Below are 115,343 nucleotides of genomic sequence, written 5' to 3'. Positions count from 1 at the left end.
CACGAGATTGAGATCCTGCAAGGAGCTGTCTCACGAGACCACGTGCACGTATTGCTGTCGTGCCCGCCGAACATCTCCCCCAGCAAAGTGATGCAATATCTCAAAGGGACAACCTCTCGAAAACTCATGATGGAGTTCCATCATCTGCAGAATCAATACTGGGGTCGTCACGTGTGGGCTCGAGGCTACTTCGTGGCTTCCAGCGGCACCGTAACAGATGGGGTGATCATGGAGTACATCCGGCAACAAGAAGGAACGGAACCGAAGGATGGTGGGGACGATTTCTTCGAACCTACCGGCTTACAGCCGGTAGTCTTCAGTTCACAAGCAAAAATATTTCGTCGCGTCGCCTGTCGGAGCAATGGAACATTCAGAATTGGGAGTGATCCAACCCGCTGTCAGTTACAGGGTTGCAATTGCTGTGGCGATCCGTGACCCTGGGTGGTATCACGCGGCCTCGAATGACCGTATGAGACATATGAGTTCAAACGGCTCGTGCTGAATCGGTCATGAAAAGTGGAGCCCCGCGCTGAGCTGCTCCATCTATGATCGACCACCTGAAGAGAGGTTTCTGATGCCAAGAATCTCCAAAAGTCGTTTGTAGAAAATGGATCTTGCAGGGGTATTGTGTACTGTTAGGCGGACGTCGTTGTAGAGTCTCTCCAGCATCTCCTGATCGGAATGATCGATCGCAATTTGTTCTAGTTCTTCCAGCGCAGACCGATCGCCCGCCCACGTGAGCCCTAAGAGGATATTGTTGTACTCAGTTTGAGATCGCGCGTTTGATTTCTGACGTTCAAGAAGTCCCTCACCGATTGAGCAGTGACGCATCACCAGTAACTGGGCCGCCCACACACGCACCCAATGCATTCTCGATGACTCTGCGATTCTTTTTAAGGAACGATGCGAACATCGAGTTCCTAGTTTTCGAACTGTCCATAGGACGTACGCGATCTCGGGCATCTTAAATTCGTCAATGTTCCTCGCAATCGCTCGTTCGGCAGACTTGCAGCCGATCCCGGCCATTGAAGCCCGCAGCAGGCCAGCTGCCATTGGGCTGCGACATGCGCGACGGCATTGACGCAGAAATCGAAGAAGGGTGCGCGGGCGTTGAAGTTTTTTTACAGGAGAGGCTTTTGCTTCTAACAACACCGTACACAACGCCGTTGCGATGTGGGCCGCTGCCCTGGGGTGGGGATGTCGGGCACAATAGGAAAGCGAGATTGTCATTTCACTCAGCGTCACCGACGACGAGATGTATTCAATGCTTAAATCGCGGATGACGTCCCATTCGGTCGCACAAAGAAATCGCCCAACGAACTCAATGCTGACAGGAGTGAGTCCCGACTTAAATTGTTGTTTCAACGTCATGCGTTGTGTCATTACGTATTGCGACCTCATTGACCTGGTAGCAACGTCTTTGGTACGCCGAGCTGGGACGAGAATTGTGGGATATTTTGCTCTTCACGGCGACTGAATGGGGACACAACAGTTTAGGCGTCTCATGGCAGGCCGTCGATGAAAATGCGGTGTTCCAACCTTGAACTGCGGTTGAGGCAAACTTCAGCATGGCACCGGCACCTTCACGGCGTCATTTTTTGAATCCGGGCGGAGTCCGTCCCCGCTATTTCAATAGACTGCCAACGGTTCCTACGCAAACGCTCAACTGGCGAAGTGCACGTGCGCGGTGTTTTTGGGGGCGAGGGGGATGTTCGGGAAGACTCCCCTTGCTTTGAGTCTCGGCTAAAAAGCGAGGAGTCGAGGTTGGATGAGGAGTTGTGATGAGGGGCGGAACACCCCAGATCTTCCTAGCCCCAGATCTTCCACCAGCTTGAGCCCTTGGCGGGTTTCTTACCTTGGGCGTCGCCGGTCACGCTTGTCGCGGCTTCGTTGGTGCCGGAGGTCAGGACGCGGCGTTCGGGCATCAGCACGCAGCTGAGGTCGCCGCTGTCCCCGCCTGTCGTGTCAACCAGGATGCGGCGGGGGCGGATCACCACGTCGTCGACTTTCACATGGCCCGAGACGAGTGTGAAGGGGCAATCGGAGGGCGGGTCCATGTTGACGAATGATTTCTCGGAGAGCCACTGGGGGCGATTCAGCGAGAAATCACGCTGCTGAAGAATGCGCAATTGGACGTTGAAGGGGATGTTGGGGTCAAGGCCGGCGTGGACGAACAACAGTTGGGGGTGTTCAACGCACCAGGGAAGATTGACGAGCAGTTCGCGATGTGCGGCGGGCACCATCGTGTTCAATTCCGCGAGATTGCCAATCGCGGCTCCGTACGAATCGAAAGTGGTTTCTGAATCGTAGTGTTCGACCCAGCGACTGCTCCACAGTGACCCTTCAGTCTCCGGAAACCAACCCAGCGCCGAGCACATGGCGAATTCGTGATTGCCCATGATGGCGGTCGTCTTCGGATGCTCTTTGAGCAGTTCCAGGAAGATGTCGATCCCCGTTTTGGGATCGGGGCCGCGATCCACGAAGTCACCGATGAAGATGATCCAGCGTTGCTGGTAGTCGGGCAGTTGGCGCAGGCGATTCAGCAAGACCTGCAGTTTGCTGACTTGACCATGAAGGTCGCCGATAACGGCAATGGGACCCTGGATCTTGGTTTTGAGGCTCGGCATCGTCATAAAATCAACCTGCAAAGAAAACTCGCTCGCATCGTCGAAAACGATGACTCCGGCGGCCAGTCTTTGCTGCGGCCGGAGCGTCATGGGATTCTCGACGGAGAGCCGCGTTAACGCAAGCGGTTTTCCACATCCGGATCGAGCGCGAGTGCCTGATCGAGATTGGACTGGGCCTGCTCCGTTTGTCCTTGTTTCTCAAGGACCCTGGAGCGTGCGTAATACGCCTCGGCGACGCTGCTGTCGATCCGTCGAGCCCGCGCGAAGTGCTCGATGGCGCGGTCGAAGTCTTTCGCTGCCAGATAAACATCACCCAAAACGGAATAAGCATCTTCGTTTGGTGCGATCGCGAGCGATGCTTCGGCGTCTGCTTTCGCGGCGTCCGTGGACTTACGTTGGATGTGAACACCGGCGCGTGTCGCCAATGCGTCCGCTGACTGGGGATTGAGCTCCAGAGCCCGATCCAGATCGGTCAGGGCTTTGTCGAGATCCTCGATCCGCAGGAAATGTTTCGCGCGCTGGGTCAGGTCGCTGGCCGGATTCGTCGAACCTCCGATTCGTGTCGTCAGGCGGTGATATTCGATGATCCAGGCCATTTTCTTTTCGTCGGCCTGCGATCGATCGAACGCCCCCTGTTTCTCGTAGACATCGCGACGATGCTCGTAATATTTGTAATTCAGCGGATCAATCAGCATGGCCTGGGTGAAATCGGCGACCGCATTCTCGTAGTCTCCGGCACGGGCTCGCAATAGGCCGCGATTGTTGTAGGCGTTGACGTAGTCGGGATTTAGTTGCAAGGCGATGTTAAAGTCTTCAATCGCCGCGCCAATTTGTCCCGCTTCGAATTCGGCGAAACCCCGATTGTTGTACGCATCGGTATAACGGGAATCGATTCCCAGCGCGTGATTGAACTGTTCGATCGCTTCGGGGAACTGTTGCTGGGCGATGTAGAGCAGTCCCCGATTGTTGAAGGCATTTTTGTACTTGGGGGATACTTCCAGCGCTTGATCGAAATCCTGCATCGCTTCGGTGAACTGTCCGAGCCCCATCCGGATAAACCCGCGATTGTTGAGCAGGTTGGCATCGCGTTCGTTCAAGGCAATCGCGTGATCGAGGTCTGCGACGGCTTCGCGGTGGTGTCCCAATCGTTGATGGGCCGTGGCGCGGAAGGCATAGAGTTCGCCGTCATTGGGTGACGCGGCAATCAATGTGTCCAGGGCATCGATCGCGATCGAGAATTCGCCGCGCTCAAATTGGGCCACGATATTCGCGGGGACCGTGCTGGCTTTGGAAGCCGGGGCCTCGGCCGTGCTGCTGGGGGCAGGAGCATTGCTGCAGCCCAGGAAACAACCCAAGAACAAAACGCATGCTAGTCGTCGCATGTTCGGCACCTCCCGCCCAAAGACCTGAATCCATTCGAACGGGTGGCTTTTAGAAGGACTTCAAAACTGGGTCAATCCCAAAATCGGTCGTAAAGTGCCTGTTTCATGGTGTTTGGGGCGAGCCTTCTGGTGCTGAAGATCAGATTTGGAAACAAGTTGGCGAACCCCGTGAACTCAATGGGCGTACCAGAGGCAAAGGCGACCCAGATCGCCCGTTTCAGCCAGGCTGCGGACTCGTCGGCGCGAAGCCAATTGGCCTAGAGCGGGTGAATATCCGTGATGGTGGTCGGCGATCGTGAGTGCGGTCGAAATATCTTCCACCGTCAACCGTTCGCGTCCAGCTCCCGCTGCCAACCAGCGTGCCAGCCACAGGGTAACCGGCAACATCAAGGCCAGGCTGTGAAAGCCTTCGACGAACGGAACGTCATAGTAAGCAGGTCCACAGAAGTGGAGACCTTGAATTTTGACCCGGAAGTATCGCGTCAGGATTTCGTCGCTGGCGGGATCGAGTGGTCCAAAAGTCTGTTTCAGCGCGGCGAACGGAACTGGCTTGAACGCGGATTGCAGGGGGGGGATTTCGCCCTGGCCGCGTGTGAATGCCATGATGGCTAGGAAGAGCCGCCATCGACCCATCCAGCCTGCGGACAAATCGGCCACGGTGTCTTTTCGGGCGTATTGCGCGACCAGCGTCCGGAAGTAAAGCTGCCCGAGCGCGGTCGGTTCATCAAGGTTTTCCGGGAACGCGGGCAGATCGATGCGTGCCGCTTCCATCAGGAGTACGATGAGTTCACGGATCTGCGTTCCGCGCAACGTTTCGAATGCCGACTGCCCCATAAGCGTCGTCCAGGTCACCGCGCGGCCAATCCGAACGGCAATCGGGCTGGTGGGGTCGGCGAGCGTGTGATCGAGCCCCTCGCAAAACGCGAGAAAATCAGGCCAATCGACGCGGTCTCGGCCGTTGAGAGTTGGCGGAGGCGTTTTTTCAGCACCGGGAGGGATCACCAACTCGCCCAGTCGACGCAGTTCGCCCGCTTGCTTGATGACCGGAGTGCCGCGATTGGCCACGACGGAGGGGCAGCTGTATCGCAGGCTGACCGCGAACGTTTTTCCGGCGGGGTGAAATGCATAGGGGTAAACGCGACAGGCCAGTGGTTTTGCGGCTTCACCAAATTTCGCATGGATGCGACACAGGCCGCGATCATCAAGGAACACGCAACCTCCGTCGGCTTGATGAGCCAGCCGGTATCGTTTGTTCCAGGGGGGGCCCGCGTGCCATTCGATGACTGGCAGCCGCACTCCGTCCGCAGCAGTCCATTTCTGATCGATGATCCGCTGTCGTTCGGCCTCGGTAATTTCAATTAAGTGCTGACGGCAGCAGCCTCCGCAGTTATGGCAACTCCAATTTTGCAGCACCGGCAATTCCAGGCGGGGATTCGCCATGAGTCGACTTTCGCACCAAGCGGATTCGGAGGGGACGGAGGACGGAGGGAGACGTCGTATTGGGGACGAGGATGAACTTTCGAAATTGCTATTTTCAGACTTTGCGGTTACTGCGATTCTAACAGGATTCTATTCAGTAAGTCGTATCCGATTACCTCGATTCTGTTTGATGAGCATCCCCACCATGACGGCAGGTTCGAAACGGTCGCGATCGTCTCATCGTCACCCTGGTGAACATGGCTTCGGTTCGAGGTCCCCTGTACCGTCAACGCCGTGGCTGGTCATGGCGACCGATCTGTGCCTGGCGACGACGTTGCTTGCGGTTTCGATCGGATTCGGCGGACGCATGGCTCACGGGCAACTGGCCCTGGTCATTGGTGCGTCTGTGACGGCGACCTGTTGGGCCTTGTACCAATTCATTTCGTCTTCGGCACGGTGGACATTCACGGGCAGTGAATGGTTGTGGCTGGCGGGGATTTTGCTGGGGCTGGTTCAGATCATTCCGATGCCCGAAGGTTGGATGATGTCGCTGGCGCCGCGGATCAAAGACGTGATCCCGCTGTGGTTTCAATCTGAGTTCACCGACTACCTGCATGTGAAATGGAATCAGTTGTCGTTGGCGCCGTGGGAGACCTCGTCGGGGTTGGCGACCTTCGTCTCGTATGCGCTACTGTTTTTTGTCATCGTGCAGCGGATGCGGACGGTCAAGGATGTCGAGCTTGGGCTCTGCGGTGTGGCACTTGCCAGCGCGGCCATGATGCTTTTCGCCCAATTGCAGTATTTGACGAGCAACAGCAAGTTCTTCTGGGTGTACGAGCATCCGTACATGACGACCGACACCTATCCTTTGGGCTGCTTCACCAATCGCAATCACTTGGCGCAATTTCTGGTTCTGGGAACCGCACCGGCGATCTGGTGGCTGGTGCGCCGGATGAATCAGCAAGAGCTTGACCGGGTGGAACGCCGGGGGATGCCTGCGACGATGCACGCGGTTGCTGTCGCGTTATTGCTGGCATGCCTGGGCGGAATCGTGTTGACGGTCTTGATGACGCTGTCGCGCGGTGGGTTGATGGCGATCTTTTTAAGTTCGTTTGTCGTGGCGATTTTGTTGTGCCGAATGGGACTGGCGTCGATGAAGGTCGGAACCGCGATGATCGTGGTTGGGGGGCTGGCCTGTATCTTTCTTTCGTATTCGAAGTACGAGACGATTTTCGCGAGTCGTTTGGAGCAAAATACAGGACGGCAAGAAATCTGGCAGGCCAACATCCAGGTCGCGAAAGATTTTCCGATCCTGGGAACTGGTGTGGGTACGCATGCGGATGCGTACCGGCTTCATATCGTCACAGCCGAGGATGATGGACTCGAATATTCCCACGCCGAATGCGGCTACCTGCAGATTGCGTCGGAGACCGGGTTGATCGGACTTTCGATCTGTTTATTGATGATCGTGACCAGTTTCTGGTGGTGCTTTGCGGCGCTCCGAAACAGTGATACCAACGCGTCGTCCTGCGCGGCCGCCATTCTGGCGAGTCTGGTCGCCAACGTCGCGCACGCGGCGGTGGACTTTTTCTGGTACGCGCCGTCGTGCGTGATTCTGTTGATCGTGCAATTGGCCTGTGCCGTTCGCCTGGCGCGATTGGCTCGTCAGGCGAACGGCTCTGCCGCCGAATCCTGGCCGCTGCCGCGTCTGGTGACCGCCCTGGGGACATGCGCCCTGATTCCGGTGTTCGTCTGGATGTTCGATCAGAAGTTGCCATCGGCTCTCGCCGAACCACACCGGATCGATTGCATCCTGATGGGGCGGAATGATGAAGAAGGATGGACGGATGAAGAGAAGCTCGAGAGCAGTCAGCGGCGGCTGAAGTCCGCGTTGCAGGCGGCAAAACTGGATCCACGCGATGCCAAGTTGCAGGAAGTGGCGGCGCTGGTGACGTTGCAGCACTTCGAGCAGAAGCAGATGTGTTCGGACAATTCGATGTCGGCCAGCATGCTGCGCGACACGATCAAAGCGTCGAACTTTGAATCGGCGAAAGCGGCGAACGACTGGCTGTCGCGGGCGATCGGTCCGAATGTGAAGCTGCTGCGAATGGCCAGCAATTTTGTGAAAAAGTCGTTGAAGAACGGCCCCATGCGGGCGAAGTCGTACGTGATGCTGACGGAGCTGAATTTTCTGGACCGATTGGAAAACGCCGAATTCACGCAACTGTGTCTGGATCAATCGCTGACCTTGCGACCGCGTGATGCAGAAACCATGTATCTGGTTGGCAAAGCGAAGATGCAGGAAGGCGAAGTCGAACAGGCGATGAAGTACTGGACGCGCGCCTTCGAACGCAGTCGTTCTGTTCAGGAACGAATCGTCGAAGTGCTGGCCAGTGAAGTGTCGCCTGAATACTTTGACGAGGAGTTCCACCCCGATTGGAAAGGGTACGAATTCATCTGTAAGGCCTTTTTCAAAAACGGCCGCGAGCCAGAATCGCGACAGGCACAGCGGTTGATGATCCACAAAGGAATTGCGAAGGCGAAAACGGAGACCTCTGACGAGGAATTCGAAACCATGTTGTACTCGATCGGGAACACTTGTCGGGAGATGGGAGACTTTGCAATCGCGGCCGATGTGCTGACCGTTGCGGCGCAACGCGTGCCGCATAGCTATACGATCCGGTATCGCCTGGGGTTGGATTTATACCAGTCGGGTCAGGTGCCCGAAGCCGCCGACCATCTGCAATGGTGTGCCGCGCGCGAACCTGGAAATCAGGCTTTGCAGAAGCTCGCCATGCAATGCGTTGCCGATCGAATCAAACGCAACGGGGCCGCCGGGCGGAACGATCGACAGATCGAGCAAACGGGTCTGCAGCACGAGTCATTGCGGTAGGTGCAGGACGTCCGGGCGTTCCGATATGTGGGTCTGACGATGCGCTTGCGGGATTTCGACGTCGGCCCGAAAACCGAAGGGGCAATCTGAATTGGGCGCTTTCGCGTTGACTTGGCGGATCAATGTGGGACAATCCATAAAGCCCGCCGAATATGTCCCGCCCAGCCCAGGTGCTGCATGAATCCCGCCCGATCGTCCATCGCTGAGAACGCGGTTCCGTTGGTGATTCCGCGTCGAACGTTATTGCAGGCCAGCCTGTTTAGTCCGGCGACCTGGTCGATTGCGTCGGCGTTGCGTGCGAACGAATCACGGGCGCCGGAGCGAACGGTCATTCCCGGCGGGTTTGGTCAGGCGAAGCGTTGTCTGTTGTTCTTCATGTGGGGCGGGCCCAGTCAGATCGACACGTTCGATCCGAAGCCCAATGCTCCCGATTCGATCCGTGGGCCCTTTCAATCGATTTCGACAAATGTTTCGGGGATCAATTTTTCCGAGAACTTTCAGTTGCTCGCTCAGCGAGCGGACAAGTTGGCGGTGCTGCGATCATTGGGGCATGACGACCCTGCGCACCTGTCGAGCGGACATACCGTTCTGACGGGGCATTTGCCGCCGTCTAACAAGAGCGACGCCGCACCGCCGAGCAACCGCGACACGCCGCACATTGGCAGCGTCATGTCGCGGTTGAAACCGTCGCAAGGAGTGCTACCGTCGTTCGTGACGATGCCGTGGCTGGCCTATCATCCTGCGGCACCAGGCGGACAGGCACCGGGCCAGCATGGTGGGTGGTTGGGACATCAATATGACCCCCTGCTCGCGGCAGGCGATCCCAATACGCCCGGCTGGAAAGTTCCGTCGCTGTCCTTGATTGAGGGAACGTCACCCGACCGATTGATGCGACGTCAGGATTTGCTGGCCTCGATTGATACTCAACGTCGGCTGGCCGACAGCGCCACACAGTCGGGGATCATGTCGGCGCGACAGCAGCAGGCGTTTGGTTTGCTGACGTCATCGCATGTCCGTCAGGCGTTTGACCTGGACCAGGAAACACCCGAAACGCGAGATCGTTATGGTCGAAATATCCACGGACAGTGTGCTTTGCTGGCTCGTCGCTTGCTGGATCACGGCGTTCCATTCGTCTCGGTGAACTGGCACAACGACGGACAGAACTTCTGGGACACGCACGGGGACAACTTTAACCGCCTGAAGAACCACCTGATTCCTCCAGCCGATCGTGCGTTGAGCGCAGTGCTGGACGATTTGACGCAGGCCGGTCAGCTTGAGGACACGCTGATTGTCTGGGTGGGCGAGTTTGGCCGGGCGCCGATGATTAATGCGTCGGCTGGCCGCGAGCACCATCCCTTCTGCTACAGCGCCCTGATGGCCGGTGGCGGCATCAAGGGAGGGCAGGTTTATGGATCGAGCGACAGTCGTGCCGCGTATCCGGCCGAGAATCCGATCACGCCGCACGATCTGGTGGCGACGATGTACCACGCGCTGGGAGTCGGTCCGGATGCGGTGCTGCATGACATCCAGAATCGGCCTCATCAACTGGTCGCGGGGCAGCCGATTCGCAGTCTGTTTGGGTGACGATCTGCTGCGGGCAACCTGACTTGCGAGGTCGGTGGGAAACTGGCGATTGCGTTGCGTCAACCGCGAGAATGCCATGTCAATTTCGTCGTTGAGACCCCTGAACGGGGAATTCATGCGACCAACCGTGGCGGTTCCTGGGACGGTCGCTTGCAGGACAGTGGATCGTTTCTCAAGATAACGAATCTTCAAGGTCGCGTTTCCCACCCAATGCAAGGATCAGGCAGCATGCAACCCGTTCACTTTCATGGATTCACGAAAGGGCTTCTCCTTTGCGGTTGGTTGACGATCGTCGGATGCGAGGGAAGCGTCGGAAAACCGTTATCACCTGCCGACCGCGCGGCCAAATCGACAAACGAAACTCAATCCACGGAAGAGACTATGCTGACTGTGCAAAGTGAACCTTTTGGTCAAACCGAAGATGGCCAGCCGATCACCGGCTTCAGCCTGCGAAATCATCATGGGATGAAAGTTGGTTTGATCAACCGAGGCGGCATCATCACGTCGGTGGAAGTGCCTGATCGGAAGGGCGAATTTGCCAACGTCACATTGCACTTTTCCGATCCCGCCGAATATCTCGTCAATGGCCCTTACTTTGGTGGGGTTTGCGGGCGTTATGCCAATCGGATTGCTCACGGCAAGTTTTCGCTCGATGGAACCGAGTATCAACTCGCGACGAACGGCGATCATCATTTGCACGGCGGCAAAGAGCACTTCATGCGGAAGTTGTGGAAGGCGGAAACGTTTCAGACCGACAAAGTCGTCGGGGTCAAAATGATCTACACCAGTCCCGACATGGAAGAAAACTATCCGGGAACATTGAAGTCGGTCGTGACGTATACCCTGAATGACGACAACGAACTGACGATTGATTACGAGGCGACGACCGACAAGCCGACGATTCTGAATCTGACGAATCATGCCTATTGGAACTTGTCAGGCGCCGACGGCAGCCTCGTCTTGGATCACGATCTCACGCTGTTCTGCGACAAGTATTTGATCGTCGACGAGGGGTCCATTCCCACGGGTGAACAGGCACCAGTTGCGGGCACGTGTATGGATTTCTTGAAGCCTCAGAAGATCGGAGCCCGAATCGATCAAACGGTGAACGGTGCCGGTGGGTATGATCATTGTTACGTTGTGAATGGAAAGCCCGGCGAACTGCGTCCAACGGCGAAGATTGTCGATCCGAAATCGGGTCGCGTGATGGAGATTTCGACCACCGAGCCCGGCGTGCAGTTTTACACGGGCAATCATCTGAAGGGCACACCCGAGACCGGCAACGCTCCGAAACACGGTGCCTTCTGTCTCGAGACACAGCACTTCCCAGACAGCCCGAACCATCCTGATTTCCCTACGACGCGGCTGAACCCCGGCGAAAAGTACACCCAGAAGACGGTCCACAAGTTTTCCGTGGCCAAGTGACGTCTACGGCAAGCATGCCAGCGCTGACTGCCGACTCGGCACCGAAATCCTCGACGAGGCGAGCTCCAAATGCGTAGTCCAAAGGAGAGCCATAAGATCGTGGTTGCGGGTGTCGAGTATCGCTGGCGGGCGACGGGTAACGATGGCTGGATCTCGGTCGGGATCTGGCCATCGAACAAGCTCGGTCCCATTATCGAGGGAATCTTCCGCTATCACGAAACGTGGATCGATATCGGTGGCGGCCATTGCCGTTCATCGGGCGATCAAATCATCGTGACGAATCGCATCGTGCGAAGGATCATCGAACACGCCATAACGACTTGTAGCTACAATCCTTTAGTTGCAGGAAAACAGCTTCATTTGGGGCCGCTTGAAGACGTGGTCAAATGGAGCGACGCCGTCCGTACATGTCGAACGACGTGATTCCGTGCTGGGATCGACAGAAATCAATTTGGTGACGTGACGTTAAGAGTCACGGTTTGGGAACAGGTTAGGAAATCATGTTTTACATCGATCCGCATATCCACATGGTGTCTCGGACGACGGATGACTATGAGGCGATGGCGGCGGCGGGGGTGCGGGCGATTATTGAACCTGCATTCTGGCAGGGACAACCGCGGACGGAAGTCGGGGCGTACAAGGATTATTTCTCGAGCCTGGTGGGGTTTGAGCGGTTCCGTGCGGCTCAGTTTGGGATTCGGCACTATTGCACGATCGGACTGAATTCCAAGGAAGCCAACAACGAACCCTTGGCCGAGCAGGTGATGGATCTGTTGCCGCTGTTCGCGACGAAGGAAGGTGTCGTGGCGATCGGCGAGATTGGCTATGACGATCAGACGGCGACCGAAGAAAAGTTCTTCCGACTGCAGCTCGAGCTGGCGAAAGAAGTTGATCTGCCCGTGCTGATTCATACGCCTCATCGCAACAAGAAGCAGGGGACGTATCGCAGCATGGATGTGATCGAAGAGCACGGGATCGCTCCGCACATGGTGGTGATCGATCACAATAATGAAGAGACCTATCGCGAAGTCCTGGACCGCGGTTACTGGTGTGGATTCACGATCTATCCCGGAACCAAAATGGGCAACGAGCGGATGGTCGATATACTCAGAGTGGCTGGTGCCGAACGGGTGATCGTCGACAGTTCAGCGGATTGGGGAAAGTCCGATCCGTTGGCAGTTCCGAAAACGGCGAAGCTGGCACAGGAACGCGGTATCCCGCTCGAGCAAGTGGAACTCGCCTGCTACAAGAATGCGCTGACGGCGTATGCTCAGAGCGGCCAATTCGACGAAGCCGACTGGCTGAATCCTCAACCCGTCGATCAGCGGACGCTGTTTCAAGGCAACAGCGTGTTGCGCGGGGGGCAGACGCCACGCATTGACGACAGCGAATCGGCGAACATTATTCGTTAGCAGTGGTATTGCGAGGTGATCGCGCGTCCTTTCAGGTGATGGACGGTGTTCCCGACGTTGTGAAACCGCCGATGTAGAACGTGCTGGTTCACAACGGACATTGCGCAAGCGTTGGTCGTTCCCCTTCGAAGCGAGAGGGGGATGAGGCGCTTCGAAGCCGAAGCTTCGCGGCTGACCACTTTTCACGCTCTGGTGGCACAAGAGTCATCGAAAAAATCTGTGTCGTGAGGCGGTTGCGGGCTGAGTGCGCCGTCGTCTGCTTGGCTCGGGTGTTCCCAGATCGGGGCACGCCAATAGATCTTGCATTTTCGCTGAAGAGTCGTGCATTCTGCAGGTAACGTACGTGCTGTCAGTTTTTGCGTGTGCCATAACTCGCATGTTCATCGTGAGTTGCGAATCGGTTTGAAATTCTAGAGAGGTTCGGCACGTTATTCCCTTTTCCGAAGGGACGTACCCCGGACAAGACCGGCCGACATGCAACGTCATGTGCGGCAGCGGTTGGTGTTTGGCGCAGTTCTACCGCCAGCCTCTTCTCTTCGAGAATTCAAATTGGCTACTCAATTCAAGAGCCGCACTGCGCTCGTCGTGATCGTGTTTCTGACATGGCTGAGTGCCGGTCATCTTTCGGTTTCAGCCGACGAGCGACCTGAGTCATCGGTGCCACTGACGATGCGTGTGACGGGCGTGTGGAAGGTGGTTGAATCTCCGAATTTTTGTTGTCGGGGTCAGTTGGCGGATGGCGATATGCGGCGGCTCGCCGAATGCTGCGAAGCATGGCGAAGCCGGCTGCGAACGTTGTGGATTACAGGCGTGCGATCGGATGTCTGGGCACCGAAATGCGATGTCTATGTGCACCCAACGCAAGTCGACTACAACCTTGCTTTGAATCGGCCGGGTGATGTTTCGGTCGGTTCGACGATGATGAATTTCGATCAAGGGCGGGTGGTGTTTCGTCGGATCGACGTGCGTGCCGATGCGAATGACTGGTCGAACGCAGCGTTGCCTCATGAATTGACGCATGTGGTCCTGGGTGAACGTTTTGGAGGACGATCGATCCCACGGTGGGCCGACGAAGGGATTGCGATGCTGAGCGAATCTGTTGAAAAGCATCGGGTGCGACTGACAAACTTGCAGCAATTGATCTCGCGCCGCCAAACGCTGTCACTGTATGAACTCGTCTCGCTACAGCGAATTCCTGGACCGCAACAGCGCGATGCGTTTTACGGTCAGAGCGTCGGTCTGGCTTCATGGATGATTCATCGTTCGACGCCTGCGCGTTTCGCAGATTTTGTCGACGAATGCCAAAGCCTGGGAATGGAGAAGGCACTCCGGCAGCACTACCAGATCGACGGTCTGGCAGGATTGCAGCGGGACTGGGACAACTGGATGCGGACCCCAGACGCGATTGAGTTCGTCAGCCTGCAGCTACACGTGGGGGTGACACCCATTCTGGCCGCGAATGACAAGCGTCCATGATGGAGCGTGGAATCGCGGGCGAATGCTGCCTCGATTCACGATTTTCTGCTTTTTCTGATCTGCTCCAACATCTCAATTTCAATTGAGTTATGACGTCAGCTCTCTGTCATTTTCGCAAGAGTGGCGATCCTGCTGGTCGAACCGGTGGGCATTTCGCTTACCATTCTGATGTCAAATCGTGACGACCGAAATAAATCGCGTTTTGGCCGCCCTCGATGCAAATTAGTTGGGATCATGGTTCGAGCACTCCTGGTGGAATGTGTCGCCGTGATCCGTTTTCGAAAGGCAGAGAGTCATGTCGAAGTGTGTTGTGCTTGGACTACTGGCGATTGGCGGAGTGTTGATCGCGACGGGGAATGCCGAGGCGCGATGGCGTCGCTCGTGCTGTGGTGCGGCTTCGGCGTGTGCTGCCCCGGCGTGTGCCGCATCTGACTGTGGCGTTTCAGCGTGCGGTACTTCGGCCTGTGGATCAACGGGTTGTGGACCAACGGGCTGTGGTGCGTCAGCGTGTGGGGCATCGGGTTGCTCGGCCTGCGCATCTGATGCGGCTCCCACGGTCGCGTCGAATGGAAATGCCGGTATTGCGGTGGCACAGAATTCAAATGGTTCGTCGTATCAAAGCTTCTCGTACGAACCAGGAACAGCTCCCGCCGCAGCGGCCACGGCGCCGGTGTACAGCGCACCTGCTTCCGCTTATCAAAGGACCACGCAAAGGTCGGCGGGCTATTCGGAGTACAATTCTGTGTTGCGCGGTGATCGCAAAATCCGCGGCCTGGGGAATTGAGGTTCAAATCACCTGATTCAGGCTTTCGGACCAAGCCCGCGAACTCGTGGGCTTGGTCCGATGTTGTTTCTTGGACGACGCTCAGTCGATCTGGCCTTGATCGCCAATGAAATTCTTCAAGTAGACGCAGCTTTGTTTCAGTGAGGCCTTGCGGAGTTCGATCGAACCTTCATAGGCGCGATCTTCGACTTCGACACAGACGGGGCCACGGTATCCGACATCGCTGAGCGTGCTGAAGAACTGGCCCCAGTTGACGTCGCCGAGCCCGGGCAGCTTGGGTGTGTGATACTCATTGGGATGGGCCATGATGCCGACTTCGTCGAGCTTGTGTTGGTCGATGCGGACATCTTTGGCATGAATGTGGACCAGCCGGTCGGCGAATTCGCGGATCGGTTTCAGATAGTCCATGTGCTGCCAGATCATGTGGGAAGGGTCGTAGTTCAAGCCAAAATGGGAGCTTGGAATCTCGTCGAACATCCGTCGCCAGATGGCAGGGGTTGTTGCGAGGTTCTTCCCGCCCGGCCATTCATCTTTCGAGAAGAGCATGGGACAGTTCTCGATTCCAATGCGGACGCCGTGATCCTCGGCAAATTTGACGAGTGGCTTCCAGGTGGCAGTAAATCGCGGCCAATTGTCGGCGACGGACTTGGTCCAGTCTCGACCGACGAATGTGTTCATGCGCGTCAGCCCCAGCAGCGATGAGGCTTTGATAACTTTCTGAATATGTTCGACATACTGCTTTGCGTCGGCCAGTTCGGGAGTGAGCGGGTTCGGGTAGTAGCCCAATGCGCTGATCGAGACTTGCGCCTCGGCCATGAGTCCATTCACTTCGGACGCTTGCTCGCGCGTGAAGTCGACGACGTTGATATGTGTGACACCGGCATAGCGACGTTCGGCTTTGCTGGGTGGCCAGCACATGACTTCGATACAGGAATACCCTGCCGATCGAGCGGTCGTGGCCACTTCTTTCAAAGTCAGTTCTGGCAGGATCGCGGTGACAAAACCGAGTTGCATAGTCTGGTTCCGGCGTAAGTGTTGAAACAACGAATGAGGAAAAAACAGTGCGTCTGATGGATTGACGCGGATGATTGACGGAGTTGTTGAAATAAAGGGGGATCGGCAACTCGATCTTCCGCAGGCTGCTAGGGACTGGTCGATTTCGGGATTCGATTCAAGGTATAAAAAGCCTCGGCATGCAGCAGCGGCTGGCCGCTTGCGGAGCGAACGCCGCTAGAGACGAGTTCGTGAATGTTACCGGCTTTGAGTTCACTGACGATCAGTCTGACTCGCAGGTTGTCTGACGATACTGTGGCGTTGGTGATGGTTGGATGTGTCTGATCGACTTCAGGGCTGCCGTAGGTTGATTGATAGATGTATCCGTAGGTTTCCAGATGATAGCTGGTGACGTCAGCGGCGGTTTTGGGGTCGACGGGCTGTGTGAACGTCAGTTCGAATCCGTCGGGGCGTGCGTGCATTTCCTGAATTTCGAATGGGACGCGCCCCGTCCAGACCAGACGATCAAGGGAGCCGGGTTTCGTTCCGCGTGAACCCCAGCCGCGGTTGGTTCCACCGACAAACATCGATCCGTCATCCGTCATCAGGATTCCCAGCGTGCCCGATCCAAATCCTTCGCGAAAGCGGAAGCACGCCCCCTGATAGTGGCCATCGACTTTTTCCAGGAAGCACCGCATCACGGTGCTGTCGCTCTGGTCGCCGACAAACAATTGATTCTTGAATGGTCCGAACTTGCCGTTCGAAATATCACACTCGACGCCGCTCGCCGATTTGCCCATTTTTCCATAGGGAAACAGGATGGCCGAAGGCTCGTACTCGGGAATCTTGGCGGCCTCGGTCATGAAGCGGCTGCCGCTCTCGGGATCTTTGGGACGGGGGCCCATTGCGGCCTGAACTTCGGGAAGGTCATACCAGCGATTCCCGCTGGGGTTTCCCGCGAACTTGCCGGGCGCGAGGTATTTCAGGCCACAGGTTCCGTTCCAGGGGCCCTGGTTGTCGGTGTAGAACATCTCGCCTTCGGCATTCATGCCGATTCCACCAGGGGAACGAATTCCGCTGCAGGTCGGGATCGACTTGCCTTCGGGGGTGATCCGTAGGCACCAGCCGCGGTACTTGCAGTCGCTCGTGAAGGACCCGGTCAAACAGAGCACGACCCAGATGTTTCCCTGGCGATCGAATCGCGAGCCGAAGGCATATTCGTGGTAGTCGCCGGTGACCTGCCAATCGTCATTGACGGTTTCGTACTGGTCGGCTTTGCCGTCACCGTTGGTGTCGCGGAGGCGTGACACTTCGCATCGCTGTGTGACATACAGCCAGCCATCGCGGTACGCGATTCCCAAGGCTTCGTGTAGACCGTGGGCAAATCGAGTCATTTTCGGAGTTGTCGCCGGGTCATCGTTCGGATTCTCAACGATCCAGACTTCGCCCCGCCGGGTGCAGATCGCCAGCTTGCCGTCGGGCAAACGGTCGATTCCCCCCGCTTCCAGCATGATCTCTTTAGGGATGTTGAAAGGGATCATCCGGTAGAAATCATTCTCGACCGGTGCCTGTTCTGCGGCGTTCGTGACGATCGATCCGAGCGTCACGATCCCCGCCAAGACGAGAACTGCAGCGCGACGTGTCGGGCTACGCGGAACCGAACGATTTCGCTGGAAGATCTCTGCAATCAACCCGTGGCCCATGTTGTGGGATACCTTCTCTCGGTTTACTTATTGAGCGCTTCGTCCAGATTCATGATTTCATTCGCGAGCATCGTCCAGGCGGCAAGATCGGCGGGCGCGATTGAAGGATCCGCTTTGGATTCCCCTTCGCCAATCAGCTTTGCTGCGTCGTCGATATGCGACTGATAGAAGGCTTTCAAGTCGGCCAGCGACTGCTGAACGACGCTGAGTTCGCTCTTGCGGAACGGGCGAGACAGGACGTGATTGGCGAGAATGTTGAGTCGAGACGGCTCGTCGGAAGCCTGCGCCTTCAATGTGCGCTCGGCGAGATTTCGAGCGGCCTCAACGAACTGCGTGTCATTGAGCGTGACGAGCGCCTGCAGTGGGGTGTTGGTGCGTTCGCGACGCACCGTGCAGGTTTCTCGTGCTGTGGCGTTGAAGATTTCCATCGACGCCGGTGGTGCGGAGCGTTTCCAGAACGTGTACAGGCTTCGTCGATAAAGGTTCTCACCGTGATCGCGGACGTAGTCGTGCGTGTTGCTTTCCTTCATGGCAACGGCTTCCCAAACGCCATCAGGCTGGTACGGCTTGACGCTGGGGCCACCGATTTTCTTGACCAGCAGGCCACTGATCGCCAGTGCCGAGTCACGCAGCATTTCGGCGTCCATGCGGAATCGCGGTCCGCGTGACAGCAGTCGATTTTGCGGATCTTTTTCGAGCTTCAGTGCGGTCGTCACAGCGGCCTGTCGATAGGTGTTCGAAGTGACGAGCAAGCGGAAAAAGCGTTTGATGTCCCAAGGTGTGGTCGCCGCCGTGGCGCTGGACGAAGCGGGCCATTGCAAATCTGGTGTCCCTTCGCGGAACTCGATCGCGAGCCAGTCGAGCAACTCTTGGTTGGCGGGCAGTTCACCCGCAATCCCGAAATCCCCCGATGTTCGTACGATGCCGGTGCCGAACAGTTCCTGCCAGAACCGATTCACGGTGACGCGCGCCATGAGTGGATGTGCGGGATCGAGCAGCCATTGGGCAAGTCCAAGGCGATTGCGAGCGGCGTTTTCGGGGAACGGCGGCAGTACGGCGGGGGTCGCGGGCCTCACCTGTTCGCCACGTTTGTCATATTCGCCACGGGCCAGGATGTAGGCGACCGCCTCTTCATTCTTCTCGTTCATCACCAGCGCGACTGTGCCGCGGGCCTTGATCGCGTTCTGTTCGGATTCGAGCGCGGCCAACTGAGCGGTTCGCTGTTGGAATGGCTGGTCGATCGTACCAAGCCACCACGGATAGACTTCTGATTTCTCGGCCTCGGTGCGATCGCCGGGGGACTTGGCGAAAATTCCGGTGAATCGCGTGACTTTGGCCAGAGACTCGACTTCGGTCGGAGAAAGTGCGTAACGGTACAGACGCAGATCTTGGATCCCCGTGGCCGAAACGGGATCGCTGGCTGATCGCTCGCCGATGCGGAAGGGAACCGGTGTGCGGATCGAACCCTGCAGCCTGTCGACTTCGATGTTCGTTCCCTGGAGGACGCCATTGTAGTAAATCTTGACGCCTGCACCTTTGGACGAGCCGTCATATGTCACGGCGACGTGGGTCCACTCGTTCGCCTTCATCTGTTTCTGGGTGACGACTTTCAGGGCGTCATTCGGCCAACTGCTGACAATGTGGGTTCCAATCCGGCGTGATTGAAGCCACATGTCCCAACCGCGGTACTCAGATGGCTTGTCCATGCGGGCGACAATCGCCCCGGTTGAGTCGTTCGGTTGCGGCTTGACCCAGGCGATGTACGAGAATGGTTGATCTTTCTCGAAGTCTCCGGCGTCAGAAATGTTGGCCGCGGCGTGGTCAAGTTCGAGTGCTTTGGACGAAACGCCATCGATCCATTTCTGGTTCTCTTTCAAGGGAAGGTCTCGCGACATTCCATCGACGAGGACTGTCGTGATCTGGCCCTGCCCTTCGCTCAAGGGAGCGTGAAGAGCGAGATTTTTCGAGGGGATTGCTGGCAGCAATGATTCGGGTGTTGCCGTCGAGAGCCACGATTCAAACGCGGGCTTCGCTTCACCGCGTCGAGATTCGATGGCCTGTCGGGCGGCGGAGATTTCAGCCACGAGCGCGGCAAACCGAGGACGCTCGTCATCTTTCGCCACGACGATGACGGGCGGCGTATCTTTGATGTTGCCGTCCATCGCATTCTGGGTGGTGTTGTTGAAGAATGCGGCCAATTCGTAGAACTCGCGCTGTGACAGCGGATCGAATTTGTGATTGTGACAGACGGCACAGCCCGCGGTCAGTCCCATCCAGACCTGAGCGACGGTGTCGGTGCGATCCCGCGCGTAAAGCACGTAGTATTCTTCGGGAATCGTCCCGCCTTCGTTCGTCGTGATATTGCAGCGGTTGAAGCCCGATGCAATTTGTTGATCGAGCGTTCGATTGGGCAATAGATCACCGGCAAGCTGGTCAATCGTGAATTGGTCAAACGGCTGATTCCGGTTAAAGGCATTGATGACGTTCTCACGATACGACCACATTTCGCGGAAATTGTCGAAGTGAATTCCATGCGTGTCGGCGTAGCGGGCGGCGTCGAGCCAATAGCGTCCTCGATGTTCACCCCATTGAGGCGATTCGAGCAGCGAGTCAACCAGCGTTTCATACGCATTGGGCGATGTGTCAGCCAGAAAGCGTTCGACCACTTCGAGGCTTGGCGGCAGCCCTGTGAGATCAAGGCTCAGCCTGCGTGCGAGAGTGCGGCGATCGGCCTCAGGTGCGGGCGTCAAACCCCTGGCTTCCAGTTGGGCCAGAACGAACGCATCGATGGGATTCCGAACCCAGGCCTGATCCTTGACGGCAGGTTGTTTCGGACGGACCGGCGGCAGGAACGACCAGTGCGGCTGATATTCGGCGCCTTGGACCACCCAGCGTTTCAGTGTCTCGATCTGCTCGGCCGAGAGCGGTTTCTTGGAGGCCGTCGGTGGCATGATCTCGTCGGCATCATGTGATTCAATTCGGCGGATCAGTTCGCTTTCGGCAAGCTGGCCTGGGACGATCGCGTTTTTGCTGATCGCGGCGTCGCGCTGATCGAGTCGCAGATCTCCCTTTCGTGAGGCGCTGTCCGGGCCGTGGCAGGCGAAACAGTGTTCGGTCAGGATCGGGCGCACGTCACGATTGAATTCCAACGGTGCGTCGGCTGCGGACAACGACGTGACGACCAGGAAGAAGGCTCCGGTGATAGAAACCGTCAAATGGACGGAATGAAACGGCAAAATTCTCATCAGTGGTCACTCACAAAAAAGCAGCTTCACGAATCGGGTGGATTTCGGTTCGCAGTCTCCCCATTCTACACACTTTCGCGTGAATTCCGAAGCGGATCAGGGCCGGGTCGCAACGATTTCGTCTACCGAGGATGGCATCGCTTCCGCCACGATTGTCGAGGTCTTTGTTGATCAGTTTGGAATCGACGCTCGAGGGCGGTGCCGCGCGATGACGGTGGCGGCATCAGATTGTCGCTGACACCGCGCGGTACTCAAAAGATCCGGCGGCCGAGGTGAGCGTGGGGCGGCTCGAAACGTCGAACGCTTGATTCGTCATGCGCCTGCGCCGATCTGGTGATTCACCGTCGGCAGAGCGTGCGATCTTGGCCCATCACACGTGAGAGATGTGATATTGGCGAGTGGTCAGGCTGTTCCTTATTCGGGGAGATGCGACGTCAATGGTCTGGCTTATCGCGACTTCCTGGGTGCCGACTTGAGTTCAATCGTACCGACGTCGAGATTTTCGCCCGTCTTGACCGTGATGATTTTGGCAGGCGGTTTGGGAGGGATGTACTTTCCGCCGAATCGGTCTTCGCCGCTCTCGCGACGCTTCACCTGTTCCTCTGGCGGAAAGTATTGGCAGTACAGCTTGTACTCGCCGGCAGGAACTCCATCGCCTCTGGCATAGGTCTTCAGAGCAAAGGCACCATCGTTGTTTGTCATGACCGTGAACGACTTGATGTAGGCCTCGCGCTTTTCGGCGATGTCTCCGACAGGAACGTATTTGAGAATGACACCGCCGGTGGGGTTACCATCGACCATGATGGCTCCCGTCACCTTGGTGAGCGGGACCTTGTCTTTGATTCTCGACGGGTCACCTTGTGAACAGCCGATCAGAGGGCAGGACAGCGAAAGGGCGACAGCGAGCATGCGGCGGAGGTGCATGAAGGCGATTCCAGAAAACGTGTCGCAATCGAATTTTGAGAGGCAGTCACAGTCGAGCGTTCCGCTTGTGACACGACGAGAGCCGCACAGGCCAGCGCCACGTGTCGTGAATTTCGTCGAATCGAGGCCTCTTGGAAGGGTCTCGTCATCGTGGTCACTTAGAATTCACCGACAATGTCACCGCCAGAGCGGGTCAGCAATGCGGCCATGATATAGTCACTGATCGACTCGTTGAGTGCGCGCACGGAACCATCGCCCATGAGTTGTTGATCGATCCCGGGATGGAACGAGTACAGTCCTCGGTAGGCGATGTTAGTGCAGTTGATCACGCACGAGTTCTTGTCGCCGTTGGCATCGCGGACGTCGTTGTTTCCATCGCGATTTCCCCCATCGAACCATTGTTGATTCTGCGGATCGGCCCAGCCGGCTCCGCCGTAGTTCAACTGTGCGTTGTACAATCCTTTCGGGCCGGCGAACGCGGGGCTGGGGTCGATTGCAGGGGTGATCATCTTTCCCTTTTCCCAGACCTGGTTCCGCGCTGCGTTCTCGGAAACCATGATGGTATTCGATAGCCCGTCAGCGACTTTCGCGATTGTCGGTGTACCGTCGTAGTCGCCCTGTTGGGCTGCCGCGGTCGAGTTCACTACCGCAATTTTCTGCTTGTTTCCGCACCAAAACATGGACTGGCTTCGCGGATCGCCTCGAGGCACTGTGCCGTCACCGATGTTGCTCAGGAGTGGATAGTTCACCATGACTGTCACCACGTAGTCGCTACGCCCCCACATGGCAGTGATGTCGGTCGCAGGAATATTGGAACCGATAACAACTCCACCGGTTGAGGTGCTCCAGGTCATCGGAAATACCGACGGGGACGGCGCCGAAGGGCAAAGGTGTGTCGCCAACGGAGTTGCGATCAACGCCTGATTTCGGGCACCTGACCAGATCGGTACGCTTGGATCGAAACCATTGTAGATTGTCGCTTGATCGATGTATGGCAGAATGGCTTGTCCCCAGCCCTGGGCGAAGGTGGTCATTGTATTGGAGTTGTCCACATACCAAAGTCCCGCGATGGGGAATTGATTGAAGACATTCTCATAGTTAAAGAGTGCCAAACCAATCTGTTTCAGATTGTTTTTGCATTGCGTACGTCTCGCCGCTTCGCGCGCCTGTTGAACCGCGGGAAGCAGTAGCGCGATCAAAACGGCGATGATTGCGATCACCACCAGCAGTTCGATCAGTGTGAATGCGGTCCGCCTGAGAAAACGATTCTTTAAAGCCGATGATGCCATGTGCCACAACCCTTCGACAGAGAAAGAAAACGTTCAGACCAAAATGGATGCCAACCCCAATGGAAAGGAGACGGCGACTGACAACAATCCACCAACCTGCAGGACGTCGATCTGGCGCGGGGCAGGCAGTCTACGTGTGCTGGATACCGTGTTTCATTCGCAACTTGTGAGTCAGAGTTCTGCGTCGTGGCTACAGATTTGAACGGCAGTAATGTGCTCAAGGCATCGACGAGAAATGCCAAGTCAGAAGTGCTTCGAACTTCCTTCCTATTCTCGTGAAGGCTGTGATTCCTGACAGAAAAAAAATCGAAAGTCCGAGATTTCGGAATTTCACTTTGTCGCAGGTCCACCTCGGGTGAGAATGCCTCGCGATGTGACTAGCGCTTGCTGCAATGAAAACGCGACGGCCCCCAATCCTGGAATGGGTTACCACGGCGAATTGGCGGAAAATGTCGGGATCGACTGTCAGATTTGTGACCGTTCTTTGAAATAGTCATGGGCATGTTCGAATTCCTCGGTCGAGGGGCGAGCGATGGCGCTGAATCGAGAGCAGTTTCTCAACGTCTTGCTGTCATATGAGTCTGATCTCCGGGCGTTTATTGGTTCGGTTGTGCTCGATCGGCATATGCGTCAGGACATCTTTCAGGATGTCGCCATGACGTTGTGGCAGAAGTTTGAGGAATATGATTCGTCGCGTCCGTTCGGTGCGTGGGCACGGGCGATTGCGGCCCACAAGATTCTGCAGCATCGACATCAGAATAAGCGGTTTCCGATCGCCTTTACATCGGACGCCATCCCGGCGATTCTCGCCGCGTATGACCGAACGGAAGTTCAGACGGTGGAACAACATGTTGCCTTGGATGAGTGTGTCCGCTGCTTGCCCGAGCATGCCCGGCTGCTGCTGCAACTTCGGTATGAACGGGACCTGAAAGCGGACGAAATTGCATCCATGACAGGGAAGTCGGTCGATGCCGTGTACCAAACTCTCTGCCGCATTCGCACGAGATTGGCCGATTGCATGAAGCGTCGATTGGCACAAGAGTGCCGAACTTCGCTGGGAGCGACAAATGGATAACGCGCTGCGTGCCCATGAGTTGATTGCTCGATTTCTTGAGGGGCTCGCGTCGGCCGAGGATTCGGCTGAGCTTGAACGTCTGATCCTTGAAGATGTGTCGGTGGCAAATGATTTTGCCAAGGCAACACGGTTTGATTCGATGCTGCTGGAACTGTTCGGCAATGATCGGACCGCCCGCGAAACCCGTGAGGTTCTCGAAGGCGCGAATGAGATCATCGTGGGGGCGATCAGCGACATGGAGATCTCTTCGCCGCCTGCTGGAAGAAGGCCGTCACAAACCGCCGTCTTGAATGTGCACAAGAGGCCCTCTGACCGGACGAAGGTGGTGGGTGTGGTGATGATCGGCCTGTTCTTGTCGGCGATGATCGGATTGGCGATCAACTCCCCTCGTGAGCGAAACAGGCCAGACGCGATCGTCGACGCCGTGAAGTCGAACGACGACCAATCGCTGATCTCGGTCGCGGATGCGCAGTCGAACGGAGTGCCGGTGGCGGTCATCACTCAGATGGTGGGAGCAAGATTTTCGCGTGTGGGATTTTCGCCTGCCGTGGGTGATCAATTCCGGACGGGCGGGTATCGGTTGACGAGCGGAATTGTCGAGTTAACGTTTGCGCACAGCCCAGAAGTCATTCTCGAAGCGCCCTGTGAATTTGATCTCAAGGGACGCGAGTTGCTATTGCTGCATCGTGGCAAGATGTCGGCAAAAGTTCCGAAGGGGGCAGGTGAATTTACCGTCGAGACGCCCAGCGCGACGGTGGTCGATCAGGGGACCGAGTTCGCCGTGCAGGTTGATGAGAAAGACGATAGCGAAGTGCATGTCTTTGATGGGATGGTGTCCGTGTTGCCGCGATCGGGCACTTTGCTGAATCCTGCCATATTGCGAGGGCGAAGCGCGTCGGCGATCGGCAAGAAGTCGCCGACGCCATGCGGAATCGATGTCGATGGTGATCGGTTTTTGCGGACACTCAGTGAGCCCGAGTCGCGCTATGCGCAATTGGTACTGGAGTGGCATCCCGTTCTCTACTATCGGATGCTGGCCGCGGGGAGTGGCATACACGATTCGGGGCCACTCGCCATTGAAGCGTCGATTGTTCGGGGCGGATCGGAGGGAACCCCCTGGACGGTTGGTCGGATTGGTTCGGCCCTTCAATTTGGCGGCCCCTCCGTCAAAGATTACGCCGTGGTGTCAGACTATCCGAAGACGGCAGACGACACTTTGACCGTGACCGCGTGGGTGTTTGCGAAAAGTCGTCCTCGATCGGCGACGATTGCGAAAAACTGGTCCGGAGAGGATCACGGTCAGTTCCATTTTGGGCTGCACCATGACTATGGACAGTTGGAAATTCTCATCACCGAACACGATGGCCATGTCGTTTCGTTGCGTGACAAGCAGCCTCTGCCGATCGGGCGTTGGCAGCATGTCGCATTTGTGGCGGACGGGGTGATGCTGCGCCTATATCGAAACGGCAACGAAGTTGGGGCCGTGCCGTATACGGGGATCGGTGGCGATCCGACACTCAAGGCGATGGGAATTGGCGTCCAGTTAAACCGTGAAGGAAATCAACCGGATATTCTGCGTTTCAACGACGACGACCCCGGAATTAGCGACTATTGGCATGGCCGACTGGATGAGTTGGCAATCTTCAACCACGCACTCGATCGGGAGCAGATCAAGCAACTTTACGAGAGTGCCCAGGAGTTGTGACAGACCACATGTGAGGTCACGTGGCCAGTGAAGCATCGCAGGCGTCGCTCAGAACTTCTTTTTGATGAATGCGACGGGAAGCGTGGCTCGTCCGGGCAGTGGTTCTGCAAGGGTGTATGCTTCCGCATAGCGCACGCCGCTTTCCTCGCCGCGTCGGCGCTGCACATCGTCTTGATCGACCCAGATGGCGTCCGGCTTCTGGCTTTGAAAGCAGAAACAGGCATCTTTCTTGATGTCGCGAACGTCCGTAATATCCAGGAAAAGATCGGGAGTAAACGCGACCGTCTGGTAATCGGTTAATCCTTCAAAGAAGTAGAGGCTCCATTTTTTGTCGCGCAGATAGCTTTGCCAGACGAGCGAACTGGTCACATGCCGGTTTGGCTGTGTATCCAGCGGCCAGTGTGTGACGACGATGTCCGGTTTGATTTGTCTGAGCCAGGTCGAGACGGTTTCGATCGTTGGTTCGTCGGCCACCAGCTCGAGATGGTCATATTCAAAAAAGTGGGGTGTGGCTCCGATCACTTTACCGGATTCGAGTGCCTCACGCCGTCGGACATCCGCTTCGGGTTGGCCATCGATTTTTCGCACACCACGAAAGCTGCTCGCGCTGGCGATGATAACTTCGTGTCCCGCTTTGGTCAGCTTCGCGATCAGTCCACCGCATCCGAACTGAGTGTCTTCGGGGTGTGCGGCGAAAATGACGATTCGCCGTTTTTTGAACTCCGGCCGCGGAGTTGCCGCTTCCACTTGATTCGCGAACGCGTTGACATTCCGCGCCTCATTTCTCGACCAGTTTGTCGAGCTGATGGCAATCGCGATCGGCAGCAACAGAACGAGGCCCAATGCGAAACGCGGGGACATGCATCGATCCCTTAAAAGCTTCGATGAACGCGGGACAGTCTTGTCGATGTCTCGGAAAGGATGTCTCGAGGGGGCGCGTCGAGATGACCTGATTGCGTGCAGACGATAAGCTTCCTTTGTGACCCCACGACTTCGAGCCGTGTCAAATGGAGCCTGTCTTCGCCACCATCGTTACGCAATCTCGAAGCTCGCTCAAGAGTTTACGAGAATTTTTCGGATGTTCGCGATGGCCAGGCGTTTGAACAACTTGGTGTCACCGTTCACAGCCCGAAGAGAGGGGGGCAGGTACATTTTCCCGGTTCAATGGGCATCCACAGTGCTTCGACGAGCGTCATTCTTCCCTTGACCGCGAGAAAATGAGCCACCGCCCCGGCCTGTGAACGGTGACCAACTTGGTGCAGGATGTCACGAGTCGCTATAACGCGTCGGGCGAGGGATTGTGAATAGCGAGGGAGGATCGCATGTCGAATCTTGATTTATCGGTTCATGGTTTAAGTGTCGCGAAAGTCCTGCGAAATGCAGACCCTTCTCAGCTCTATGAAGAGGCCATCCGGTATGAGCCGGGTACGACGATCTCACATACCGGCGCCTTGATTGCCTATTCGGGGAAAAAGACCGGGCGATCTCCGCAGGACAAGCGGTTGGTCAGGAATGCCGAGTCCGAATCCGACATCTGGTGGGGCCCCGTCAATTTCCCGCTCGACGAAGCCTCGTTCTGTATTAATCGTGAGCGTGCTAAGGACTATTTGAATACTCGCGACCGACTGTATGTCGTTGACGCATACGCTGGCTGGGATCCCCGCCATCAGATCAAGGTCCGCGTGATTTGCTCGCGGCCATATCATGCACTGTTCATGCACCAGATGCTGATCCGTCCGAGTGACGAGCAACTTGAGAGTTTTGGAACGCCTGATTTCGTGATCTACAACGCGGGGCGTTTTCCGGCGAATCGCTACACCACTGGCATGACGTCGACGACCAGTGTGGACGTCAGTTTTGAGAATGGTGAGGTCGTGATTCTTGGCACAGAGTACGCTGGAGAGATGAAGAAGGGCATCTTCACGATCATGAACTACCTGATGCCGAAGCGTGGCGTGCTTTCGATGCATTGTTCGGCGACCGCGGATCGAACCACGGGAAAATCTTCGATTCTGTTTGGGTTGTCGGGAACGGGAAAGACGACCTTGTCCGCCGACCCGCGTCGATCGTTGATCGGCGATGACGAGCACTGCTGGTCGAACGAGGGAATTTTCAATATCGAAGGGGGTTGCTACGCGAAGGCCATTTATCTTTCACGCGAATCCGAGCCCGAGATTTTTCAGGCGTTGCGGTTTGGGGCGGTGCTGGAGAACGTTGTCTACGACGACGCGCATCACCATGTCGATTTCAACAACTCGAGCATCACTCAGAATACGCGTGGCGCTTATCCAATCGAGTATGTCACGAATGCGAGGATTCCGTGTCTGGCCGGGCATCCCACCGATGTGATTTTTCTCACCTGTGACGCATTCGGGGTCTTACCGCCGGTCAGCCGTTTGACTCCCGAGCAGGCGATGGTTTATTTCATTAACGGCTACACCGCGAAGATCGCAGGAACGGAAATGGGTGTGCAGGAACCGCAAGCGACGTTTTCGCCCTGTTTCGGCGGGCCGTTTCTGGTGTGGCATCCCCAAAAGTATGCCGACCTATTGGCCGAGAGAATCCGAACACACGGTTCCAATGTCTGGTTGGTCAACACGGGATGGAGCGGCGGACCGTATGGAGTTGGCTCGCGGATGAAGCTTTCATATACCCGCGCCATCGTCGATGCGATCCATGCCGGCGTCCTGAAAGATGCACCAACGCAAGTTGATCCGATATTTGGGCTACATGTCGTGACGCAATGTCCAAACGTGCCCGAAGAGATCTTGAATCCACGCACCAACTGGCCTGATCCCGCCGCCTACGACGCCAGTGCGACAAGGCTGGCGGACTTGTTCGACGAGAACTATGCCCAGTTTCAAGCGGGCGGCGTGATTAAAGGATCGTTCGACGGTTAGGGGGCACAGGAAACTCTGTGCTGATAGGGGGCGGCAATTCCTCGTTACCAAGCGGGAGCTGGGTAACGAGGGAACGAAGCAGGAGCTTGGTAACGAGGGAACGAAGCAGGAGCTTGGTAACGAGGGAGAACGAGGGGAAGCAGGAGCTTGTAGCGGGGGGGGGGGAGCGAGGGTCGCGAGAGAATGAGAATGAAGTGCACTGCCATCGTCTGTGATCTCTTGTCGTGCTCGGATTTCCCAGGGTCGTTGTTGAAAACGATTGACACTGTTCAGACAAAGTCGAGACAATGCATTTGGGATGCGCCGCTGCTCAAGGAGAAGATCATGGCCCGGTCGAGACTCGTCATCGCCGTTGCGATTTGTGTCGGGTTCGGATTGCCGGGCCATCTGCGGGCCCAGCAGATCTATACAGGTATTACGCCCACTGGCCCCGGTGAATCGGTGCGAGTGATCGACGGTCGGTTTGGAGTGAACGGTCAGGTTGGCGGTCCACCCATGGCGTATCCGCCACGTACAGTTTACGTCGATGGTGTTTATCCCTCGCGTACAATCTTAAATCAGGCGACGCGCGGGTCCGTCATCGAGTACACGCACAACGGCAACGGATCGATTTCGACCCCTGGTTCGTCCTATCAGACGGTGATTTCAAGTGGCCCTCCGATCTTTCCCGTGACGACGGTTGTGCAGCCGGCCGAGCCCCCAGTGATCATTGATTCGAGGCCGATTTCTCGAATGGGGCAAACGGTCGATGCGGCGAACAATCGAGCAAGAGTGCCGGGGGCCGATCGACTTGGCACGTCGATTCAGCTTTTGTTGCCGACGGCGGATGGTGTCCCCTTCTCGTATGTGCTGAATGGAACTCGCTATTCGATCAAATCGGGGTACGTTCATTCCTTTGCCGACGATCGAGACTGGATCATCGAATTTGCTTCGGATGGTTACCGCCGTCCACTGACACGATACCGGCTGCGCGCGGGAACGTATCAGTTTGCACGGGACGTGAGCGGTTGGGATCTGAAAATGCTTCCCGTTGTGTCGCCGATCGATATTCCGCCGCGTCCGTTGCCAGTCGAGAAGCCAGTGGCCGCACCGGCCCCGTCACCCGGTCTTTAGGACTGCATTTCACTTGATCGGATCACATTTCCGACGATGGCCATCGTGCGCCGTCAGGGCATCGACTATTTTTGTCTCCTCATACATTCGTTCAAATTTGTTCTGACTGGTTTCTTGGGCCAACGTTATGACTGAAACTATCGACTTGATCGGGCTGGGAGAGCTGTTGTGGGATTGCTTTCCAGACCGACGCCTGCCGGGAGGCGCACCGGCAAATGTCGCCTTTCATGCAAAACAGTTGGGCTTGAATGCGTCAGTCGCGTCGCGCGTTGGCCAGGATGAGCTGGGACGGGAACTGTGTGAGTTTCTCGAGTCTCAAGGGCTGAAGACCGACCTGATTCAGCGGGATCAAAATCACCCGACGGGCACAGTCACCGTCGATCCCAGCAGCACCGCCGAGATCAACTATCAATTCCTCGAGAATTCGGCATGGGACTACCTCGAGTTGAATTCGGAATGGCTCGAGGCCGTGCGGTCGACGCGTGCGATTTGTTTCGGAACACTGGCGCAGCGGCGCCCGACTTCGCGAACCGCGATCCATCGTTGCCTGCAGCACATTTCGTATCGGTCTCTGATCGTGTACGACGTCAACATTCGTCCGCCCTTCGTGAACAAGGACTGGATCAAGAAGTCACTTGAACGTTGCACCATCGTGAAAATGAACGATGGTGAAGTGAAAATCCTGGCGCACCTTTTGGAATTTCCTTCGACGGACGACGTTCGATTTGCGAAATGGCTGCTCGATGAGCATAAACGCCTGGAAGTCGTCTGCATCACGCGTGGCAGTCAAGGATGTCTGGCCGTCACCTGTGACGAGACCTACGATTTGCCCGGAATTCCGACGGTGGTCGCGGATACCGTCGGGGCAGGGGATGCCTTCACGGCCGCGATCATTTATGGACAATTGGAAGGCTGGCCCTTGTCGAAGACGCTCGATCTGGCGAATCGATTTGGGGCGCTGGTTGCCAGCCGTCCTGGTGCCATGCCGGACCTGAAAGCCGAACTCGACGCCGTGAAAACCGAGTTGGAATGGTCGTATCGCATCACGCCTACGCACAACGGATAGACGAACCGCGTCACGAGTCGACGAATCGCTGGTGCCACAGTTCGAACATCAGCAGTAGCCACAGGCGAGCGCTGTGATCCCATTTCGAAGTCAGATGTTCGTCAACGAGCCGGCGGACGGCGGCGGGATCGAAATAGCCTCGTTGCAACGACCGTTGCTCTAACAGCGTGTCGGCGATCAGCGAACGAAGTGAGCCACGGAACCAGTGATCCAAGGGAACGCCAAATCCCATCTTTCGACGATTTTGAATCGAGGTCGGCAACAGGTCCGCAAAGGTTTCGATCAAAATCCGTTTGCCTCGTTTTCCCTGTAGCTTGAATCGACGTGGGATTTGTGACGCCAGCTCGACGACCCGATGGTCCATAAACGGGCTGCGACATTCCAGGCTGAAGGCCATACTCGCAATATCGACTTTGGTCAGGATATCGCACGGCAGATACGTTTCGACATCGACACTCGTCGTGCGCTGCACAAAATCGGGCTCGGTGCAGTCGGCATAGGCGTCGAGCAGGAATGACGCCGAGTCGTACCCCGCGAGCGTTTGTTGGAAGTTTGACGAATACAAGTCGTGTCGGCGGGCGTCGTCGAAAATGCTGACCCAGTTGATGTACCGCCGTTCCGGCGACTGCCCCAGTGCGTCCAGGAAGCGTTTGACTCGTCGGATACGAGACTTTTGCTCGACGGACGCTGGCAGTCGTTGCCACAGTCGGTTCGTCATCAGCCCGCGAATGAAGCTCGGCAAGCGATCCAATTTGGTGGCAAGATCAACCGCCAGATAGCGATCGTATCCGGCGAACAGTTCGTCGCCGCCATCACCAGTGAGCGCCACGGTGACCTGTTGCCGCGTCAATTGAGACAGGTACATGGTCGGGATGGCCGAACTGTCCGCGAACGGTTCGTCATAGTGCCAGGTCAGCTTCGGTAGCATTTCGACGGCGGACGGATCAACAACGAACTCGTGATGGTCCGTTCCCAATTTTGCGGCGGCCTCGCGCGCGTACACGCGCTCATCGAATTTCTTTTCGGAAAAGCCGATCGAGAAGGTTCGCACTTTTTGGGTGGACTGCTGTTGCATCAGGCCAGTGATGATGGTTGAGTCGACTCCGCCCGACAGAAACGCTCCAAAGGGAACATCGGATCGCATTCGCAAGCGGACCGCTTCCGTCAGCGTTTCCCGCAATGCGCGTTGATAGTCGTTCAGGCTTGTCTGTCGTGGTCCCCGCGGCAGATTCTGGCCGAGTCCTTCGTTCGCAATCACATCGTTGTCTGCAGTCGACATCGAAGTTCCTGGACGTTGGAACGGCGCTTGCCAGTACCGCTGGACGGTCAAATCACCCGTCACAGCGTTGAACTCGGCCCAATGGGCGGGGGGAAGTTTGTGATAGCTTCGCAACATCGTGCGAGGGTGTGGAACGTATTGCAGCGTGACGAAATCAGCCACTGCACACGGATCAACGTCTTTCGGAGCCCCCGGGACTTGCAGCAGCGACTTCAATTCGCTCGCGAAGGTCAACCGTCCATCAGCGAGCCGGTATACCAGCGGCTTCTGTCCCATTCGATCACGGGCGAGGAACAGTGACTGACGACGGCTGTCCCAGATTGCGATCGCGAACATTCCCCGAAAATGCTGGAGGCAATCGTGCCCCCATTCCTCATAGGCATGAACGATGCATTCGGTATCGCTGGATGTCCGAAAGCGATGGCCAAGTGCTTCGAGTCGCGGTTTCAATTCTCGGTAGTTGTAGACTTCTCCGTTGAAGACGATCCAAATGGATTCGTCTTCGTTGGCCATCGGCTGATGTCCGCCAGAAAGATCAATGATCGCCAGCCGCCGAAAGCCCAATGCGGCGCCACCACGCTGATTTCCACCCGCATCCGAGAAGTAGTATCCCACGTCATCCGGTCCGCGATGACTTTGTGCGTCCGTCATGCGAACCAGCGTGTTTCGATCAAGCGGTTCGCCGTGAGCCGTCCATGATCCTCCGGAAATACCGCACATCGTAATGGCTTTTCTGTCAGTGGCAGGGCCTGGACTGCGGGATCAACCGTTCAGCAGCTGTCGATAGATGTCCGCATACGCACTCACCATACGCGGAATACTGAAAGATTGTTGAATCCGTTCGCGGCCGGCCTGTCCCAAAGTGCGTCCCAAGCCCGGTTCATCGATCAACCGTCGCAGGAATTGCATGAATCCCACGGTGTCGGTCAGCTTGGGCAGAAAGCCGGTTTCGCCCTGCGCGACGAGTTCCCGATTCGCCGGAATGTCGCTGGCCAGGACGGGTTTTCCCATAGACATGGCTTCCATCACACTGTTGGACATCCCTTCGAAGCTGCTGGCCAGGCAAAATACGTCGAACAGAGACATCCAGCGCGGGGCGTCGTCCCGATGCCCGACAAAGTGAATATGATTTGTGGCGCCAATCTGCTTCGCGAATTCTTCCAAGCGAGTTCGCTCAGGACCTTCACCGACAAGTACCAGATGCAATTGGGGCCGAATTTGCCGCAACGTTTCGACCGCCCAGATGAGGTCTTCGACGCGTTTTTGCTTGGCCAGCCGACCAATATAGCCCGCGACATACGTCGTGGGGGGAAGTCCCAATTCCTTCAGGAGTTCACTGCGAGCCTGCTGGTTCGCGCTTTCGTCAAGCGGCGGGACTTCCACGCCGTTCGGAACGCAGGCGAGTTTCTCCGCAGGGACACCAAGTTCACGATAAAACTCGACCACGCTGCTGGAGTTGCCGATCAACCGATCGGTTTGATCAATCAGTCGTCGATCCAGCCACCGCTGCCAACCCGCTTTCCAACTGTCGACACATCGTTCAGAGACGACAATCTTCGTTGCAGGAACCGCCCCGGAAGACAGTCGGCAATAAGCGTTCGCCGCGAACAGCCACGAATGCATGATTTGAGGTTGCCAGCGGCGAAGTTCCTTTCGCAGACGCCAGATCGAGAAGGGATCGAATTTGGCTCGCTTGCCAATTACCGTCAAGGGCACGTCTGCCTCGCGCAGTTCCGATTCGTACGGCCCGCCGCGTGTCAACGCGATCGCCAACACATCAAACTCATCTTGAGGGAGATGTGTTGCAAGCAGCGTGAATTGTTTCTCGGCTCCCGAACGATCAAGCGTGGGGATCACGAGGGCAATACGAGTTTTAGCCACAGCAAATCGTTGATCCAGGTGAAGTCGCAATGGCAACCGAACACGCGTCAGGTCTGTGTCTCGGAACGTGAACGCTGACGCCGAAGTCTACGGTTGAATCCAGTGGTGTGCCAACATTCAGCGCGGAATTCCCGGGAAAGAGAGACCCAATCCGAATCCAGGCATCTTTCTTTCGTCACACCCGTGTCCTTCAGCCGGATTGAATCGTGGCCCGTTCGGAAAATACGCATGAAACGTATTGGCTGGTTTGCAAAGCGTGGACTGACGAACCGCCGTTGTCATGTTGCTTGTTGGTTAGGCATGAGACATGGGTTGAGCGAAAGGGGACTGGCTCCGCCGGGTGGCAGTCCCCTTTCGCTCAGCCAAGCGGGACCTTGAGGACGAGGGGCATTCTCGTCGTGACCACGCGCGCTCGGCGATGAAATTCCGTATCTGACGAGAGAGCGCCATGAAATGCGGACGATCTGAGAGCTGAGCGGCGGGATGACTAGAAGGGGGACAGGCACCTGGCGGAGCCAGTCCCCTTTTATTCATCCCGCCTGGCGCAGCCCGGCGCGCCTGATTCAATCTTGTCGGTCATTCGGGAATGACAAATCAAACGGGTGTTCGCCGTCGAGTACGATCTTCACTTTGAGTCTGGCCAGTACATCTCGCAGCGTTTCCAGCGTCATGCGCTGTGTCACTAACAATCGAGAGGCTCGATACGTGCGTCCACCTTGTGCGGCATCAAGCTGAATTTGGGAGACCAGTTTGGCAAATCGGTCAGCCGATCCGCGTGACGCAGAGAGCTTTCCATTTCGTTCCCGTTCCGCATCATCCATTAACTTCCGTGCGTCGGCTTGAGCTTCCGCCAGCTTCTGCTCGGCAAAGCTGCGGGCCTCGTTAATCGATCGTGCTCGATCCGCGCGTGCGTTTGAGACGTCCAGAAATTCGGCCTTCACGCGTGCGGGCGGTTCCGCTCGATCGACCGTGACCTGCTCGACCTCGCATCCCAATCGCAATCGAGCTGCCTGCTGACGCACATCTCGCAGCAGGCGATTGTTCAGTTCCGCCAGTCCTTGGGTGTGCACAAAATCGACGCCGCTGCGCGAGACGAGATCTGCCACCGTTGTTTCGACCAAGAGTTGCAGCCTGTCCACTGCCGAACGCGAACCGTAGAGCCATTCCTGGAGCTCGTCCTGGCTGATGCGGTACTGAACTGTGATTCGCAGCAGCAATAGATTTTTATCGCCCGTGAGGAACGTCATTGGGCGTGTGGCCGAGGTCGACTGCAAGAAGTTCGCATCGACTTCGAGATCTCCTAATGTCAGTGTACGCACTTCATTCAAGTTGACGCGATCAACTCGGCTGAGCGGCCAAGGGAAGTCATAGTGAAGACCGCTAGATCGTAGCGGAGTCACCACTCGGCCAAATCGCCTGACGACCGCCTTTTCGTTGGCGGGAACCACAAAGACGCCGGTTGCCAGGTAGCCCAGGATCGCGACGAACAGCACGTGACGAAGTTTCATGACACTTTCTTCAACGCATCTCGACGCCACGAATTGTTCATGGGGACTTCTTCGTATGGGTGAGACTTTTCTCCGAGCGATCCGACGTTTCAGGATGCGGCAAGACGGGGGGCATCTCTGGTGCCATCTCGGGGACGCCCTGGATCAAAAGCTTCAGAAGATGATTCGAGCCGGACAGGACCAGTGTCGTGCGATCATTGAGGATTTGCTTGTACGCATCCAATGTTTGGAGCAGGTCCGCGAACTCAGGGTCCTTGGAGTGTGCCTCATTCAAGATCTGGATCGCCGCCGCATCACCTTCACCACGAATTCGTTCGGCATCGGCGTTTGCCTTGGCCAGCAGTTCGCCCGCTTGCCGATCGGCCTGGCTCCGAATCATGCGACTTTCGGCGAGCCCCGCGCTGCGATACCGCTCAGCGATTTTCTGACGTTCACTGCGCATTCGTTCGAATACCGCCTGAGTATTGCCGCTGGGTAAATTCAGGCGGCGGATGCGGACATCGACAATTTCGATGCCCAAGCGATCTTTCAGTGACGCCGTTTCGTCGGGGCGTTGTTCCAGCTCCTTCCGAATCGCATCGGAGACTTTTTCCAGCGGACTGACCCCTTCCACGGGACCCGCCTCGGAGTGTGGATTGTTCAAAACCTCCGAGAAATCGCTACGGCCAATCTGTTCCGTCAGGATCGATTGCAGGCGACTGGTCAGGCGGGATTCTGCAACATCGGGTGAACCTAATCCCTGGAAAAATTTGACAACTGGACGTTCCAGCAGTGTTTTTGAATCGCCATCGGCAATCTTCCAGCAGAGATACGCTTCGACGGTGACATTCTTGCGATCGCGGGTGAACGCTTCGCGTCCGGCCGGAGACAAGATTTGCAACCGCCGGTCAAATCGACGAATCGTCTCGATCGGCCAAGGCAACTTGACGTGCAGGCCGCTTTGGTCGGCCCGGTCGTAAACGGCTGTAATCTGGCCAAATCGTTCAACTAGGACAAACTCAGCCTCGTCGACAAACACGAAGATCGTGGGAACGAGAACCAATGCCAGGAGTGCCGCAATTCCGCGCCAGCCGCCGAATGTCCTGGGGCGGACAGCAGACGGCGGTGAAGCTGAATCAGGCGACATACCGGTTCCGTATCAGAAAAGTCTTGCACGTCCGAGATCTTGTTCACGCGAACTGATCCCGCACGTACCTTGTGCATTTCGCGAGTTGTGCATTTCGCGAAGCCAGCATTTCGCAAACAGGTGCTGTGATCAATGCGGAACTTCACGAACCCAGGCAGATCGACTCAACGTGAACAGTCTGCAACGATTTTAGGGGCTGTGATGAACCGCGAGCAATCGCCGAATCGAGGCCGAGTTGCTCGCGAAACTCATTTCTCCAATCCGAATGTTGTCAGCAGTGCGTGATGCGCCTTGGTCGCATCACGCGGGGCGACAACCGCGCTAATACGAATCTCGCTGGTGTTCACCATTTGCACGTTGACAACGGCATTCGCCAGGGCTCGGAACATTTTTTCGCCGACGCCGGTATGACTTCGCAGCCCAATCCCCATGACGGACAGCATGGCGATTTCTTTATCGTAGCTGATCGCGGTGCCCGGCCATCGCTCGATGAGTTCACGCAAGAGAAGCAGACATCGTTCAAGGTCTGACCGAGGGACGGTGAACGAAATATCGGCTTGATGACCATGGCCAATGTTTTGCACGATCAGATCGACCATGACTCCGCCTTCTGCGACGGCGGCAAAGACTTCGGCGGCGACGCCCGGCTGGTCGGCAATATTGCGAACCGTGATTCGCGATTGCTGCGTGTCGAGTTGAACTTCGCTGACGACAATATCTTCCATACTGGCCAGACGCGAGACGACGTCCCGTTCGAGTTCATCGCGTGAGATTTTCGGCTTCGCGGCGTTGTTTTGAGCGATCCCGATTGCGGGCGGGGTGGCCACTTCCAAGTGCAGAGCAAACCCTTCGTGAACGCACCGCAGCGCTTGTTCGCGCTGGTCACGGTCGACCAGAACGGAAATCTTGATCTCGCTGGTCGTGATCATCTGAATATTGACGCCAGAATCCGATAGCGATTTGAACATCTGAGCGGCGACGCCGGTGTGTTTCCGCATCCCGGCCCCCACGACGGAAACCTTCGCCACGTGCGTCCCATGATGAACTTCGCCCGCGCCCAGGGCTCGAATCGCCTGCTCGGCCGCCGTCAGCGCTTCGGACAGATCCTCTTCAGGAACCGTGAACGTGACCTCAGCGATTCCTTCTTCGGCGACGTCCTGAATCACCATGTCGATCGGAATTTTGCGTTCTGCCATTTTGGAGAAGAGCGCGGCCAGAACCCCTGGTCGGTCCGGCAGCATCCGCAAGTTCACAATGGCTTCGCTCTTCACGAGAGCGACACCTGTTACCATTGGCACGTTGTCGTCTTGCAGCGGCGCGATCAGCGTGCCCACGCCATCGGTGTAAGCGGGCCGGACCTGCAACAAGACGCGATACTTCTTTGCAAACTCGATCGAGCGAGAATGCATCTTGCCACCGCCCAGGCTGGTCAGTTCCAGCATTTCATCATAGGCGATCCGGTGCATCTTGCGTGCGTCTTTGATCAGTCGCGGATCGGTCGTGAAAATCCCTTCAACGTCGGTGTAGATCTCGCAGACGTCGGCTTCCAGCACGGCGGCCAGTGCCGTTGCGGTGGTATCGCTGCCGCCGCGGCCGAGCGTCGTAATGTTGAAGTCGTCGTCGATTCCCTGGAATCCTGCGGCAACGACGATCTTGCCCTCTTTCAGGGCCTGGCGCATGCGGTCGGTCTTGATTTCGCGGATGCGGGCTTTGGTATAGGTGGAATCGGTCAAAATTCCGATCTGGTAACCGGTCAGGCTGATGGCGGGTTCTCCCAGCGCCTGGACGGCCATGGCGACGAGGGCCACTGACTCCTGTTCGCCGGTCGCGAGCAACATGTCCATTTCGCGTGGCGGAGGCACGTCGCTGATCTGTTTTGCGAGGTCGATCAATTCATCTGTTTTGTCGCCACGGGCGCTGATGACCATCACGACCTGATTGCCCGCCCGTTTCGCCGCGACGGCGCGCTTTGCCGCAGACATGATCCGCTGAGCGTCCGCGACGCTCGAACCACCAAACTTTTGTACGATCAATGCCACGTAAGAGTTCCGAGAAAGGACCAGTTACCAATTCGAGGCGCGATGCAGAGAACTCAGTGGTCCGCCGACACGCCACTCGAAGCGTGCGCAGCCTCGATAACGCATACGATATCAAAATTGCACCCAATCCACGACCTTGGTGGCAGGAACTCAATCGCGAGCAGATCGCGAGGCATTTCGACGGAGTCTGATTGATTTTGTTGTGTTGTAAGTTGTTTTGTTGAATTTGCTTGTGGCTTGTGTTGCATGGTGTGTGTTCTGTTTTCGCTCGCTTGAATTTGCGAAAGTCGACTTCGACCCGCCGAATGCCGAATGGCAATTGGCGATGCATCGGGAAAGGGAGAGACACAGAGACGCGGAGGCACGGAGATGGGGCTTAGGGGATGCTCCTGGTCCGCGAAGTCGTTTGTGTCGTGTTCCATTCATCATCGTTACGATGCCGAATCCGACTGCCGAGTTTGATATTCTGTCCGAGCTGAACCATCCTCAAGAAGTGCGTTCCCGCTGATGAATCAACAACCGTTTCAGACTCCCTCGCAGCGATGGGAGCCGAAGATGACGCCTTGGCTCGTCCGGCTGATGCGTCCATTTATTCGGCGTGGTTTGCAGAAGCAGAAAATCCGCAGCGTCGAAGTGCGAGGGATCGAGCATTGCCGGAAGGCAATTGACGCACCGGCCGGGGTCTTAATCACTTCGAATCACTCGTTTCACTATGATTCGTATGTGCTGATTGAGACGTCCCATCGCGTGAACAGGGCATTTCATTTTTTGACGGCCTGGCAAGTCTTCGAAATGGGGAAGTGGTTTGATCGCTGGATGTTGCAGCGTCACGGCTGTTACAGCATCAATCGCGAAGCCAACGACGTCCAGGCGTTTAAAACGTCGGTCGAGATTCTTCAGAAAAGCGACCATCCACTGGTTATTTTTCCGGAAGGTGACATCTATCACCACAACGATCATGTCAGTCCGTTCCGTGACGGTGCGGCGGCGATTGCACTGTCTGCCGCGAAACGAAGCGAACGTCCCGTCTTGTTCCTTCCGTGTGCGCTCAAGGCCTTTTACCTGAGCGATCCCAGTCCGGCGCTGAAGGAACTGATGAATCAACTGGAGTCAACGCTCTATTGGCGTCCTCAGTCCGAAAAGGGTTTGACGGAACGCATTTATCGATTTGCGGAAGGACTATTGGCACTCAAAGAGCTCGAGTATTTGAATCAGCCACAATCCGGCGCGATCCCCGACCGGGTCAAAGGGCTTGCATCGGAAGTGCTTCGTGGATTGGAAGAAAAGCACGGAATCAATCGTCCTGCGGAGGAAATTCCTGAGCGGGTGAAGGAGCTTCGTCGCGCTGTGATCGTCGCGAGGGACAAGGTCTCAATGACCGCAGACCAAAGGGCGGCGCTGAACTTCGACATGGAAGAGTTGTTCTTCGTGATTCAACTTTACAGCTATCCGGGGAATTACGTGGCTCAAAAACCGGTGATTGAACGCATCGCCGAAACGCTCGACAAATTCGAAGAAGATGTGCTGCGAGCGGTCTATCCCGGGATTCGTGGTGATCGGCATGTCGTCGTGCAATTTGGAGAACCGGTTACGGTCCCCAACGGACGCGAAGGCAAGCCGAGTGTTGCCGATTGGACCAATCGGTTCGAACAACAAGTTCAATCGCTTCTCGACGAGATTAATGCTCACCCGCCTGAGTCTTACGAGTAACTGGCGCACTCCCTCTCGCTCAGCTGCGATTTTGGCGATATCGCTTTGAGGAAACTCACTTTGCATCGCTATCCGATCGGTTGTTCTGCGGGAATCCGAATGTGAACAAAGGTTTTTCGATTCGCTTTTACTGTTGCGAAAATCTACGCTCTTGCAGATCTTAAGACGATGCGTCATGCTGCCATCTCGCACGTGGATCACGACCGCCGCATTGAATGCCGAGTCACATGGCAATCCAGAATTCCCCTCCTGAATGTGATTTGACGGGTGACCTTCCCCAAGTGCACCAGTACCAACTGCTGCGCACGATGGGTGTCGGCGGAATGGGGACCGTCTACGAAGCGTTCCATATTCACTTACGACGTCGTGTCGCAGTCAAGGTGATCTCGCCTGAATTCGCTGCCTCTCAAGATGCCATCAATCGATTCGAGCGCGAAATGGCCGCCATCGGACGGATGTCGCATCCCAATATCGTCCAGGCATTGGACGCCGGGATTCACCAGCGTAAGCATTACCTGGCGATGGAATACGTGGACGGGGCGAATGTCGAATCGGTTTGTCAGCGTGTCGGTGCGCTAAAGATCGAAGATGCGTGTGAGATTATTCGTCAGGCGGCGCTTGGACTGGCGCATGCTCATTCATTTGGGATCGTGCATCGGGACATTAAGCCTTCGAATCTTCTCTTGTCAAAAGCGGGCGAAGTGAAAGTCGCCGACTTGGGGTTGGTCCGCTTTCACTCGCAACCCGAACGTCAATCGCTGACGGCTCATGGTGCGGTCCTGGGGACCTACGACTACATGTCTCCGGAGCAGGCCGCGGGGGCCGATGTCGGATTCGAGTCGGATCTTTACAGCCTTGGCGCGACGTTGTTTCGACTACTGACCGGTAAGCCAATCTTCACAGGTCCGTCATACGGCTCGGCATTCCAAAAGGTGAATGGTCATATCAACGAACAGCCATCACGAGTGGTGACGTTGCGAGCGGATGTTCCGCCAGCACTCGATGCGCTCGTGAATCAGATGCTGGCGAAAGAACCGTCACAACGGCCTGCTTCAGCAAAAGAGATCGCGGATGCGCTGGGGCCGTTTTCGAAACAGTCCCGTGTGGCGGTGTTGGTCGAGCCGGAAGCGAGCTCACCTGCGTTTGAAGTCACGACGCGAAATTTCTTCGGGGCATCGACCAAAAATCCTACTGTGCCGGCCGTCGAGAAAAAGAAAGTTGGCGTAGGAGTCTGGATTGGGCTTTGCAATCTGATTGTCTTGTTCGGGCTGGCGATTGTTTGGTTACTTAAACCGCCTATTGATCGTCCGGACCCTCCGACCCCCGAAATTCAATTGCCCAAGGTTGATGCGTCACGACCGCCGGTCTACGAAGATCTCGCCTCCAAAGATCTGGAAATGTTGCGCTGGTATCCATTGTTGAACCGTGAACCGAAGAAAGCCATCTGGCCATTGGACGCCGTATCTTCGATCAACTTCGATAGTGACCGATCGCGGATCAATGTCAGCAGCTCGACGATTGGGATTCTCATTCTGGGACGTGCCGATCTGACGGAATATAAACTTCGCATGGATTTACATCAGAATCGATGGCGGGGTGATATGGGATTGGTGTTAGGGTTGCGCAACCATCCAGAAGTGCCTGGTGGATTTGTGGGGCAAGGACTGCTGCTTTTGACGGTAGAGTTTCCCGGACACGGTCAACAACTCACTCTTCGACGTGCAAAACTTGAGTTCCTGCCGACCGGAGATGATGGGTTCAAGCTTAAGAGGACGGTCACACATGATGCGCGGGTTGCGATGCCTGCTGGGATCATGGAAACCATCGATTTGGTCATTCGACCTTCGAGCTTAGCTTCGATTCGTTGGAATGGGACCGAAGTTCCGAGTTTGTGTACCGCTGACATCAATAGCCAATATGAATCCCAAGACTACCAAGGTGATTTTGGGGTATTCTTGAATGAGTCAGACCTTACTGTTTCGAGCGTCCAACTAATGCCACTCTCAAAGTAGCCGAACAGGTCTGATATTCTGTTGCGGTTCAATCGATAAAGCCTTGCCACACTTTCTATGTGGATTTCTAGGGTTGCTTTCTACGATACAAGGAGTGGCTTCCAAATTTGGGATGCCAATTTCATTTCGCGCTCGGATCTGAGTCGTTTGTTTCCTTTTCACAGCACCCCAAGGATTTCTCAATGGCGAAAAAGAAAGCGAAATCGTCCAGCTCTTCGAAGTCGAGCGTCGCGCCCCTGGCTGCGTCGCCCATGATTGCCATCTCGAACCCGTCATTTACACCCGTGGTGACGAATGTATTGAACTATGGAAACCCGGTCACCTACTACGTAAGTTGCCAAGGATACATTCAACATGCTGGCGGCAAGTATCTTTCAAAGATCTGGGCCAAGGTCTATACCTCACCGCTGCCAAGCACTTCGCCCTATGTGAATCCACCTTATTCACCAGACCCGACTGGAACAACGCTGGGTTATGTTCCGACAAGTTCGACAGTGTTCTACTTCTACGGATCGGCACACAGCGGAGATGGCAATCCTCACCTTGTCCCCCTTGCGGGCGATCCAGTCACTTATCCCATGCAATACATCTATGTCTGGGGAGAGATGACATTCGGTGACAATCCCGATTGTGACAATGTGACGATGAATCTCGCCGTTACGCATATCACCGATTCGGGCGATACCGCTCCATAGAGCTGCAATCTACCAGAGATGAGGCGAGTGCGTGCCGCATGAAATTCGCCGAATCGACGCGGTCCTCGACTGTCGACATGCTTACAGTCGATTACGGAATTGTCATGCTGTGATGGGATTCAGTGTAAGTCACCACGATCGGTAAGAAAAAGATGCCCCGGACTCCTTGCAATGGTGTCCGGGGCTTTCATGAATCTGCAGTGAGGGCGTACGAACTCAAGTTTACTTGAGTTTGCCGCTCTTCATGAGCTTGCTGGCGTTTCCGGCTTGACCGAAAGAAACCATGCGGGCGGCGCAAACCTTCTTCATCGCTTCGCGTGCGGGCTTCAGATAGTCGCGTGGGTCGAATTTGTCAGGGGCGGTCACGAGCAACTGGCGGATGGCACCGGTGATCGCCATGCGGCAGTCGGTGTCGACGTTGATCTTTCGGACGCCGCTCTTGATCCCGCGTTGAATTTCTTCGACGGGCACACCGAACGTCTGCTTCATCTTGCCGCCGTACTTGTTGATGATGTCTTGCAGCTCTTGCGGAACTGACGAACTGCCGTGCATCACCAGGTGAGTGTTTGGCAGTTTCTTGTGGATTTCTTCGATCCGCTTCATCGCCAGGACTTCACCGTCTGGCTTTTTGTCGAACTTGTAGGCGCCGTGGCTGGTTCCGATGGCAACGGCCAGGGCATCGACCCCAGTGGCCTTGACGAAGCGTTCGGCTTCATCGGGATCGGTCAGCAACTGGTCGTGAGACAACTGTCCCGTCGCACCGTGACCGTCTTCGGCTTCGCCTTCACCGGTGTCGAGACGACCGAGGCAGCCGAGTTCACCTTCGACCGAGACGCCAAACATGTGAGCGACTTTGACGACTTCCGAGGTGACCGCGACGTTGTAGTCGTAGTCGGCCGGTGTCTTGCCGTCTTCCTTCAGTGAGCCGTCCATCATCACGGAGGTGAAGCCGTATTTGATGGCGCTGCAGCAGGTCGCGGGGCTGTTGCCGTGATCCTGGTGCATAACGATGGGGATCTCGGGATACAGTTCCGACGCGGCCAGCATCAGGTGTCGCAGGTAGTTGTCTTGCGAGTACGAGCGAGCTCCGCGTGATGCCTGGACGATCACGGGCGAATCGGTTTCTCGGGCCGCCTCCATGATCGATTGAATCTGCTCCATGTTGTTGACGTTGAACGCTGCGACGCCATAGTTGTTCTCGGCAGCGTGATCGAGTACGACGCGAAGCGGAACCAAAGGCATTGTCTTCTAACTCCTGAAACCGACGAAAAAGCGTATCGAGTCTCGCGCCGCGGTCCGTCCCCTGTGGACAGACTCTAGTTACGATCGAGAATGAGGCTTCTGCGGCATAGAGTACCCACAATCCCCGCAGATGGGAAAGGGTTGCGAATTCGGAAACCCAAAATGTCCGACAGCATCCGGTGGAAATGGGAAAGATCGGCATTGTGACCCGATCTTGGAGGAGCGAGTTTTCTGTTGTCCTGCAAAACGTCAAAGCACTTTGCATCAAATGCGGGGTTGGCCAATCGCACGACCCGGTAACGGCTTCCACTTGTCGCGTTCCGCCCCACACACGCAAACGGTTTTCCTTTTCGGCGGCAACATTCTACGATCGAGACGTCACCATTCTGATTTCTGCTAACGATTCTGGTCGTTGTTAAGACCGGTGTTATCGATGATGTCGGGCCAGGGCGTTTCGTCTCGGTCGTGCAATCTCAGGCACTCTCATATCGACGAGTCCGAATCTGTGGGTTTGATTGTTCTGTGGGATTGATTTTGGAGAATCGCTTCGTTTCGATCGACGAACCAGCGTCAATGAGGCCGTCATGATTGATCGATTTGAGATTCTTGGAGCCGGGGCTGTTCGACCGAATGTCGAGCGTGTGCTGTTTTGCGATGGGACCGACGGACGAATTTTCCGTCCTGAATCGGACCTTGAACTCAGTCATTGGCGACCGAATCGAACTCCGTCCCCATTTCGCGCGGGGACCTCAACCGAGATTTGCTTTCGGTTCCTCGACCAGCCGTCCCCGGGGAATTGGACAGTCGCCGTCAATAATCATGTCGATGTCGACGGAATGTTGTCGGTCTACACCCTGGTCCACAGCCGGCACGCTCTTCAACATCGTGAAACGATCATCGGTGCTGCGGAAATGGGCGATTTTTGGGGGTATGGAGACCTGGCTTCACAGCGTGTGTTTCAGGGGCTGACGCGGATCATGACGTCGGACGCCGAAGGGCGCGCCGTTTATGACGAGGCGTTTGCGCGATTGCCGAGACTCATTGATGGTACCGATCGCGAAATCGTGGACATCGACCGGTCTCTTGAGCCGCTTCGCCGTGGCGCAGAACTTGTGGAGTCTGGTCAGATTCGCCGGACTGAACTCGATCCTCGATTGTCGCACTATGTAATCCCGCTGGGGATTGCAGGTGACGATGATGATGTGGTGTCGTTTGTACCTGATTTCAATGAGCTGATTTCCGGTAAATGTGTTCTGTGGCCACACGTTCGTGCTCAATGGGACTGCCAGAGGGTTTGCGTTGTCTCGGCGGAACGAAAGTCAGGCTGGTTCCATGATATTTGGTTTCCCGGGTATCTGTGGGCCGATACTGAAAATCGATGGATCCCGCCCGGGGCGCACAATCATGATGGCATGCGAAGCTACGATATTGCGAACCCGATGCTCGTGGCTGCAATCGAACAGCTACAGCGTCTTGAAAACGCGGAAGGGCTCTGGGGCGTCGGCGGAACCTCGCTGCCATTTGGCGAGGCCTTACAAGCACGATTTCCACTGGTGGGACGCTTTTTAGACGACCAAGGTCGTGCTGCGGCGAGTCGGCTGGTACCCGAACAGATTGCTGCGGCGCTGGCGGGTGTGTTCTGCCTGGAGTGCGAATCGCCGCACGGGGTCGGTGTGATTTAGGGTTTGTGGAGACGGGTGGCTCAAGTTCATCGATTCATCAGAGAGAGAACACTGCATGCATTTTCGACAATTCGTCCTGTTGATCGCGGTTACCGGCCTGATCGTACTGGCCGCTGACAGAGTCCAAGCTGAGCATGAAGGCAAGGTTCAAATCTTGCTGCTGGGAGACAGCACGACTGAAGCCAGCATCCCGAAAAAGCTGCTGCCGCAGGGGCCACAATTGGAAGATGTCATCCGCCAATTGCTGGCGGCCGAAAAAGATCTGCCGCCGACCAATGTTATGAATCTGGGGTTGAGCGGTGAATATATTCGACGTCTGCTTGATTCAGAGCGTTACGACAGGTTGGCGTCGAAGTTGCCAGGTTTGGACTTTGTGCTCATTCGGTATGGATTGAATGACAATGCCCGGCGTGAGAACTTCGCAGAGAATTTCCCAAAGGACTATCACGAGTTAATCAATCGCCTCAAAACGGATCATCCTCGGGCCACGATCATCGTGACGACCGTGATTCCGTATCTCGACGAGGCCACCAGTCAGCGTCTTAATGACTTGAACCGTCAGGTCGCCAAGGCGGAAAACGTGCGGTTGTTTGACATCTATCCCCGGTATGCCGAAGAATTGAAACGTGGACCCGACATGTTGAACTACCGCCGGTATCCGCTCGAAAAAATCCCAGAAAATCGCCGGGAATTTGTCAAACCGTACCTGTCTGCGGATAATCCACCGCTGGTGGAAGTTCTCGACAACCGGTTGGATGTGCATTTTGGACACCTGCCCGGCTGGTACAGTGATCGTCATCCCAACCATGCGGGCTATCATGTGATTGGCGATGAAACGGCCAAGTACTTGACGCCGTTGATTCGCGAGAAATTTGTGAAACCCTGATCGGTCCGCGAGGCACTGCCCGATGTCGATGGTTTGCGACGCACCCAGTTCCCTGGAACTGTTTCATCCCGTCATTCAGGATTGGTTCCGGTCTCGATTCGACGGACCAACGGAACCTCAACAGCAGGGCTGGCCCCATATTGCGGCCGGAAAGCCGATTTTGATTGCCGCACCGACAGGAAGCGGGAAGACGCTGACCGCGTTTCTCGCGGCGATCAACCGGCTGTTTCAGGAATCGGAACGCGGCGAACTGAGGGACGAAACCAGAGTCGTTTACATTTCGCCGCTACGTGCTCTTTCGAATGACATGCATCGGAATCTCGAACAGCCGCTGGCCGAGATTCTGGCACTGGCGGCCGAACAAGGGCTGGACGTTCCGCCCCTGCGCGTCGGTCTGCGGACAGGAGATACCCCGGCGTCTAAACGTGCTTCATTGGTGAAGCGGCCTCCGCACATTCTGGTGACGACGCCCGAGTCGCTGTATTTGATGCTGACGAGTCCCAAAAGTCGCGAGACACTGCGATTTGTGGAAACTGTGATCGTCGATGAAATCCATGCACTTGTTCGTGACAAGCGCGGTTCTCATCTGGCCATCACGCTGGAACGTTTGAGCACGTTATGTGGGCGAAATCCTCAGCGAATCGGTCTGTCGGCGACACAGCGTCCCATGGATCGAATTGCCGAGTTTCTGGTTGGCGTGCGGACGCCCGTCGGTCAGGGGACTGCTTCCACTGTTGCGACGGATTCTGCCGTTGTGCCCGAATTGCAGAATCGCCCTGCGACGACCAAGCGTCGCCGTTCGGGCAAAGTCCAAGAGACGTTGCTTCCATTCGACGACCAGCCCCCTCACGCCGAAGCGATGTTTGTGCATGATGGCGATGCGCCGCCGGTGATTCTGGATATTGGACATCAACGACAACTTGATCTGGCGATTGAGATTCCCCCCAGTGAACTGGGGGCCGTGTGCATGCACGAGCAATGGGCCGAGGTCAACGAGCGAATCGTCGAACTGGTGAATTCGCACCGGGCCACCTTGATCTTCGTCAATACGCGGCGACTTGCGGAACGACTGACGCATCAACTGAGCGAGTTGCTGGGCGAACAGGCGATCAGCAGCCATCACGGATCATTGGCCTACAAGCATCGCCACGATACGGAGCAGCGGCTGAAGTCAGGCGAATTGAAAGCCGTCGTTGCGACGGCATCGCTCGAAATGGGGATCGACGTGGGCTACATCGATCTGGTGATTCAGATCGGTTCGCCCCGGAACATTTCCACCTTCCTGCAGCGAATCGGTCGGTCGGGGCATGCCTTGGGGCTGATTCCCAAGGGGCGGCTCGTGGCGCTGACGCGTGACGAATTGTTCGAATGCATGGCAGTGATGCGTGCCATTCATCACGGTCGACTGGATGTTGTGCCGATTCCCGTTGCGCCGCTGGACGTGCTCGCGCAGCAGATCGTTGCCGAAGTGGCGACGCAAGAATGTGGGACAGACGAGTTATTTGCGATGATGCGGCGTGCAGCGCCCTATCGTGACCTGTCTCGTTATGAATTTGACCGCGTCGTGCGCGTGCTGAGTGAAGGGATGGTTCCGGGGGCTGAACGCAGCCGCGTGTTTCTGCATCATGATCAGGTCGGGAAACGGCTGCGAGCGCGTCCCGGGGCGCGGATGGCGGCGATCGCAAACGCCGGCGCGATTCCTGAGGTGTTTGCCATTCGAGTGGTCACCGAAGACGAGCAGATCGTTGTCGGTTCTGTCGACGAAGACTTTGGCACCGAAAGTCAGGCGGGCGATATTTTCCTGCTGGGGAACACCTCATGGCGAATTCGGTACTTGCGCGGCGGTGATTTAATCGTCACCGATGCCGGGGGGGCTCCGCCGACGATTCCGTTCTGGCGTGGTGAGGCACCCGGCCGGACGTACGAACTGTCCGAAGAGGTGTCGCGATTGCGTGAAGACCTTGAATCGCGACTCGATGATCCGCAAGCCGCCGAGGACTGGCTGGTTCTCGAAGCCAAGGTCAGCCTGGATGCCGCGCATCAAGCGGTCGAATATGCACGTGCTCAGAAGGCTGCGATTGGCTTGTTGCCGACGATGCGTCGCGTCGTCTTTGAACGCTTCTTTGACGAAAGTGGCGGGATGCAGTTGGTGATTCACGCTCCGTTTGGCACTCGCCTGACGCGTGCGTGGGGGCTGGCGATGCGAAAACGGTTCTGTCGGTCGTTCGACTTCGAACTGCAAGCCAATGCCGACGACGATGGAATCGTTCTTTCATTGGGGCCGCAGCACAGCTTTCCTTTGGAGAGCATGTTTCCGATGTTGCATCCGCGCAATGTCCAAGCGATGTTCGAGCAGGCGGTGCTGGTCGTGCCGATCTTTCAGAATCGCTGGCGCTGGAACGCCACTCGTGCTCTCCAGGTCTCGCGGGCCAAAATGGGTAAGAAGGTGCCGCCGGCGCTGCAGCGATTTCGCAGTGAAGACCTGTTGACGGCGGTCTTTCCCAAGCTGACAGGATGTCAGGAAAATGTGGTGGGCGATATCGAATTGCCCGATCATCCGCTCGTCAAACAAACGATGGATGACTGTCTGCACGAAGCACACGACATGGAAATGTTGAAGGTCGTGCTGGGGCGTGCGGAGCGTGGCGAGATCGAATTCATCGCGCGCGACACGCGTGAACCCTCGCCATTCAGCTATGAACTGATCAACGCCAATCCGTATGCGTTCCTGGATGGTGGTGAGGTTGCCGAACGCCGTGCCCGGGCTGTCTCGACGCGTCGTTCGCTCTCTGTCGAAGGCGTGCAGGATCTGGGGCGTCTTGATCCCGAGGCAATTTCTCGAGTGGTGGCGGAAGCGCAGCCGCTGGTTCGTAATGCAGACGAATTGCATGATGTGCTCTTGAGCCGGATCCTGTTGCCCGCGCATGAGTCGCCGGAATGGCGTGAGCTGTTCCAGGAATTGGTTGGATGCGGTCGGGCCACGGAAGTTCGTCGTGAGGTCATGACGGATGACGGTACTCTTCGATCTGCACCGGTTGCTTGGGCTGCGACCGAACGAATCCCAGCCGTACTCGCGGAGTTTCCTCAGGCGGCGTTACATCCTGCTGTCACAGTGCCGGAAGGCGTAAGGCACGACTGGGAATCGACCGATGCTCGCGTGGCTCGTGTTCGCGGGTTGCTTGAAACGTGTGGGCCAATCCGCGCGGAAGCGGTCCAGTTGCGCGTCGGGATCACAGCCAGTCAGGCGACGGCGGCACTTGAAGCGTTGGAAGGCGAGGGAATTGTCCTTCGTGGACAATTCACGGGGCGATCGGTGGAGACTGATGCCAGTATCTCCACCGACGATCAGACGGCCGAGTCGGATGGGACTGTGAGTTGTGCGAAGGCATGTGGTTGTGAGGACGAGGAATCACGCAATTTTCCAAGTGTGCTTTCGACGGAATGGTGCCATCGGCGGCTGCTGGCGCGAATTCATCGACAGACGATGGATGGGTTGCGAAAGCAGATTGAACCGGTGGGCGTTGATGTGTTCATGCGGTTCCTGACGCGGCATCACGGAGTTTCGTGGTCTCATCGACGCGGTGGTGCCAACGGCCTGTTCGAAGTGATTGCCCAACTGCAGGGGCTCGACATTCCTTCCGTCGCGTGGGAACGCGATATCCTGCCTCTCCGAATTGACGACTATCGTCCAGCATGGCTGGATGAACTCTGTCTGACGGGCGAAGTGGGGTGGGTGAGGCTTTTCCCGCCGAAGCGAAGTGTGGACAAATCTCGACCCATGGCCAGTCTGACGCGGGTCGCCCCCGTTTCACTGTTTTTGCGAGAAGACTCTCGCTGGTTGTCCGCTCGGCTGACCGAGATCGATCTGACGGGGCTCAGTAGTCCAGCGCGGCAGGTGTTTGAATTGCTCAAGTCGCGGGGGGCGATGTTCGCGGCCGATTTGCTGACGGCCACCAAAATGTTGAACGATCATCTTGATGATGCACTCGGAGAGTTGGTGGCGCGAGGGGCTCTCACGGCCGATGGATTTGCGGGATTGCGTTCACTGGTCGGCGAGAAGCGTGCCGCGGCAAAACGTCCCGGTCGTCAGAAGGTGGAACGCAAGCGGATGGTCAAAACGGCGGTGGGACGTTGGTCGATCCGCGCCGAGGCCGTGCATTCGCTCGATGCCGTACCGCTGTCTTCCGAAAAGCCAAACCCGCGTAAGCAAGCGGCCCCGTCGGGACGTGTTGCCGCAATGCCGCCGGTTGAGGTTCGAACGGAACTGCTCGATGCGGGACTTTCCGAATTGAATCCGCAACAAGTGGCCGAGGATTGGGCCTGGCTCTTGTTGCGGCGGTGGGGTGTCGTCTTCCGAGACTTGCTCGAACAAGAAGATGGATGTCCAAATTGGTTTGAGTTGCTTCAGGTCCTAAGGCGGCTTGAAGCACGCGGCGAAATTCGAGGCGGCCGGTTTATCGCCGGAGTGGCCGGAGAACAATTTGCGCTAACCGACAGCGTGCAACAGCTCAGACGGTTGCGTGACGAGGGGGCTCAACGAGAATTGATTGTGATCTCGGGGGCTGACCCGCTCAATCTGGTCGGGATCATCACGCGTCAGGATCGAGTGCCCCGAACGGCCTCGAATCGTGTGGCGTATCTGGATGGTGTGGCCGTGGCGTGTCTTCAGGGAGGGGACGTTCGCTGGTTGAGTGAAGTGAATCGCGAGGATCTGCCGCCCATCTTGGGGCGACTGAAAAATCCCTCACTGGTGGTTCAGCGGCAGGTGAACGATCCCCCGACCAAAGACGAGATCCTAAACGGGCAATGTCCTGTCACGCTGTTGCCAACCTCGGGAGGGGGGGCCATGTAGGCATGGCATGGCTGACTCCACATCAAAAATGTGCAAAAGGGTTCCTGTCCATGTTCCTCCAGATCAGAAAACGAGATTGCAAAAGGCGATATCAAGCGAGAGCCTGGAATCGAGGACCGAAATCCTCGAGCGATGCTGAAATCCTCGATTCAATTTGAACAGACACCCATCAATCCGGCGGAGCCTGACGCACTTCATGAGCAACTTTGACGAACTGGTGACGGCGCGAAAAGAGTGGATTAACAACGTTCTAAAGCCATGGTGCCAGGGCGCACGTCGCTCAGAACTGTTGAAAGCGGATGTCGAATGGCTGGATATCGCTGGCAAAGTGACGGCAGAAAAAACACTGTGGCTGTGGGCTTGGTCTCGGTTCCCGGAGTTGGTTCATGAGAACTTGGGAATTGAAGAGACGTCACAAATTGAATTGGGGCTGCAGGACGGCCGCCAATTTTGTGGTTTCCCCGATTCGCGGCAGAGTGTGAATGGCCAGCTCGTCCTGTTGGGGACGGATCGTGCCGATGGTCGGCTGGTCGAGCTCGGCCCTTTTTCGATCGATGAAATCGCATACGTGAATCGACTGCCGGATTGAATACGTATGTTCCCCGTCTGGACTTCCGACGACTTTAGCGATTCGGCAACTTGTCGTGTTTATCCCGGTTCAAAACTATGAAACTCGCTTTACAACTCGTTGACATTGCTCGGTCCGCAGCGTTAAAAGGGATTGAAACGCGAAAGTCGGAGTTTGCGATACGGCGGTAAGAACCGCGTTTTCGGATCGTCGGCGTCACGGAGGTCTGGGCGCCTGCGACGATTCGTATAGGAGTTTCTGCGTGAAGGTGATGGTCACAATGGCTCGTCTAACACGATATGTGATGGTATTGGGAACGGTCCTGGGACTGAACTCGGTGGCACCCGCCCCCGTTCAGGCCGGCGTCATTCCCTGGATGTATGATGCAATCTTCGGCCCTGTGGGCAGCATTCGTGCGAACCGAGTTGCCTACGGTACGAATTACGGTAGTGGCTATGGGATGGCCTATTCCGCCTACGCTCCAACAACGGTTGCCTACGCACCGGTGTCGATGGCTTCGTACGGTGGCTATGGCGGAGGCGGAGGTTGCAGCACCTGCAGCCAGTCTGCGAACTATGCACCTGCCTACGCATACGATTCGTACTACGGTGGCCAGTCCTATGCCGGATACGGTGCTGCTCAATCTTACGTCGGATCAGGATGTAGCACCTGCAATTCCTGTGGGACGGGTGGATATGCGGGTGGTTCAACCTGTTCGAATTGTGCTGCGAACCCTGCTGCTCCGATTCCTTCAACGTCCACCTACTACGGCGGGACGCCGACAACGGGCAGTCCGACACCTGATACGTCCAATGTGCTGCAACGGCTCAACCAGCTTGAACTTCGCCAGAAGGAAATTGATCGACAGCTGAGGCGCGAACAGAATACGGGTGGCACATCGAATGATCCGTATTTGAACAACAACGATGGATTCACGAATTCGACTCGTCGACCCGGTTCTCCACCAGAGGAGCCTGTTCCGGCGCGACGAAAGACGTTCGATTCCAACCCCGCAGAAGACAATTTTACGCAGCCACTTCATAAGCAGCGGCCTGGCACAGCCCCATTCAACGATACGGACATTGAAACGAAAAAGCCCGAGTTGGATCTGACGCCTCCCGTTTCAATCCCCGACGAAACGCCGGGAGAAACGGTTCCGCAGGCACTACGGTTGGAATCTCGCGTGACGACACGAGCGATCGCTCCGCGTGACCGGATGCCAGTCGCCAAGAAGCCGGCATCCGCCACCAAGATGTCGCAATCGAACAAGAAGGCGACCACGTCCTGGCTGGATAGCTCGCTCACAAGCGATGTGGTTCGTAACTAACACTCAGCCGCATTCAGGTGGATGCAGAGTTCGTCGAGCTCTTGCATTGTGTAAGTCGTAATGCACGCATCGTCGGCCGAGACTGTTGGAATTCCAACGATCTCGGCCGCGATTCCATTAACAGCCTCTCATTCTTTTTTCTCAATCTCGGCGGAGCCGTCAGGTCATGTTTCTCGGTATTGAAATCGGTGGCACGAAACTGCAGCTTGGTGTGGGACGCGGAGACGGATCAGATTTTGTCGCGTTCGAACGGCTCGATGTGAATCCTGCAGCGGGCGGCCAGGGGATTCGCGATCAGATCAAGGAAGTCGGTCGCAAGCTGGTGGCGGCCCATTCGGTTCAGCGCGCGGCCTATGGATTCGGCGGACCGATTTTTGGCAGTCGCGGCATCGTACAGACCAGCCACCAGATTGCCGGTTGGGATCAATTTCCGCTCAGTCAATGGACGGAGCAGGAACTGGGTGTTCCAACGAAGCTGGGGAACGATTGTGATGTCGCGGCACTCGCCGAGGCCAGCTTCGGTGCCGGCCGCGATGCGCACAGCGTCTTTTATGTGACGGTCGGAACAGGTATCGGTGGCGGCCTGGTCTTCAACCGCAAGATCCATGGAACCGATCGTCCCGCCTCTGCCGAAATCGGTCACCTGCGACCGGGACTCGACGCGACCTCCTACAAGCAAACGATCGAATCCCATGCGGCGGGCCCGGGGATCGCGCATGCGACACGGATTCGGCTGGAGTCGATGCGACAAGCAGGCGAGGCAACACGAGACCTGCACGATTTTCGCGAGCGTTGCGGCGGCAACTTTGAGCAGCTTACGACCAAGGCAATTGGTGAAGCGGCGGCCGCAGGCAATCAGTTGGCTCGAGAACAATATGTCGCGGCGACGCGCGTGCTTGGATGGGGCATTGCCCAGATGATCACCTTGCTGGCACCGGAAGTCGTCGTTGTCGGCGGTGGTGTGTCGCTCGTTGGCGAAGAGATCTTCTTCGCCCCGCTCCGTGCCGCCGTGCAGCAATACGTGTTTCCACCACTGAAAGACTCGTACCGGCTCGTTCCGGCTGAGTTGGGGGAAAGTGTGGTTGTGCACGGCGCGTTGGCGCTCGCCCGTAGCGAGTGATTCCTGCGTGGTCAAATCGTTGCTTGGTTGTGGGTGATGGGCGATGGCTTCGGTGAAGCTCACGCGTCACCGTTCACGACCTGAAGTGAGCGGGGACAGGCGCATTTTCGGGGCATTGGAATCCACACGGCATCGACGAGAACAATCGTTTCCTTTGCCGCAAGAAAATGAGCCAGTCCCCGACCTATGAAGGGTGACGCCTCATGCCGTGGTGGTCGCCGCTTCCATCAACTTCTGTTCGGTGAATTCGCCTCGGCGAAATTCCGCCGTCACACGGCCTTCGCACAGTACCAGAATTCGATCGCTGACCGTGATCAGTTCCGGCAGTTCGCTCGATGTAAAGATGATGGCGAGTCCCTGTCCGCACAGTTCGTCGATCAAGCGATAGATTTCAGCTTTCGCACCCACGTCGATGCCGCGCGTGGGATCATCCAGCAGCAGGAGTTTGGGCTGAGTTCGCAGCGCGCGGGCGATAATGCATTTCTGTTGATTGCCGCCGCTCAGACTGGTGATGGCGGCCTCGCGGCCTGCGGTTTTGACGCGGAGTGCGCCAATCGATTCATCCGCCGCCTGTTTTTCGGCACCGGCCCTCACGAATCCAACTTGTGCCACGTCCGTGAGCGATGACAGGGTGATATGCTCACGCACGGTCATGTCCGTGAAGATGCCGTAACGTTTTCGGTCCTCGGTGACGAGCCCGATCCCGGCATTCAGCGCTTCGGACGGGTGGGCGAACTGCACGTCTTTTCCATCCAATTCGATCTTGCCTTGAGGCGGTTCTGGGCTGGCGCCGAACAGGCATTCGAGGAGTTCCGTTCTCCCGGCTCCCATCAGGCCCGCGATGCCAAGGACTTCGCCGCGCCGTACCGAAAGGGAAATCTCTTTCAGTCTCCACTGCCGAACGTGTCCGCGCCAGGGCAATGACAGTTGTTCGACTCGCAAGACCATGTCACCGATGGAGCGATTCGCGCCAAACTCGCTCGCACCGATTTCGCGGCCCACCATCAAGTGCGTCACTTCACGCGGCGTGGTCGCGGACTTATCGAGCGTTTTGACGATTTGTCCGTCGCGAAGAATCGTAATTCGATCGGCGTGCTGAAAAATCTCGTCCATCTTGTGCGAGATGTACACGATGGTCACACCTTGATCGCGCAGCCGTTGAATGATCCTGAACAACCGTTCGACTTCGGATTCGGTCAGGGCGCTGGTCGGTTCGTCCATGATTAAGATGCGGGACGTTGGCGGGGTGATCCCCGCGACTGATTCACCTGTGCTATTTTGTCGGCCGGAGGAGACTTCGTTGTTTGCCGACTCGAACGAAATGGCCTTGGCGATTTCGACCAGTTGCTGATCCCCGATTCTGAGTAATCGCACCGGAGACCGCGGATCGATTGGGCAATCAAGTTGTTTGAAAAGCTTGGCGGCTTCCTGCTCCATTCGTCGATCGTCGAGCAAACCGAGCGGAGTGCGTAGCTCACGCCCCAGGTAGATGTTCGCCGCGACGGACAGGTCACCCACCAGATTCAATTCCTGGTGGATGATACTGATGCCCAGTGCTTCGGCATCGCGTGTCCCGCGAATGATCAGGGGCTTTCCATTCAGCTCGATTGTGCCGTCGTATTCCGTGATGACTCCTGAAAGGATCTTCATCAGCGTACTTTTGCCGGCACCATTTTCGCCACAAAGCGCGTGGAATTCGCCTTTACGGACTTCAAAGCTGACCTCGTTGAGTGCGACGACCGCATGGAACCGCTTGGTCACACGGTCGAAGCGAATCAACGTCATAGTCATGGTCGGCACGCCCTTTTTGGCGATTGGGTTCAGGTGAGCGAGATCACGTGATTGCTGAGCCGTTCGTAACCGGTCTCGGTAATCAGGTAGTTGTGCTCGATGCGGATGCCACCGATGCCTTCGACATACAGACCCGGTTCCAGCGTAATGACGTCGCCCGCCATGAGGACGTCTTCACTGTCAGGGACCAGGATTGGTGCCTCGGGGTGAGCCATCCCGATTCCGTGTCCGGCATGATGGGCAAATTTGTCCGCCAGCCCAGCGTCCAGTATCGGCTTGTTGACGGCGTTAAAGACATCCTTGGCTAACGTGCCGGCCTTGAGGACCGCTTCGCCGCCCCGTTGCGCTGCCGAGACCAGATCATACAGATGTTTCTGCTGCGCATTGGGTTCGCCGACCGTCAGGCAGTTCGTGAAGTCTGAACGATATCCGTCGAGCACGACGGAGTAGTCGAGCGTGAACATTTCGCCCGGTTCGAGCTTGTGGTCCGTTGGCAACCCGCCGACTTTCGGCTTTGACGGGCTGGCGGCACGAAAATCACCGTAGATCAGTCCGGGGCGACCTGCCGCACCGATGGCCGCACGTTGCACTTCGCAGAAAATCTCGAACTCACTGATGCCGGGACGAATGATTTCTCGCAGTCGCAGCATGCCCGCTTCACCAGCGCGCATGCATTCTTTCAGCAGGGCGATTTCATCATCGTGCTTCTGTCGACGCAACGAGCGAAGCGTCGTTCCCAGATCGATTGCGTTGCTGCGACCGACATCGGCGGCTTCGAGACGCACCGAATGCTGTTCGTGATCGAGTCCCAGCAGTTCGAAAGCTCCGACGGGCAGCCATTCGGCTTCCACGGCACCCACTCGTCCGTACAGACGATCGGCGATCTGTTCTGCCGCTTTAAGGAGTGCGTGGTCGCGATTGATGACAGAGTGCTTGTGGTCATACCACTTGACCATGACCTCGTCGTCGGCAAACGGCTCACCTGCGCGCGAGCGTAGCGAGAAATTATCGCCAAGCAGCGTCGCTTTCCCCTCGCGTTCGAGCAGCAGCCAGCATCGTTCGCCCGCCGAGAAGGTCAGAGGATGAATCCAGAAATTCGACAAGTAATAGACGTGCCGCGGATCGGCAACGAGCACCCATTCGCACGACGAAGGAAGGTTTTCCCACAATCTTGCTCGTCGCGCCAGACAGCCCGCTTTCGTCAGCATTTCAATTTTCTTTCCATCACAGGAATCGTCGCCCGCTGAATCCACATGATCCGGCGGGCGGCGACTTGATCATCTCGTCGGCGTAGTCGATTCCCTTGCGCCATCCGCAATGGGATTCAGTGAATTCCCTGGGCACCGAGCCAGCGTTCGGCGTCGAGAGCGGCCATGCAGCCCGTTCCCGCCGAGGTAATGGCCTGCCGGTAGTAGCTGTCGGCCACATCCCCTGCCGCGAAGACGCCATCGACGCTGGTATTCGTCCGGAACGGTTGGGAGTAAAGGATATACCCCTTGTCGTCCGTTTTGATCTGTCCACCCAGGAAGTCGGTGTTCGGTGTGTGCCCGATGGCGCAGAACATCCCGGAAACGTCGAGCGATTCGACCTCGTTTGTCTGCAGGTTTTTCAGCTTGACCCCTGTCACACCCGCTTTGTCGTTGCCCAGGACTTCTTCCACACCGGTGAACCACTTGACGGTGATTTTGGGGTTTTCAAGAGCTCGTTGCGCCATGATCTTGCTGGCGCGGAATTCGCCACGTCGATGGACGAGATACACAGTCGAGGCAAACTTGGTGAGGTAACTGGCTTCTTCCATGGCGCTGTCGCCGCCGCCGATCACGGCCAACGGCTTGTTGCGGAACCGTGGCAACGCGCCGTCGCAAACCGCACAGGCCGACACCCCACGGTTCTTGAAGCCGTCTTCCGAAGGCAGGCCGAGGTAGTTGGCGCGGGCACCCGTGGCAATGATGATCGAATGGGCTGTGACGTGCTGACCTTCGAGCGTTTTAATCTCGAATGGCTTTTTCGACAGATCAACGGAGACGACATCGTCGGTCACGATCCGGGTACCGAAATTCTTCGCCTGCTGCCGCATCAGCTCCATTAATTCTGGGCCGGTGACGCCGGTCATGTGGGGATCGCGGAACGGGACGTGATGTTCGGGCAAGGACGACTTCAGGTAGGGGGAAAGATCACCTGCCGGAAAGCCAGGGTAGTTCTCGACTTCCGTTGTCATCGACAACTGTCCCAGGGGCAGTGTCCCTCGAATGCGATTTTCTTCGGTCATCGCTCCTTCGAAGACAAGTGGTTCGAGGTTGGCTCTGGACGCGTAAATGGCCGCCGACCAACCGGCGGGACCAGACCCGATAATCACCACTCGTTCCGTCACGTTCTGGCTCCTTCGTCTCCGTGAATTGCGAAAAATTCACGGGTTTTCATGAAAGCACGTTGGTCGCTGCACGCGGACACGTCGCGGCAGACGTCTTGGAGTTATTTGTTTCGGAGTTCGCCTGACCCAATGTTATTGTGATCTCGTCAAGCGAACGTGTCGGAACGATACTCGGGTCGCCCGGCAGGATCAACCTTTACGCGCTGTACTTCGGACATTCCGAGGGGGTGTCGGGGGCAGGGCGGTGCAGGTTGGTTGGGATGGAAGACCCAGCCACAGATTTCGTCAGGTTGCTTTTGCAGCCGAATCGGTTTCTGCTACATTGTTTACTCGACCGAAAAAATCGACGATTTGGGGCGGTAGCTCAGTTGGGAGAGCGCTGCGTTCGCAATGCAGAGGTCGGGGGTTCGACTCCCCTCCGCTCCACTTGAAAAACCTCTAGTTTTCTAGGGGTTTTTTGCATTTCTGGTCCGTAACCTTTTGGTCTGTGGTCTTCCTTGTAACCTTTTGGCGAGTGAATCGACCGAAAACCGAAAGGTTACAGGGCGACGAACCACAAGAGTCTCAATGGTGCGGAATGATGGCAGACGGCAAAAAGTCGACTTCGAGCAGAAGAAAATGCAATCGCTGCGACGAATGGGTGACGCAATGTCGCCAAGGCGTCGGGATGTGCAAGCGATGTTGGGAGGAGACGATTCGCCCGGACAAGGACGATCGAGACGCCGGAAATTTTTCAGACGATCACTCGATATGGAGTGAGAAATTGGGCGGACGAGCCACCCGCTTAGCTCGTTGCTGATCGTGTCTCGTCTCATTGTCGCGGCTGCTGTACTCAGAATTGGCTGCGTACCACCCAAGCCACTAAGCACAGAAAGAACAGCGTCAGCAGGACTTCGCCGAATGTTGGAAGGAATCGTCTGTTCATTTTATGGTTTTCGTTTCAGTTTTCGAAATGTCGACAGCCTGTGCGTTCAGCTTGTCCAAGGAGAATTCTCACTGTCTCAGTTCGAACGGCAATCGCCGCTCAAAACCCTCGATGGCTCGCCTTGTTTCCTCTCGGTCGGCTTCAGTGATCGGAACAGTGCGAAGCGTCAGCCCACCGAAACCGGTCGTGCATTTCGCTTTCTCGTCGTCCGACAAACGACTGAAGTCCTCGGGACTGATGAAGACTTGCTTCTCGGTCTTGGCGAGTTCCGACCTGTGAAACTCGATTCCCGCTTGGATGGCATTGAGTTCCTTCTGATTCATGATTCGATTCCTCCTAAAACGAAAAAAAGCCGTCACTGGTTGTAACGGCTTCGCAGTCGAATTGAAGGTCATCTTTTGTGAAACGCATCTCGAAGCAGATCGAACACGTCTTTTGTTGCTGGTGGCAGCTTTAAAGGACGGCGGAATTCTAGAACTGCTTTGATTTCTTGGAGCGTGGCTTCGATGAGCGGTTCAAATTCTCTATTGCTACCCTGAACTCCATGTTCAGTAACCATGTGGTCAGGAAAGCTTATCATTACTTTCAAATTCCCCCCCCTAATTTTGAAGGTGGACTTGCCTATGAAATGTGGGCGTGGAGTTAGGATTATTCGGTCTGGCCCGCCAACGAAGTTGAGACGGAGGCCGGTGCTTGGCTTCACGATTGCTTTTGTCGCAGCGATCAGTCATCCGGGGGATCAGACGGCGCTGTCTTTTTGCAAGATCAGCGAATACCAACCGGTACGATAGGTCTCGTAACCTGGTGATTTCGCATGGCCGATACAGACTGGTTCATCTGTGAGCATTGCCATTCGGAATCCTCGGGGAGACGATTGAATCTCCTTCCAGGCAGGAACTTGAAGAAGATCTCCGAATCCTCCCGCCGTGTCCGCCAACAATCTGCCGTGCGCATCCAGGATGCATACCCGGGTTTGTGGCCATTCTGCGGACGAAAGTGGTGTGCTTTCCACAATGACCTGAGCCAGCGCGTCCCAGCGAAACACGATGGCAAGGACGCCGATTGCATCACCGTGGGGTTGCCCCCCTTTTCGAACGGCACATGCGAAGATAATCGTATTATCGTTGCCGCACAAAGGTGATTGAATCACCTCGCTCTGGACATATTGCGTCCCCTTGGCGGTCTGTAACGCGGACATGAACCAGTTTTGCGTCGCGACATTTGTTCCAATCGAATCAAACGAACAGGGGCGGCCATTCGCCAGCACTTTTCCGGTGAGGTCCGTGATGACGATGTCAAAATAGACTGTGTAAGAGTCGAGAATCTGGCCCAGTCGGATGTTCGCGTGTGACAATGATTGAGGCGAAGCATCCATCAGGGTGTCGACCACACTCTGATCTGTGGCCCACCAGCGGACATCGCAGGACCGTTCGTACAAATTTCGGTCGATCAAGTCGATGTTCATCAGCGCGAGGTTGCTCAAACGCTCACCGCGGGAGTGAATGGCGAGATCTTCGGTAATCTCACGCATTTCTTTGAGCAGGCATCGAAATTCGACGTCCAGCTTCTCCGCAACTTCGCCAGTTCGTCGAGAAATATCCTGGATCGATTGGGCGACGACGTCAAAGGCTCGACCACTTTCTCCCACGGCACGTCCAGCCTCGATTCGTGCGTTGAGGGCTACGAATTTCGTCTCGATGTTCAGCTGGTTGAAATCATCCACTGAATTGAACATGCGTCGCTCGAGATTGTCCGCCAATTCGGTCATGCGCCGGGACGTGACGGCTCGCTGAGATGCTTTTTTCGCTGTAATAGCATTCACAATGGCCACTTCAAGCGATCCTTCGAGAGCATGATATCGAACGAGAACGACCACTTCTGCAGTATCCGAACTTCTCGAGCGGCATTGATGTTGTCATCGAGCCACGTCGCTTCGGCGGAAACTGCGCGTTCTGCTTCGTTATCGGATGTTCACTTGTTTAGAATCAGGGAATGTTGAGGCCTAAGAAGGGGTTGTCGGTCGAATTGCAGAAATTTGAACGTTTCAGGATCGCTGTCGATAAACTTTCTCGAAGGAATAAACGGAAAATTCCCAGGCCATCAAAGTCGACATTCGGTGATTGGACGCGAAGACTCGGCCTTGTGTCGCTGTTGCTGGCGTGTGTATTCGCCAGCGGTTGGGTCAGAAGCCTTTACGTTAGCGATGCGTTGAAGTGCGGCAATTCAATGCTCGGGGTGGCAGTGAAGGGACAGTCCCACTGGGGACAAATCAGAATCGAGTATTCTGCCGACCGCCAAAACGTCTTTGAATTCAGTCGTTCGCCTCTTGCAAGCGCGGACAGGCATTCGATGGAAAGTTCGATCTGGTTCTACAAGTGTTTTCGATTCACGAAGGGGCGGTCCATCAATCAGAAAATTCACACTGTCAAAGGGGCCGTCGTGATCGTGAATTACTCTTCCGTGGTGATTCCGCTGACATTCCTCGCGGTCTGCCTGCTGTGTGTCAGGCCGCAACCCGTCGACGGTGGACGAATTGAAGATCGCAGGACATCGCTTGATTGTCCTGTCTAGCGGCCTGTTGAAGTAAGGGGGACAGTCACCTTCGCGTTCAGAACGTCATGGCGTTTTTTAATCGGGGCGGAGCCAGTCCCCGTTACGTCATCAGGCGGCTAGTGCATCCAGCGTTCCGCCTGCGCGAGGTCGGACTGAGCACCTTCTTCATCGCCGTCCTGCAGACGATTGTTTGATCGGCCTTGATAGGCGCGGGATGCCAGTTGCTTGAATCGGAGCCGCAGGTCACCAGCCGCTTGCTTGAAGCTGCGTTCGGATTGCTTGATGCCTTCGTTGAAGCGGCCCGCATCACAAAAGGTTTCCGCGAGATCGGCCTGGATGACCTGAGCTTTTGGATTGAGTGAGATCGCTCGTGTGAAATCGTTGATGGCTTCGTCGTATCGGGCGAGACCCTTATAGGCGTTGCCGCGCAAGTGCCAGACATCGGCATTGCGATCGTTTATCGAAATCGCCTGCGTACAGGACTCGACGACAGCGATATAGTTGGATTGACTGAAGAACGTGCGAGCCTGGTTGAGTGTCTCGGTCACATTGCCTGATCGGTTTTTGGAACCGCTGCTGGTTGACGCGTTGAGATTGGTGCTGTCTTGGGACGATGAGCGATTTGCAAGCAGGTTCCAACCGGATGCCGTCGAAGGGGATTGGATGTTGCGGACGAGTTGTTCCCAGAGGGTGCCGTTCGAGCCTGTATTCAGGCCCGTTGCAGGACCGTAAACAACGGCGAGCGTAATGCAGAGTCCCGTCAGCGCGGTCGACCAGAACAGAACACTCCATTTCTTCCGTAGCAAATAGCCTTTGCCGGTGAAGTGCTCAGGTTGATAATGAATGGCGCGGGACGAGTTGTCGAGCAGCACGGCGCGTAGTTCCATGCCGAGCCGTCTTGCCCCCTCTTCGAGACTTTCGCGTTTGATGGTATAGCGGTAGTCGTGATCCCTGAAGTGCAGCGTCCCCGTCGGGGGCAGCACGACGGACGGCGGAATCTCGATCTGAATTCCATTGGCGGAAAAGTCGATCACCGGAAACTCGTGCAGGTCTTTTCCCACAACGATCGCAGCGCGATATCCCAATTTGCGGGCGTTGTATCGGCGACTTTGGCGATTGTCTGATTGCACGTTTTGCATGATGTTGGAATGTGTACGAGTGAAACCCGGACATCTGACCGCAACAGAAATGAAATCGACTGTGTTTGAACTCTAGTGTCTCCATGTCGAAAAGCAGAAGGCGGGCCCGGTTCGTGAGCGAAAAAAATGTCATTGCCGCGGAATGTGTCGATGGTGAGGGACGTAACGAACGCGAGATCGCCGGATGGCAAGAACGAAGAAGTGCCGCCCGTGGTATCGACTGGCGATCGGTGGACGAATCGACGCAGGGAACGCTTCATGAGGAGACCGACTTCGATCAACCGTTTCCTCACGTCTCGCCACACCGAAAGCTTCGGGTGGCCGGGGATGGACGGCTTTGCCGAACGTCACCGTTCGCGGCCCGAAGAGAGGGGGCAGGCACATTTTCCCGATTCACTTGGAATCCACAGTGCATCGACTTATATCCTGTTGAAGTAAGTGGGACAGGCACCTTGGCATTGACGATGGCATGGCGTTTTTTAACGCTGGCGGGAGCCAGTCCCCGTTACTTCAATTGGATGCGAGGGCATCCTTCCCTCTACCACGGGAAAATGAGCCAGTCCCCGGTCATCCGATCCGGATGTTTCGCCCTGGCAGGTGGTTAGTTCTGACAAATGTCTAGCAGCAATTTCATCCCTTCGTGAGACGCGACGAACCCAAGTCGCTCATAGAATTGATGGGCGCGTTTCCGCTTTTTGTCTGTCGTGAGTTGGATTCGCCGACAATTGCGAGTCTTGGCATGCTTGATCACCCAGGCGATCATCTGCATTCCCATCCCTTGCCCACGCGATTGTGATTGGACGTGGACCCCTTCGAGCTGAGCGTCTTCCTGCCCCTTGCCCGCGAGGCAGATCAGGTAATTCAACTGAAATGTTCCCACCACGCGCCCATGGAGTTCTGCCACCATCAGGAACGTATTTTCATCCTGCAGAATTCGAGTGAAGCTTTCACGGTAACAATCGGGAAGATTTGATGGGAGATTCTCTCGAGGTTTGCCGTCGGGGCCACCGTCGTTGATCAGTGTTACGATGGCGAACAGATCTTCATAAAGTGCAGGGCGAATCACGACATCGGCGTGCATCGTCAATCGAATCCGAGAATGATGGTCCCAGCGGTGCTTAGCGCGAGTGCTGCTTGAGCGTACGAACTCAAGCGGCCAAATACTGTTGCTTCAAATTCTCAGTCTTGAGCGTCGGTTCGGCCAGGGGTTAGTATTGCAGATCCGATGGCATTCCCTCGTCAGCCGTGACAGATGTGCCTCATCCGTTGACATTGTTGTGTCAGATCCGCAGAACCGCGTGACATACGACCCTGGCTTCCCCGAATCGTCGACGCAACTTGGGAGATTCCGGTTGATGAGTGCCCCTTCAATGGACGAAGTGAAGCAGGCGGTAGAGACCGTCTATCGTACGGAATCGAGGCGCGTTCTGGCGTCATTGATTCGTCTCGTCCGGGATTTCGATCTGGCGGAAGAAGGGATGCATGAGGCGTTCACGTCGGCCGTGGAGCAGTGGGCGCGTGATGGGATTCCCGCCAATCCCCGCGCCTGGCTCGTTTCCGCGGGGCGATTTAAGGCAATTGATGTCTTACGGCGTCGGGCGCGATTGGATTCGGCTCTGCATGAACTCGTACGTCATGAAGAGGTCGAGCCGCCTCGCGCACTCGATCAGGATTCGGAGATCGAAGATGACCGTTTGCGTCTGATCTTTACCTGTTGCCACCCCGCTCTTGCGCCTGCGACTCAAATCGCCCTGACTCTCCGAGAAGTGTGCGGACTGACGACGGAGGAAATCGGTCGCGCGTTTCTGACATCGTCGACGACGATCGCGCAACGAATCGTTCGCGGAAAATCGAAAATTCGCGATGCGGGAATCCCGTATGAAATCCCCGAGGTATCGCAGATCCCCGATCGGCTCGATTCCGTCCTGTCCGTGATTTATCTCGTATTTAATGAGGGGTATTCGGCGTCGTCGGGCGATTCGCTCATTCGAAAAGATCTTTCTGACGAGGCGATTCGACTGGCTCGACTGCTGCTCACATTGCTGCCTGATCCCGAAGTGATGGGATTGCTTGGGCTGCTATTGATTCAGGAATCCCGACGAACGGCTCGGATGTCGGACAATGGCGATCTGGTCTTGCTGGAAGACCAGGACCGATCGCTTTGGAATCGCGAGTTCATTGCCGAAGGGAAATCGCTGATTGCTCAGTCACTCGCGTCGCGTCGATTCGGAATTTATACGATCAAAGCGGCGATTGCCGCCGTTCATTCCGATGCCGCGACGGCTGCCGAAACGGATTGGTCTCAGATCGTCAGCTTGTATGACGTTTTGCTCCGAGCGACTCCCTCGCCGATCATCGAACTGAATCGCGCGGTTGCGGTTGCGATGCGTGACGGGCCTTCCGCGGGGCTCGTGCTGATCGATGGACTTCTGGCGCGGGGTGAACTGGCGGATTATCATTTGTCTCACGCCGCCCGTGCGGATTTATGTCGTCGCCTGGGGCGGATGGCCGATGCACGGCCGTCGTACGAACGAGCCTTGGAGTTGGCAAAGCAGGAGCCGGAACGTCGGTTTCTGGAAGGTCGATTGCGAGAACTGCAATAGGTTCGTTTTCGAGATTTTTTCTTAACGAATGTCGATTTGCCGGCACGGGAATCGATTACTGAGTGAAGGCGGCCCGCGTCGTGCTCTGTCACTGGGATTGGGCCTTTCTGCAGCGATTTTTGCCGGTCGCCTGTGTCGAATCGGGACAGATCGGCTGGTAATCTGAACGTCACCGTGCACAGTCGAAGAGAGTGGGCAGTTACATTTTCCCGGATTTATTGGAATCCACACTGCATGGATCAGAGCAATCCTTCCCTTTGCCGCGGGCAAATAAGCCAGTCCCCGGTCTCTGAACGGTGACATCTGAACTCGAGGTGCTGTGACACGCTTCGCTGTTCGACCATGAATTTCGAGAATCGATAACGCCCGATGAAGGGGAATACCATGAAGTACATGTTGCTCATCTATGGTGACGAGAATGCTTGGACTCCGGACGAACGAATGCAGTGCATGGCCGACTCGACCGCCCTGTGCCATGAGCTGAAGGAAAAAGGGCAATTCTTGGCTGCCTCGCCTCTGCATCCCGTTGCGACGGCGACGTCGATTCGATTGCAGGGGGGCAAACGCTTGATTACCGATGGCCCGTTTGCGGAAACCGTCGAGCAACTCGGAGGCTATTTTGTGATCGACGTCCAGAACTTGGACGAAGCCATCGAGATTGCCTCTCGACTCCCGGGCGCAAAAAAGGGGACCGTCGAAATTCGTCCGGTTTTCGAGCTCGCGGGCCTTCCGGGAGTTTATTGATCACCGCAAGGGTCCGCTCTCATCAGTTCTCTTCGTTTTCTCGTTGGCAAGGTCCCGCTTGGCAGCGTTTCCGCCACATCAGAAGTGTACGAGATGTCCAGGCTATTTTCGGCTTCGTACGCACGGTGCAAGATTTAAGAGGCGTTACCAGGCGGGAGCTTGGCAACGAGGAAAAGACGAGAAAACGAGACGAGACGGGGACAACGATTCCGTGATATGAGACGAAGGTTTGTCCTTCGTTCTTTGGAAAGGAGATTCGAAATGAAAGTGATCGTGTTCGTCAAAGCGTCGAAAGATTCCGAGGCTGGCATTATGCCGACTGAGGAATTGCTGACAGCGATGGGGAACTTCAATGAAGAACTGGTCAAAGCAGGAATCATGCTTACCGGTGAAGGGCTGCATCCCAGTTCGAAAGGGGTGCGCGTGGAGTTCTCTGGAAAAAATCGAACCGTCATCGATGGGCCATTCGCCGAGACGAAAGAATTGGTGGCGGGCTTCTGGATCTGGCAGGTGAAATCGATGCAAGAGGCCATCGAATGGGTCAAGCGATGCCCTAATCCGATGCTCGACGATTCGACGATTGAAATCAGGCCGGTCTTCGAGGCGAGCGATTTTGGCGAAGCGCTGACGCCGGAACTCAAAGAACAAGAAGCGAGCATCCGAGCGCAGAGTCTCGGTTTGGGAACGCCTCGATTCGAAGAGGCGCCGGAGCTTTTGATCGCTGGTCTGAATGAAAGTTACACGTTCGAGTCCCGGGCGAAGATTCCTCAGCAATGGATGCGGTTCGGGCCTCACATCGGCAAGACTCCCGGGCAGGTTGGACTCAATTCGTACGGAGTTTGCTGGAACTACAAGCCGGAATATGGGTTCGACTATCTGACGGGGGTTGAAGTCAGCAAAAGCGCGAACATCTCGAAAGATTGGAAGCAACTGCGTCTGAACGCACATCGCTATGCGATCTTTACGCACACAGGCCACGCATCTGCAATTCCCCAAACTATCGACAAGATCTGGAAGAGTTGGCTGCCGGACGCGGGTTTACAAGTTGCTGAATCGCCCTGTTTTGAACGGTATACCGAAGATTTCAATCCTCAGACGGGGCGGGGCGGAACGGAAATCTGGATCCCGATCAAGTTCTAAGTTTCGATTGGGCCTGTTCGCGTTGTCCGCGATGCTTTGTCCCTTGTACCAATTGTTCACGATCAAATTTCACCGCGAGAAATGTCCATGCCACGCAGTCTATTCATCAATCTCTGTGTGAGTGACCTCACGAAATCTATGAACTTCTTTAAGTCGCTCGGTTTCAAATTCAATGAGCAGTTCACGAATGACACCGCGGCGTGCCTCGTTCTGAGCGAGACAAATTACGCGATGTTGATCACCCCCGCTCGGTTCAAGGAGTTCACTCCGAAAGCGATTGCGGATACCTCCAAGACGACAGAAGTGCTCGTGGCGTTCGATTGCAGTAGTCGTCAGGAAGTGGATCAAATCACCGAAGCGGCATTCGCGGCGGGTGGAACGGCATGCCGTGACGCTCAGGACCACGGTTTTATGTATGGTCGCAGTTTTCAGGATCTGGACGGACACATCTGGGAACCGTTCTGGATGGACCCGACGGCCATCAAATCCGAGTGACAGACACGAGGCCAAGGCCGCTTACGTGGGACCGGCCATCGCAAAATTTTGCCCTGTCAGGGCAAAGGCACATTCTAAATCGGGCATCGATTGCCTCCTGCCGCCCATGCATGGGGTGGCTTGTGACCTAGGGAAGCGATCGCAACGCTCGCACGCCTAGGCTTGTACCCTTTCACCTGCTCTGGGGCGGATGAAGGGGTTGCCACTCCAAGGATCGAAACTCGCAACTGACCGGCGAATGCTTCGAGCCAATCGACGAACTGAGCAACTTCAACAGCTCCTGTTTGGTAACGTCGCTTGACACGCGCTTTCCCGTCGTGGAGCGACCTGGCACGGTCGATCCTCTGCATTGCCGATCTTGAGGACGCGTGTACGAGGGTCCCGGGCCACGATTCTGCTTGACGGAAAGCGAGATCGCATGAAGCGTTACCAAGCGGGAGCTTGGTAACGAGGGAACGAACGAGGAGCGTGGGCCGGCGAAGCGTTCCAACGCGGGAGCTTGGGAACGAGGGAATTTGAAAAGGAAAAACCCCTGTGATCCAGGGGTTTTTCCTTGAGTAGCGAGGGCGGGACTTGAACCCGCGACCCCAGGCTTATGAAGCCTGTGCTCTAACCAGCTGAGCTACCTCGCCATAATCCGCCGCAGTCGTGACGATGGCGGTTTCGGATCGAAAGTTTAGCAAGTTCGCGCACGCGGACAAGCGTCGCGTTTCATCGAATTCTATGAGCAGCGAACGAACGGGCTGCTAGTGGACGTTTCCGTTCGGTCGTTCGACACGAGGCGACCGTGTCTTTGTCGGCAACTTGATCGTCGGCCTTAACCTGAAACACCGTAAACGATACGGTCGAATTGGGTGTTCCACAATTTCGTCTGTGTCGTGGAGACGGTCCGTGAGAAATTTTTTCGCATCCCAATCTGACCTCGTCGCCAACCGGTCCCGTTTTTAGCGATACGGATCAGAAACAGCCAAAAACTTCTGGACGTAGTCGGCGACTCCGTCTTCGAGTGTTGTGGCGGGTGTTGAATATCCGACGGAACGAAGGTGCGTCAGGTCGGCCTGAGTGAAGTATTGATACCGGGCTTTGAGTGTCTCAGGCATGTCGACGAACTCGATTCGCGGCGGAAGCCCCGCAGCGACCATCGTGGCCTTGGCCAGATCTGCGAAGCTTCGTGCGACACCGGTACCGACGTTAAAGATTCCGGAGACGGTCTGCTTTTCCAGTAGCCACATGATGACCGAGACACAGTCTTTGACGTAGACGAAGTCACGAAGCTGGCCACCATCGGAATACTCCGGATGTGCCGACTTGAACAATTTTGCCGGTTCTCCTGCCACAACCTTTGGGTACAGATGAGCGATGACGCTCTTCATGCTTCCTTTATGGTACTCATTGGGACCGTAGACATTGAAGAATTTCAGTCCGGCCCACTGCGGCGGCCGCGAACGGCCCGATTCGACTTCGCGCATGACGAACCGGTCAAAGAGATGCTTTGACCAGCCATACAGATTCAGCGGGCGGAGCGTCTGCAGTGCAGTGCTGCTGTTTTCGTCGCGAAACCCCTGCTCGCCATCGCCGTAGGTCGCGGCCGAAGATGCGTAGAGATAGGGAACCTTGCGATCGGTGCACCAATTCCAAATCCGTTGTGACAGGTTGAAATTCGATTCGATCACCAGATCGCCATCGGTTTCGGTGGTGGCAGAAATGGCCCCCATATGGACGATGGCCGAAAGAGGCGGATTCTTTGCCAAGTACGCGTCAAGATCTCGCGGATGTACGAATCCCGCCAAGGCATGCTTGGCGAGATTCTGCCATTTCAAGTCCGTCCCCAGAACGTCGCACACAATCACCGGCACTCCGGCATCGCTGAGAGCGGCGACAATATTCGATCCGATAAAGCCAGCGCCTCCTGTGACGAGCACACCCCGGCTTAGCAAGCGATCCAGCATCGAATGACCTGTTCTGCGTAACGTTTGGATTGGTGGGCGCTATGCCGCGTGAATCTGTTTGACCAGACGGGTCGTGCTTTGTTGCGGAACGAGGTCAATCAGTGCGACTTCGCCGCCGTAACTCTGCACGAATTCGGCACCAACGACGGTCGAAACCGTGTAGTCCGCTCCCTTGATCAGCACATCGGGCCGCAACTGTTGGATGATTTCGAGCGGCGTGTCTTCGTTGAAGATGACCACCAGGTCCACGCTGCTTAGCGCGGCCAGCACGATACTGCGTGACATTTCATTTTGTATGGGACGGGTCGGTCCCTTCAGTCGCTTCACAGAATCATCGCTGTTGAGTCCAACGATCAGGCGATCTACTTTTGCGGCTGACTGTGCGAGCAGCGTCACATGTCCTGGATGCAGCAGGTCGAAGCAGCCGTTCGTAAAGCCGACACGTTCGCCCATTCGTTGCCACGACCGAACGCGTTCCAGGGCATTTGTGGCGGTGACGATTTTTTCTTCGGCCTGCGAGACATCTTCCACACGCAGCGCTCGGACGAGTTCCGCCGCAGAGATCGTCGCGGTGCCCACTTTGGCGACAACGACGGCGGCGGCGCGATTCGCCATATAGGCGGCATCGGCCAGCGGGATTCCGACGGCGATCGCGGCGGCCAGAGTGGCAATCACCGTATCCCCAGCACCAGACACATCGAAAACTTCTCGCGCTTCGGACGGCAGGTGGATGGCCGGGCCGTTCTTGGTCACAACCATCATGCCGCGTTCGCTCAATGTGGCGATCACGGCTCCCAGATCGAATTTTTCAATCAACTCGCGACAGGCAGCGATGATTTCGACGTTGGAATTCACCGTTCTTCCGGTGGCCTGACACAACTCGAGCCGATTCGGTTTGATCAGATTGGCGCCGCGGTATCGTGAGTAGTCCGTTCCTTTGGGGTCGACAATGACGAATTGCCCGGCCTGTCGTGCCGCAACGATGATCTGTTGTGCATTCTGTCCGCTGAGGACGCCCTTTCCGTAGTCCGACAAGACCAGGACTGGGGTCTCGGGTTTGTCGATCGTCCGCGCGACAAGGTCATCGACGGCCTTTTCGGAAAGGCAAAGTTGCGCTTCGCGATCGATGCGGACGATCTGCTGACTGGACGCAATGCAGCGGGTTTTGATCGTTGAGGTGTGTTGCGGAATCTCAATGATGTCTGGGGCGCAGTTGGGGAGTTCGTTCAGAAGGTGGCGGATTTCCCGGCCACCCTCATCCTGACCGACCACGGAAATCACGGACGCATTCGCACCGAGCGTGCTCAAGTTGCGCGCGACGTTTCCCAATCCTCCGAGAACGACGAGTTCCTGTTTGACGAGCACAACAGGAACCGGAGCCTCGGGCGAAATCCGCGAGACATCGCCGTAAACGAATCGATCGAGCATCACATCGCCGACGCAGGTGACCTGCGCGGTTTGCAATTTGGGGACAAGTGCTGCGAGTTCATCGGGCCGCTGCATGACTGCTCTCCTCAACAAGCCCCAGGCGTTGCTCCAGCAGTTCGCAAAGGAGGTGGCCGAGGAAAATGTGCATTTCTTGAATCCGCGCGGTGGTGCGCGACGGAACCTTGAGTGCGATCGCGGAAAGGTCGGCGAGCTTACCGCCAGAGCCTCCGACGAATGCGATTGTTTGGATTTGAAGCTCGGCCGCTTTTTCCGCTGCCAGAATGACATTCTGGCTATTTCCTGATGTGCTGATCCCGATCAGAACATCACCGGGCCGTCCGAGGGCATGGACCTGACGCGAAAAAATCTCGTCGAATCCCAGATCGTTCCCGCACGCAGTCAAGGCGGAGGTGTCGGTGGTCAATGCGATTCCCGCGATGGGCAGTCGATTCGTCTTGTACCGAATCGTCAATTCGGTCGCGAGATGCTGCGCGTCTGCCGCACTCCCGCCATTTCCGCAGAACAGAATCTTACCACCCTGAGAGATGCAGGCCGCGCAGGCCTCAACCGCTGCTAGAAGTACCGTGCCGCACTGAAGACGCGTTGCTGACAGAACCGAGGCGTGCTCGGCGAATTGTGCGTCGAGCCAGTTTTCGAGAGGCGGTGAAACGGCCGAAGGGGTTGTCATGGTTGTCAAAACGTCTTCAGTGGATTAGTCGGTCGTTCACGGCAATCGGGACGGAATTTGAATTCTCAATGGAACATTGCAGGTACTGCAGCCAGCTGGGGACGCCTGCCGGAAGTGGTGCATGTTTGTCGCTATCGACCAATAGACTGGGACGTTGCCGATTCCCAAACACACCTTGAATCTGTGTTTCCAAGATCCAACATGAGCGACGAGTTTCATGCGAACCTGCAAACGTGGCGAGTTCGACTTGCTGCCGCTGCCTCCGAGGCGGGGCGTTGCTCGATGAGGGCTCAACGTCTTGGTCGAATGGTCCTCCCTGGCCAGACATGACTCCTTAATATTGGCCGAAACGTAATCCCAACGCCCAATCCTGTAAAGACGGTTTTTCCAAATCTCTTCACCAGCTGGCCCAATGTCGCCAGACCTCCGGGCGATGCGGACGTCGAATCTCTCCGAAGAGACACTCCGGATCAAATCCTCATATGGATGCCGTTGGGAGTAGAAAGGGTCAATAAGCCCGTGGTTCCTCGAACGGACGATCGCAAGACCTGACGCGGGGGCGACCACAACTGACTTGCGTGGCTCCAAAGGACTTGCGATTCTGAGGCACAGATTTTCGCTTCAACAATCCCAGATTCAGAATGAAAAATCGGCAATTGGCGATTCAAAATCCTGCTTTGGGTAACCCGATTCGCGTAGAAACGACGCCAGAGCCAAGTCCGTCGGCATTGATGGCTGGGTTGGGCAACGCGAGTGTCCAAACGGGAAAAGCTGTTGCCGCCAACCAGGCATTGAAGGCCTGCACCGACAAGGAAATACGACGATGAAGATTGTGATGATTGGCACGGGCTATGTCGGGTTGGTCACGGGGACATGCTTTGCAGACAGCGGAAATGATGTGACGTGTGTCGACGTGGATGCCAACAAGATCGCACGTTTGAAGAAGGGCGAGATCCCCATTTATGAACCCGGGCTCACGGAACTCGTCATTCGTAACACTCAAGCCGGGCGACTGAAGTTCACCACCGATGCGTCCGAAGTTGTGCCCGCGGCCAAGTGCGTCTTTCTGGCGGTGGGAACCCCACAGCGTGAAGACGGATCGGCGGACTTGCGGATTCTGTGGAGTGCGATTGAATCTGTTGCGCCGCATCTGGCGACGGACGCCGTGGTCGTCATCAAGAGCACCGTACCGGTTGGGACGAATGCCGAGTTGGCGTCGCGTTTGAAGGAACTCACGGGACGCGCCGTTGACGTCGCGTCGAATCCGGAGTTCTTGAAAGAAGGCTGCGCCATCGACGATTTCACCAAGCCGGATCGCGTCGTGGTCGGCGTGACGCGTCCCGAGGTTGGCGAAGTCTTGAGTGAACTGTACAAGCCATTTCTCCGTACGGATCATCCGTTTCTGGTGATGAATCTGGAAAGCGCAGAGATGACGAAGTACGTGGCAAATTGTTTGCTGGCCACGAAGATCAGTTTCATCAATGAAATGGCCAACATCTGCGAAAAGGTGGGGGCTGACATCAACCATGTTCGAAAAGGGATTGGTCACGATCAGCGAATTGGATTCGCGTTTCTATTCCCAGGGGTCGGCTATGGTGGCTCGTGCTTTCCCAAGGACGTTCGGGCACTGGTCAGCGTTGCCGAACGATTCGGAATCGAACCACGAATCCTGAAGTCGGTCGACGACGTCAATGTGGCTCAGAAGGAAATCCTGTTTCAGAAGATCCGAGCACATTTTCAGGGTGACCTTAAACAAAAGACGGTTGCGTTGTGGGGACTGGCCTTCAAGCCACGTACGGATGACATTCGCGAAGCGCCGGCCCTGGTACTCATCGATCGGCTGCTGGAAGCGGGCGCCAACGTTCGGGCACACGATCCCGTGGCGATGGAGAATGTTCGCAAGATCTATGGTGACAAGGTGACATTCTGCCCGACGCCTTACGAAACGTTGAATGGAGCCGATGTGCTAGCGATTGCGACGGAGTGGAATGAGTTTCGATCACCGGACTTCGAGGTGCTTCGCCAGAAGCTTCGTTCACCCGTCATTTTCGATGGACGTAATCTGTTTGATCCGGAAAAAATGCATCGGCTTGGATTCGTCTATTCGGGAATCGGGCTGGAAACGCATTCCTGACGACGCTCGCCAGATTCGTTGCGAGGTCTGGCAAAAGTCTTGAATCGAATACGTCAGTTGAGTCCCCTTGATTTCATCCTGGGGTTCAACGAGATCGGATTGGCTGTTAAATCTGACGCCTGAATCGCGAAGGTTTCCGGCAACCCCCGGGAAAAAGATTCCGCGACATCGATCCTTTATCGAGAAAGACAATTCTGTGCGATCAATTCTTGTGACGGGCGGAGCCGGATTTCTTGGTAGTCATCTTTGCGATCGGCTACTCGAACGGGGCGACAATGTCATTTGCCTGGACAACTTCTTCACCGGCCGGAAGCAGAATATTCTGCATTTGATTGGCAATCCACGGTTTGAACTGCTTCGTCATGACATTGTGGAACCGATCGTGCTTGAGATCGATCAGGTCTATAACCTGGCCTGTCCGGCCTCGCCGGTGGCCTATCAATTTAATCCCATCAAGACGATCAAGACATCGACCGTCGGGGTGGTGAACCTGCTCGGTTTGGCGAAGCGTTGCAAAGCGCGAATCCTGCATTGTTCGACGTCGGAAGTCTACGGCGATCCGACGGTGCATCCGCAGAGCGAAGAGTATTGGGGAAACGTGAACCCAATCGGTCCACGCAGTTGCTATGACGAGGGCAAACGCGTTGCCGAATCCTTGTGCGTGAACTACCACCAGGAACACCAACTGCAGGTTCGCATCATTCGGATCTTCAACACGTATGGCCCGCGCATGGACCCCAACGACGGGCGCGTGATTTCCAATTTCATCATGCAGGCCCTGCGCGGTGAGCCGCTCACGATCTATGGTGATGGGACCCAGACTCGATCATTCTGCTACTGCGACGACCTGATTCGAGGGATGATGCTGTTGATGGATCAGGACCAGACGATTGGACCGATCAACGTCGGAAACCCCGGTGAGTATTCGATGCTGGAACTCGCCCAAGAGGTGCTGCGCGCAATCCCTGAATCGAAATCGACGATCAAGCATGTTCCTCTTCCGACTGACGACCCAAAGCAGCGCTGTCCCGATATTACCAAGGCGAAATCGATCCTGGGCTGGTCGCCGACGGTTGATCTTCGCACGGGGCTTGCCAAAACGATCGAATACTATCGAAGCGAACTGGCGTGAGCTGGTCAGCATCACTAATGCGGCCGGATCTCGGCCTCGTAGATAACTGGCGTCATATGGCGGCGAAAGGACTATTGCTTCGGCATGCGAATCATGTCGAAGTTCACCCACTCGTCCCATTCCTCCGAGAAGCCTTCGTAATGAATGAACGTCAAGCCATACCAGCTGCGTAGGACTTTGGCCGGATACCATTTCTGGTCTTTGGCCCATAAGACGTCCACGGCCGTGCCGGCATCCAGATGTTTGGGTTGAAATGGGCGCAATCGTTCGGATCCGACCCATTCGTCCCAAGAGTCGGCGAAGCCGACGTAGTGAACTTTGCTGCGATCACTCGCGACTTCCAGGATTTCCGCGCGATACCATTTTCCTTTCCATTCGGCTTCGACCCGGTCACCCTGCCGATTGGCCCGTGGGCCGGTTGGTTTCGCGATTCTCCAATGCGATGCAAATTCTCGATTGCATTCGTAGACCGATTTCTGGCGTTCAACAAACGCCATCTGAAGTTCGCTGAATTGGCCGAGTTCACCGACGTCGATTTCGCCGTCAACATTCAAATCGACTGTCGGGTGACCACGCAGTCCGGACAACAGCGAATCGGTAAAGGTCCAACGGCCGGTTGACGAGTTGTGCGAGTATGACGAGCAGAGGCAGGCGTAACCTAGACTGGTTTGTCGCAAGCGGGCTTCGTCGACCAATCCTCCTGAGTAGCAGCAGTCGGCCATCAAGACGACTCGCCCGCCCCGGAACTTCGCTTCGAGCGTATCGAAGACGGATCGCACCGGCCATGCGCTGGGCCCATCAATGGCGTCATAGTTCGCAAAGTGAACCTTATGATTCGTGCGATCACGGAATCCGTGACCCGTGAAGTAGAACATCAGCACGTCATCGGGACGCGTTCGCCCCAGCAGTGTTGTCAGTTCGTGCTGAATGCGATGGCGGGTTGCGTGTTTGTCCTGCAAGTAAATGATCTGATCGGCTGGGATTCCCGACTGGCGGAAATGTCGCACCAGTTCGACATCGCGACGATTGGGCTGCGCATTCGCCATGCCGCGCCAGACGTCAGGATTCTGCCATTCAAGAACGCCGACGGCGAAGACCCACGTTCGAGACGAATGCCAATCGAGTTCGGCTGTTGCCGTTCGGGATGTCAGTAGACACCCGCTTGCAAGTGCGATGGCGATGGCGAGACTTTGGCAGCCGATCGATCGAGAGCGCGACTTCATGACACGTTCTTCAATGAAAAACAGATGCTGCTTGCGGCCGAGCCCCAGTCGGATCTCATTCCGAGGTGGTGAGGTTCTTGGATCGTGCCGCGTGCTGGATTCCGGTAGGTATGTCTTGCGTCGTGACGCCATGGGCTTCACGGTTGCCTCGCTCCAACAAGATTACTCTATCCGTTGTGACGAACAGCCTATTAGGCGTGAGCTCTGACGGGTTTGTCCCGGTGACATTGCGGATCAAAACGGAAACATCGTTTTTCAGAGATGCAGCGGCATCCGGCCGTCATTGTTGGCGGAAGGGCCAGCAGGGCTCACAATCTCAACACAATCAATAGGGTTGCGTGTCGCTCGAAGGTCATTTTTTCGGCTTTGTCTTTTCCGGCATTGCCAACTCGACGGCCTTGATCGCTCCATTCTGTTTGAGGTCCTTGTCAAATTTCAGAGTGACCTTGAACGCAACTTTCTCCAATCCTTTCGCCGCGACTTTGGGAGCCGTGGAGTAACCGGAGCCCGGTTCGGTGATGACGATCTGTTTGACCTTTCCGTCTTCGACGATCACATGCCCCTTGGCGGGAACCTGTTTCCAGAGTCCGCCTTTCTGAGGCTGATAGCGGTAGTAGTCCGAGACTTCGTCGAGGCGTTCGTTCGTGATGCCGTGTGGCTTGAGCACCTTCATCAGAGCTTCTTTATTGGCGCGGGCTTCCGCTCCGGAGGGCCTGCCATCGCGCGCGGGGGTCACACCACTGAATGCCTCGCGGAATACGTCTGGCGTGACGCCGAGAGCAGCCGCAATCAAGACGACGGGACGCCCGCGATCCTTGGCGTCTGTGTCGTATCCCTCGGAGAATGTGAGCGGGATTTTGGTTCCCTCGGCGGCTGCGACCATCTTGCAAAATCCGGTGAGGGCGGCGAAACAGACAAATCGTAGTTCACGCGACATGGCTTGGGACAGAAAAAAACGGTGAGTGTGCATGGAGCGGCCCTTCTTTTACAGCGCAAGACTGGTGGCGCCGGGATCACTTCCCTGCACCACCAGTCTGAACGAAATCGCGATCGACCATTCAACAGCGGGAATGAAAGAAGTTTCTGTCGATTCCCGTTGCGAACCGTGCTGGTTTCGTGGCACGCCCCACTTCGGGGCGGAGGCCGATCATGGACCGCACCTGCTGAGGCCTAGCGTGCAAACGTCAGTTTTTGTCCATCTCCAATTGGCGAGAATGAAAGGCGTCCGTCATCTTTGAGTGCGATGTCGGCGAGCATGGTCCCTCCTGAATCGGGTTCCATGACCAGACTGGTTCCTCGAATTGCGTAAGCTCCGGTCATCGATTGCGCTGTCCCGTTTTGGGTGAACTGCCAATTGAATTTGTCATCGGTTCCGAGAGTCAGCGTGAAGTCACCACCAGCTCCTTTGGCCTTCCAGTTCCCCTGAAGTTTGTCGAGTGGATAGGCTGGCTTGTCGAAGTTGGGTTGTGGACTGGCCGCTGTCGTGGTCGTGTCGTCAGTCGATTCGGGGGCATACATTTGGACAAGCTGTGCCGCGAGCGCGTCGTTTGGCTGCAGTTTCACCACACTCTTCCACATTTTCACGGCGGCATCGGCGTGCCCACATGTCAGGTAGTGGTATCCGAGCAGAAAGCGCGCATCGGCTGCGGACTGATTGGCGAGTACCACAGCTTCCAGCTTGCGCATCTGTTCGGTGTAGGTCTCAGGATTGGCGTAAAGACTGACGAGCGTCGTCCAATCCCACCCTGGACCAGCGGCCAGCACGGCGTGAATTGTTGCGGCAGCATCGTGGTACTTCCCAAGTGCGAACAGGCAGAGACTGCGGAACTCGTTCATCGCGGCATCTTTGGGGGCTTGTTGTAGTGCCTGATTGGTGAGATTCAGCGCGTCGTCGAATTTCTGGTCGTAGAACGCTTGCCGTGCTGTGTCAAAAGTCTGCGTCAACGGATCGGCAGGGGTGATCGTGGTGGAATCGGTTGACGAGGCCTCTTGCGCCCCGCTTTGCGTGTCATACGAAGGGTCACCCACGATGGGTTGATCGTATGCGAAGCCTGCGCTGCCATCGTCTCCTGATGCATAGTACGGGTTGACATACCCGCTGACGCCAAACAGGTAATTGATGGTGTTCAGGCCCCACATCGTCGCTCCAAAAGCCATCGCGACGGGATAGGTGTTCCAGAGGTAGTTCCAGCGACCATTGCCCCAGGCCGGGCCATAGCCGTTGTACCAACCACCCCAATTTCGCGACCAGTGGCCGGCCGGGCCAAAGTATCCCGAATGGCCCCAGGCTCCGTTCGGTCCAACATGGCCGCTATGTCCCCAGTATCCGCCGTTCGGACCCCAGGCGCCAGTATGCCCCCAATAGCCGTTAGGTCCCCAGAACCCAACATGATTGATCTCGCCCCCATTGGGACCGTTCCATTGCTGGTGGTGCCAGCCGGAATCGTTCCAATGTTGATTCATGTCGTTGAAGCGATTTTCGAGGTCCTGATGTCGGTCCGAGATCGACCCTCGATTGCCCAGACCGCGTTGCTCGCCCGCGCCACCTTGACCGGGGCGCATCCCTGGGTTGCGTTCTCCTGCACCGCCTTGTCCCGGACGCATTCCCGGAAATCGCTCGCCCGCACCACCGGCGCCTGGTCGCGCGGGGCCCAGTCCTGGAAGTGACCCCGTGTTTGCTCCTGCACCTGGAAAACGGTTCGTGACTCCCGAAAGGTTTCCCGGTCGTCCCTCTCCTCCTCCAGACAGGCCAGGGCGTGAACCGGGATTCAGTCCACCGTCTGAGAAGCGGCCATTGCCAATTTCAGGCCGCGTTCCGATGCCGAAGCCTCCGCCATTGAAGTTGGGCTGATGCACGATGTTGGGGCGGTCGCCGATCCCACCGCCCCCGCCGAAGTTTCCGGCGGGTCGATTCATACCTCCGCCTCCAGGAAACGATGAGGAGGGGTGAAAGCCACCACCGGAGAATCCACCGCCTGAGAGACCGCCTCCGGAAAAGTTGCCTCCTCCTCCATGGAAGCCGCCACCGCCAAAGTTGCCACCGCCAAAGTTGCCACCGCCAAAGTTGCCACCGCCGCCGAAAGATCCCCCGCCCCCACCACGAAATCCCCCACCCCCACCGAATCCACCCCCACCGCGAAATCCTCCACCACCAAATCCACGAGCCCATGCGGGGCCGGCCGCGAATGTCATGGTCAGCCAGACGACGAGGATGCTATGCCAAGTTGATCGTTTCATAATGCGTTGTCCTCAGCGCGAAGTCGTTGTATGTAAACCTTGGAATGCCCGAAGTGGTCGATCACTATTTCGTGGAGGCCCCGGCGGGAGTCGGAGGTTGTCGAACAATCCGATGCGACGAACCGGGCAGGCTGATTCCGGCACGGACGCGATCTTGCTGAGTCACACGAATTGCGTTGGCGCCGTCCGACGTATACTGAATCTTCGATGAGGAGCGAACTCCGTCCGCATCGATTGCAGAAAGGTTGACGGACCAGCCACCCCCATCGTCTTCGTTCCAGAAACCTTCCCCGAAGCCGCCGGATGAGTCAAAGATCCAGGATCGAAATTGCTTCCGTTCGGCATCCCATCCCAGCCGATTCGATCCGTGCCACTTCTTTTCACGCGATTCGACGACCGTAAATTCGCTGACGAGAAAATTGTGGTCTTTGGACCAGTTCCACTTGGTCGCAATGGAGGTCCCATCAACTTCCTCGTGCCATTCCCCGATCAACCAGGCCATGGCCTGAAGTCGCTCATGCGGTGTCGCGCGATCCTGCTCGAGCTCCCGCACACTGGCAAGCAGCCATGTTCCATCTGCTTGCTTGACGTGTGTTGCCGTGTATCGCGTTCGCTCAACGGGGCCTGCTTTTTTTTCACTCGGTGTGAAGGTGACGACCCCGTCTTCGACCACGAGCCCCACGGCGACGGGACGAATCGAGACCAGTTCGATGGAGATTTTTCCTTCAGGTTCATTCGCGAAGGTGGACTTGTATTCTGCTTCGATCGATTCGCGGCCGTGAAAAATGGTGCCTGTGGAATCGATCAGTTCCGCTTCGACGGTGAACAGACCTGCCAATCCATGGGCATCTCGGGCGGCGTACAACGTCTCATATTTCTTGGCGCTCTCGGCGATCGACGCCTGAAGTTTCTTATCGTCGGAATCGGCGGCAATGATTGTCTGACAGGCTGCCAGACTCACGAAAAATAACACAGAATGTGTTCGGAACATGATGTTGACTCCAACAGTAAAGCGAGTGCTTGAAGACCTTCAGCGAAATCGTAGAGTTGTTTTAAAGCCGGTTGCAAGATTTGAACAACGGCCCGTGCTGTTCAAACGAAGTCGCCATTGGATCGGAATGCATGAACTATTCTTGAGTGAATTGAAACGCGTAGAGTTTGGCCCGTTTCAGTTTTAGGTGGAGCCGAATCGGCTTGCCTGCGAGTGCGGAAACATCTGTCTTTCCTTTCCAGTAGACGCGCTGGTCGATGAAGTTGCCCCCGATCTCTTCGCAATCGGCAAGCGTGAACCCCGGGATCGGCTGACCCTGATCGTCCTGAAGCTCGACGAATGCGGTTCCCATCGCTCCGGTATCGATGTTGAATCGCAGGCTGTTGCCTCGGAACAAAATCGGCGGGGTTCGAAACGCCCCACCACGGTGGTCGGCATCGGCCGAGACGAATCCATCGAGCCGTTGTCGCACGATACCGATTCCACCCACCTGTTTTGCCGAGTCGACGTACTCACTTCTCAAATTGGCCGAGTCGTGCAGTCGACCGCTTGAGTAATAATATTGATAAAGGTAGTTCCCGCGACGGATGATCCCAGGGGCCATCACGCAGTACCAGCGGTCCCATTCATCGGCCAGTCCTGTCGGAAGATATTGATCACGGGTGGGACGATTCCACTTGATTCCATCGCGACTGACTGCCAGTTGCACCTCGAGCATGCCAAAGTCTTCCCACTGGCCCGAGGATGGCAAGCGGACGAAGGGGTTTCGCTGGGGGGAAAAATGACGAAACTGCGAGGTGAACATGAACTGTGCGTTGGCCGCCCATGGGTAGATCATGGCCGCGTTGTAGTAAATGTCGGAATGTGGGTCGTCTTCCTGGTCGGCCGAAAGGACAACGTCGACGTTGTCGATCCCAAGGAACATGCGATCGTTGTTTGATTTCCGGTAAGGCCAGGGCTTGAGTGGATCATCGGTCTCGATTCGTCCGATGCGTCGCTGGTTCTCGGAGGTGTAATCGAATGCTCGGGTGAAGATGACATACTTCCCGCGCTGCTGGTCCCACTGCACGATCGCCGGATTGTCCGTAAAGAACGGAAGAACCATTCCAACCTTGGTGAAATTGACTCCGTCCGGCGAATAGCTGGCGTAGACACCGTGCTTCTGCGGATCGAAGGGAGGCGAGAATTCGAGATGAAACCGCTTGTAGCGGCGTTCCTTGTCAGGGTCATGCGGGTCGAGGAACAGGGTGGTAAATCCTCCGCCCCCAATATGCGTGTCGGTTCGATGAAACTGAATTGCGTCAGTGCTTTCCCAGACATCGACGCTGTCGGCACCGAGGTACAACCGCACCGTGCCCTGGTCATCGATGACGCGGCTGATATGGCCATGCACGGGCTTGCCGTCTTGAGCGAGGATCATTCCGATCTTCTGGGCGGGATTGGTCCGCAGTTCAATCCGATCACTCTCGGCCAGGAATTGGCGATCAATGAAGAGTTGTTTCTGGTCACCCACGTCGATGGGTGATCCGGTCATTAGCATGAAAGCGAGCCAGAACACGAGTGATATCCTTCGTGAATTAGACGTTGCTTCGACAATCGCGGCGAATCAGCATCTGGCGAAGTTTCGTTCGCGGCAGATCGAAATGACGAATGACAGGCCTGTTGGAATTCATGATGTCATCACGATTTTCAGTCTGTACGGAGCGAGTCGTCCGTGATTTCCATCGTAGGCGAAATGTCACTCCTCAAGAAACGACCGCCTCCAGTTGTCCAGGCCTGGTCACATTTGTGCGTTGCCGTTAATCGCGAAAGATGGTTTTCCAATCGCGTTTCATGTCGACGACAATCCATCCATGTGTGCTTGCTTCATTAAGGCCTTTGTCGAGCTTGCCAATGTGGCTTACCCGATCGTATGCCCATTCGCGTTCGGCGTCGGTGTGATGGACGATCAAGCCCAGTCGTGTTCCTGCACCGGCAGTTGTCCATTCCAGCATTTGAAAGTCGCCATCCGAGTTGCCGAATGCCGCGAGCGGACGACGGCCAATGAACTTCTGAATGCCGACAGGCTTGCCGGGGCCCTCGTCCAAATGGTCAAGTTCCGGCAACTTGATCAGTATCGGTTTGCCGTCGCGGATCTCGTATTTCAGCTTGCCGCTGCTGCCAATGATTTGTTCGGGTGGAATGCCATAGACAGTCTCGGCCCAAGCCCGCATGAATTCCACTCCACCGCCCGAGACGATGTACGTCTTGAAGCCATTTGCTCGTAGAAACCCCAAAAGTTCGAGCATTGGTTGATATACCAATTCCGTATAGGGGCGATTGAATTTCGGATGCCGCGCGGTCTTCAGCCATTCCAGAACGGTGGTGTGGAATTCATCGGTTGTCATGCCGGTGTGAGTTGCCTCGATAAGTTCCCCGATCGCGGTTTCGCCACTCGCCAGTGCGCCAATGAGGTTTCCCTGCAGGATTCCTTTGAATGGCTGCTTTTCCTTCCAGTCCGGGTGACTTGCGGCCAAGACCCTGATCCGGTCGATGCTGAAGGCCAACTGAACATAGATCGGTTGCTCGCACCAGAGCGTCCCGTCGTTGTCGAAAACGGCGATTCGTTCCGCGGGGGGAACGTACTCGGGTGAGCCCTCTTTCGTCACTTTGGCGACGAACTGCAGAATGGAAGTCTTGCTCGTGCCGTCGTTCCACGATGCAAGGGGATCGTCCGCACAAACCGGGGCGGAGATCATCAGCGCCAAACAGGCGATTGCAGAAAAATTGCGGAAACACATTGCTTGTTCACCATCTTCCTCGTTCCCACGCTCTGCTTAGGAACGCCTCTTGCGATCTTGTATTCTGCCAAACGGGAGAACGGTCTGAGATCCCATTGCACACCACATCGGGAAATGCGAAGCGTTCCTAAGCGGTGCTTTGGGAACGAGGAGAACCTGACCTCAGACCGATCAAATGAACACACAGTGACGCGTTTTGAACGTTGTCCGCGTGTCTACTTGGCCCCTTCGGCCGCCCTGCGTCTGGATTCCTTGATGGCTTCCAGAGTTTGTTCCATCAGCGTTGCCGGAACGAAGCTGGGTGGGAATGAACGCGGCGGAAACTCTTTGAACGTTTCGATGAACTTAAAGACTTCTTGCATCGTTCCATAGACATTCCCGATGTGATTCAGATTCCAGTCCCAATAGGTATTGGACGTAAAGTCTGCACGTTCGAAGGGGTCTTGGTAGATATTGAAGATCTTCTGCAGTCGAAGCTTGGTAAATGGTTCGGCCCACACTCCCAGCGTGCCCGCCAGACGTTGCTCGGCGAAGACGTATTTGTAGTCGCCCTGGCGAATGGCCACGAGCAATCCGTCGTCATCGGCGTAGAAGAATTTGTCACGCGCACTCTTTGCTGGGGAATCGCCGCCTGCGGGGCCGCTAACAGTCTTGAGCAAGGCCGACTGGTCGAATCCGTCGAGATGGACTTTGTACTTGATGCCGTTGGCGGTATAGCCCTTCGCACATTTCGCGACGATGTCAGGTTCGCCCGCGATGGAACAGAATGTGGGAACCCAATCATTGTGGCTCATCAGTTCATTGGTGACCGTGCCCGGCTTGATCACACCCGGCCAGCGAACAAGACATGGCACGCGAAATGCGCCTTCCCAGTTCGTGTTCTTTTCGGAACGGAAGTGAGTCATCGCGCCATCGGGCCACGAGTTCATGTGGGGACCGTTGTCGGTGGAGTAAACGACGATAGTGTTGTTGGCGATCCCCAGATCATCCAGTGATTTGAGCAGCGATCCAACCGTTTCGTCATGCTCGATCATGCCGTCGATGTACTCGCTATCGCCGTGCTTGTAGCGGCCACGGTGTTCGGCACGAACGTGGGTCCGTAGATGCATGCGTGTTGCGTTGAACCAGCAGAAGAAGGGTTTGCTCGCTTTGTGCTGTCGCTGCATGTAGTCGATGGCGGCGGCGGACGTTTCATCGTCGATGGTTTCCATTCGCTTCTTCGTAAGAGCGCCCGTATCTTCGATGGTTTGTTTGCCGATTTTGCCAAAACGGGGGTCGACTGTCGGGTCGTCCTTATCGCTGGCTTTGCACTTGAGAACTCCGCGCGGACCGAACTGGGCGCGATATGCAGGATCTTTAGGGTAGTCGGGAAGTTCTGGTTCTTCTTCGGCGTTCAAGTGGTACAGGTTGCCGAAGAACTCGTCGAAACCATTGACGGTGGGCAGTGACTCGTTACGGTCGCCGACGTGGTTCTTGCCAAACTGGCCGGTCGCATATCCAAGGTTCTTGAGCAGCCCGCCAATTGAAGGATCGAGTTGGCTCATGCCCATTGGTGCGCCCGGAAAACCGACCTTCGTGAGTCCGGTGCGAATCCCGTGCTGGCCCGTCAGAAACGCGGCACGACCGGCGGTACAACTTTGTTCGCCATAATAGTGCAGGAAACGGACTCCCTCGGACCCGATCCGATCGATATTCGGTGTGCGATAGCCCATCAGGCCATCGCTATAGGCACTGATGTTGGTGATCCCGATATCATCGCCCCAAATGACCAGGATGTTCGGCTTCTTGCCTGCTTGAGTCAGAGACGCTGCAACAAGTTGATTGTGGCTGGCCAGAGCCAATTGGTCCTGATTGCTGAGGCCCGTCGAACAACATGATGCCCTCGGCTGATCGAGACCCGCGGGGACTGGAATCGATGCGGTGGCGTCGGGGGGGATGGCCGCATCGATGACGGGAGCAGTGCTGGAAGCGACGGACGGCGCGGCCTGGGCCGGGCTGCGAAGATCGGTGAGGGCTGCGGCATAGCCAAGTAGCCCTCCGATTGCGAGCGTGGATACCATCGAGAGCAACGGAATTCGACGCATGAGACTGGTCTCCATCCAGGGATTGTGGCCAGGTATGACTTTGTTTCAAACGGGAACTGATGGGGTCTACTGGGAACGACCTCGGGCCCGTGACGCATCGCTCGCTGTTCGTTGATTTCAAGTTGACTGCGAGTCATGGGCAAGTACGGAAAAAATGGCGTACACAGGTAATATCTAAAGCGTACGACGCGGATCATAATATCGCTGCCAACTCGAACTACTAGTGTCGGCTCGAGTCATCCTGTTCTTTTTTTCGGCGACGTTCCGTTTGAGTGTCGAAAAGCACGCCTGCGCCGCCGCGGCTCGCCTACTAACGATGCCGATTGTCGACCTGCTTGCGTGATGATGTCGGTGGGCAACGTTGATATCAATACAATGAGATGTATTCATTCGGGCGATGATGCAGATTCGATGAATCCATAAACAAACGAATGCCGCTTGGCAGACGAATCGTCTCGGAGAGCTCCGTCGACCGCGTTGGACTTGCCCTCTCCTGTAGACAGTCAGAAAAGTACCGGGATCTTTACGATGTCGTGGCTTTTTCGAATTGGCGCGGAGCCGGTCCCTGTGGTTTCAATGGATTGCAACGTGGGGCCGAGTGGATCGCGGCGTGTTCAGTTGATTCCTGGGATTGTGACTGATAAAAGACGAAATGACTCTTGTTTGTGCCGATCATTTGAGGAGTCTGTCGCGGGCCGGATACGCTTGCAGTTGGGACGTCACTCGAGAATACGATTTGCCGAGGGTGTGTCTGATGTGGTGATCTGACGGCTGATCCATTTCCGTCGACATTGGCGAATGACTGCGACCCGAATAGAAGAATGCAAAATTCGTAAGACATCTTGAACCGGAGACAGGGATGCGCGACGTACTGGCCATGATGATTGTTGGAGCTCTTGTCATGGGGATGGCCCGCGCTGACGATGGGCCTGGCGGAATTCGGAAGTGGGATTTCGAAAACGACACCGCCGGGAATTTGCCGGTCAGCTATGTCTCGGCTGTCGGTGAATGGAAGGTTGCGTCAGAGGGGAAGAATCGGACGTTACGTCAGACGGCGCGGAGCGCCGATTCTGTGTTCAATCTCGTGATTCGTACGGATATTCTGTATTCCGACGTCGAAGCGAGCGTTCGGGTGAAGGCGGACAAAGGTGTCGTCGATCAGGGGGGAGGTATCGTCTGGCGGCTGAAAAACGCCCAGACGTACTATCTGTCGCGCTATAATCCGCTCGAAGATTCTTTTCGGCTCTACAAGGTCGTCGACGGCAAGCGATTTCAACTGGCGAGCGTCAAGGCGCCCGGCGACAGCAATTGGCACGTGATCAAGGTCTCGATGAAAGGAAACTCGATTCGTTGTACGCTCGATGATCAGTTTCCGCTTGAGGCACAAGACGATTCGATTCGTGGATACGGTCGACTGGGGATTTGGACAAAAGCCGACGCACAGTCCGATTTCGATGACTTCGCAGCACAAGGGACATTTGTCGTACCGAAGCCGACAGAGCCCGTTGCCGAGACGAAGGAGTTCGAGATTCGAAATCGGCGGGCATTTCTTGGTGGGCATGAGGTCGATTTGTGGGGATTGCGATGCGGGAACGCATTTTTCAGCGATGCCGTCACCGAGCGTTTCATTCGCAACTTCGACAACATGAATGCCCATGGCATCAATCTGGTCGGGGCGTTCATCCAGAGTGTGAATGCGGGGCATCCCGATGGCGACGCGGGGCTGAACGGATTCACGCGACACGGAAAGATTCTGCCCGAGGTGGCGAAACGAATCGAATGGTTCGTCCGCGAGGCCGACAAGCGAGGCATGGTCGTGATGATCGGTGTTCTGGCCCCGCGGAAAGATCAGGACTTTCATGACGAAGACGATATGCGGACGGCGATCGAAGAGACGGCCAAGTTCTTGAAAGAACGTAAGCTGCGAAACGTCTTCGTCAACTTGTGCGACGAATTCAATCATCCGTTGCGAGCCGACAAGTTGCTGGTCCGGGAGCCCGACGGCGAAAAGAAGAAGGCGATGATGACCAGTTGGTTCAAGGCGATCGCTCCGGATATCGAAGCGGGAATCGGCCCGCACTGGAAGTCGGGTACCGGTGACACGTACCCTGGGATGGACATTCGAATCATTCAGAAAGGGATGGCCATTCCTCAAGAGGGGTTCGTGATCAATGCGGAGCCAATTCGAGAGGACTACTACAACAACGATGGTATTTTCAATGCGACAAACGTGGAGAATATCTTCACCAATTGTCGAAAGTTTCTTGATGCGCCGCATGCGGTGTTGATGTTCCACGCGGGGCATTTGCAGGGGATCACAAACTACAGCGGTACTGCTCCCCATGGCGAAATGGGCGGCTACGGGACTGGCCCCAACGATCGCGGGATCAAATTCTACTACGAGTGGGTTCGCGACAATGTCGGTCGTTGGGAGTATCCAAACCATGTTCCGGCGTCGGAATTTTCAATCAGTCCACAGGGATTAAAGAATTGAATGACATCGTGAGGAATGCGCTCGCATCCCGTGGGCGCATTTCGTCTGCCGCTCGGGTTGTTCGTAGTCTCGGTCGATTGATCCTCGTTGCGTCGCTGGTGGGGTTGTCTCCCTTTTCATCGCGAGAGGCGAGTTGGAATTTTGAGACAGAGGAACCGGGGCAGGCAGCAGAGGGGTTCACCAACGATGTCGGTCGATGGGAGGTCGTCAATGCCGATGGCAATCTGGTACTCGCGCAGCGGGCGGAAAATCGTCTTTCGGTCTTCAATCTGACGCTGGTCGAACAATCCAGTTATCGGGACGTCGATCTGAGCGTCCGGATTAAATCTGTCGGAGGCGAGAACGAGCGCGGCGGCGGGCTGGTCTGGCGGGCCAAGGACAAAGACAACTACTACCTAGTCCGCTACAACCCACATAGCGCACGACACAGTCCGCGTCGACCCAATTTCAGGCTTTATAAGATCGAAAACGGGAAGCTGACTCAACTGGATCATGCGGATGTACCCGGTGACAGTGACTGGCACACCATTCGGATTACGACGTGCGGGACGCAGATTGTCGGCTACCTCGACGAAGCGAAACTGCTCGAGGCCGAGGACATGGCATTCCTGGATGTCGGCAAAATCGGGCTGTGGACAAGGTCCGACGCCTGCTCCTTATTTGATGACCTGACGGTTTCGACGCCGATTGCACCGGAGAAGCGACCATGAATTCGAACGTCGCGACCCGCGCTGCAATCCTGTTGATGAGTCTTCAATGGGTCGGAGCAACCGCCACGGCGGCCGATGTCGATCCGTTTCCCGATCCTCCGATGGCGACACGAGAATTTGAGGTCAAAGGTGGCAGCGCGTATCTAGGAGGGCAACCGATCCGACTTTGGGGACTACGTTGCGTTCATGCGCTGCGGGATCGGGCATTGACCGAGCGATTGGTGCGCAACCTGGACAACTTCAATGAACATGGCATCAACCTCGTGTCGGTGTATCTGCAAGCCGCGCACGGGGGCTTTCCGGATATCCAGGCCGGGGCGAATCCCTTTGGAGCGACGGGTGAACTGGAACCGGCGTTCGCCCGCCGGCTGGAATGGCTGGCTCGTGAGGCGGACAGGCGGGGAATGGTGCTGCTGATTGGCGTCATCACACCGATCAAGGACCAGGAGTTGAAAGACGAACAGGCAATGCGTCGAGCTATTGAAGAAACGGCACATCTCCTCGAAACACGGAAGATTCGTAACGTCGTGATTGACTTGATGTACGAGTTTGACCATGCGACCCGGATCTATCAGGAGTCGTTTCGCGAGCCAAATGGGTCGTTCAAAAAGGCGCGGGCCGCCGCATGGTTCCATGCCATTGCACCAGGAATCGAGGCCGGAGTGACAACTGAGACACATTCGACTTCGTCGAAAGATTTCGAAGGGATGGACCTACATCTGATCCAGAAGGAAGACCCGATTCCGGCTGAGGGATATGCGCTGAACATCGAATCGCTGCGCCGGGACCTGTTCGGCAATGAAGGAATATTTACACCGGATCAGGTTGAGGCGATACGACGAGAACTTGTTCGATATCACGCGGCACCCAACGCGGGCTACGTGTTGAATAGTTCGTACGCGCAGTCGATTGGCGGTGCGAGTGGTACAGGGCCTCATTTTGAGATGGGAGGCTATGGAACGGGACCCGACGACCGCGGTATTCGGTTCTATTTCGAATGGATTCGCGATCATGTCGGGAAGTGGGAGTATCCTCACCACATTCGACCTGACAGTGTGACGAGCGAATCTCGGGGGCATTAAACGGCGGGGCCGTTTGACGTATTCGTTTCCTCGATTCTTTCATTTTGGTTCGTTGGCTCTCGGGGCATCTCGGTACTCATGATGGCAGGCGATGCACGTTGTCGTGATTGCGGCCATTGCGGCGTTGGCTCGACTCGGCGAGTTGTCGCGTAACGCGTCTTCCAGAGTTTGGGTGAACTGTTCGGACTTCTCGAGATACTGCTGGAAGTGCGTCGGATAAGTTTGAAGTGCGGGCAATCGTCGCATTTCTGCGAACTGTTCTTTCAAGATCAGTGCTTCGTGAGAGGGGGCGAGATCTGGTGACTTTGCGGATGCCCTCCAATCGTGGGCCGCGGTCTGTTTCAGGCGATCGAATGTGTGTTCCATCTCGACCATCGCCTGAGCGAACGGAGGTACAGAGGCAACGTCGACGAAATCGACTTTCAATTGAGCAATGAACTCGGGCGTCAGTCGAGTGGCCCGTCGGGCTGAGTCCCAAAGTCCGCGATAATTTTGCCCGGTTCCTGCAGCCTTGAGGATTGATTCTGCGACCGACGCTGGCATGAAGCCGGCTTCGATACAAGCGACTGCGGCCGCCGTTGGGCTGCGGTGCTTTCCATGATGGCAATGAATGTAGATCGGCCCGGGAAGTTCCGTGATCGCCTTCGCCAGTTCGTGCGCGCGTTGCGGTGGGATGCCGTCGTATCCATGAGGGAGATGGACATACCGCTGTCCATACTTCTGCGCCAGCTCGACGTCAGGTCGCATTCCATCGACGCTGATAATCGTTTTGACGCCCAATTCTTGCAGTTCTTGGAAGGCAACGTCCCCTTCGGGAAGACCACCGGAAATGATGTTCGACGTGATGCGATAGGCATTGGGCAGATAATGCACGCCCAGTTTCTCTGGTAGTGCCATCGCCGCTACAGAGTGCTTGGTCTCGGTGTCGGCAAGTATCGGAAGTGACATCTGTGCTTCAGGCGAATCCTCGTCGGTGGCGAGACGATCTGTTCCGGAACGTGTTCCACAACCCCCTACGCACAGGAGCACGACGCCCCAAAATAAACGAGATCTCGGCATGAACCAAGGTGTCCGATCGGCAAATGGAGTTCAACAGATTCAAATCGTGTTTGGTCCTTGGTTTTCAGGGCCATGGATCAGGAACTTTTCCTTCAAGTGCACTCTCAATGTCTTTGTGGAAGGTGTCGTCATCCCATTCCTCGCGTGCCTGTTTGGCGATCTCTTCCGCTTCGGGCTTTCGCTCATTGGCGGCCAGCAGGGCCACCAGAGTTGTCACTTCGTTTGTGAATTTCCTATTGGCAAAGTCGAGGTGTCGTTTTCCGATCAGAGGGTTGTCCGCCAGTTTCTTTCCCTGATTGTAAATCAGTTTCATTCTTTTAAAGTCGGATTCCGGTTCCAGGTATTTGGCGCACAAGGCATAGGCTTTGGCTCTGACCAAGGCAGGTTGCGCGAGACCAAAGACCTTTTTTGCGGCTTTGGCATTTTGAGAATCCAGCACTTCAAACAATTCCTGCGTGAGTGTTTCCTCGTCCAGGGTGCGATTGATCGATGCAAAATCGTGAAACGACGCAACGAGGTTTGTTCCGTCCGCGACTTTCCTCGCGGCCACATCCCGGGCATCCTCAAGTTTGTCGAGTGCGGGTGGATATTTTTGGCCGAGGTCATACCAGTAGCCGAGAGCGAACGACAATCGAACCCCGGTCATTGCTGGCTGGAACTCCAACGCGTGCTCATGGAACCAGACGAATTTATCTAATGCGATCTCGTATCGTTTGTCGCGTACGTCAGCCTGAGCCTCTGTCAGAATTGATTGCGGGTCAGGATTTTCTGGTGGCTCCCACTTATCGGCGAGCGCGGCATTCACGGCGAACATGATGAACAGGGGACCGAGGCTCATGGCGCATGACCTTTGGTTGGACGTGGCAGTTGTTATGTGGCGATTTTCACGTTCCCTGTATGAGACCGAGAATGAACCGCTTTCGTCTCATCGAATGTCCTTCGAATCGAATGTGGACATTGTGACGAAATCACCTCGACATCCTTTATCGCTGTCGCCATCATCGTTGTCCAGACACCACGTCATAGTTGCGCTCGGCCAAGTCGATTGAATTTCGCGATGGCACATTTATTGTGACGAAATTCGATGCGATGGTGACGGTTCGGCGATTGTGTCGCGATAGACGGGCCACGTCGCATTTCACGGCCGGCATTTCATCCGAACGGGCAACCAACGTCGGTGAAGGGCGGGGATTCGGAATTCGAGGTGAGGAACTGAGGTGGTGAGTTCGTCGAAGGGGTCGGTCCGGCACGCGGAATCCATGCCGAAGTACGCGCTTAATTTGGATATGGCTTCGCGCGGAAGATTTCCCTCAAAGACAAGTTGAGGAACATCGTCGAACCACGCTCGCCATTGGCCGTTGGTTTCTTCGACGATCATGTTCACGTGGTTCGGCAATTGTCGGGGCCCTCGCTGTCATTTCGCGATGACTTCACGGCGACGACATTACTGTGGCATAAGTCCCGTCGTGGTGCGCAAATCCAATCGGATCGCATCCTAGCGTTTTCGTGTTCCGGTTGACTTTTTCGTCGGCTGAAAATCCGTTGTTTGTATTCCGTCCAACAGTTTCAGAGATTCCTCGAGATGCACGTGGAAGTACTGACGCATCAGGTCCAGCACTTGCCCGAGCAGAGGATCGCGTAGCGAGTAGAAAACTTGATTGCCTTCCTTCCGGGCTGCCACAATCAATTTCGAACGAAGAACGCTGAGGTGTTGTGAAACGTTGGCTTGTTCGAGCTCCAGTTTTTCGTAGAGCGTGGTCACGGGGACTTCCCCGTTGTCGCGAAGCAATTCGACGATCGCAATTCGGGTGGGATGGGCCAACGCTTGAAAGATGCCGGCCTTAAAGAGCCGAAGTTTGTCGTGCATGCCGGATCTCCGGTGATTTGATCTGAGAGTGAGAGGAATTGCTCAGCGCCGGTCCGGGGGGGATTCTCGTCACTTGATTGACACCAATATTCATGGGCGTCTTACGCCATTCACGGCCACGCGAAGGCCCGTTTCATGACGAGACAATTGATCGAGGCGATCGAGTCCAACAATCTCGACCGGGAGATTCGAGTGGGAATACTCGACGATCGAATGTCGCAAATTCTCTGCGGAGGTGTGATCGATGAGCCTGACGCCTGCATCAAGGTGAACAACGACGGCGGTCGCCTCGGATGGGATTTCATCGAGTTCATCAACCAATTGCATTGTGTTGAAGCAAACGAGGGGTTTGTTGACGTATATATGATAAACGTGATTGATCAGTTCTCGTCTGTCCACGGGGTTCCGAAAAAAGTCGGCAAGGCATTTCGCCAATGATGGTCGATTGCCTCCGTCGACATCGACGGATTGTCGACACATCAGGACACTGAATACCAATTTGGCCACGACACCGGCCGCGATTCCCCAAAGGAGGTCCATCAGCAATGTGACGGCGATGGTGAACGAGTAAATTACGAGCTGTTCGCCGCCAATCTGTGCAATGTGCTTCCAGACGAGTGGCTCGCACATCTTCCATCCGGTGAAGATCAAGACGGCGGCAAGAACTCCGAGAGGGATCATGTTGATCAATGCCGCTCCGACCAGCAAATAGATCATCAAGCAGATCGAGTTCGTGAAGTTGGCCCAGAGGGTTCGACCGCCTGCCGCAATATTGGCTTTGCTTTTCACGCCGCCCGGAATAATCGTGAGCCCACCGACCATGCTTGACGCCACGTTCGAGATTCCCATGGCGAGAAGTACGCGATTGGAGTCTGATTTTCGATGAAACGGATCGATGCGATCGATGGCCATCGCGGTGGCCAAGGATTCGACGCCATCAATCATCGTGAGCATGACAACGCCGACAAGGGCGGCCTGCCAAAGATCAGGTCGAGCAAGTAATGCGTTGAAGTCAGGCGAGTGAATTCCATGGAAGGGATTTTCGGGCAATCGGATCAGGAAGGCGGGGTCGATTGTTCCGAGATTTGCATAGTGGCCTAGGATGGCCCCCACAATGACGGCGAGCAATTGTGGCGGAAGAATCTGAAGGATGCGGTACCGTTTGAAGGAATCCAGCACGAACAGCAGGATCAAACAGACGATCGCAATCGCAAACACAGGAACGGTCATTCCGCGGACATAGACCGGGATTTCTCCCACGATCTCGAGGAACTCGTGGGCATGGGGCTTTCCCGTGAATCCAAAGAACTTCGGCAACTGCTTGACGATGATCAGCAAACCGATCGCGGCGAGCATCCCTTCGACCACCGCGACGGGTATCATCGCGGCGAAACGCGCAAGCTTCAGCAGGCTCAAGACAACTTGAACGCAGCCGACGATAAAGATCACGACAAGGAGAAAGCGATATCCTTCACCGACCGTTTCGGCATCGCCAGCTCCACCGAAGGAAATCATGATCGCCATGACGGCCGGGGCGAGTCCTGCGGCGGGCCCGGCAATTGTGACGTACGCTCCACCGACAAGCGGAAAGATGAAACCCGCCACGATCGCCGAAATCAGTCCCACGATGGGGGGCGCACCAGAAGCGATCGCGATGCCAGATGACAATGGAAGCGACACGAGCGAAACGACGATTCCTGACAGCAGGTCGTATCGCAGGTGTTTGAGGCCAGCGAGGCCGTTCTGCGGCACGTCGCGGGGTTCCAGGGGAATGGAGGACATTGAAAATTCCTTATCCACAGGAAAAGACCTGGACTCGAACTGCACCGCGCTCGTTCACGGCTGCATCCGGTCGATGCGTATCACACGGTTTGTTCCCGTCATTGCGAGTCGTGTGAATCGAAAGAATATGCGAATAATCGAATATTGATAGGTTGGTTTTGATTGCTTAAGAAAAAGTAAACGGAAACGCCTGGGAAGCGTGGGCGAAGACGTTTCCTGACGCACAAGGGGCGTTGAGGCACACTCGTGCAATGCATGTCACGCCTGTCGTCTCAAATCGCTGTTCTGCCAGGCCGTTTGGGGACAATGTGCGATGTGCAATTCGGGCGACTCGCGCGAGCCGTCGCTGAGCAGTGCGGGAAAAAAATGAGTGAACCTCGTACCCGAACAGCGTGTCCGTCACGTCGTGCCTCTGTCGGATTCGACTGTCACTTTGACTTTCGTCGGCACGATCATCAGGAGATGCATCATGAACGAGAACCTCCTCTTCTCTGAATTGCTGAGCTGGAATTGCGCCATTGCCTAAAAGCAATGTCCGTCCGGCTCGCACTCTGGCGCCCCAATTCTCTTTGGGCGTTTCTTCGTACGTGATGTGATGTGCGGCCTGTGGTTCGCCGCGCACCCACGTTCGTGGCCGCGCGCACGGTGCGTTCGGTCACGCTCTTTTCTCGCGAACCCGCCCGTAGCTCGTGCGCGGCGGTTCAGAAAGATGATCCATTGATGAAGCGAAAGTCCGGCGGAAACTCCGCCCCCAAGAACTGGCAGTCCATGTGTGGTCAGCCCGGCCCTGAAGATGGGAGGGACCCGCGCGATTTCTTCAAACGTACGAATCGGCGAAAGGATGATCGAAAGGATTGGCAGCTGTGTCGTCAGGTTTTTGAAACGCTGAGCTATGTGATGTCAGGTGCGTGCGGAGACGACATCCTGCGCGGCGTGATCGTGGTTGAGGTTTCACCCGCTCCAGATGCCCGGCGACTATTAGTGCGTGTCTGCCCTCTGCCCGGGGATACGGACTTCAATCCAATCCTTGTCATGGAACGGTTGACGCATGCGACGGGCCGATTGCGCGCGGAAGTGGCTCGGTCGATTAGCCGGCGCAAAGTCCCCGAATTGTTGTTTCGCGTGGTCGCGGACCAGTCGTCGGTTGCGCGGGCGCAGGGGGGAAAGGATGACAACTGAGGGTGAATCCTGTGCAATGAAGATGTGGTTGTCAGAACCGATGCCGAGGGACGTAATGGCATCGTTGCAGCGGTTGGTCACGTCGGATGATGTCCGACACGTGGCCGTGATGCCCGATGTGCACCTGGCGGGAGAGGTCTGCAATGGGACTGTCGTCGCCACTGGGGACCTGATCTATCCCCTGGCGGTCGGCGGTGATATTGGCTGCGGGATGCTGGCGGTCGCCATCGATCTGCCCGCTGACGCAATTTCGAGCGACAGGAACGCCGGTCGGGTTTTGGGTGATTTGTATGCGCGTGTTCCCTCGATCAAGCACGCGCGTTCAAGCATGCGTCAGGCGCTGCCCGAGTGCCTATTGGATCTGCCGCTTAGTCATTCGAGGCTCGAGAAGTTAAAAATGCGTGATGGTTTGCTCCAACTGGGCAGCCTCGGACGCGGAAATCACTTCGTGGAATTGCAGTCTGATCTGGACGGACGAATGTGGCTGATGCTGCATAGCGGATCGCGCGGGATGGGGCAGTCGATCACCGAACATCATCTGCGTGCGACGCGTCCGTCTCAAACGAAGCTCGGTTATCTGGAATCCACGCAGCCGTCTGGGCAAGCGTATTTGTCGGACGTGGCCTGGGCGATCGAGTATGCCATGCAGAACCGACTGGCAATGGCGGTCGCGGTGGAGTCATTGTTGCGCGACCTGTTTGGCGCGTCGACCGACTGGTCGACGCTAATTCATAGCCACCACAATCACGTGAGTCGTGAGGTTCATGGTGAATGTGAGTATTGGGTGCATCGCAAAGGAGCGTTACCAGCGAGTGAGAACGAACCAGGTATCATTCCGGGCTCAATGGGAACACACAGTTACCACGTCAGCGGGCGAGGGGCGGCTGAGTCGTTGCGATCGAGTTCGCACGGTGCGGGTCGGAGGTTCAGTCGAGAGGACGCCCGACGGCGGATCACTCATCGCGAGTTTCAGCGGCAGATGCGCGGTGTTTGGTTTGATCAGCGGCATCTGGATGGACTACGTGATGAAGCACCTGCCGCCTACAAAGATGTTGATCGTGTGATGCGCGCCCAGCGCGAGCTGACACGAATTGTACGGCGTGTTCGTCCGCTCCTTACATATAAGGGGAGTTGAGAATTGGCAGGCCGTTGAAATTGGCCGATCAGGGGCCCGAGCCTATCCGATGGTGTGGTGTTTTCGAATCGGTGTCGAGACCGCTGCGGCAATCGTTTCAGGGCACCGCGGCGTCGTGTCTTCGATGCGCGACGCCTTATTGTGCAAACGGGATCAAGTGAATGCTTCAGCGGGAATTCCAGAAATTGTGCACTGTTCGGCCATCAATCGTCCCCGTGACCAGAGCGTTCGTTCGACCATCACGCGTAGCAGCAGTTCCAGCTTCGCTTGAGCGTCCGGGCTCTCGATGATTCCGAGCGCGCGAGCGATTGCTTCCAGTGTGCAGACGCCGGATTCGTCTCGCTGAACACGAAGATGGTATTCCGACGGAGGCCCGGCGGGGATGCGCACATGTGGAATCCCCACAAGAGCAGGCTCGCGCCGTACAAACTTCTGGGTCTGTCTCCAGTTGGCGTCGGGCACGATGAGCGTTACGGGGCCTGACAGGCTGGCGACGAACTCTGGGGAGAGTTCTGTCGCGTGCGAGCTGGGGTAGAGCAACAGCGGTATGCGTCCGGGTTCATGAAGGCTGTCGGCGGAAAGTCGTTCATCCTTCCGGCCGTGGACGATGATGTTGCTGTTTGGCAGCGACTTGTAGACAAGCTTTGCCGTGTTCGTTGGCAAGACTTGTTCAAGCGTATGCATCAGGATCAGCACCCGCGTTTTCAGCACAATGTCGGGAATATAGGCACAGAAACAGAGGGGCCGGCGAATTTCGCAACGCGGGCATCGGTGGTGGGATAGTTTGTAATTCATGTCGTCTACTTGACCCGGCAATCGGGCATTCGTTCAAAACTCTTCAGGGTAACCCAACCCGACATTAGCCTGTGGCCGGGGACCGCTCAACTCTCCTTTGCATGGTTTCGTCGAAAACGCGATGTTCGTTGGCACAAAATCGGTTGTGTGTACCGAAATGCAATCGTCGCCTGCTGAGATGGATAAACTCGATTTCGATGTCGATGAACCGCCTCGTTCCCGCGACACGTGGCGAGTTTTGTATTGATCGAGCGATCTCTCGATGTGCCCTTGATGATTGCCACGACGTCTGAGCATCCGTCTGGTTTTCAGAATCTTTCTGTTGCTTTAGGGGGTGGGTTAATGATAGGTGTACACAGTTCATGTGTTGATTGAAAGAATGTTCCTGTCGGCTCATGATTGTTTGTCAACTCCGTAACTGTTCACCGCCCGAAGAGAGAGGGAACAGGCAAATTTCCCGGTTCATTGGAATCTGCAGTGCATCGACCAGATCAACCTTTCCCTTTGCCGTGAGAAAATGAGCCCGTCCCCGGTTTGTGAACGGCTACGCCAGCTTCCCCTCCAGTCTGTTCGTGATTCCGTGATTTCACGCGGAGTTTGCATATCTCCAATCTGACTTCATGATGACCTTTGATTTGTCGCGATGCTGCTACTTTCTGTCGCAAGTCTTGTGAATTTGCGACTTCCCGACTGTGTTGAGGAAGACTGCGATGAGACTCTTGAAGCGAGTCGGCTTTACGTTGATTGAGCTCTTGGTTGTGATCGCGATCATTGCGGTTCTGATTGCACTTCTGCTTCCTGCGGTTCAGCAGGCTCGTGAAGCGGCGAGGCGAACTCAGTGTAAGAACAATCTGAAGCAGATTGGGTTAGCGCTGCACAACTATCACGATGTCGCGAATCGGTTTCCGATTGGCACTCGGGGAATGGAGGTCAGCAGTTACGGGAACTCAATCGCAGGGGTCTCGTTCTGGCCAGGGCTCTTTCCCTATCTGGATCAGGCGAACGTCTTCAATCAATTGGACTTTACGGGACCGTTTGTGAGTTATCCTTACGGAAACATCGCCGTCCCGGGGGGGCATACAAACAACGCGACGCTGCTCAACGGCAAACTGTTTGGCTTTATGGCATGTCCCTCAAGCCCACAATCGCGACTCTCGACACCCTGGGGCGTTTTGTCGCAGGGAATCGCGAACGCTGACTATGCGGGTATGGCAGGTGCGATCGGGGACTTTGGGACGTACCGTGACACCAGATCTTCCCCCGATGCCTTTTCCTTTTTCGGACAGTACAACTCGGCGGGTTTCTTCGTGCGAAATCATGCGACGAGTTTTCGAGATCTGACAGATGGCACCAGCAATGTGGTTGCATTGGGTGAACAGAGTGACTTCTGTGTCGATTCGACTGGCAAGCGATTCAACTGCCGATCTGGAGGAAACAATTACGATGGCTTCTTTGTCGGCTCAATCGGGCAAGAGATCACGGGTGGGCAGTCTCAACGTGGATTGACGTCGGCCCTGTACCCGCTCGGAATGAAAGTGTTCGCGGTCCCTGAAGGTCAGATTACCGGCGTGATGTTTCCTGGAAGCAACATGCCGATCCAGTCAGTTCATACGGGGGGAGCCCACGTTCTCCTTGCGGATGGCAGTGTTCGGTTTCTGTCATCGAGCCTGAATTTCGACACGTTTAAAGGGCTCGCGGTTCGTGACGACGGTCAGGTCCTGGGAGAGTTTTGAGTCTGGATGATTTCGAATGCCGTCTATGACAGTACCGGATTGGTTTGCGACTTGCCCGTGTCTCGACGTCCGAACAAGAGTCGCCCGGCGATCCAGAGGTTGACGACGAAGAGCGGAATGGCAATCAGAATCGTTGTGAGATCGGTAAGGAACCAGGGCAATGTGACGGGGGTTCTGCGGAGAATTCCATTGAGATCTTTGCCTTCACGCAGCCATTTTGCTCGTTGAAGGTGTTCAGCGAACTTGGCTTCTGATGGACTTTTTTCGTCACGCGCGTCGTCAAGCATCTTCACGAGATGGTCACGGCCCGCCCACAACAATTGTTGCGCGATGCGGTTGTCCGTGCTGGCGGTCTGCTCCAGACGCGCGATGATCGGAGTGAGTTTCTCTCGCGCATTTGTGGCGAACGTGTCCCATTCGGATGAAGGGACGTTCGCTTTACGTTTTTGTTTCAGCTCATCCCACAGCGAGGAATAGGTTAGCAACGGGTCAGTCGTTGTAAACCAATCGACCGGAAGCTGTTTCGCCAGGACAATCGTGAGTGAACAGACGACAGCGACGAGGGCTGTCCAGCCGATGATCGTGCGAATCCCATGGACATAGTCTTCGGCAATCAGTTTGATTCCGTCGTAGAGACCGGAGAATCGGTCGATGGTCCATTCGAAGAATCTCGCCAGAAAGTTGGGCTCAATCGTTCGTGGGTCGACGGGCGGCCTGACGGGCACCGCCTTTGCCGTCGGTGTCTCGGGATCGCTGGCATCGGGAAACAGCACACTCCTCATGTCGCCGACGCGAATCCACTCGCCCGTAGTCCCGCGTCGCACTTTGTCATCATGGGTGACCTTTCCCTGATGAGCCATTTGCTGCAGGCGGCTAAAGAAGATCGGGCCGAGTTGCCGGGACTCGGTCAGAATGTACCAATAGGTCGTCTCCGAAGTATCGGCCTGTACGTCCTTTTGTGGTCCGATTTCGTGCATTTGATATCGCTTATTTTTCTCGGGCGCTGAACGATCAGAATGGCGTTTCGAAGGGAACACTGTTTTTTCGGTCGTGGAGCTTGTACCAGACATCGGGATTGACGTTGTCGCTGATGAAGTGAACGCTGCCATCCAGAGTGAAGGCGTGAATTCCTCCGGGATGCATGCTTCGCGAAGTGGCCTCGTAGTTGACCTCGGCACGCAGGTCAGAACTCGAAAAGCACGGCATCCTGAGTTGTGTCAACCGGTCCGCCCCGACAGCCTGTTTCAACTTGGTGCAACCTTGCACGTCGTCGGCGCTGAACAATTGGTTGTTCGGCCCCGCGTCGTCTTCATTTCGGCTGACGACGCCGTGTCGCATTGTTCCGCTGGCGCCTGCATAGCCGAGCGCCCACGAGCCGCGTGGATCGAGCGGATGAACGCCGGCGCGGATTTCTTCAAGGCCGATCAGGTTTGAAAGGCCTGTTTGCATATCCGCGAGCCGGAACGAGACGTTCACGCCGCCGATGCCGTTTCCGGAGAGCGTTGTATTGTCGACTGCCAGATTTGTGCCGTCGGCTGTGAACCCGTCTTCGCATGTTGCTGGGTCGTCGCTGCGTGGGACGTTGTAACAGGCGCGATTGGTTCCAAAATTCATCGCATAGTTGCCGCGTGCGTAGGTGAAGCCAAGTTGATCCGATTGCATGCCACGCTGATAAAGGTTGTTGCTGCCGTTAAATGAGTCGCTTGGACATTTCAATACGGCAATCTCGGTGCTTCGCCCCTGCGCATTCGCCGGATCAGCCGTGGGGAGGTTCAAGTCGAATTGCTGGTACAGATTGGCCTGATCCAATTGCGGTAAGAGCATCATGAGCCAGTTGGCATGCAGGCGGTCAGGTTCCTGTTGAGGTGAAACTCCGATCGCCACGCGATCGATGATGCCGACCGGCAGAATTCCGACTCCCAGGGGTTCCCCCTTGGGGCCTGACCAGATCGAGAAGGGGGGAAGTACCTGGAACTGACTTTGGTAGTTGGCCAGTGCCAGCCCGACTTGCCGCAGGTGACTATTGCATGCGAGTCGGCGAGCAGCCTCGCGTGAATTCTGTACGGCGGGCAACAGGAGTGCCAGCAGGAGGGCGATGATTCCGATCGCGACGAGGAGTTCGACAATCGTGAATCCTCGGCGATGGTTCCTCAAGGTGCTCATTGAAAAAGTCCTCTTTTGCCATCCTCAATGACAAGGTGCGCCGATCCGTACAAGGTCATGGTCATCAATGATGGAATTCATCCGCGATGATGGTGATCACGGTCGTTCAATCTAACGCGAATTGGATTTGCCGACGGCCGATTCAGAAATCCAGCGATGCAACGCGATTGACTTAAGCTATTGTGTCTGAATTGTTTCGTGCGGGCAACTCCAAATCGATATCCTGGGGGAAATGTGTTGAGGGTATGAGGGGCGAACGTGGGATCTCTGACTTGCCGACTCGTACGTACGACGATGGCGCGTGGCATGTCGGCCCGCTTCAATGGAGGCCGAAGGCTGGTCGTGGGGCGGATCTCCGTCGGGGCGTACCGTCGGCAAAAAATGCCGAATTCGAACTGGAATTGCGCCACCTCGACCACGAAGAACTCGTGATCGCGAAATCTTACGAAATCCGAATACGCCGCGTTTCTGACGTTCGCCTTGATCTGGCAGGGCGAATCGGCCGATCGCACCAGTGGGTCGCGTCGCCAATTTCTGCGCAGAAGGTGCAACGTCTTCGCCAACACCAAACTCAAAATGCTCGAGTGAATCAGGATGGCTTGCCGCCGTGAGGGAACGCAACGCTGCACGCCGGGTCCTCTGCGTCTCCTTTGCGGTGACCGTGTTGATCTTTGGATCGCAGGTTCGAGTCACCGGGGACGATGCGATTCCGTCGTATGCGACAGTTCCCGCGTTCACGCCAACCTTCAAGCTTCGCGGACGACTTGAGACGGATTTTCTCGCGCCCGCTCAGAGCGAAGCGAATCGTTCCACATTCGGCAGTCTGCCAGAGCAAGCAGGCCCGCGGCGTGCTCGTATCGGGGCGGAAGGAGAAATCGCCCCTGAGACTCGCTATGTCGCGGAAATCGATCTCGCCAGCGGGCAGGTTGTGCTGCGCGATGTGTATCTTGGCTTCGGTGATTTCCGCGACCGTCGCGAGTTCAAATTGGGCCACATGCGAGAGCCATTCAGTTTTGAAGGAGCGACAAGTTCAAATTCCTTTGCGTTCCTGGAACGCTCGTCGATCAATACGCTCGACCCTGCCCGTAACTGGGGTGTGGGATTCACAGAATACGGTTCTGACGAGATGTGGACGGTGGCCGGAGGACTTTTTCAAGCGGGGACGGATGCCTCGGACCTTCAATTCGGACTAGGTTCAACTACGGCGTTGACGCTTCGAGGGACGGGGCTTGCCTGGTATGAAGATCATGGCAAAAAGATGATGCATTTCGGATTCGCGATCTCGGAACGGATCGCCGACCAGGGAATCATCAATTTTCGGCAGCAACCATCGTCGTCGCTGCTCAGCTTCGGCGATTCGTCAGATTCACCGTTCCAGCCCAAGATCTCGATTCCTGCCAACTTTCAGCAGTTGTTCAATTTGCAGTGGGCCTATGCTGATGGTCCGTTCTGGTCGCAGGCGGAATGGTACGGATCGGTGGTGGCGCAGATCGGGGGGAATCCCGTATTTTTCCATGGAAGTCATCTCGACGCGGGATACTTCCTGACGGGAGAGCATCGCCAATACTTGACTAAAACAGGGGTGTTCGGACCGGTCTCTGTGAATCGTCCGTTTGTCTCGGGCTTCTCGTCGAAGCCTCACGCGGAACAATTAGGATATGGCGCCTGGGAAGTGACCAGCCGAATCTCGTACCAGGATTTCATCGATGGGGCGACACCTGTGAACGCGCAGGGGCAAACTCCGGGTGTGATGCTGCCGCAACTGACTGTCGGCGTCAATTGGTATCTGGCCGACCAACTGCGCGTGATGTTCAACTATGTCTATTCCTCGCCCCAGATCGCGGATTCGGGCATGAGTTCTGTCAGCCTGTTTGGCGTTCGAGTGGCTGTGTTCTGGTAGCCAATGCTGGCAGACCAACGACACGTCACGAAGCCATGCGGCGGTTGGCCGTCCGAAGAACGTGTGACAGGCAAATTTCCTGGGGCATGGGAATCCGCGGTGCATCGACCAGGGCAATCTATCCCATTGTCGCGGGAAAAAGCGACAACCGTCCCAGTCTGTGAACGGCATCTGGTGCCTTCGATTCGGACAGTCACGCAGTGATGGACCGCATGCCCCGTTTCGCTTTCACTCAACCGATTGCGAGCGAGGTCGTGAAAAGCGAAACAGAAATCGAATCCAAGCACGCGATTCTCCTTGATCGTGAGTTGTATTTCGCTGTTGGATTTGGCAGAAAGCAGGATGCCTCCAGAACAACTGGCGTTTTTTAGTCACCGTTACACATCTCTGCCACGAGGCATGTCCGGCGCACGTTGCATCGGACACGACCGAGACAATCCATTCTGTCAATGAGGCATCAATGAGGTTCTTCAAATACGCTCGAGCAGTCGGCGTTGTCGCTGTTGGTGCGCTCCTTGGGATTGCGGCAGCATCCGGTGAGGCAAGAAATCCCGCTCGGGATGAAGCCAAACTTCCTGCGGCAGTCACTCGATCGGACGTCACGTCGATTGCCTCGAAACAGGCTTGCTGTGCCGACAAACTTGATCGCACCCTGGCCTTTGCGGACGAAGTCGCCGCGCTCAACGCCAGCACGTTGGCTCAGGCAGAGAAGGCGGCCAAGGCAGGCAAGAAGCCCAACATCGTCATCATTTGGGGCGACGATGTCGGGCAGTCGAATATCAGTGCCTATACGATGGGACTGATGGGGTATCACACCCCAAATATCGACCGGGTCGCGAAAGAGGGAATGATCTTCACCGACTACTATGCCGAGCAAAGTTGCACGGCGGGACGCGCGTCGTTCATTACCGGACAACACGGACTTCGCACCGGACTGACGAAAGTCGGGTTGCCGGGCGCGACTCTTGGCCTTCGCAAAGAAGACCCCACAATTGCTGAATTACTAAAGCCGTTGGGATACGCCACGGCACAAATTGGCAAGAACCATCTCGGTGATCGCAATGAGTTTCTGCCGACGGTGCACGGATTCGACGAGTTCTACGGAAATCTGTATCACTTGAATGCAGAAGAAGAACCTGAACTTCCAGACTATCCGAAAGATCCCGCGTTCCGAGCCAAGTATGGTCCGCGTGGTGTAATGGACTGCAAGGCGAGTGACAAAGACGACGAAACCGTCGATGCGCGGTTTGGCAAAGTCGGGAAGCAGATCATCAAGGATACGGGGCCGCTGACGAAGAAGCGGATGGAGACGATTGATGATGACATCGCGGATCGCTCGGCTGAATTTATTAAGCGTCAAGCGAAGGCAGGTAAGCCATTCTTCGCGTGGGTGAATTTCACGCACATGCATTTTCGGACCCATGTCAAGCAGGAGAGCAAAGGACAATCTGGGCGGTGGCAAAGTCCGTATCACGACGCAATGATCGATCATGATAAAAACGTTGGCACCGTGCTGAAGGCCATCGACGATGCCGCGATTGCGGACAATACCTTTGTCATGTACAGCACGGACAATGGGCCGCACATGAACAGCTGGCCCGACGGTGCGATGACTCCCTTCCGCAATGAAAAGAATTCGAACTGGGAAGGCGCTTACCGCGTTCCGTGCATGGTCCGTTGGCCGGGCAAAATCAAACCTGGAAGTGTCTCGAATCAGATCGTGGGGCATCACGACTGGTTGCCGACTCTGCTCGCCATGGCCGGGGATGAAGATGTAACGGAGAAACTCAAGAAGGGCTACAAACTTGGAGATTCGACGTACAAGGTGCATCCCGATGGATTCAATCTTGTTCCGTACCTGACAGGACAAACCGAGAAGAGCCCGCGTGAATCGTTCCTCTATTGCAACGACGATCAGCAACTGACGGGGTTGCGCTACGACAATTGGAAGTTCGTGTTCATGGAACAAAGGGTCCAAGGGACATTGCGAATCTGGGCCGAACCGTTCATCTCACTTCGAGTTCCAAAAATCTTCAACTTGCGACTCGATCCGTACGAGCGAGCCGACGTCACGTCAAATACCTACTACGACTGGTTACTCGAACACGTATTCCTTCTGGTTCCGGCACAGGACTATGTTGGAAGCTTCTTGATGACATTCAAAGAGTATCCACAACGGCAGAAAGCGGCGTCATTCAATCTTGATGAGGTTCTTGAAAAACTGAAGGATGCGCATAATAAGTAGCATAACTTGAATCGAGAATTGACTGCCAAATCATCGGGTTGGATCAATGGTCCAACCCGATGATTTGTAGATCCAATCTCTCGATCCGATGGGAAGGGAATTCGATGGCGAGAATCATTGGTCCGATGCCGGACTTACCTCAAATGGGACGAGAAGCAAAAAGATCCCGTGGTTAAGAGGACACTGGGCTTGGACCTGTGGATTATGAAAGGCTTTGAGCATCCCGCGAAATCCTGGTGAATGGCCGCTCGTCGACTTGCTCGCACAACCAAATTGAAAACGACGGGGTAGACCTGTCAGGATGAAAATGTTGCGTGATGGTGAATGGGCCAACGTTCCAGCCAGTGAAACATGATCCGTATGAAGCTTTTCGGTATGCGTCGTTTCGACGCTTTGCAGTGAGCTACGTACTTGCCGTGGTTGGCAGCCAGGTCTTGTCCGCAACCGTGCAATGGGATGTCTATCAGCAAACCAAGGATGCGTTCGTCATCGGACTGGTCGGGCTGATCAACGCAATTCCCGTGATTCTGTTTGCGCTTCCGGCCGGGCACATTGCGGATCGGTTCAGCCGAAAACGGGTTCTGCTAGTCACACAGGTTCCCTTGGCGCTCTGTCCCGCGGCGCTGGCCGTGCTGCGGGCGTGGAATCCCGAAGGGTTGTCGCTAGTGGTGACGCTGTCGCTACTTGGCATCAATGCGACGGCACTGACATTCGCGAGGCCCGCCAGGTCGTCGATCGTGCCGAATCTTGTTCCCCGAGTCGCATTTTCAAACGCATTTGCCTGGATGAGCAGCCTGTTCGAGACGGCAGCGTGGGTTGGCCCGGCCGTGTCGGGGCTATTGATCGTCTTCGACGTGGCCTGGTCGTATCTGATGTCGGCGCTGTGTTTGGCTGTTTGTTTTGCAATCACTCTGTTTCTGCCGCGGGACGAACCCGCTGAAGCCACAAAGCATGAGTGGGGATGGGGCTCATTGTCGGCTGGACTACGGTTCGTGCTTGATTCGCCGTTGCTGCTCGCCGCGATGACGCTGGATCTCTTGGCTGTGCTGCTGGGAGGTGCTACTTATTTGTTGCCGGTATTCGCAGAACGGCTCGGCGTGCAATCGATTGGCTACGGCTGGATGCGCGCTGCACCAGCGCTGGGGGCATTCATGATGGCGGTCCTTCAGGCACATCGAACCCCCACGATGCGCGCTGGCCGAACGCTGCTATGGTCTGTCGCCGCCTTTGGTGCCGCGACGATCGTCTTTGGCCTGTCACAAGACTTCTGGTTAAGTCTCGTGATGCTGTTCATCATCGGCGCCAGCGACAACATCAGCGTGGTCATCCGGCAGACGTTGGTCCAATCATTGACTCCAGACACCATGCGTGGTCGCGTTTCGGCAGTGAATCAGGTCTTCATCGGCGCGAGCAACGAACTCGGGGGACTAGAATCTGGCGTCACCGCGAAACTCTTCGGCCCCATCGCGTCTGTCGTGGGCGGCGGTATCGGCACCATCCTGGTCGTCGTTGGCGTTGCCAAGAAATGGCCCCAAATCCGCCAGCTCCGTTCTTTGAAAGAACTGCATGCTGCCGTTGAGGCAAAATCCGAACACGATGCCGACGTCGTCGAATGAAATGGCGTCATGGCGTGAGTGAACAAGGTGTTGGGGTCACGTGTCTATGTGCCGCAGAATGTTCGGTAGCCGCCATCGTCAGATGGAGCCTCTTGATACCGTTCGAAATCGGGGCGGGATTCATAGGGCGATGCCAACGCGGCCAGCAGTTGCTGCAGCACCGATAGGTCGTTATGGTCTTGTACGGCGGCGAGTGCTTCTTCGACTCGATGATTCCGAGGAATGATCGCGGGATTGACGCCCCTCATCGCGGCGCGGGCGACGTCGTTCGACCGGTTCTCGCGGCTGAGCCGATGCTGCCATTGAGACTGCCATTCCTGGAAGTCAGGATCTTCGTAGCGGTCTCCGATTGGCAATGCTGTCTCTGAAAGATCGCGGAATGTTTTTGTGAAATCCGCACCGACTTTCTGCATCCAGCGAAGCAGGGACTGAGCTAGCTCGAGATCCCCCGTCTCGGCATTCTGAAGTCCCAGCTTTGTCCGCATCCCGGCCAGTCTGTATTGTTCAAACAAGGCCGGATATTCGTTGAGGATCTCCGTCGCAATGGCAATGGCCTGCTCCTGCTCTGGAGCGATGAGTGGTATCAGCGTCTCAGCGAAACGCGTCAAATTCCACTGTGCAATCGCGGGTTGATTCCCGTAGGCGTACCGGCCGGAGCGGTCGATCGAACTGAAAACCGTTTCAGGAAGGTAGGCGTTCATGAAGGCACACGGGCCATAATCAATCGACTCGCCGGAAATCGCCATGTTGTCGGTATTCATCACGCCATGGATGAAGCCGACAAGTAACCATTGGGCGATGAGTGCGGCCTGGCGGTCCACGACCGCACGTAAGAAATCCGAATACCGACTTGGCGAGTTTGCCAGTTCCGGGTAATGACGGTGGATTGTGTAGTCTGCCAGGATTCGCAGATTCGTCTCATTCTGAGTGGCTGCCGTGTACTCGAATGTGCCGACTCGAATGTGACTGGCGGCGACGCGAGTCAGGATCGCTCCTGGCAGCTTCGTTTCACGGTAGACAGGTTCGCCCGTCGTGACGACGGCGAGACTTCGGGTGGTCGGAATCCCGAGTGCGAACATTGCCTCGCTGATGATGTACTCACGGAGCATCGGTCCCAGAGCGGCACGGCCATCGCCGCGTCTGGAATAAGATGTCTGTCCGGCTCCCTTCAACTGAATATCGACGAGTTGACCAGACCGCGAGCGGTGTTCGCCCAGCAGGATGGCGCGGCCATCACCGAGCATCGTGAAATTGCCAAATTGATGCCCCGCATAGGCCTGAGCAATCGGTCGTGACCCGCTGGGCAGATCCTGGCCTGCGAACAGTGCCGCCGCGGCTTCCTGTGAAATCGAATTGAGTTCGAGGCCGAGTTCCTCTGCCAATCGATGATTGAGAATCACGACGCGAGGCGAACTGACGGTGACCGGTTTGGCCGGCGCGAAAAAAACGTCAGGCAGTTGCGCGTACGTGTTGTCGAACCGCCAGCCCACGGGATTCTGTTCGGCAACCACTGAATTCCTATTCACAATCCCGTTCCTCCCGTGACGCTTCCAAATCATCACATTATAGGCGGCGACATGCGGAAGGGAGAGGCCGAGCGTGAAATACTGATGGATAGGGGGAGCCGCGAATTCACTTCGCGGCGAATTCCTCGCGAGCATACGATTCAAGGAAGCCACAGGACTGACAACGGAATGTGGCCACGGGAATCGTGCGGTATTTCATGCTTGGCAAGAACGACGTCGACTCTTTCATGGGGACTTTGAGTGTTCCTCTCCAAGAATTTTGCGGTTGTCCTTCAGCCCACTGCGAAACCAGGACCGCCCCATAGGTGTAGTCCAGTACGTATCCCTGAATCATTTCATCTTGGCACTTGGGGCATGACAATGCGGACTGGCTCATTGGTGGCTCCATTTTTGAGAGAGGTGACGACACTTCGGTGCGAGGTCGAGCGAGTGAGAATGGATTCTGTGAGCTTCGTCAACATTTCGCCCTTTCAGTCCACTGCTCGTCAGAACGCCGGGCAAATCCAATTGGATCAAATGTAACGTTTTGATTTGCGACTTCGCTCGTTTAGAACCACCCGATAAATCGAGTCGACGGTATCCATTGATGTTGCCCGAGACTTTGGAAAGCATTCGTTGCAATCAAACGAAAGATGATGAAATGGAAGGCATCGCAGAAGAATTAGTAGACTACATAAAGCCATTGATCGATCAGACAGATGGTTCCATGGAACAGGTCAAGCAGGCCGCTGCGATGGGCCAACTCTGTTACAATGTTGCATTGTTGTCGGATGATGGATTGGAAAAACGTCTAGACAAAACGCGGGAATCTCTTCAGATGGATGAAGTGGAATTTGAAGAGTTTCAACGATCCGTGCTCGTTCCCATGATCCAACGGCACCGTGAGATGTTCCCGCATTTGCACCGACGGCTCGCAAGCGGTACCTCATTGCTATAGAACAACTTGAAGTCAAACCGCGTGTCGAGACTTACCCTGGAACGGAACCTTACGCACCGTGCCCGTGTCAGAGCGGTCGGAAGTATAAGTTTTGCTGCAACTCAAGACGCCGCTGAATGACCTTCCCGCCGGAAAGTCTTCTATTCAGTACGTAGACGGTTCAGGAATGAATCTAGAGCCCGTCTCGAGTCACGCATCACTAGGGGGTCGTGAGATTTCGCAGGGCTTCGTCCCAATCAGCGGCACCGATGATCGGCAAGGCAAACTCAAACATGTGCTGTTCATCCGGCGTGCCGGCGGCCTGAAATACTTCGTACATTTTTCGTTTGCGATCAGGAGTACAAATCTGGCCCGGCCGGTTTGTCCAAAGTCCCAGGTTCAATCCTCCTTCCTGAGCATGGTCGGTGTGGCGGTGCAAGATAAATGCATCGATTCCGGGAAGCTTGTCGACGGCTTTGTAGGCCAAGGCATAGGCGGATGCCTGTTCAAGTTCTCCCTGTGGACGGCGTTCGTTGCAGTGGAACCCTTGCTCCGAAAGGATCACTCGCCGCGGCCTTCCTTCAAACATCAGTCGATCCAGCTGCAGAAATTCCATCAGCACGTCCAGATTGCGGAACGTGATCGATTGCGCCTGGTTATTGTGGGGGGCATGGAGGCTGTCCCGCCAGAATCTAGGATCGGTGAGCGGCTCTGGATAGGGATGGTGCGCCAGATGCCAGTCAAAGTTGCCGTTCTCGCTCACCTTTGTGGCGAAGCGATCAAGGAACTCTCGACCGCCCAAGCATTGCGTGGCACTCCCCGCCACGTAACGTTCATTCCAGAAGTGGTCCATCGAGATATAGACGCGCGCCTCGCGTGACGACTTTCGCACGGCACGATGAATTAGGCGTACGGCTCGTTCGTACTCCGTGATCACCTCGTCAGGTGTCACGTGGCCCATGTTGGACCAGAACCAGTGCGAGTTCACTTCGTTTCCACAGATGTATCCCCAAACCCGGCCATGTCCCTGGTCGACACTGTAGCGGTCGGCCAGAAATTCCAGGCAGGCTTGCAGAGCATCCGCTCCGTTCGCGGTCGTCGTATTGAACATGGCAATCGGCCCCGCCATTTTTTCGCCCTGCGCATAGCGGGGATGCAGCATTAACTGGTTTCGCTTCTCGTCTTGAGACGCATAGGTGAGCAGTATCAGAGTGACGACCATCTGGCGATCGCTGAGCGGTTTAACGCGGTCATCAATCCCTGCCACTTGAGTGGGTGAGAATGCGAACTGCTTGCCGTTGACGGTCCATTTCGGCCCATTTTCTTGACCCGTGGGGTCAATCAACTGCGTGAGATCGACGTTCAGTGCGGCATGATGCACACCGAGTGTGATCGCATCGTCGATCATCTGAACTTGCAGCCCTTTTTTGTTGGGAGGCTGCGGAAAGTGATCCTCATTGGGCGCAGCCGCGAATCCCACTGATGCAAAACAGCTACCAAGAATCGAAAGCAGAATCGACCGCATTCAGGTTCCAATAAAAAAGAGGGCCACGATGACAGTCGGTAGTCTAGTGCATTTTCACCGGGAAATCTTGGGGTGGCAGGGGGTAGAGGGCTTTGATGAAGCCCGGGGACTCCAGCGCGGTCGCTTGTCCAGCCCTGACCGCCCGATCCCCGTTTTTTCGCCCTGACCAAGCAAGAGCAGCCTGTCGAAATAGCGGGCGCTGGCTTCGCAAGGATTCAAGAACACCATGACGTTGTGTCGAGCTTGTCGCCTCGTCTCATTTCACCCGATTGGGCAGCAGCGTATCGAAAGTGAATTCAGATGTTTCTCTTTGTGTGCCGTCGCTCTTAGGTGAGGTATCCGTCGTCGAATGCGGTTTTCCGTACACGTCGTTCTGCTCTCTGCCATCCAGCGTCGAAGTTGTTTGGTTCTGCTGAGGCAGAGCCTTGATGAAATGGGACCACAATGCGCGTTCGATGACATCGGGGTACATCCGTTCGATCAGATCGGAAACCCAATCCTGGGGGTTCTGTTTGTGTTCGCAACAGACTCGGTGCGCGTCGACAGCGAATGATTGGAATTCCTGAGAGGCCATCGTAAATACGAAATCCTCCCATTCTTCTGGAGAGCAGTCCGCTACCGAATTCATGACGCTGGACAGGATTTGTGTGAGTGGTGCATCGGGGGTGAACAGTTGATTCGCGTCGCGTATCACGTTGCTCAGGGTCACATGCTTGAGCGCCGCCTGCGCCATGTCGCCGTTTTGGGGAGAACTCGTCATCTTGCCGATGAACGTTGAATAGTACGCGCCGAGAGGCCCCAGCTTCTCGGATTCCAGATCAGCGATCAGTCCGGTGTAGATAAATTTCACTTCAGGACTTCGCCAGTTATTGACGGCCTGGCTCCAGTCACGCGTAACGCGGTAACCCCAACTTTTCCGATCGAGTAACATGGTGGCGACTTTTTCAAACGCGCGAAGGACGGGCGCATATGGGGCATCGTTTTCCTGCGGCGTCGCGAATCTGTCGCCATTTTTTTCATGTATGCTACGGATCAATTCGGCCAGAAGCAGATCGAATGGTTGCAGAATCTCTGGTTTCGCGAACGTACGGGCGACATTGAGTCCACGTTCGATCCGACCGACTTTTTGCCAATATTCGCAAAGCGCGTCAGCATCGGGAATCGAATCCATCTCCGCATCGGAATCATTGTCATCGAATGGGTTGGCCCCAGAGAAAGCTCTTCGGGACACTGTCGTGGGCAAAAAAAGAGGTTCGATCAGATTCAAGCCGAACCGCACGACGGACGTACTGGGATGTTGGGGTTCGAAAACGGATTTGAATCCGTCCACGCGTCGATGATGTTCTTCAATCGCCGACGGCAATCGATCGACGGCCGTTGAAATACGGATGGATCCCCATTCATCGTTGTCGAAGACGTATTCCAGCAGTCTTCCCGTTTCGAACTCCATCTCCAGATGAAATTGGGCGTCTGTACAAAGGACTCGACCGTTTTGAATTGTGACGTTCCGACCGGATTTCAAGAAGTCGCTAATCATTGACGCTGGTGGTATCAAGACGACGGCAGAAACCGGCAATTGTCCGGCTGGCGCGGAGTGCACACCGGTTCCCATCGCGAGTTTTGTTCTTTCGCCATGCCTGTTCGGCCGATTCGTTGTCGCAGTGGCGTAAATGTTGACCTGGCCATCGAATCGAGGAACGATCAGATTCTCGCCACGATGCAGTGCGCTGAAGACAACTCCCGATTGGTCCGCCAGCACCGCGATCCCGTATTGAATGGGGGCATCGGCCCGTAGTCGTTGAACATATTCCGCCAACAGCACTTGATTGCGGATGGACCAGAGCATGCGCAGACCGGGTTTGGATACCGATTCGATGATCAGGTCTTCCTGAACTTCGCTCAATCGGTTCAGCCAGCTCGCCAGACGACAAGCGGCTTCTTCGGCATCGGACCTCCTTTGATTCAGTGGCGAGGCCAGTTCGTTCTCGTAGACCTCAATGTGCAACGAGAAATTCGTTTCCCCTGCGGTTTCAAATTTCACTTTGTGTTCGAGATACTTGCCGCACTCGAAGAACTTGTACTGCAATTCAGCGTACAACGTTTTTGTGACTGGCATTCCCCGCTTTAGCTGCAGAAACTCGATCAGTTCTTCGGGATGGTTCCGTTTCAGGCCGACGATGTGGATTTCTTCAAGACACGATCGCGGTCCTTCGTCGTCAACGGCGACAACAAGTGTCGCTGTTCCATCATTCTCTTCCCGGACGGTGGCGGTGACGTTGGCTTCAAAAAATCCCTGTGCGTGGCAGAATCGCAAGATTTCCTTCCGACATTCCTCTCGCTTCGGTGGGTGAAAGGAAACAGCGTCATTTGGTTTCCACAACGGGATTTCAAGCATACTCGGCGCACCGCCGCTCGTGATCCAGTGCGTCGTTTTTCCATCGGCTCCGGCACGGACCGGGATCGCATCCGATTTGGGGCGGGGATTGAGAATCCAGTCTTCGAGCGCTCGAGCCGAGATGTGGTCGGACCCCGTGACTTCCAAGCGACCCGCGTGAAATTTGGCGCCGACGTCGATTTCGATGGTGACATTCGAGATTTGATCGTTTTGGTGAACGTCAATTTTAGGTTTCGAATAACCGTATTGGAGATAACCGGCCGTCAACCGCTGTTCCAGCGTTCTCTGAAAGGTCTCGAGCGAACAAAAGGGTCGTGTTGCAAACTGGACTTGGGGGTCATCCAATAGGGCCTGCCGAAGTTCGTCAGCGGAAAAAACGGTGTTGCCGATGAACTCGATCTTGCCGACATCGCGGTCGAAGTCCGTGGCAGGCTGATCCGCCAGGGCCCATGATTGCGTTCCAATTGCGACGATGAATGCGAAGGCTCTCAAACGATACGCGACGCGGAAAAGTTGCAGTGAGACCAAGTTGCTCGACTCCTTCGACAGCCCGTAGGCTCGATCCAGAAAGACCATTTGTCTTGGGGTTACTACTGCCTCTTTTGATTGTTGGTCAAGACCAACCAGATGAAAAAACATGTGTTGGATGCAAGCGTCCGGGAGCTCCAACTGACAAGGCCAGAGTGGGAAATCAACGGCTGAATCTGAACGGGTACCGGTCGGCAATGTTGCAGTGCTTCACCCAAATCGAAAGGCTCTGTCGCCCGCAATCGAAGAGACTCGTCGCGGCGAGGCACAAAATTGATTGGCCGCTTTTTCGGAAAGCGGATGATTAACAGAATGTCTATGGTGTGGGGGCTCGTACAAGGTTA

Annotated in this window: 83 protein-coding genes, 2 tRNA genes and 2 pseudogenes (1 of these 87 cut by a window edge); 42 read left to right on the top strand and 45 right to left on the bottom strand. The window is 56.0% G+C overall.

The features are described from left to right. Positions 1 to 267, top strand: a pseudogene (gene tnpA / locus OSO_RS42920) (IS200/IS605 family transposase); its annotated part reaches 142 nt to the left of the window's first position; the annotation flags it as partial. 1,541 nt (positions 268 to 1,808) lie between these two features. Here tnpA and OSO_RS0110135 read toward each other — a convergent pair. The 3 genes from OSO_RS0110135 to OSO_RS0110125 all read right to left on the bottom strand — a co-directional run bounded on the left by OSO_RS0110135 (position 1,809) and on the right by OSO_RS0110125 (position 5,449). Next, entirely contained in the window at positions 1,809 to 2,717 is a 909-nt protein-coding gene (locus OSO_RS0110135) for a metallophosphoesterase (protein ID WP_010583268.1), read from the bottom strand. Between the two features lie 23 nt (positions 2,718 to 2,740). Next, entirely contained in the window at positions 2,741 to 4,009 is a 1,269-nt protein-coding gene (locus tag OSO_RS0110130; protein WP_010583267.1) for a tetratricopeptide repeat protein, read from the bottom strand. A gap of 174 nt (positions 4,010 to 4,183) precedes the next feature. Next, entirely contained in the window at positions 4,184 to 5,449 is a 1,266-nt protein-coding gene (locus OSO_RS0110125) for a YkgJ family cysteine cluster protein (RefSeq protein WP_010583266.1), read from the bottom strand. 283 nt (positions 5,450 to 5,732) lie between these two features. Here OSO_RS0110125 and OSO_RS0110120 point away from each other — a divergent pair, with 283 nt between their 5' ends. From OSO_RS0110120 to OSO_RS0110090, 6 genes are all read left to right on the top strand, one after another. Next, entirely contained in the window at positions 5,733 to 8,321 is a 2,589-nt protein-coding gene (locus OSO_RS0110120; RefSeq protein WP_029246850.1) for an O-antigen ligase family protein, read from the top strand. Between the two features lie 177 nt (positions 8,322 to 8,498). Continuing rightward, entirely contained in the window at positions 8,499 to 9,905 is a 1,407-nt protein-coding gene (locus OSO_RS0110110) for a DUF1501 domain-containing protein (protein WP_010583264.1), read from the top strand. Between the two features lie 228 nt (positions 9,906 to 10,133). After that, positions 10,134 to 11,330 (top strand): aldose epimerase family protein, encoded by a 1,197-nt coding sequence (locus tag OSO_RS0110105; RefSeq protein ID WP_010583263.1) that lies wholly within the window; start codon positions 10,134 to 10,136, stop codon positions 11,328 to 11,330. A 69-nt stretch (positions 11,331 to 11,399) separates the two neighbouring features. Further along, complete coding sequence (locus OSO_RS0110100) at positions 11,400 to 11,753, top strand: hypothetical protein (RefSeq protein ID WP_029246849.1); 354 nt, start codon at positions 11,400 to 11,402, stop codon at positions 11,751 to 11,753. Positions 11,754 to 11,830: 77 nt separating this feature from the next. Further along, a complete protein-coding gene (locus OSO_RS0110095; RefSeq protein WP_010583261.1) occupies positions 11,831 to 12,742 on the top strand; it encodes a TatD family hydrolase in 912 nt (303 codons plus the stop codon). Positions 12,743 to 13,291: 549 nt separating this feature from the next. Then, complete coding sequence (locus tag OSO_RS0110090; protein WP_157605130.1) at positions 13,292 to 14,218, top strand: peptidase MA family metallohydrolase; 927 nt, start codon at positions 13,292 to 13,294, stop codon at positions 14,216 to 14,218. 222 nt (positions 14,219 to 14,440) lie between these two features. On the opposite strand, the gene OSO_RS0110080 is transcribed toward OSO_RS0110090, so the two are convergent. The 6 genes from OSO_RS0110080 to OSO_RS0110050 all read right to left on the bottom strand — a co-directional run bounded on the left by OSO_RS0110080 (position 14,441) and on the right by OSO_RS0110050 (position 23,156). Next, on the bottom strand, positions 14,441 to 14,773 hold the full coding sequence (locus OSO_RS0110080; RefSeq protein WP_029246848.1) for a hypothetical protein: 333 nt from the start codon (positions 14,771 to 14,773) through the stop codon (positions 14,441 to 14,443). A 310-nt stretch (positions 14,774 to 15,083) separates the two neighbouring features. Then, positions 15,084 to 16,016: a sugar phosphate isomerase/epimerase family protein gene (locus OSO_RS0110075; protein ID WP_010583258.1), complete on the bottom strand. Its 933-nt coding sequence runs from the start codon at positions 16,014 to 16,016 to the stop codon at positions 15,084 to 15,086. Between the two features lie 128 nt (positions 16,017 to 16,144). Then, complete coding sequence (locus OSO_RS0110070; RefSeq protein WP_010583257.1) at positions 16,145 to 17,698, bottom strand: DUF7133 domain-containing protein; 1,554 nt, start codon at positions 17,696 to 17,698, stop codon at positions 16,145 to 16,147. A 23-nt stretch (positions 17,699 to 17,721) separates the two neighbouring features. Continuing rightward, positions 17,722 to 20,943, bottom strand: a complete 3,222-nt coding sequence (locus OSO_RS0110065) for a DUF1553 domain-containing protein (RefSeq protein ID WP_010583256.1) — start codon at positions 20,941 to 20,943, stop codon at positions 17,722 to 17,724. Positions 20,944 to 21,390: 447 nt separating this feature from the next. Then, complete coding sequence (locus OSO_RS0110055) at positions 21,391 to 21,867, bottom strand: hypothetical protein (protein WP_010583254.1); 477 nt, start codon at positions 21,865 to 21,867, stop codon at positions 21,391 to 21,393. Between the two features lie 158 nt (positions 21,868 to 22,025). Continuing rightward, positions 22,026 to 23,156: a DUF1559 domain-containing protein gene (locus OSO_RS0110050; protein ID WP_029246847.1), complete on the bottom strand. Its 1,131-nt coding sequence runs from the start codon at positions 23,154 to 23,156 to the stop codon at positions 22,026 to 22,028. Positions 23,157 to 23,688: 532 nt separating this feature from the next. Between OSO_RS0110050 and OSO_RS0110035 the strand changes: the two genes are divergently transcribed. Beyond that, positions 23,689 to 24,231: a sigma-70 family RNA polymerase sigma factor gene (locus OSO_RS0110035; RefSeq protein WP_010583251.1), complete on the top strand. Its 543-nt coding sequence runs from the start codon at positions 23,689 to 23,691 to the stop codon at positions 24,229 to 24,231. Beyond that, positions 24,224 to 25,936, top strand: a complete 1,713-nt coding sequence (locus tag OSO_RS0110030) for a LamG-like jellyroll fold domain-containing protein (protein WP_010583250.1) — start codon at positions 24,224 to 24,226, stop codon at positions 25,934 to 25,936. Before OSO_RS0110035 ends, OSO_RS0110030 begins: the two co-directional genes overlap by 8 nt. Before the next feature lie 48 nt (positions 25,937 to 25,984). Here OSO_RS0110030 and OSO_RS0110025 read toward each other — a convergent pair whose 3' ends face one another. Beyond that, positions 25,985 to 26,797 carry a PIG-L deacetylase family protein gene (locus tag OSO_RS0110025; protein ID WP_010583249.1) on the bottom strand — a complete coding sequence of 271 codons (813 nt, stop codon included), beginning with the start codon at positions 26,795 to 26,797 and terminating at the stop codon, positions 25,985 to 25,987. Positions 26,798 to 27,258: 461 nt separating this feature from the next. On the opposite strand from OSO_RS0110025, the gene pckA reads away from it, so the two are divergent. The 3 genes from pckA (at position 27,259) to OSO_RS42915 (ending at position 31,015) form a co-directional block, all read left to right on the top strand. Further along, positions 27,259 to 28,836, top strand: a complete 1,578-nt coding sequence (gene pckA, locus OSO_RS0110020; RefSeq protein ID WP_010583248.1) for a phosphoenolpyruvate carboxykinase (ATP) — start codon at positions 27,259 to 27,261, stop codon at positions 28,834 to 28,836. 324 nt (positions 28,837 to 29,160) lie between these two features. Continuing rightward, the gene (locus OSO_RS0110015) at positions 29,161 to 29,949 is read left to right on the top strand and encodes a hypothetical protein (protein ID WP_157605129.1); all 789 of its coding nucleotides are present in this window, start codon (positions 29,161 to 29,163) and stop codon (positions 29,947 to 29,949) included. A 127-nt stretch (positions 29,950 to 30,076) separates the two neighbouring features. Then, complete coding sequence (locus OSO_RS42915; protein ID WP_010583246.1) at positions 30,077 to 31,015, top strand: carbohydrate kinase family protein; 939 nt, start codon at positions 30,077 to 30,079, stop codon at positions 31,013 to 31,015. Between the two features lie 10 nt (positions 31,016 to 31,025). Here the strand turns inward: OSO_RS42915 and asnB are convergent, their stop codons facing one another. From asnB to OSO_RS0109975, 5 genes are all read right to left on the bottom strand, one after another. Further along, the gene (asnB, locus tag OSO_RS0110000; RefSeq protein ID WP_010583245.1) at positions 31,026 to 33,014 is read right to left on the bottom strand and encodes an asparagine synthase (glutamine-hydrolyzing); all 1,989 of its coding nucleotides are present in this window, start codon (positions 33,012 to 33,014) and stop codon (positions 31,026 to 31,028) included. A 42-nt stretch (positions 33,015 to 33,056) separates the two neighbouring features. After that, on the bottom strand, positions 33,057 to 34,175 hold the full coding sequence (locus OSO_RS0109995) for a glycosyltransferase (RefSeq protein ID WP_010583244.1): 1,119 nt from the start codon (positions 34,173 to 34,175) through the stop codon (positions 33,057 to 33,059). A 563-nt stretch (positions 34,176 to 34,738) separates the two neighbouring features. Then, entirely contained in the window at positions 34,739 to 35,683 is a 945-nt protein-coding gene (gene hflK / locus OSO_RS0109985) for a protease modulator HflK (protein ID WP_010583243.1), read from the bottom strand. 37 nt (positions 35,684 to 35,720) lie between these two features. After that, positions 35,721 to 36,809 (bottom strand): protease modulator HflC, encoded by a 1,089-nt coding sequence (hflC, locus tag OSO_RS0109980; protein WP_010583242.1) that lies wholly within the window; start codon positions 36,807 to 36,809, stop codon positions 35,721 to 35,723. A gap of 248 nt (positions 36,810 to 37,057) precedes the next feature. After that, positions 37,058 to 38,848, bottom strand: coding sequence for an aspartate kinase (locus OSO_RS0109975; RefSeq protein WP_010583241.1), 1,791 nt, complete (start codon positions 38,846 to 38,848; stop codon positions 37,058 to 37,060). Positions 38,849 to 39,403: 555 nt separating this feature from the next. Between OSO_RS0109975 and OSO_RS0109965 the strand changes: the two genes are divergently transcribed. The 3 genes from OSO_RS0109965 (at position 39,404) to OSO_RS0109950 (ending at position 43,265) form a co-directional block, all read left to right on the top strand. Then, complete coding sequence (locus tag OSO_RS0109965; protein WP_040592173.1) at positions 39,404 to 40,558, top strand: lysophospholipid acyltransferase family protein; 1,155 nt, start codon at positions 39,404 to 39,406, stop codon at positions 40,556 to 40,558. Positions 40,559 to 40,785: 227 nt separating this feature from the next. Continuing rightward, positions 40,786 to 42,570: a serine/threonine protein kinase gene (locus OSO_RS47735; protein WP_010583238.1), complete on the top strand. Its 1,785-nt coding sequence runs from the start codon at positions 40,786 to 40,788 to the stop codon at positions 42,568 to 42,570. A gap of 182 nt (positions 42,571 to 42,752) precedes the next feature. Beyond that, positions 42,753 to 43,265: a hypothetical protein gene (locus tag OSO_RS0109950; protein WP_010583237.1), complete on the top strand. Its 513-nt coding sequence runs from the start codon at positions 42,753 to 42,755 to the stop codon at positions 43,263 to 43,265. Positions 43,266 to 43,487: 222 nt separating this feature from the next. On the opposite strand, the gene fba is transcribed toward OSO_RS0109950, so the two are convergent. Beyond that, positions 43,488 to 44,507 (bottom strand): class II fructose-bisphosphate aldolase, encoded by a 1,020-nt coding sequence (gene fba / locus OSO_RS0109945; RefSeq protein WP_010583236.1) that lies wholly within the window; start codon positions 44,505 to 44,507, stop codon positions 43,488 to 43,490. Positions 44,508 to 45,091: 584 nt separating this feature from the next. Between fba and OSO_RS0109940 the strand changes: the two genes are divergently transcribed. The 6 genes from OSO_RS0109940 (at position 45,092) to OSO_RS0109910 (ending at position 54,942) form a co-directional block, all read left to right on the top strand. After that, entirely contained in the window at positions 45,092 to 46,189 is a 1,098-nt protein-coding gene (locus OSO_RS0109940) for a DUF6687 family protein (protein ID WP_157605128.1), read from the top strand. Between the two features lie 55 nt (positions 46,190 to 46,244). Further along, complete coding sequence (locus OSO_RS0109935; protein ID WP_010583234.1) at positions 46,245 to 47,075, top strand: SGNH/GDSL hydrolase family protein; 831 nt, start codon at positions 46,245 to 46,247, stop codon at positions 47,073 to 47,075. A 22-nt stretch (positions 47,076 to 47,097) separates the two neighbouring features. After that, the gene (locus tag OSO_RS42905) at positions 47,098 to 51,927 is read left to right on the top strand and encodes a DEAD/DEAH box helicase (RefSeq protein WP_010583233.1); all 4,830 of its coding nucleotides are present in this window, start codon (positions 47,098 to 47,100) and stop codon (positions 51,925 to 51,927) included. Between the two features lie 196 nt (positions 51,928 to 52,123). Next, positions 52,124 to 52,516, top strand: coding sequence for a hypothetical protein (locus OSO_RS0109920; RefSeq protein ID WP_010583232.1), 393 nt, complete (start codon positions 52,124 to 52,126; stop codon positions 52,514 to 52,516). Positions 52,517 to 52,775: 259 nt separating this feature from the next. Beyond that, a complete protein-coding gene (locus tag OSO_RS0109915; RefSeq protein WP_157605127.1) occupies positions 52,776 to 53,822 on the top strand; it encodes a hypothetical protein in 1,047 nt (348 codons plus the stop codon). A gap of 166 nt (positions 53,823 to 53,988) precedes the next feature. Continuing rightward, the gene (locus OSO_RS0109910; protein WP_010583230.1) at positions 53,989 to 54,942 is read left to right on the top strand and encodes an ROK family protein; all 954 of its coding nucleotides are present in this window, start codon (positions 53,989 to 53,991) and stop codon (positions 54,940 to 54,942) included. 201 nt (positions 54,943 to 55,143) lie between these two features. On the opposite strand, the gene OSO_RS0109905 is transcribed toward OSO_RS0109910, so the two are convergent. From OSO_RS0109905 to OSO_RS0109890, 3 genes are all read right to left on the bottom strand, one after another. Beyond that, positions 55,144 to 56,727, bottom strand: a complete 1,584-nt coding sequence (locus OSO_RS0109905; RefSeq protein ID WP_010583229.1) for a sugar ABC transporter ATP-binding protein — start codon at positions 56,725 to 56,727, stop codon at positions 55,144 to 55,146. 35 nt (positions 56,728 to 56,762) lie between these two features. Next, positions 56,763 to 57,941 carry a M24 family metallopeptidase gene (locus OSO_RS0109900; protein WP_010583228.1) on the bottom strand — a complete coding sequence of 393 codons (1,179 nt, stop codon included), beginning with the start codon at positions 57,939 to 57,941 and terminating at the stop codon, positions 56,763 to 56,765. Between the two features lie 116 nt (positions 57,942 to 58,057). Next, complete coding sequence (locus tag OSO_RS0109890) at positions 58,058 to 59,104, bottom strand: NAD(P)/FAD-dependent oxidoreductase (protein ID WP_010583227.1); 1,047 nt, start codon at positions 59,102 to 59,104, stop codon at positions 58,058 to 58,060. A 353-nt stretch (positions 59,105 to 59,457) separates the two neighbouring features. Here OSO_RS0109890 and OSO_RS0109880 point away from each other — a divergent pair. Then, a tRNA-Ala gene (locus tag OSO_RS0109880) sits at positions 59,458 to 59,530 on the top strand. Between the two features lie 567 nt (positions 59,531 to 60,097). Here OSO_RS0109880 and OSO_RS50745 read toward each other — a convergent pair. Both OSO_RS50745 and OSO_RS0109865 read right to left on the bottom strand, forming a co-directional pair. After that, positions 60,098 to 60,352: a hypothetical protein gene (locus OSO_RS50745; RefSeq protein WP_157605126.1), complete on the bottom strand. Its 255-nt coding sequence runs from the start codon at positions 60,350 to 60,352 to the stop codon at positions 60,098 to 60,100. 416 nt (positions 60,353 to 60,768) lie between these two features. Then, positions 60,769 to 61,860 (bottom strand): methyl-accepting chemotaxis protein, encoded by a 1,092-nt coding sequence (locus OSO_RS0109865; protein ID WP_157605125.1) that lies wholly within the window; start codon positions 61,858 to 61,860, stop codon positions 60,769 to 60,771. Positions 61,861 to 62,378: 518 nt separating this feature from the next. Here OSO_RS0109865 and OSO_RS50740 point away from each other — a divergent pair. Next, positions 62,379 to 62,600: a hypothetical protein gene (locus OSO_RS50740; protein ID WP_157605124.1), complete on the top strand. Its 222-nt coding sequence runs from the start codon at positions 62,379 to 62,381 to the stop codon at positions 62,598 to 62,600. 98 nt (positions 62,601 to 62,698) lie between these two features. Here OSO_RS50740 and OSO_RS0109855 read toward each other — a convergent pair whose 3' ends face one another. After that, entirely contained in the window at positions 62,699 to 63,721 is a 1,023-nt protein-coding gene (locus tag OSO_RS0109855) for a tetratricopeptide repeat protein (protein WP_010583221.1), read from the bottom strand. A 113-nt stretch (positions 63,722 to 63,834) separates the two neighbouring features. On the opposite strand from OSO_RS0109855, the gene OSO_RS0109850 reads away from it, so the two are divergent. Further along, on the top strand, positions 63,835 to 64,326 hold the full coding sequence (locus OSO_RS0109850; RefSeq protein ID WP_010583220.1) for a hypothetical protein: 492 nt from the start codon (positions 63,835 to 63,837) through the stop codon (positions 64,324 to 64,326). Here the strand turns inward: OSO_RS0109850 and OSO_RS0109845 are convergent. Further along, positions 64,323 to 64,802 (bottom strand): GNAT family N-acetyltransferase, encoded by a 480-nt coding sequence (locus OSO_RS0109845; RefSeq protein ID WP_010583219.1) that lies wholly within the window; start codon positions 64,800 to 64,802, stop codon positions 64,323 to 64,325. The genes OSO_RS0109850 and OSO_RS0109845 overlap by 4 nt on opposite strands. A gap of 274 nt (positions 64,803 to 65,076) precedes the next feature. Between OSO_RS0109845 and OSO_RS0109840 the strand changes: the two genes are divergently transcribed. The 5 genes and pseudogenes from OSO_RS0109840 to OSO_RS0109820 all read left to right on the top strand — a co-directional run bounded on the left by OSO_RS0109840 (position 65,077) and on the right by OSO_RS0109820 (position 68,703). After that, the gene (locus tag OSO_RS0109840; RefSeq protein ID WP_029246838.1) at positions 65,077 to 66,324 is read left to right on the top strand and encodes an RNA polymerase sigma factor; all 1,248 of its coding nucleotides are present in this window, start codon (positions 65,077 to 65,079) and stop codon (positions 66,322 to 66,324) included. A gap of 384 nt (positions 66,325 to 66,708) precedes the next feature. Continuing rightward, on the top strand, positions 66,709 to 67,068 hold the full coding sequence (locus tag OSO_RS0109830) for a YciI family protein (RefSeq protein WP_029246837.1): 360 nt from the start codon (positions 66,709 to 66,711) through the stop codon (positions 67,066 to 67,068). A 261-nt stretch (positions 67,069 to 67,329) separates the two neighbouring features. After that, positions 67,330 to 67,737: pseudogene (locus tag OSO_RS52570) on the top strand (YciI family protein); the annotation flags it as partial. Between the two features lie 9 nt (positions 67,738 to 67,746). Beyond that, complete coding sequence (locus OSO_RS52565) at positions 67,747 to 68,208, top strand: GyrI-like domain-containing protein (protein WP_390510859.1); 462 nt, start codon at positions 67,747 to 67,749, stop codon at positions 68,206 to 68,208. A gap of 87 nt (positions 68,209 to 68,295) precedes the next feature. Further along, on the top strand, positions 68,296 to 68,703 hold the full coding sequence (locus tag OSO_RS0109820) for a VOC family protein (RefSeq protein WP_029246836.1): 408 nt from the start codon (positions 68,296 to 68,298) through the stop codon (positions 68,701 to 68,703). Between the two features lie 558 nt (positions 68,704 to 69,261). On the opposite strand, the gene OSO_RS0109810 is transcribed toward OSO_RS0109820, so the two are convergent. From OSO_RS0109810 to OSO_RS0109795, 4 genes are all read right to left on the bottom strand, one after another. Further along, positions 69,262 to 69,335, bottom strand: a tRNA-Met gene (locus OSO_RS0109810). A gap of 312 nt (positions 69,336 to 69,647) precedes the next feature. After that, the gene (gene rfaD / locus OSO_RS0109805; protein ID WP_010583214.1) at positions 69,648 to 70,652 is read right to left on the bottom strand and encodes an ADP-glyceromanno-heptose 6-epimerase; all 1,005 of its coding nucleotides are present in this window, start codon (positions 70,650 to 70,652) and stop codon (positions 69,648 to 69,650) included. Positions 70,653 to 70,691: 39 nt separating this feature from the next. Beyond that, entirely contained in the window at positions 70,692 to 72,155 is a 1,464-nt protein-coding gene (gene rfaE1, locus OSO_RS0109800) for a D-glycero-beta-D-manno-heptose-7-phosphate kinase (protein WP_010583213.1), read from the bottom strand. Continuing rightward, positions 72,139 to 72,768 carry a D-sedoheptulose-7-phosphate isomerase gene (locus OSO_RS0109795; RefSeq protein WP_010583212.1) on the bottom strand — a complete coding sequence of 210 codons (630 nt, stop codon included), beginning with the start codon at positions 72,766 to 72,768 and terminating at the stop codon, positions 72,139 to 72,141. The genes rfaE1 and OSO_RS0109795 overlap by 17 nt, the downstream gene beginning before the upstream one ends. Before the next feature lie 823 nt (positions 72,769 to 73,591). On the opposite strand from OSO_RS0109795, the gene OSO_RS0109780 reads away from it, so the two are divergent. Next, positions 73,592 to 74,902: a UDP-glucose dehydrogenase family protein gene (locus OSO_RS0109780; RefSeq protein WP_010583209.1), complete on the top strand. Its 1,311-nt coding sequence runs from the start codon at positions 73,592 to 73,594 to the stop codon at positions 74,900 to 74,902. 196 nt (positions 74,903 to 75,098) lie between these two features. Next, entirely contained in the window at positions 75,099 to 76,034 is a 936-nt protein-coding gene (locus OSO_RS0109775; protein ID WP_010583208.1) for a UDP-glucuronic acid decarboxylase family protein, read from the top strand. 71 nt (positions 76,035 to 76,105) lie between these two features. On the opposite strand, the gene OSO_RS0109770 is transcribed toward OSO_RS0109775, so the two are convergent. The 7 genes from OSO_RS0109770 to OSO_RS0109725 all read right to left on the bottom strand — a co-directional run bounded on the left by OSO_RS0109770 (position 76,106) and on the right by OSO_RS0109725 (position 86,349). Beyond that, positions 76,106 to 77,257 carry a Tudor-knot domain-containing protein gene (locus OSO_RS0109770; RefSeq protein WP_162130526.1) on the bottom strand — a complete coding sequence of 384 codons (1,152 nt, stop codon included), beginning with the start codon at positions 77,255 to 77,257 and terminating at the stop codon, positions 76,106 to 76,108. Between the two features lie 352 nt (positions 77,258 to 77,609). Further along, a complete protein-coding gene (locus OSO_RS0109765) occupies positions 77,610 to 78,227 on the bottom strand; it encodes a hypothetical protein (protein WP_010583206.1) in 618 nt (205 codons plus the stop codon). Between the two features lie 200 nt (positions 78,228 to 78,427). Next, positions 78,428 to 80,494: a tetratricopeptide repeat protein gene (locus tag OSO_RS0109755; protein ID WP_157605123.1), complete on the bottom strand. Its 2,067-nt coding sequence runs from the start codon at positions 80,492 to 80,494 to the stop codon at positions 78,428 to 78,430. Between the two features lie 64 nt (positions 80,495 to 80,558). Continuing rightward, on the bottom strand, positions 80,559 to 81,485 hold the full coding sequence (locus OSO_RS0109745) for a YybH family protein (protein ID WP_010583203.1): 927 nt from the start codon (positions 81,483 to 81,485) through the stop codon (positions 80,559 to 80,561). A 136-nt stretch (positions 81,486 to 81,621) separates the two neighbouring features. Then, the gene (locus OSO_RS0109740; RefSeq protein ID WP_202799927.1) at positions 81,622 to 83,043 is read right to left on the bottom strand and encodes a hypothetical protein; all 1,422 of its coding nucleotides are present in this window, start codon (positions 83,041 to 83,043) and stop codon (positions 81,622 to 81,624) included. A 241-nt stretch (positions 83,044 to 83,284) separates the two neighbouring features. After that, complete coding sequence (locus tag OSO_RS0109730; protein ID WP_010583201.1) at positions 83,285 to 84,265, bottom strand: HAD family hydrolase; 981 nt, start codon at positions 84,263 to 84,265, stop codon at positions 83,285 to 83,287. Between the two features lie 215 nt (positions 84,266 to 84,480). Next, positions 84,481 to 86,349 carry an arylsulfatase gene (locus OSO_RS0109725; RefSeq protein WP_010583200.1) on the bottom strand — a complete coding sequence of 623 codons (1,869 nt, stop codon included), beginning with the start codon at positions 86,347 to 86,349 and terminating at the stop codon, positions 84,481 to 84,483. A gap of 859 nt (positions 86,350 to 87,208) precedes the next feature. On the opposite strand from OSO_RS0109725, the gene OSO_RS47730 reads away from it, so the two are divergent. The 3 genes from OSO_RS47730 to OSO_RS51575 are packed head-to-tail and all read left to right on the top strand — an operon-like array spanning position 87,209 to position 90,635. Further along, complete coding sequence (locus OSO_RS47730; RefSeq protein ID WP_010583198.1) at positions 87,209 to 88,843, top strand: hypothetical protein; 1,635 nt, start codon at positions 87,209 to 87,211, stop codon at positions 88,841 to 88,843. Between the two features lie 8 nt (positions 88,844 to 88,851). Continuing rightward, positions 88,852 to 89,553 carry a hypothetical protein gene (locus OSO_RS0109690; RefSeq protein ID WP_040592162.1) on the top strand — a complete coding sequence of 234 codons (702 nt, stop codon included), beginning with the start codon at positions 88,852 to 88,854 and terminating at the stop codon, positions 89,551 to 89,553. Beyond that, positions 89,550 to 90,635 (top strand): hypothetical protein, encoded by a 1,086-nt coding sequence (locus OSO_RS51575; RefSeq protein ID WP_010583196.1) that lies wholly within the window; start codon positions 89,550 to 89,552, stop codon positions 90,633 to 90,635. The genes OSO_RS0109690 and OSO_RS51575 overlap by 4 nt, the downstream gene beginning before the upstream one ends. A 39-nt stretch (positions 90,636 to 90,674) precedes the next feature. On the opposite strand, the gene OSO_RS47715 is transcribed toward OSO_RS51575, so the two are convergent. The 4 genes from OSO_RS47715 to OSO_RS42875 form a co-directional block, all read right to left on the bottom strand. Beyond that, positions 90,675 to 91,583, bottom strand: a complete 909-nt coding sequence (locus OSO_RS47715; protein WP_010583195.1) for a protein-tyrosine phosphatase family protein — start codon at positions 91,581 to 91,583, stop codon at positions 90,675 to 90,677. 175 nt (positions 91,584 to 91,758) lie between these two features. Further along, positions 91,759 to 92,532, bottom strand: a complete 774-nt coding sequence (locus OSO_RS0109675) for a hypothetical protein (RefSeq protein ID WP_010583194.1) — start codon at positions 92,530 to 92,532, stop codon at positions 91,759 to 91,761. Between the two features lie 657 nt (positions 92,533 to 93,189). Beyond that, positions 93,190 to 93,561: an ArsR/SmtB family transcription factor gene (locus OSO_RS0109660; protein WP_010583192.1), complete on the bottom strand. Its 372-nt coding sequence runs from the start codon at positions 93,559 to 93,561 to the stop codon at positions 93,190 to 93,192. Between the two features lie 90 nt (positions 93,562 to 93,651). Then, positions 93,652 to 95,343 (bottom strand): SulP family inorganic anion transporter, encoded by a 1,692-nt coding sequence (locus tag OSO_RS42875; protein WP_010583191.1) that lies wholly within the window; start codon positions 95,341 to 95,343, stop codon positions 93,652 to 93,654. 720 nt (positions 95,344 to 96,063) lie between these two features. Between OSO_RS42875 and OSO_RS0109640 the strand changes: the two genes are divergently transcribed. Then, on the top strand, positions 96,064 to 96,522 hold the full coding sequence (locus tag OSO_RS0109640; RefSeq protein WP_040592156.1) for a ribosome-binding factor A: 459 nt from the start codon (positions 96,064 to 96,066) through the stop codon (positions 96,520 to 96,522). A gap of 55 nt (positions 96,523 to 96,577) precedes the next feature. Continuing rightward, complete coding sequence (locus tag OSO_RS42870) at positions 96,578 to 97,657, top strand: RtcB family protein (protein ID WP_010583188.1); 1,080 nt, start codon at positions 96,578 to 96,580, stop codon at positions 97,655 to 97,657. A 153-nt stretch (positions 97,658 to 97,810) separates the two neighbouring features. Here OSO_RS42870 and OSO_RS42865 read toward each other — a convergent pair whose 3' ends face one another. Next, positions 97,811 to 98,452 (bottom strand): tRNA-uridine aminocarboxypropyltransferase, encoded by a 642-nt coding sequence (locus tag OSO_RS42865; RefSeq protein WP_010583187.1) that lies wholly within the window; start codon positions 98,450 to 98,452, stop codon positions 97,811 to 97,813. A 710-nt stretch (positions 98,453 to 99,162) separates the two neighbouring features. Here OSO_RS42865 and OSO_RS0109620 point away from each other — a divergent pair. Further along, positions 99,163 to 100,185, top strand: coding sequence for a DUF1559 domain-containing protein (locus OSO_RS0109620; RefSeq protein ID WP_010583185.1), 1,023 nt, complete (start codon positions 99,163 to 99,165; stop codon positions 100,183 to 100,185). 23 nt (positions 100,186 to 100,208) lie between these two features. Here OSO_RS0109620 and OSO_RS0109615 read toward each other — a convergent pair whose 3' ends face one another. Together OSO_RS0109615 and OSO_RS0109610 are read right to left on the bottom strand one after the other, a co-directional pair. Then, positions 100,209 to 101,162: a DUF4339 domain-containing protein gene (locus tag OSO_RS0109615; protein ID WP_010583184.1), complete on the bottom strand. Its 954-nt coding sequence runs from the start codon at positions 101,160 to 101,162 to the stop codon at positions 100,209 to 100,211. A 34-nt stretch (positions 101,163 to 101,196) separates the two neighbouring features. Beyond that, positions 101,197 to 102,348, bottom strand: a complete 1,152-nt coding sequence (locus OSO_RS0109610; RefSeq protein ID WP_010583183.1) for a DUF1559 family PulG-like putative transporter — start codon at positions 102,346 to 102,348, stop codon at positions 101,197 to 101,199. A 607-nt stretch (positions 102,349 to 102,955) separates the two neighbouring features. Between OSO_RS0109610 and OSO_RS0109600 the strand changes: the two genes are divergently transcribed. From OSO_RS0109600 to OSO_RS42860, 3 genes are all read left to right on the top strand, one after another. After that, positions 102,956 to 104,248, top strand: coding sequence for an OprO/OprP family phosphate-selective porin (locus tag OSO_RS0109600; RefSeq protein WP_010583181.1), 1,293 nt, complete (start codon positions 102,956 to 102,958; stop codon positions 104,246 to 104,248). 460 nt (positions 104,249 to 104,708) lie between these two features. Then, positions 104,709 to 106,493 carry an arylsulfatase gene (locus OSO_RS0109585; protein WP_010583179.1) on the top strand — a complete coding sequence of 595 codons (1,785 nt, stop codon included), beginning with the start codon at positions 104,709 to 104,711 and terminating at the stop codon, positions 106,491 to 106,493. A gap of 317 nt (positions 106,494 to 106,810) precedes the next feature. Then, the gene (locus OSO_RS42860; protein ID WP_010583178.1) at positions 106,811 to 108,109 is read left to right on the top strand and encodes an MFS transporter; all 1,299 of its coding nucleotides are present in this window, start codon (positions 106,811 to 106,813) and stop codon (positions 108,107 to 108,109) included. A 44-nt stretch (positions 108,110 to 108,153) separates the two neighbouring features. Here OSO_RS42860 and OSO_RS0109575 read toward each other — a convergent pair whose 3' ends face one another. Beyond that, entirely contained in the window at positions 108,154 to 109,668 is a 1,515-nt protein-coding gene (locus OSO_RS0109575) for a protein adenylyltransferase SelO (protein WP_050986141.1), read from the bottom strand. 73 nt (positions 109,669 to 109,741) lie between these two features. After that, a complete protein-coding gene (locus OSO_RS0109570) occupies positions 109,742 to 110,011 on the bottom strand; it encodes a PF20097 family protein (RefSeq protein ID WP_010583176.1) in 270 nt (89 codons plus the stop codon). A 264-nt stretch (positions 110,012 to 110,275) separates the two neighbouring features. Here OSO_RS0109570 and OSO_RS0109560 point away from each other — a divergent pair, with 264 nt between their 5' ends. After that, positions 110,276 to 110,572: a hypothetical protein gene (locus tag OSO_RS0109560; RefSeq protein ID WP_157605121.1), complete on the top strand. Its 297-nt coding sequence runs from the start codon at positions 110,276 to 110,278 to the stop codon at positions 110,570 to 110,572. Further along, on the top strand, positions 110,563 to 110,688 hold the full coding sequence (locus tag OSO_RS52560; protein ID WP_083842894.1) for an SEC-C metal-binding domain-containing protein: 126 nt from the start codon (positions 110,563 to 110,565) through the stop codon (positions 110,686 to 110,688). Before OSO_RS0109560 ends, OSO_RS52560 begins: the two co-directional genes overlap by 10 nt. A gap of 83 nt (positions 110,689 to 110,771) precedes the next feature. Here the strand turns inward: OSO_RS52560 and OSO_RS0109555 are convergent, their stop codons facing one another. Then, entirely contained in the window at positions 110,772 to 112,076 is a 1,305-nt protein-coding gene (locus OSO_RS0109555; RefSeq protein WP_010583174.1) for a DUF5722 domain-containing protein, read from the bottom strand. A 256-nt stretch (positions 112,077 to 112,332) separates the two neighbouring features. Continuing rightward, positions 112,333 to 114,999, bottom strand: a complete 2,667-nt coding sequence (locus OSO_RS0109550) for a POTRA domain-containing protein (RefSeq protein ID WP_157605120.1) — start codon at positions 114,997 to 114,999, stop codon at positions 112,333 to 112,335. Between the last annotated feature and the right edge of the window lie 344 nt (positions 115,000 to 115,343).

The organism is Schlesneria paludicola DSM 18645, assembly GCF_000255655.1.
GTDB lineage: Bacteria > Planctomycetota > Planctomycetia > Planctomycetales > Planctomycetaceae > Schlesneria > Schlesneria paludicola.
Note: the sequence above shows the minus strand (reverse complement) of the source record. Positions and strands in the feature narration are given on the sequence as shown.

Coding starts and splice junctions, on each gene's coding strand:
- OSO_RS42860 (WP_010583178.1), top strand. CDS start 106,811: ATGGTGAATGGGCCAACGTTCCAGCCAGTGAAACATGATCCGTATGAA.
- OSO_RS0110075 (WP_010583258.1), bottom strand. CDS start 16,016: ATGCAACTCGGTTTTGTCACCGCGATCCTGCCAGAACTGACTTTGAAA.
- OSO_RS51575 (WP_010583196.1), top strand. CDS start 89,550: ATGAATTCGAACGTCGCGACCCGCGCTGCAATCCTGTTGATGAGTCTT.
- hflC (WP_010583242.1), bottom strand. CDS start 36,809: ATGTCGCCTGATTCAGCTTCACCGCCGTCTGCTGTCCGCCCCAGGACA.
- rfaD (WP_010583214.1), bottom strand. CDS start 70,652: ATGCTGGATCGCTTGCTAAGCCGGGGTGTGCTCGTCACAGGAGGCGCT.
- OSO_RS0109845 (WP_010583219.1), bottom strand. CDS start 64,802: ATGCACGCCGATGTCGTGATTCGCCCTGCACTTTATGAAGATCTGTTC.
- OSO_RS42875 (WP_010583191.1), bottom strand. CDS start 95,343: ATGTCCTCCATTCCCCTGGAACCCCGCGACGTGCCGCAGAACGGCCTC.
- OSO_RS42915 (WP_010583246.1), top strand. CDS start 30,077: ATGACTGAAACTATCGACTTGATCGGGCTGGGAGAGCTGTTGTGGGAT.
- OSO_RS0110095 (WP_010583261.1), top strand. CDS start 11,831: ATGTTTTACATCGATCCGCATATCCACATGGTGTCTCGGACGACGGAT.
- rfaE1 (WP_010583213.1), bottom strand. CDS start 72,155: ATGCAGCGGCCCGATGAACTCGCAGCACTTGTCCCCAAATTGCAAACC.
- OSO_RS0109745 (WP_010583203.1), bottom strand. CDS start 81,485: ATGTTCCGAACACATTCTGTGTTATTTTTCGTGAGTCTGGCAGCCTGT.
- OSO_RS0109560 (WP_157605121.1), top strand. CDS start 110,276: ATGGAAGGCATCGCAGAAGAATTAGTAGACTACATAAAGCCATTGATC.
- OSO_RS0109935 (WP_010583234.1), top strand. CDS start 46,245: ATGCATTTTCGACAATTCGTCCTGTTGATCGCGGTTACCGGCCTGATC.
- OSO_RS0110110 (WP_010583264.1), top strand. CDS start 8,499: ATGAATCCCGCCCGATCGTCCATCGCTGAGAACGCGGTTCCGTTGGTG.
- pckA (WP_010583248.1), top strand. CDS start 27,259: ATGTCGAATCTTGATTTATCGGTTCATGGTTTAAGTGTCGCGAAAGTC.
- OSO_RS0109795 (WP_010583212.1), bottom strand. CDS start 72,768: ATGACAACCCCTTCGGCCGTTTCACCGCCTCTCGAAAACTGGCTCGAC.
- OSO_RS0110100 (WP_029246849.1), top strand. CDS start 11,400: ATGCGTAGTCCAAAGGAGAGCCATAAGATCGTGGTTGCGGGTGTCGAG.
- OSO_RS0110030 (WP_010583250.1), top strand. CDS start 24,224: ATGGATAACGCGCTGCGTGCCCATGAGTTGATTGCTCGATTTCTTGAG.
- fba (WP_010583236.1), bottom strand. CDS start 44,507: ATGCCTTTGGTTCCGCTTCGCGTCGTACTCGATCACGCTGCCGAGAAC.
- OSO_RS0109780 (WP_010583209.1), top strand. CDS start 73,592: ATGAAGATTGTGATGATTGGCACGGGCTATGTCGGGTTGGTCACGGGG.
- OSO_RS0109855 (WP_010583221.1), bottom strand. CDS start 63,721: ATGCAAAACGTGCAATCAGACAATCGCCAAAGTCGCCGATACAACGCC.
- OSO_RS42865 (WP_010583187.1), bottom strand. CDS start 98,452: ATGAATTACAAACTATCCCACCACCGATGCCCGCGTTGCGAAATTCGC.
- OSO_RS0109915 (WP_157605127.1), top strand. CDS start 52,776: ATGGCTCGTCTAACACGATATGTGATGGTATTGGGAACGGTCCTGGGA.
- OSO_RS0109755 (WP_157605123.1), bottom strand. CDS start 80,494: ATGAAACGATCAACTTGGCATAGCATCCTCGTCGTCTGGCTGACCATG.
- OSO_RS0109640 (WP_040592156.1), top strand. CDS start 96,064: ATGAAGCGAAAGTCCGGCGGAAACTCCGCCCCCAAGAACTGGCAGTCC.
- OSO_RS47730 (WP_010583198.1), top strand. CDS start 87,209: ATGCGCGACGTACTGGCCATGATGATTGTTGGAGCTCTTGTCATGGGG.
- OSO_RS0110050 (WP_029246847.1), bottom strand. CDS start 23,156: ATGGCATCATCGGCTTTAAAGAATCGTTTTCTCAGGCGGACCGCATTC.
- OSO_RS47735 (WP_010583238.1), top strand. CDS start 40,786: ATGGCAATCCAGAATTCCCCTCCTGAATGTGATTTGACGGGTGACCTT.
- OSO_RS0109900 (WP_010583228.1), bottom strand. CDS start 57,941: ATGCTGACGAAAGCGGGCTGTCTGGCGCGACGAGCAAGATTGTGGGAA.
- OSO_RS0109840 (WP_029246838.1), top strand. CDS start 65,077: ATGAGTGCCCCTTCAATGGACGAAGTGAAGCAGGCGGTAGAGACCGTC.
- asnB (WP_010583245.1), bottom strand. CDS start 33,014: ATGTGCGGTATTTCCGGAGGATCATGGACGGCTCACGGCGAACCGCTT.
- OSO_RS0109910 (WP_010583230.1), top strand. CDS start 53,989: ATGTTTCTCGGTATTGAAATCGGTGGCACGAAACTGCAGCTTGGTGTG.
- OSO_RS0109660 (WP_010583192.1), bottom strand. CDS start 93,561: ATGCACGACAAACTTCGGCTCTTTAAGGCCGGCATCTTTCAAGCGTTG.
- OSO_RS50745 (WP_157605126.1), bottom strand. CDS start 60,352: ATGAATCAGAAGGAACTCAATGCCATCCAAGCGGGAATCGAGTTTCAC.
- OSO_RS0110065 (WP_010583256.1), bottom strand. CDS start 20,943: ATGAGAATTTTGCCGTTTCATTCCGTCCATTTGACGGTTTCTATCACC.
- OSO_RS0109615 (WP_010583184.1), bottom strand. CDS start 101,162: ATGCACGAAATCGGACCACAAAAGGACGTACAGGCCGATACTTCGGAG.
- OSO_RS42905 (WP_010583233.1), top strand. CDS start 47,098: ATGTCGATGGTTTGCGACGCACCCAGTTCCCTGGAACTGTTTCATCCC.
- OSO_RS0110120 (WP_029246850.1), top strand. CDS start 5,733: ATGGCGACCGATCTGTGCCTGGCGACGACGTTGCTTGCGGTTTCGATC.
- OSO_RS0109920 (WP_010583232.1), top strand. CDS start 52,124: ATGAGCAACTTTGACGAACTGGTGACGGCGCGAAAAGAGTGGATTAAC.
- OSO_RS0109905 (WP_010583229.1), bottom strand. CDS start 56,727: ATGACGTTGATTCGCTTCGACCGTGTGACCAAGCGGTTCCATGCGGTC.
- OSO_RS0109765 (WP_010583206.1), bottom strand. CDS start 78,227: ATGCACACTCACCGTTTTTTTCTGTCCCAAGCCATGTCGCGTGAACTA.
- OSO_RS0109965 (WP_040592173.1), top strand. CDS start 39,404: ATGACGCCTTGGCTCGTCCGGCTGATGCGTCCATTTATTCGGCGTGGT.
- OSO_RS0109770 (WP_162130526.1), bottom strand. CDS start 77,257: ATGAAGTCGCGCTCTCGATCGATCGGCTGCCAAAGTCTCGCCATCGCC.
- OSO_RS0109730 (WP_010583201.1), bottom strand. CDS start 84,265: ATGTGTTTCCGCAATTTTTCTGCAATCGCCTGTTTGGCGCTGATGATC.
- OSO_RS0109675 (WP_010583194.1), bottom strand. CDS start 92,532: ATGAGCCTCGGTCCCCTGTTCATCATGTTCGCCGTGAATGCCGCGCTC.
- OSO_RS50740 (WP_157605124.1), top strand. CDS start 62,379: ATGGAAAGTTCGATCTGGTTCTACAAGTGTTTTCGATTCACGAAGGGG.
- OSO_RS0110070 (WP_010583257.1), bottom strand. CDS start 17,698: ATGGGCCACGGGTTGATTGCAGAGATCTTCCAGCGAAATCGTTCGGTT.
- OSO_RS42870 (WP_010583188.1), top strand. CDS start 96,578: ATGGCATCGTTGCAGCGGTTGGTCACGTCGGATGATGTCCGACACGTG.
- OSO_RS0109585 (WP_010583179.1), top strand. CDS start 104,709: ATGAGGTTCTTCAAATACGCTCGAGCAGTCGGCGTTGTCGCTGTTGGT.
- OSO_RS0109575 (WP_050986141.1), bottom strand. CDS start 109,668: ATGATTTGGAAGCGTCACGGGAGGAACGGGATTGTGAATAGGAATTCA.
- OSO_RS0110015 (WP_157605129.1), top strand. CDS start 29,161: ATGGCCCGGTCGAGACTCGTCATCGCCGTTGCGATTTGTGTCGGGTTC.
- OSO_RS0110025 (WP_010583249.1), bottom strand. CDS start 26,797: ATGTCCCCGCGTTTCGCATTGGGCCTCGTTCTGTTGCTGCCGATCGCG.
- OSO_RS0109940 (WP_157605128.1), top strand. CDS start 45,092: ATGATTGATCGATTTGAGATTCTTGGAGCCGGGGCTGTTCGACCGAAT.
- OSO_RS0110055 (WP_010583254.1), bottom strand. CDS start 21,867: ATGCACCTCCGCCGCATGCTCGCTGTCGCCCTTTCGCTGTCCTGCCCT.
- OSO_RS0110125 (WP_010583266.1), bottom strand. CDS start 5,449: ATGGCGAATCCCCGCCTGGAATTGCCGGTGCTGCAAAATTGGAGTTGC.
- OSO_RS0110035 (WP_010583251.1), top strand. CDS start 23,689: ATGGCGCTGAATCGAGAGCAGTTTCTCAACGTCTTGCTGTCATATGAG.
- OSO_RS0110135 (WP_010583268.1), bottom strand. CDS start 2,717: ATGACGCTCCGGCCGCAGCAAAGACTGGCCGCCGGAGTCATCGTTTTC.
- OSO_RS0110130 (WP_010583267.1), bottom strand. CDS start 4,009: ATGCGACGACTAGCATGCGTTTTGTTCTTGGGTTGTTTCCTGGGCTGC.
- OSO_RS0109570 (WP_010583176.1), bottom strand. CDS start 110,011: ATGAGCCAGTCCGCATTGTCATGCCCCAAGTGCCAAGATGAAATGATT.
- OSO_RS0109830 (WP_029246837.1), top strand. CDS start 66,709: ATGAAGTACATGTTGCTCATCTATGGTGACGAGAATGCTTGGACTCCG.
- OSO_RS0109820 (WP_029246836.1), top strand. CDS start 68,296: ATGCCACGCAGTCTATTCATCAATCTCTGTGTGAGTGACCTCACGAAA.
- hflK (WP_010583243.1), bottom strand. CDS start 35,683: ATGAAACTTCGTCACGTGCTGTTCGTCGCGATCCTGGGCTACCTGGCA.
- OSO_RS0109555 (WP_010583174.1), bottom strand. CDS start 112,076: ATGCGGTCGATTCTGCTTTCGATTCTTGGTAGCTGTTTTGCATCAGTG.
- OSO_RS0109950 (WP_010583237.1), top strand. CDS start 42,753: ATGGCGAAAAAGAAAGCGAAATCGTCCAGCTCTTCGAAGTCGAGCGTC.
- OSO_RS0109620 (WP_010583185.1), top strand. CDS start 99,163: ATGAGACTCTTGAAGCGAGTCGGCTTTACGTTGATTGAGCTCTTGGTT.
- OSO_RS0109725 (WP_010583200.1), bottom strand. CDS start 86,349: ATGCGTCGAATTCCGTTGCTCTCGATGGTATCCACGCTCGCAATCGGA.
- OSO_RS47715 (WP_010583195.1), bottom strand. CDS start 91,583: ATGTCACTTCCGATACTTGCCGACACCGAGACCAAGCACTCTGTAGCG.
- OSO_RS0110105 (WP_010583263.1), top strand. CDS start 10,134: ATGCAACCCGTTCACTTTCATGGATTCACGAAAGGGCTTCTCCTTTGC.
- OSO_RS0109610 (WP_010583183.1), bottom strand. CDS start 102,348: ATGAGCACCTTGAGGAACCATCGCCGAGGATTCACGATTGTCGAACTC.